This window comes from Ottowia thiooxydans, assembly GCF_040548795.1.
Taxonomy (GTDB): Bacteria; Pseudomonadota; Gammaproteobacteria; order Burkholderiales; family Burkholderiaceae_C; genus Ottowia; species Ottowia thiooxydans_A.
This window is the reverse complement of the sequence record NZ_JBEPSH010000001.1, coordinates 515,463-628,389: the sequence shown is the minus strand read 5'-3', so window position 1 is coordinate 628,389 and position 112,927 is coordinate 515,463. Positions and strand designations below refer to the sequence as shown.

Annotated in this window: 106 protein-coding genes and 1 pseudogene (2 of these 107 only partly in view); 63 read left to right on the top strand and 44 right to left on the bottom strand. The window is 60.0% G+C overall.

Translation table 11 applies throughout. From position 1 onward, the window contains the following. A protein-coding gene (locus tag ABIE13_RS02885) for a sigma-70 family RNA polymerase sigma factor (protein ID WP_354440967.1) crosses the window boundary here: on the bottom strand, window positions 1-467 show its 5' portion. The gene continues 82 nt to the left of window position 1, outside the view; the window shows 467 of its 549 coding nt (coding positions 1-467); the start codon lies at window positions 465-467; its stop codon lies off the left edge, out of view. 241 nt (window positions 468-708) lie between these two features. Further along, window positions 709-1,608 (bottom strand): LysR substrate-binding domain-containing protein, encoded by a 900-nt coding sequence (locus ABIE13_RS02880; protein WP_354440966.1) that lies wholly within the window; start codon window positions 1,606-1,608, stop codon window positions 709-711. Window positions 1,609-1,713: 105 nt separating this feature from the next. On the opposite strand from ABIE13_RS02880, the gene ABIE13_RS02875 reads away from it, so the two are divergent. The 5 genes from ABIE13_RS02875 (at window position 1,714) to ABIE13_RS02855 (ending at window position 5,908) form a co-directional block, all read left to right on the top strand. Then, a complete protein-coding gene (locus ABIE13_RS02875) occupies window positions 1,714-2,094 on the top strand; it encodes a RidA family protein (RefSeq protein WP_354440964.1) in 381 nt (126 codons plus the stop codon). 1 nt (window position 2,095) lies between these two features. Next, window positions 2,096-2,560: a (2Fe-2S)-binding protein gene (locus tag ABIE13_RS02870; protein ID WP_354440962.1), complete on the top strand. Its 465-nt coding sequence runs from the start codon at window positions 2,096-2,098 to the stop codon at window positions 2,558-2,560. After that, the gene (locus ABIE13_RS02865) at window positions 2,557-4,722 is read left to right on the top strand and encodes a xanthine dehydrogenase family protein molybdopterin-binding subunit (protein ID WP_354440960.1); all 2,166 of its coding nucleotides are present in this window, start codon (window positions 2,557-2,559) and stop codon (window positions 4,720-4,722) included. Before ABIE13_RS02870 ends, ABIE13_RS02865 begins: the two co-directional genes overlap by 4 nt. Before the next feature lie 165 nt (window positions 4,723-4,887). Next, entirely contained in the window at window positions 4,888-5,346 is a 459-nt protein-coding gene (locus ABIE13_RS02860) for a GNAT family N-acetyltransferase (RefSeq protein ID WP_354440958.1), read from the top strand. 52 nt (window positions 5,347-5,398) lie between these two features. Next, window positions 5,399-5,908 carry a GNAT family N-acetyltransferase gene (locus tag ABIE13_RS02855; protein WP_354440956.1) on the top strand — a complete coding sequence of 170 codons (510 nt, stop codon included), beginning with the start codon at window positions 5,399-5,401 and terminating at the stop codon, window positions 5,906-5,908. A gap of 24 nt (window positions 5,909-5,932) precedes the next feature. Here the strand turns inward: ABIE13_RS02855 and ABIE13_RS02850 are convergent, their stop codons facing one another. Then, a complete protein-coding gene (locus tag ABIE13_RS02850; protein ID WP_354440955.1) occupies window positions 5,933-6,877 on the bottom strand; it encodes a LysR family transcriptional regulator in 945 nt (314 codons plus the stop codon). A 77-nt stretch (window positions 6,878-6,954) separates the two neighbouring features. Between ABIE13_RS02850 and ABIE13_RS02845 the strand changes: the two genes are divergently transcribed. Continuing rightward, window positions 6,955-7,593, top strand: coding sequence for a DsbA family protein (locus ABIE13_RS02845; RefSeq protein WP_354441240.1), 639 nt, complete (start codon window positions 6,955-6,957; stop codon window positions 7,591-7,593). Window positions 7,594-7,655: 62 nt separating this feature from the next. Next, entirely contained in the window at window positions 7,656-8,555 is a 900-nt protein-coding gene (locus ABIE13_RS02840; RefSeq protein WP_354440953.1) for an MBL fold metallo-hydrolase, read from the top strand. Between the two features lie 37 nt (window positions 8,556-8,592). Here the strand turns inward: ABIE13_RS02840 and ABIE13_RS02835 are convergent, their stop codons facing one another. The 13 genes from ABIE13_RS02835 to ABIE13_RS02775 all read right to left on the bottom strand — a co-directional run bounded on the left by ABIE13_RS02835 (window position 8,593) and on the right by ABIE13_RS02775 (window position 23,598). After that, window positions 8,593-9,336, bottom strand: a complete 744-nt coding sequence (locus ABIE13_RS02835; RefSeq protein ID WP_354440951.1) for an anti-sigma factor — start codon at window positions 9,334-9,336, stop codon at window positions 8,593-8,595. After that, the gene (locus ABIE13_RS02830; protein ID WP_354440950.1) at window positions 9,333-9,911 is read right to left on the bottom strand and encodes a sigma-70 family RNA polymerase sigma factor; all 579 of its coding nucleotides are present in this window, start codon (window positions 9,909-9,911) and stop codon (window positions 9,333-9,335) included. The genes ABIE13_RS02835 and ABIE13_RS02830 overlap by 4 nt, the downstream gene beginning before the upstream one ends. 83 nt (window positions 9,912-9,994) lie before the next feature. After that, complete coding sequence (locus ABIE13_RS02825) at window positions 9,995-10,567, bottom strand: DUF3455 domain-containing protein (protein ID WP_354440948.1); 573 nt, start codon at window positions 10,565-10,567, stop codon at window positions 9,995-9,997. A gap of 231 nt (window positions 10,568-10,798) precedes the next feature. Further along, entirely contained in the window at window positions 10,799-11,791 is a 993-nt protein-coding gene (locus ABIE13_RS02820; RefSeq protein WP_354440947.1) for a Bug family tripartite tricarboxylate transporter substrate binding protein, read from the bottom strand. Window positions 11,792-11,850: 59 nt separating this feature from the next. Further along, window positions 11,851-13,035, bottom strand: coding sequence for a M20 aminoacylase family protein (locus ABIE13_RS02815; RefSeq protein WP_354440945.1), 1,185 nt, complete (start codon window positions 13,033-13,035; stop codon window positions 11,851-11,853). Then, window positions 13,019-14,179, bottom strand: coding sequence for an NAD(P)/FAD-dependent oxidoreductase (locus ABIE13_RS02810; RefSeq protein WP_354440943.1), 1,161 nt, complete (start codon window positions 14,177-14,179; stop codon window positions 13,019-13,021). The genes ABIE13_RS02815 and ABIE13_RS02810 overlap by 17 nt, the downstream gene beginning before the upstream one ends. Then, window positions 14,176-15,582 (bottom strand): NAD(P)/FAD-dependent oxidoreductase, encoded by a 1,407-nt coding sequence (locus ABIE13_RS02805; RefSeq protein WP_354440941.1) that lies wholly within the window; start codon window positions 15,580-15,582, stop codon window positions 14,176-14,178. The genes ABIE13_RS02810 and ABIE13_RS02805 overlap by 4 nt, the downstream gene beginning before the upstream one ends. Next, window positions 15,561-15,917 carry a (2Fe-2S)-binding protein gene (locus tag ABIE13_RS02800; RefSeq protein ID WP_354440940.1) on the bottom strand — a complete coding sequence of 119 codons (357 nt, stop codon included), beginning with the start codon at window positions 15,915-15,917 and terminating at the stop codon, window positions 15,561-15,563. Before ABIE13_RS02800 ends, ABIE13_RS02805 begins: the two co-directional genes overlap by 22 nt. 47 nt (window positions 15,918-15,964) lie before the next feature. Then, entirely contained in the window at window positions 15,965-17,488 is a 1,524-nt protein-coding gene (locus ABIE13_RS02795) for an aldehyde dehydrogenase family protein (RefSeq protein WP_354440938.1), read from the bottom strand. Window positions 17,489-17,500: 12 nt separating this feature from the next. Beyond that, window positions 17,501-19,492, bottom strand: coding sequence for a hydantoinase B/oxoprolinase family protein (locus ABIE13_RS02790; RefSeq protein WP_354440937.1), 1,992 nt, complete (start codon window positions 19,490-19,492; stop codon window positions 17,501-17,503). Between the two features lie 18 nt (window positions 19,493-19,510). Beyond that, a complete protein-coding gene (locus tag ABIE13_RS02785) occupies window positions 19,511-21,556 on the bottom strand; it encodes a hydantoinase/oxoprolinase family protein (protein ID WP_354440935.1) in 2,046 nt (681 codons plus the stop codon). A 192-nt stretch (window positions 21,557-21,748) separates the two neighbouring features. Beyond that, complete coding sequence (locus ABIE13_RS02780) at window positions 21,749-22,387, bottom strand: helix-turn-helix domain-containing protein (protein WP_354440934.1); 639 nt, start codon at window positions 22,385-22,387, stop codon at window positions 21,749-21,751. A 266-nt stretch (window positions 22,388-22,653) separates the two neighbouring features. Next, window positions 22,654-23,598 carry a LysR family transcriptional regulator gene (locus ABIE13_RS02775; protein ID WP_354440932.1) on the bottom strand — a complete coding sequence of 315 codons (945 nt, stop codon included), beginning with the start codon at window positions 23,596-23,598 and terminating at the stop codon, window positions 22,654-22,656. Window positions 23,599-23,697: 99 nt separating this feature from the next. On the opposite strand from ABIE13_RS02775, the gene ABIE13_RS02770 reads away from it, so the two are divergent. The 5 genes from ABIE13_RS02770 to ABIE13_RS02750 all read left to right on the top strand — a co-directional run bounded on the left by ABIE13_RS02770 (window position 23,698) and on the right by ABIE13_RS02750 (window position 27,851). Next, window positions 23,698-24,489: a creatininase family protein gene (locus ABIE13_RS02770; RefSeq protein WP_354440930.1), complete on the top strand. Its 792-nt coding sequence runs from the start codon at window positions 23,698-23,700 to the stop codon at window positions 24,487-24,489. Between the two features lie 26 nt (window positions 24,490-24,515). Beyond that, on the top strand, window positions 24,516-25,499 hold the full coding sequence (locus ABIE13_RS02765; RefSeq protein ID WP_354440929.1) for a Bug family tripartite tricarboxylate transporter substrate binding protein: 984 nt from the start codon (window positions 24,516-24,518) through the stop codon (window positions 25,497-25,499). 6 nt (window positions 25,500-25,505) lie between these two features. Then, window positions 25,506-25,895, top strand: a complete 390-nt coding sequence (locus ABIE13_RS02760) for a RidA family protein (RefSeq protein WP_354440927.1) — start codon at window positions 25,506-25,508, stop codon at window positions 25,893-25,895. Between the two features lie 3 nt (window positions 25,896-25,898). Beyond that, window positions 25,899-26,903, top strand: coding sequence for a threonine ammonia-lyase (locus ABIE13_RS02755; protein WP_354440925.1), 1,005 nt, complete (start codon window positions 25,899-25,901; stop codon window positions 26,901-26,903). A gap of 174 nt (window positions 26,904-27,077) precedes the next feature. After that, entirely contained in the window at window positions 27,078-27,851 is a 774-nt protein-coding gene (locus ABIE13_RS02750) for an APH(3')-II family aminoglycoside O-phosphotransferase (protein WP_354441238.1), read from the top strand. A gap of 307 nt (window positions 27,852-28,158) precedes the next feature. On the opposite strand, the gene fusA is transcribed toward ABIE13_RS02750, so the two are convergent. From fusA to ABIE13_RS02720, 6 genes are all read right to left on the bottom strand, one after another. Beyond that, window positions 28,159-30,204, bottom strand: a complete 2,046-nt coding sequence (fusA, locus tag ABIE13_RS02745) for an elongation factor G (protein ID WP_354440924.1) — start codon at window positions 30,202-30,204, stop codon at window positions 28,159-28,161. 618 nt (window positions 30,205-30,822) lie between these two features. After that, entirely contained in the window at window positions 30,823-31,323 is a 501-nt protein-coding gene (locus tag ABIE13_RS02740; protein ID WP_354440923.1) for a YcxB family protein, read from the bottom strand. Between the two features lie 305 nt (window positions 31,324-31,628). Continuing rightward, entirely contained in the window at window positions 31,629-32,252 is a 624-nt protein-coding gene (locus ABIE13_RS02735) for a c-type cytochrome (protein ID WP_354440921.1), read from the bottom strand. Continuing rightward, the gene (soxC, locus tag ABIE13_RS02730) at window positions 32,239-33,546 is read right to left on the bottom strand and encodes a sulfite dehydrogenase (RefSeq protein WP_354441236.1); all 1,308 of its coding nucleotides are present in this window, start codon (window positions 33,544-33,546) and stop codon (window positions 32,239-32,241) included. Before soxC ends, ABIE13_RS02735 begins: the two co-directional genes overlap by 14 nt. A 126-nt stretch (window positions 33,547-33,672) precedes the next feature. Next, complete coding sequence (locus tag ABIE13_RS02725) at window positions 33,673-34,257, bottom strand: TetR/AcrR family transcriptional regulator (protein WP_354440919.1); 585 nt, start codon at window positions 34,255-34,257, stop codon at window positions 33,673-33,675. Window positions 34,258-34,421: 164 nt separating this feature from the next. Beyond that, window positions 34,422-37,916, bottom strand: a complete 3,495-nt coding sequence (locus tag ABIE13_RS02720; protein WP_354440917.1) for an indolepyruvate ferredoxin oxidoreductase family protein — start codon at window positions 37,914-37,916, stop codon at window positions 34,422-34,424. Between the two features lie 419 nt (window positions 37,917-38,335). Here ABIE13_RS02720 and ABIE13_RS02715 point away from each other — a divergent pair, with 419 nt between their 5' ends. From ABIE13_RS02715 to ABIE13_RS02665, 11 genes are all read left to right on the top strand, one after another. Continuing rightward, window positions 38,336-38,683: a RidA family protein gene (locus tag ABIE13_RS02715; protein ID WP_028602072.1), complete on the top strand. Its 348-nt coding sequence runs from the start codon at window positions 38,336-38,338 to the stop codon at window positions 38,681-38,683. A gap of 11 nt (window positions 38,684-38,694) precedes the next feature. Further along, on the top strand, window positions 38,695-39,936 hold the full coding sequence (locus tag ABIE13_RS02710) for a D-amino acid dehydrogenase (RefSeq protein WP_354440916.1): 1,242 nt from the start codon (window positions 38,695-38,697) through the stop codon (window positions 39,934-39,936). Further along, entirely contained in the window at window positions 39,933-40,709 is a 777-nt protein-coding gene (locus tag ABIE13_RS02705; RefSeq protein WP_354440914.1) for a maleate cis-trans isomerase family protein, read from the top strand. The genes ABIE13_RS02710 and ABIE13_RS02705 overlap by 4 nt, the downstream gene beginning before the upstream one ends. Window positions 40,710-40,789: 80 nt before the next feature. Next, a complete protein-coding gene (locus ABIE13_RS02700; protein ID WP_436278368.1) occupies window positions 40,790-41,884 on the top strand; it encodes an ABC transporter substrate-binding protein in 1,095 nt (364 codons plus the stop codon). A gap of 77 nt (window positions 41,885-41,961) precedes the next feature. After that, window positions 41,962-42,855 carry a branched-chain amino acid ABC transporter permease gene (locus ABIE13_RS02695; protein ID WP_354440912.1) on the top strand — a complete coding sequence of 298 codons (894 nt, stop codon included), beginning with the start codon at window positions 41,962-41,964 and terminating at the stop codon, window positions 42,853-42,855. Beyond that, the gene (locus ABIE13_RS02690; RefSeq protein ID WP_354440911.1) at window positions 42,848-43,732 is read left to right on the top strand and encodes a branched-chain amino acid ABC transporter permease; all 885 of its coding nucleotides are present in this window, start codon (window positions 42,848-42,850) and stop codon (window positions 43,730-43,732) included. The genes ABIE13_RS02695 and ABIE13_RS02690 overlap by 8 nt, the downstream gene beginning before the upstream one ends. Further along, window positions 43,732-44,517: an ABC transporter ATP-binding protein gene (locus ABIE13_RS02685; RefSeq protein WP_354440909.1), complete on the top strand. Its 786-nt coding sequence runs from the start codon at window positions 43,732-43,734 to the stop codon at window positions 44,515-44,517. The genes ABIE13_RS02690 and ABIE13_RS02685 overlap by 1 nt, the downstream gene beginning before the upstream one ends. A gap of 65 nt (window positions 44,518-44,582) precedes the next feature. Next, on the top strand, window positions 44,583-45,323 hold the full coding sequence (locus tag ABIE13_RS02680) for an ABC transporter ATP-binding protein (RefSeq protein WP_354440908.1): 741 nt from the start codon (window positions 44,583-44,585) through the stop codon (window positions 45,321-45,323). Window positions 45,324-45,334: 11 nt separating this feature from the next. Then, window positions 45,335-46,282 (top strand): 4-hydroxy-tetrahydrodipicolinate synthase, encoded by a 948-nt coding sequence (gene dapA / locus ABIE13_RS02675; protein WP_354440906.1) that lies wholly within the window; start codon window positions 45,335-45,337, stop codon window positions 46,280-46,282. 179 nt (window positions 46,283-46,461) lie between these two features. Next, window positions 46,462-47,223 carry a GntR family transcriptional regulator gene (locus ABIE13_RS02670; RefSeq protein WP_354440904.1) on the top strand — a complete coding sequence of 254 codons (762 nt, stop codon included), beginning with the start codon at window positions 46,462-46,464 and terminating at the stop codon, window positions 47,221-47,223. Window positions 47,224-47,396: 173 nt separating this feature from the next. After that, window positions 47,397-47,624 (top strand): hypothetical protein, encoded by a 228-nt coding sequence (locus ABIE13_RS02665; RefSeq protein WP_354440902.1) that lies wholly within the window; start codon window positions 47,397-47,399, stop codon window positions 47,622-47,624. A 46-nt stretch (window positions 47,625-47,670) separates the two neighbouring features. Here ABIE13_RS02665 and ABIE13_RS02660 read toward each other — a convergent pair whose 3' ends face one another. Continuing rightward, window positions 47,671-48,021 carry a DUF6172 family protein gene (locus ABIE13_RS02660; protein ID WP_354440900.1) on the bottom strand — a complete coding sequence of 117 codons (351 nt, stop codon included), beginning with the start codon at window positions 48,019-48,021 and terminating at the stop codon, window positions 47,671-47,673. A gap of 146 nt (window positions 48,022-48,167) precedes the next feature. Between ABIE13_RS02660 and ABIE13_RS02655 the strand changes: the two genes are divergently transcribed. Next, window positions 48,168-49,082, top strand: coding sequence for a glutaminase (locus ABIE13_RS02655; protein WP_354440898.1), 915 nt, complete (start codon window positions 48,168-48,170; stop codon window positions 49,080-49,082). A 58-nt stretch (window positions 49,083-49,140) separates the two neighbouring features. Here the strand turns inward: ABIE13_RS02655 and ABIE13_RS02650 are convergent, their stop codons facing one another. Next, window positions 49,141-49,725 (bottom strand): TetR/AcrR family transcriptional regulator, encoded by a 585-nt coding sequence (locus ABIE13_RS02650; protein WP_354440897.1) that lies wholly within the window; start codon window positions 49,723-49,725, stop codon window positions 49,141-49,143. A gap of 281 nt (window positions 49,726-50,006) precedes the next feature. On the opposite strand from ABIE13_RS02650, the gene acuI reads away from it, so the two are divergent. The 4 genes from acuI to ABIE13_RS02630 all read left to right on the top strand — a co-directional run bounded on the left by acuI (window position 50,007) and on the right by ABIE13_RS02630 (window position 53,675). Further along, window positions 50,007-50,993, top strand: coding sequence for an acrylyl-CoA reductase (NADPH) (acuI, locus tag ABIE13_RS02645; RefSeq protein WP_354440895.1), 987 nt, complete (start codon window positions 50,007-50,009; stop codon window positions 50,991-50,993). 93 nt (window positions 50,994-51,086) lie between these two features. Beyond that, entirely contained in the window at window positions 51,087-52,088 is a 1,002-nt protein-coding gene (locus ABIE13_RS02640) for an NADP-dependent oxidoreductase (RefSeq protein WP_354440894.1), read from the top strand. A 219-nt stretch (window positions 52,089-52,307) separates the two neighbouring features. Beyond that, on the top strand, window positions 52,308-53,240 hold the full coding sequence (locus tag ABIE13_RS02635) for an alpha/beta fold hydrolase (RefSeq protein ID WP_354440893.1): 933 nt from the start codon (window positions 52,308-52,310) through the stop codon (window positions 53,238-53,240). A 66-nt stretch (window positions 53,241-53,306) separates the two neighbouring features. Beyond that, window positions 53,307-53,675 carry a VOC family protein gene (locus ABIE13_RS02630; protein ID WP_354440892.1) on the top strand — a complete coding sequence of 123 codons (369 nt, stop codon included), beginning with the start codon at window positions 53,307-53,309 and terminating at the stop codon, window positions 53,673-53,675. Window positions 53,676-53,769: 94 nt separating this feature from the next. Here the strand turns inward: ABIE13_RS02630 and fdx are convergent, their stop codons facing one another. Beyond that, the gene (fdx, locus tag ABIE13_RS02625; RefSeq protein ID WP_354440890.1) at window positions 53,770-54,108 is read right to left on the bottom strand and encodes an ISC system 2Fe-2S type ferredoxin; all 339 of its coding nucleotides are present in this window, start codon (window positions 54,106-54,108) and stop codon (window positions 53,770-53,772) included. Window positions 54,109-54,350: 242 nt separating this feature from the next. On the opposite strand from fdx, the gene ABIE13_RS02620 reads away from it, so the two are divergent. Then, window positions 54,351-54,704 (top strand): ArsR/SmtB family transcription factor, encoded by a 354-nt coding sequence (locus ABIE13_RS02620; RefSeq protein WP_354440889.1) that lies wholly within the window; start codon window positions 54,351-54,353, stop codon window positions 54,702-54,704. A gap of 38 nt (window positions 54,705-54,742) precedes the next feature. On the opposite strand, the gene ABIE13_RS02615 is transcribed toward ABIE13_RS02620, so the two are convergent. Continuing rightward, the gene (locus tag ABIE13_RS02615) at window positions 54,743-55,756 is read right to left on the bottom strand and encodes a cation diffusion facilitator family transporter (RefSeq protein ID WP_354440887.1); all 1,014 of its coding nucleotides are present in this window, start codon (window positions 55,754-55,756) and stop codon (window positions 54,743-54,745) included. Window positions 55,757-56,082: 326 nt separating this feature from the next. Here ABIE13_RS02615 and ABIE13_RS02610 point away from each other — a divergent pair, with 326 nt between their 5' ends. The 8 genes and pseudogenes from ABIE13_RS02610 (at window position 56,083) to ABIE13_RS02575 (ending at window position 66,757) form a co-directional block, all read left to right on the top strand. Next, entirely contained in the window at window positions 56,083-57,249 is a 1,167-nt protein-coding gene (locus tag ABIE13_RS02610) for an efflux RND transporter periplasmic adaptor subunit (protein ID WP_354440885.1), read from the top strand. After that, entirely contained in the window at window positions 57,246-60,422 is a 3,177-nt protein-coding gene (locus ABIE13_RS02605; RefSeq protein WP_354440883.1) for an efflux RND transporter permease subunit, read from the top strand. Before ABIE13_RS02610 ends, ABIE13_RS02605 begins: the two co-directional genes overlap by 4 nt. Beyond that, a complete protein-coding gene (locus ABIE13_RS02600; protein WP_354440882.1) occupies window positions 60,419-61,912 on the top strand; it encodes a TolC family protein in 1,494 nt (497 codons plus the stop codon). Before ABIE13_RS02605 ends, ABIE13_RS02600 begins: the two co-directional genes overlap by 4 nt. 59 nt (window positions 61,913-61,971) lie before the next feature. After that, complete coding sequence (locus ABIE13_RS02595) at window positions 61,972-64,530, top strand: heavy metal translocating P-type ATPase (RefSeq protein WP_354440880.1); 2,559 nt, start codon at window positions 61,972-61,974, stop codon at window positions 64,528-64,530. Window positions 64,531-64,533: 3 nt separating this feature from the next. Further along, entirely contained in the window at window positions 64,534-64,887 is a 354-nt protein-coding gene (locus tag ABIE13_RS02590) for a glutaredoxin family protein (protein WP_354440878.1), read from the top strand. Window positions 64,888-65,048: 161 nt separating this feature from the next. Then, window positions 65,049-65,429 (top strand): annotated as a pseudogene (gene cueR, locus ABIE13_RS02585) (Cu(I)-responsive transcriptional regulator); the annotation flags it as partial. Between the two features lie 231 nt (window positions 65,430-65,660). Then, a complete protein-coding gene (locus tag ABIE13_RS02580; protein ID WP_354440876.1) occupies window positions 65,661-65,855 on the top strand; it encodes a heavy-metal-associated domain-containing protein in 195 nt (64 codons plus the stop codon). 38 nt (window positions 65,856-65,893) lie between these two features. Beyond that, entirely contained in the window at window positions 65,894-66,757 is an 864-nt protein-coding gene (locus tag ABIE13_RS02575; RefSeq protein ID WP_354440874.1) for a hypothetical protein, read from the top strand. Window positions 66,758-66,860: 103 nt separating this feature from the next. Here ABIE13_RS02575 and ABIE13_RS02570 read toward each other — a convergent pair whose 3' ends face one another. The 3 genes from ABIE13_RS02570 to ABIE13_RS02560 all read right to left on the bottom strand — a co-directional run bounded on the left by ABIE13_RS02570 (window position 66,861) and on the right by ABIE13_RS02560 (window position 68,259). Beyond that, window positions 66,861-67,277, bottom strand: a complete 417-nt coding sequence (locus ABIE13_RS02570) for a GNAT family N-acetyltransferase (protein WP_354440872.1) — start codon at window positions 67,275-67,277, stop codon at window positions 66,861-66,863. Window positions 67,278-67,543: 266 nt separating this feature from the next. Then, window positions 67,544-68,056, bottom strand: coding sequence for a PTS sugar transporter subunit IIA (locus ABIE13_RS02565; protein ID WP_354440870.1), 513 nt, complete (start codon window positions 68,054-68,056; stop codon window positions 67,544-67,546). Continuing rightward, window positions 68,053-68,259 (bottom strand): hypothetical protein, encoded by a 207-nt coding sequence (locus tag ABIE13_RS02560; RefSeq protein WP_354440868.1) that lies wholly within the window; start codon window positions 68,257-68,259, stop codon window positions 68,053-68,055. Before ABIE13_RS02560 ends, ABIE13_RS02565 begins: the two co-directional genes overlap by 4 nt. A 563-nt stretch (window positions 68,260-68,822) precedes the next feature. Between ABIE13_RS02560 and ABIE13_RS02555 the strand changes: the two genes are divergently transcribed. The 3 genes from ABIE13_RS02555 to ABIE13_RS02545 are packed head-to-tail and all read left to right on the top strand — an operon-like array spanning window position 68,823 to window position 71,183. Then, entirely contained in the window at window positions 68,823-69,530 is a 708-nt protein-coding gene (locus tag ABIE13_RS02555) for a GNAT family N-acetyltransferase (protein ID WP_354440866.1), read from the top strand. 3 nt (window positions 69,531-69,533) lie between these two features. Then, window positions 69,534-70,715: a RimK family protein gene (locus ABIE13_RS02550; protein WP_354440865.1), complete on the top strand. Its 1,182-nt coding sequence runs from the start codon at window positions 69,534-69,536 to the stop codon at window positions 70,713-70,715. 45 nt (window positions 70,716-70,760) lie between these two features. Beyond that, on the top strand, window positions 70,761-71,183 hold the full coding sequence (locus ABIE13_RS02545) for a hypothetical protein (protein ID WP_354440863.1): 423 nt from the start codon (window positions 70,761-70,763) through the stop codon (window positions 71,181-71,183). A 151-nt stretch (window positions 71,184-71,334) separates the two neighbouring features. Here the strand turns inward: ABIE13_RS02545 and ABIE13_RS02540 are convergent, their stop codons facing one another. Continuing rightward, window positions 71,335-72,249: a LysR family transcriptional regulator gene (locus tag ABIE13_RS02540; protein WP_354440861.1), complete on the bottom strand. Its 915-nt coding sequence runs from the start codon at window positions 72,247-72,249 to the stop codon at window positions 71,335-71,337. Between the two features lie 171 nt (window positions 72,250-72,420). Between ABIE13_RS02540 and ABIE13_RS02535 the strand changes: the two genes are divergently transcribed. From ABIE13_RS02535 to ABIE13_RS02510, 6 genes are all read left to right on the top strand, one after another. Then, a complete protein-coding gene (locus tag ABIE13_RS02535; protein WP_354440859.1) occupies window positions 72,421-73,317 on the top strand; it encodes an alpha/beta hydrolase in 897 nt (298 codons plus the stop codon). A gap of 118 nt (window positions 73,318-73,435) precedes the next feature. Beyond that, complete coding sequence (locus ABIE13_RS02530) at window positions 73,436-74,692, top strand: efflux RND transporter periplasmic adaptor subunit (RefSeq protein WP_354440857.1); 1,257 nt, start codon at window positions 73,436-73,438, stop codon at window positions 74,690-74,692. A 22-nt stretch (window positions 74,693-74,714) separates the two neighbouring features. Beyond that, the gene (locus ABIE13_RS02525; protein ID WP_354440856.1) at window positions 74,715-77,948 is read left to right on the top strand and encodes an efflux RND transporter permease subunit; all 3,234 of its coding nucleotides are present in this window, start codon (window positions 74,715-74,717) and stop codon (window positions 77,946-77,948) included. 20 nt (window positions 77,949-77,968) lie between these two features. After that, window positions 77,969-79,405 carry an efflux transporter outer membrane subunit gene (locus tag ABIE13_RS02520; RefSeq protein ID WP_354440854.1) on the top strand — a complete coding sequence of 479 codons (1,437 nt, stop codon included), beginning with the start codon at window positions 77,969-77,971 and terminating at the stop codon, window positions 79,403-79,405. A gap of 47 nt (window positions 79,406-79,452) precedes the next feature. Continuing rightward, entirely contained in the window at window positions 79,453-80,268 is an 816-nt protein-coding gene (locus ABIE13_RS02515) for a TatD family hydrolase (RefSeq protein ID WP_354440852.1), read from the top strand. Window positions 80,269-80,389: 121 nt separating this feature from the next. Further along, window positions 80,390-80,884 carry a flavin reductase family protein gene (locus tag ABIE13_RS02510; protein WP_354440850.1) on the top strand — a complete coding sequence of 165 codons (495 nt, stop codon included), beginning with the start codon at window positions 80,390-80,392 and terminating at the stop codon, window positions 80,882-80,884. Window positions 80,885-80,901: 17 nt separating this feature from the next. Here the strand turns inward: ABIE13_RS02510 and ABIE13_RS02505 are convergent, their stop codons facing one another. Next, the gene (locus ABIE13_RS02505; protein WP_354440849.1) at window positions 80,902-81,531 is read right to left on the bottom strand and encodes a TetR/AcrR family transcriptional regulator; all 630 of its coding nucleotides are present in this window, start codon (window positions 81,529-81,531) and stop codon (window positions 80,902-80,904) included. A gap of 41 nt (window positions 81,532-81,572) precedes the next feature. On the opposite strand from ABIE13_RS02505, the gene ABIE13_RS02500 reads away from it, so the two are divergent. The 4 genes from ABIE13_RS02500 to ABIE13_RS02485 are packed head-to-tail and all read left to right on the top strand — an operon-like array spanning window position 81,573 to window position 84,752. Then, window positions 81,573-81,899 carry a hypothetical protein gene (locus ABIE13_RS02500; protein WP_354440847.1) on the top strand — a complete coding sequence of 109 codons (327 nt, stop codon included), beginning with the start codon at window positions 81,573-81,575 and terminating at the stop codon, window positions 81,897-81,899. A gap of 24 nt (window positions 81,900-81,923) precedes the next feature. Beyond that, window positions 81,924-82,949: an LLM class flavin-dependent oxidoreductase gene (locus tag ABIE13_RS02495; RefSeq protein WP_354440846.1), complete on the top strand. Its 1,026-nt coding sequence runs from the start codon at window positions 81,924-81,926 to the stop codon at window positions 82,947-82,949. Then, entirely contained in the window at window positions 82,946-83,740 is a 795-nt protein-coding gene (locus tag ABIE13_RS02490) for an alpha/beta fold hydrolase (protein WP_354440844.1), read from the top strand. The genes ABIE13_RS02495 and ABIE13_RS02490 overlap by 4 nt, the downstream gene beginning before the upstream one ends. 28 nt (window positions 83,741-83,768) lie before the next feature. After that, window positions 83,769-84,752 carry a Bug family tripartite tricarboxylate transporter substrate binding protein gene (locus tag ABIE13_RS02485; RefSeq protein ID WP_354440843.1) on the top strand — a complete coding sequence of 328 codons (984 nt, stop codon included), beginning with the start codon at window positions 83,769-83,771 and terminating at the stop codon, window positions 84,750-84,752. 206 nt (window positions 84,753-84,958) lie between these two features. Here ABIE13_RS02485 and ABIE13_RS02480 read toward each other — a convergent pair whose 3' ends face one another. Genes ABIE13_RS02480 through ABIE13_RS02465 form a run of 4 tightly spaced genes read right to left on the bottom strand, consistent with a single transcriptional unit; the run spans window position 84,959 to window position 88,723 of the window. After that, the gene (locus ABIE13_RS02480; RefSeq protein ID WP_354440841.1) at window positions 84,959-85,918 is read right to left on the bottom strand and encodes a Bug family tripartite tricarboxylate transporter substrate binding protein; all 960 of its coding nucleotides are present in this window, start codon (window positions 85,916-85,918) and stop codon (window positions 84,959-84,961) included. Next, window positions 85,915-86,928, bottom strand: a complete 1,014-nt coding sequence (locus tag ABIE13_RS02475; protein ID WP_354440839.1) for an alpha/beta fold hydrolase — start codon at window positions 86,926-86,928, stop codon at window positions 85,915-85,917. The genes ABIE13_RS02480 and ABIE13_RS02475 overlap by 4 nt, the downstream gene beginning before the upstream one ends. Before the next feature lie 8 nt (window positions 86,929-86,936). Continuing rightward, window positions 86,937-87,323: an AtuA-related protein gene (locus tag ABIE13_RS02470; protein ID WP_354440837.1), complete on the bottom strand. Its 387-nt coding sequence runs from the start codon at window positions 87,321-87,323 to the stop codon at window positions 86,937-86,939. Beyond that, window positions 87,323-88,723 carry an acyclic terpene utilization AtuA family protein gene (locus ABIE13_RS02465; RefSeq protein WP_354440835.1) on the bottom strand — a complete coding sequence of 467 codons (1,401 nt, stop codon included), beginning with the start codon at window positions 88,721-88,723 and terminating at the stop codon, window positions 87,323-87,325. The genes ABIE13_RS02470 and ABIE13_RS02465 overlap by 1 nt, the downstream gene beginning before the upstream one ends. A 91-nt stretch (window positions 88,724-88,814) precedes the next feature. On the opposite strand from ABIE13_RS02465, the gene ABIE13_RS02460 reads away from it, so the two are divergent. Beyond that, window positions 88,815-89,732, top strand: a complete 918-nt coding sequence (locus ABIE13_RS02460; protein ID WP_354440834.1) for a LysR family transcriptional regulator — start codon at window positions 88,815-88,817, stop codon at window positions 89,730-89,732. A 127-nt stretch (window positions 89,733-89,859) separates the two neighbouring features. Here ABIE13_RS02460 and ABIE13_RS02455 read toward each other — a convergent pair whose 3' ends face one another. Beyond that, window positions 89,860-90,420, bottom strand: coding sequence for a dihydrofolate reductase family protein (locus tag ABIE13_RS02455; protein ID WP_354440832.1), 561 nt, complete (start codon window positions 90,418-90,420; stop codon window positions 89,860-89,862). A 157-nt stretch (window positions 90,421-90,577) separates the two neighbouring features. On the opposite strand from ABIE13_RS02455, the gene ABIE13_RS02450 reads away from it, so the two are divergent. Further along, window positions 90,578-91,405, top strand: coding sequence for a DUF899 domain-containing protein (locus tag ABIE13_RS02450; RefSeq protein ID WP_354440831.1), 828 nt, complete (start codon window positions 90,578-90,580; stop codon window positions 91,403-91,405). Between the two features lie 95 nt (window positions 91,406-91,500). On the opposite strand, the gene ABIE13_RS02445 is transcribed toward ABIE13_RS02450, so the two are convergent. Further along, entirely contained in the window at window positions 91,501-91,974 is a 474-nt protein-coding gene (locus ABIE13_RS02445) for a MarR family winged helix-turn-helix transcriptional regulator (RefSeq protein WP_354440829.1), read from the bottom strand. Window positions 91,975-92,216: 242 nt separating this feature from the next. Between ABIE13_RS02445 and ABIE13_RS02440 the strand changes: the two genes are divergently transcribed. Continuing rightward, the gene (locus ABIE13_RS02440) at window positions 92,217-94,094 is read left to right on the top strand and encodes an FAD-binding monooxygenase (protein WP_354440827.1); all 1,878 of its coding nucleotides are present in this window, start codon (window positions 92,217-92,219) and stop codon (window positions 94,092-94,094) included. A gap of 51 nt (window positions 94,095-94,145) precedes the next feature. On the opposite strand, the gene ABIE13_RS02435 is transcribed toward ABIE13_RS02440, so the two are convergent. The 3 genes from ABIE13_RS02435 to ABIE13_RS02425 form a co-directional block, all read right to left on the bottom strand. Continuing rightward, window positions 94,146-95,411 (bottom strand): type II toxin-antitoxin system HipA family toxin, encoded by a 1,266-nt coding sequence (locus ABIE13_RS02435; RefSeq protein WP_354440826.1) that lies wholly within the window; start codon window positions 95,409-95,411, stop codon window positions 94,146-94,148. 70 nt (window positions 95,412-95,481) lie between these two features. Beyond that, the gene (locus ABIE13_RS02430) at window positions 95,482-95,814 is read right to left on the bottom strand and encodes a helix-turn-helix transcriptional regulator (protein WP_354440824.1); all 333 of its coding nucleotides are present in this window, start codon (window positions 95,812-95,814) and stop codon (window positions 95,482-95,484) included. Window positions 95,815-96,632: 818 nt separating this feature from the next. After that, window positions 96,633-97,058, bottom strand: coding sequence for a GNAT family N-acetyltransferase (locus ABIE13_RS02425; RefSeq protein WP_354440822.1), 426 nt, complete (start codon window positions 97,056-97,058; stop codon window positions 96,633-96,635). Between the two features lie 515 nt (window positions 97,059-97,573). On the opposite strand from ABIE13_RS02425, the gene ABIE13_RS02420 reads away from it, so the two are divergent. Continuing rightward, window positions 97,574-98,368, top strand: a complete 795-nt coding sequence (locus ABIE13_RS02420) for an aminoglycoside adenylyltransferase family protein (RefSeq protein ID WP_354440821.1) — start codon at window positions 97,574-97,576, stop codon at window positions 98,366-98,368. A gap of 37 nt (window positions 98,369-98,405) precedes the next feature. Here the strand turns inward: ABIE13_RS02420 and ABIE13_RS02415 are convergent, their stop codons facing one another. The 3 genes from ABIE13_RS02415 to ABIE13_RS02405 all read right to left on the bottom strand — a co-directional run bounded on the left by ABIE13_RS02415 (window position 98,406) and on the right by ABIE13_RS02405 (window position 100,341). Continuing rightward, the gene (locus tag ABIE13_RS02415; RefSeq protein WP_354440819.1) at window positions 98,406-98,846 is read right to left on the bottom strand and encodes an acetyltransferase; all 441 of its coding nucleotides are present in this window, start codon (window positions 98,844-98,846) and stop codon (window positions 98,406-98,408) included. Between the two features lie 85 nt (window positions 98,847-98,931). After that, the gene (locus ABIE13_RS02410; RefSeq protein ID WP_354440817.1) at window positions 98,932-99,483 is read right to left on the bottom strand and encodes a GNAT family N-acetyltransferase; all 552 of its coding nucleotides are present in this window, start codon (window positions 99,481-99,483) and stop codon (window positions 98,932-98,934) included. Between the two features lie 216 nt (window positions 99,484-99,699). Then, window positions 99,700-100,341 (bottom strand): TetR/AcrR family transcriptional regulator, encoded by a 642-nt coding sequence (locus tag ABIE13_RS02405; RefSeq protein ID WP_354440815.1) that lies wholly within the window; start codon window positions 100,339-100,341, stop codon window positions 99,700-99,702. 349 nt (window positions 100,342-100,690) lie between these two features. Here ABIE13_RS02405 and ABIE13_RS02400 point away from each other — a divergent pair, with 349 nt between their 5' ends. The 6 genes from ABIE13_RS02400 to ABIE13_RS02375 all read left to right on the top strand — a co-directional run bounded on the left by ABIE13_RS02400 (window position 100,691) and on the right by ABIE13_RS02375 (window position 108,323). Beyond that, the gene (locus tag ABIE13_RS02400) at window positions 100,691-102,169 is read left to right on the top strand and encodes an efflux transporter outer membrane subunit (protein ID WP_354440813.1); all 1,479 of its coding nucleotides are present in this window, start codon (window positions 100,691-100,693) and stop codon (window positions 102,167-102,169) included. Between the two features lie 36 nt (window positions 102,170-102,205). Continuing rightward, complete coding sequence (locus ABIE13_RS02395) at window positions 102,206-103,306, top strand: efflux RND transporter periplasmic adaptor subunit (protein ID WP_354440811.1); 1,101 nt, start codon at window positions 102,206-102,208, stop codon at window positions 103,304-103,306. Further along, complete coding sequence (locus ABIE13_RS02390) at window positions 103,303-106,368, top strand: efflux RND transporter permease subunit (RefSeq protein WP_354440810.1); 3,066 nt, start codon at window positions 103,303-103,305, stop codon at window positions 106,366-106,368. The genes ABIE13_RS02395 and ABIE13_RS02390 overlap by 4 nt, the downstream gene beginning before the upstream one ends. 30 nt (window positions 106,369-106,398) lie before the next feature. Beyond that, entirely contained in the window at window positions 106,399-106,719 is a 321-nt protein-coding gene (locus ABIE13_RS02385) for a hypothetical protein (RefSeq protein ID WP_354440808.1), read from the top strand. A gap of 95 nt (window positions 106,720-106,814) precedes the next feature. Next, window positions 106,815-107,708: an NAD(P)/FAD-dependent oxidoreductase gene (locus ABIE13_RS02380; protein WP_354441234.1), complete on the top strand. Its 894-nt coding sequence runs from the start codon at window positions 106,815-106,817 to the stop codon at window positions 107,706-107,708. A 153-nt stretch (window positions 107,709-107,861) separates the two neighbouring features. Next, on the top strand, window positions 107,862-108,323 hold the full coding sequence (locus tag ABIE13_RS02375; protein WP_354440807.1) for a methyltransferase family protein: 462 nt from the start codon (window positions 107,862-107,864) through the stop codon (window positions 108,321-108,323). Window positions 108,324-108,512: 189 nt separating this feature from the next. Here ABIE13_RS02375 and ABIE13_RS02370 read toward each other — a convergent pair whose 3' ends face one another. Continuing rightward, entirely contained in the window at window positions 108,513-109,256 is a 744-nt protein-coding gene (locus ABIE13_RS02370) for a GntR family transcriptional regulator (RefSeq protein WP_354440805.1), read from the bottom strand. Window positions 109,257-109,429: 173 nt separating this feature from the next. Here ABIE13_RS02370 and ABIE13_RS02365 point away from each other — a divergent pair, with 173 nt between their 5' ends. From ABIE13_RS02365 to ABIE13_RS02355, 3 genes are all read left to right on the top strand, one after another. Beyond that, complete coding sequence (locus tag ABIE13_RS02365; RefSeq protein WP_354440804.1) at window positions 109,430-111,046, top strand: GMC family oxidoreductase; 1,617 nt, start codon at window positions 109,430-109,432, stop codon at window positions 111,044-111,046. Window positions 111,047-111,109: 63 nt separating this feature from the next. Next, window positions 111,110-112,093 (top strand): Bug family tripartite tricarboxylate transporter substrate binding protein, encoded by a 984-nt coding sequence (locus ABIE13_RS02360; protein WP_354440802.1) that lies wholly within the window; start codon window positions 111,110-111,112, stop codon window positions 112,091-112,093. Window positions 112,094-112,165: 72 nt separating this feature from the next. After that, on the top strand, window positions 112,166-112,927 hold the 5' portion of the coding sequence (locus tag ABIE13_RS02355) for a mandelate racemase/muconate lactonizing enzyme family protein (protein WP_354440801.1). Its footprint extends 408 nt past the window's final position; the window shows 762 of its 1,170 coding nt (coding positions 1-762); it begins with the start codon at window positions 112,166-112,168; its stop codon lies off the right edge, out of view.

The window sequence follows — 112,927 nt, the reverse complement described above, 5'->3', positions numbered from 1 at the left end:
TCGCATGCATCCAGGGCGTGCTTGATATGTTGCTCCACCGCCTTCACTGAAATATCCATTCGCTGCGCAACTTGCGGGTAAGTCAACCCTTCAAAGCGATTGAGCATGAATGCTTCTCGGCAACGCAGTGGCAAGTTATCTATCACCTTGACCAACGCCAACACACCTTGCTGTGAAGACACTGCTGTCTCAGGCTCCCAATTGCGAGAGCCCTGCGCTTCTTCGGCCTCTGTCTGCGCATCGACCGCTTCAACGCTGGCTCTGACGACGCCGTGACGCTGGTGATCTATCACCAAATTGCGAGCGGTCTGATAGAGCAAGGCACGTGGATTGTCCACTTGCTGGCCACCTTGCTGAGCCGCCAGTACGCGTGCGTAGCTCTCCTGCGTTAGATCGGCCGCCGTGTCGCGGTCTTTCAAAGCGCGGGAAAGAAAGCTCAGCAGTTCTCGATAGTAGCGCTCAAGCACAGACCAGCCAATGCCAAATAGGAAAGAGGGGAATCCCCGGTTTTTGGCGTCAAGATTTGGCTGTTTGGCTAACCTGGGGTGGCCACGAAAATAGGAATGGTTCGCATTATCACTTATCCAAAGACCCTATGTGAACGGACGACTCAAGATGGCGTGGAGGCGCTCGTTTTTGAGCAGCAGCAGAAAGCGATCGCGTACAGAGCAGGCACAGTCCCTCAAGAGGACGGTGTTTGACCAGCCGTCAGGCGGAGGGCATGGCATCTCGGAAAGCGGAGGCCTCCTTCAATAGCCACTCCCCCACGGCGCGGGCGGATGGATTGCGCAGAACCCGCTTCGTCTGCAAAAGGTGGTAGCCCGCGGATATGGGCGCGTAAGAAGGCCAGGCCTCGACCAGGCGACCTTCGCTGACGTCGTGTTCTATCAGCACAAGATGTCCCATGGCGATTCCCAGCCCTGCGACCGCAGCTGCCAGCGTGGACTCGGTGTCCTGCAGCCTCATGTTTCTCACACTGGCGAGCTCGTCCTCGCCGCATGCCGCTAGCCAGTGCTGCCATTTGCTGGCACGCAGAGAGTCGTGCAGCCAAGGATGCCGCGCGAGGTCCGTAACCTTGCCGGGTTGCTCACCCCTCAAAAGTGAGGGAGAAGCGACTGGCACCAGACAGTCATGCATCAATAAGCGGGACCCTGGCATAGACCCGTCCCCATAGTGCACCGCAATGTCGAAGCGCTCTTTGAGGAAATCTGCATCCCAGATGGAAGTAGCCAGTTCGATGTCCACATCTATACGTGCCGAACGCAGCTTGTGCAACCGAGGTATGAGCCACCGCGCGGCAAAGGAAGGCATGGCCAGGATCTTGACGGTCGCACGGGCTCCTCCGGCGTCGGCCATCCGTATGGCCCCATGGTCCAACTCGTCCAGTGCACGGGTAACTGTTTCCAGATAGATCTCGCCAGCGGGCGTGAGCTGCGCGTTGCGATGCCCGCGCAATACCAGAACCTTGCCCGTATGTTTTTCGAGCGCCGCAACCTGACGACTGATAGCCGACTGAGCGCACCCCAGGTCGCGTGATGCGGCGGTGAAGCTTCCGCACCGCGCCACCGCCCTGAACGCACGGAGCGAAGCCAACGAAACATCAAGCATTTGCCATGCCTTTTCCGGATGGCATGTGATCCCGATGGTGAGCGAACAAAGACAGTCTCCCGGTGCCTAATAGCGCATTGTCCCTCAAAGTCAGATGATTCTCCCATGTTGAAACTGCATACACCGCCCGACATATTCAGTCCCATAGCGCCTTACGCGCAGGCGATTGAATCCACATCCATCAATCGGCTCTTGTTCATCAGCGGGACCATGGGACTACTGCCTGATGGGCGTATTGCCTCCGGATTCGACGCCCAGTGCGAGCAAGTGTGGAAGAACATGGAGGCGACGCTTGCCTGCGCAGACATGAATTTTTCAAACTTGGCCAAACTCACCGTATGGCTGGCAAACAGCGACGACTGGAAATTGGCCGCCCAGATTCGCCAGCGCTATCTCGGCGACCACAAAGTGGCAATGTCAGTGGTTCAGGTTGGATTCGTGGATCCAGACTGGCTAATTGAAGTTGAAGCTATCGCGGTGGCCTGAAATGCAGAACTTTGAACTCAATGGTAGGCCTGCTGCGCTTGATCTGCCCGGTGAAATGCCCCTGCTTTGGGCGCTGCGTGATGTGGCTGGACTGACGGGCACGAAGTTTGGCTGCGGAATGGCGATGTGCGGTGCCTGCACCGTACACGTCGACGGTGTCGCCATGCGCTCGTGCGTGACACCATTGGCTGCGGTGCAAGGTAAGCGCGTCACCACTATCGAGGCGATCGGTCAGACTCCGATTGGACGTAAGGTGCAGAAGGCCTGGTTGGAAGAGGAGGTCGTGCAGTGCGGGTACTGCCAGTCCGGCCAGGTGATGTCTGCTTGCGCACTGTTAGCCCAAACCCCCAACCCCACGGACGAACAGATCGATGCGGCCATGTCCGGCAACATCTGCCGCTGCGGCACCTATTCCCGCATCCGCATCGCCATCCACCGCGCCGCCGCGGAAGCAGGTAAGTCATGAGTAGCGCGATCGATGTTTCACGTCGGGTGTTTCTGGCTGGTGGGGGCACGCTGGTGCTGGGTGTGGCTTTTCAGGGCTTGCCAGGCGCCAAGGCGCAGGCAGTGCAGGCTACGCCCGGGTTCTCTCCCAACGCGTACGTCCGAATCGATGCCGACGAGACGGTCACTCTGACCATGGCACGGGTGGAAATGGGCCAAGGCATCTACACCGCCCTGGCCATGCTGATAGCAGAAGAGCTAGAGGTACCGTTGGCTCAGGTGAGGTTTGCACACGCACCACCCGATGGGTCACACTATGGCAATCCGCGCGCCGGCGGTGCACAGATCACGGGAGGGTCCAACTCGGTCATGGGCGCATGGGAGCCGATGCGTATCGCAGGGGCAACGGCCAGGCTCATGCTTTTGGAAGCCGCGGCTCAGCAGTGGCAGGTCAAGGCGAACGAGTGCTTTGCACGGGAAGGTTATGTCATTCACACCCGCACTGGCCGGCGCCTGAGTTACGGCCAACTTTCCAGACAAGCATCGAATGTTGCCGTGCCGAGGCAGGTCACGCTCAAATCACCGCAGTCTTTCAAGCTGATTGGACAGCCAGCCAAACGCATCGATGTGGCCGGCAAGGTCAACGGCCAGGCCATCTATGGCATTGATGCGAGGCTCCCCGGGATGCGCTTTGCAGCGGTAGCTGCGTGCCCCGTGTTCGGCGGCAGGCTTTCGCAAGTGGACGATGAGGCGGCCCTTCTGGTACCAGGCGTCAGCCAGGTGGTTCGGATCGACAATGCAGTCGCGGTCATTGCAAGCCACACCTGGGCGGCGCGGCAAGGGCTGGCAGCACTGAAGATCGTATGGCATGAAGGCGCGAATGCGAGCATATCCAGCGACGATCTGCGCGCAGATTTGGTGCGCGGGCTTGATCAGGAGCAAGCCGGACTGGCTCTTGCAAAGGGTGATGCTGAAAGCGCAATGCGAGCGGCCGCCCGGCAAGTAACGGCCACCTATTACTCTCCATTTCTGGCGCACGCGGCTCTTGAACCGGTCAATTGCACCGTGGAAATTCGAGCCGACAGCTGTGACGTTTGGGTAGGTACGCAGGCCCCTGTTCGTGCTCGAGACGCGGCATCGCGGGGAAGTGGTTTGCAAGCTGACAAGGTGCGGATCCACAATCATTTACTCGGCGGCGGATTTGGACGAAGGTTGGAGGCTGACTACGTGGAGCAGTCTGCAGAACTCGCCAAGGGCATCAAAGGCCCGGTCCAATTCATCTGGTCGCGCGAAGAGGACATTCAACACGACATCCCAAGGCCGTGTTACGTTGACCGCTTTACAGCTGCTCTTGACCCAAGTGGTCACCCGCTGGCGGTAGCGCACCGTGTGGTCGGCTCGTCCATTGTTGCCCGTGTCGCGCCAGGGCTTTTCCGTGATGGTGTGGACCGAGATGCCGTAGAAGCCGGATTGGGCCCATACCACTGGCCGGCTGCCAAGCTCGACTTTGTGCGCAAGGAACCCATGCCCGGATTGATAACAGGGTGGTGGCGTGGCGTCGGCCCCACCCACAATTGCTTTGTCGTCGAGAGTTTTGTGGATGAGCTCGCTGCGGCGGCTGACCGGGACCCAGTCGCCTACAGACTCGCCCTACTCCCACTTGATAACCGTTCGCGTGCCGTCCTGGAATTGGTGGCTGCCAAATCAGGATGGCAGCAGCCGATGTCGAAGGCATCCAAGCCTGGCGAACGACGGGGCCGGGGAGTATCGCTGCTTCACGCCTTCGGATCCTACCTGGCTCAGGTGGTTGAGGTCACAGTGAATGACGCGGGCGAGATTCGTGTAGATCGCGTGGTGTGCGCCGTGGACTGCGGCATGGTGGTCAATCCAGACACCGTCAAGGCGCAGATCGACGGTGGAATCCAGTTCGGGGTGGGAGCGGCGCTCTGGAGCGAAATCACGATTCAGAAAGGACGCATCGTGCAGAGCAATTTTCACGACTACAGGATGTTGCGCCTATCAGAGGCTCCGCGAGTCGAGGTCCACATCATGGCCAGCACCGCAGCGCCGGGCGGCGTGGGGGAGCCAGGCACCTCTGCAGTCATGCCGGCCATCGCAAATGCAGTGGCGCATGCTACCGGCCAGCGACTGCGCAGCCTGCCTCTCCAGCTTCAAAAAATTTGAACCGCTTGCAACGCGCAACATGCCATTCGAAGCGTACCCTGCCAAATCTTCGTTCCACGCTAGGGGGAGGCTAACGGCATTCGTTAACCGCCGGACTTGAGTGCGCGGGACAATACGCGCTGTGTGCGCGTCTAAGCCAGTACGCGATCAAATCTGTTTCCAAATATGAAAAATCCAACTTTCCGACCTGCCAGACCTGATGACGCTTCGATCTGTATCGCTCTGCGGGGTCTGACAAGAGAAAATGCATTCACAGAGGGCGAGCTGAGCGCACTTGGCATCACTGTCGACTCATGGAGCGCAGGCATCTCTGGCGGTAGCTCTCCCGGGTTCGTCGCCTGCTTGGATGGCCAAATAATTGGCTACTGTTTTGGCGATAGAGACAGCGGTGAGATCACCGTCCTGGCCCTGCTTCCTGCATACGAAGGGCAAGGCATCGGCAAGCAATTGCTGGGGATGATGAGCGATAACTTCAGAAATCAGGGGTTCAGTCGCCTGTTTTTAGCTTGTTCCAACGATCCGAAGATGCGTTCATACGGTTTTTATCGACACTTGGGGTGGACGTCTACGGGAAAACTCGATGAGGCTGGAGACGAAATTCTTGAGTTTTCGTTTCGCGGATAGTTGGTGACGGGCTCACGACAACTTTCCTGACTGCTAAAGACTGGCATACCCCATGCAATGGAATACGATCTCAATTGAGACTGCGCGACTGTCACTTCGCCCTTTTTCACCGAAGGACGCAGACGAAGCATTCGATTGCATCACGTCTACGCTCACGCGCTATATGTCATTTGACCCGCCGACATCGAAAACAGCATTTGAAACTATCTGGCGGAGCTGGCTGAACGAAATCGAGGCAGGCATTGACTTCACGTTCGCTATCCGGACCCGGCCCCTGAACGGTTTTATAGGATTGGCAGGCTTGCATCGCGTCCAAGAGCCTGAGCCCGAACTTGGAATCTGGGTGCGAGAAAACGAACACGGTCACGCGTACGGGCGTGAGGCGGTCGCCAGCCTCGCGGGTTGGGCAGCGAAGACTCTCCATGTGGCGAGTTTCGTTTACCCCGTCGCAGAAGAGAATATGCCTAGCAGGCGTATCGCCGAATCGCTTGGTGGAACTGTGGTGGGGCGCCATGCCACTCAGAAGTACAACGCGCTGATCTACCGGATTCCAGTGAGATAAATAGCTAAGGCGTAACGCGCCGCCTCACGGCGAGTTGGTTTTGGACGGCATTCGTTCCTGCATCAACTCCACGAATGCCCTTACCTTCGCAGATCGAAACCGCGCTGCGGGGAACACAGCGTGGATGCCTCCAGAAGGCAGCCCCCATTGCGGCAAAACCTCAATCAGCCGGCCAGCCTCAATGTCCTCCGAAACTGCAAAGTCGGGTAATACTGACAAGCCCGCGCCATGGCGAACCGCTTCGCGCACAGCGAGCGTTGCATCCAGTGAGATCACCGGATGCACCACCAAACTCTGGCGCTCCACCTCGCTGCGCGAAAAACTCCAGTGAACCGGATCGCGCAATGCTGTGTTTGCAATGAACGGTAGCGCGCTGATGTCCTGAGGTGCTTTTAATCTAGCCCGTTTCTCCAGCAAGGCAGGGGCCGCCACCAACAATTGTCTGAAACTCCCGATTTGCCGCGCCTGCACGTTCAACTGGGTCACCCAGCCCACGCGGATTGCCAACTCAACCTGGCCCGACATGAGGTCAAGCGACTGATCGCTGAGGATCGCATCCACTTTGCATTGCGGAAACCGACGGGTGAATTCCGTGATGACGGGCACCACCGCGCTTATCCCGTAATCGAGCGGCGCAGTCAGCCGCAAGATTCCTGAAGGCTCTTGCGCCACTTCACCCAACTCGTCAAACGCCTCACCCGCTTCCCTGAGGATCAAGGCGCAGCGCTGGTAGAAGGTTCGGCCCGCATCGGTGGGACTCACCTTTCGTGTGGTTCGGGTCAGCAGCGTCGTTCTGAATTCCCGTTCAAGGCGCGCCACCTGCTGGCTGACCACGGCTTTGGTAATGCCCAACTGGTCGGCGGCAGCCGTGAAGCTGCCCGTCTCCACTACTGCCGCGAAATAGGCAAGGCGCTTGAGGTTTGCCAAGTTGCCAGGGCTTGACTCTTCTTTATTGTTCGCTTTTGACATACGGTCTATCTATTCCATCTGGATTTATCTGTCAATCCTTGACTCCTACCATCGAGCCCATGAATGAAAGATCTGCCATGAACAAGACCTTGTACTACGTCTTCGACCCCCTCTGTGGCTGGTGCTACGGTGCTGGCGAGGCGGTGGCGACTCTGAACAACACGCCAGGTGTGCAGCTCCAACTGCTGCCCAGCGGACTGTTCTCCGGCGAAGGCGCGCGCCCTATGGATGTCAACTTTGCCAACTACGCCTGGAGCAACGACCAGCGCATAGAGCGCCTGACAGGACAGCGATTTACTGACCGCTACCGTGGACAGGTTCTGGCCGACCGTGGGCAGATGTTCGATAGCGGTCCTGCAACCGTGGCGCTGACAGCCGTCGCCCTGACCTCGCCGGATCGTGAATTGGAGGCGCTCAAAGCGATCCAGATGGCCCGTTATGTTGAGGGACAAGACATCACACAACTGAGCACGCTGGTCAGCGTTCTTCGCTCACTTGGCCTGGAGCAGGCGGCCGGACGACTCAGCTTACACGATGAAGATTTGTTGGTAGCCAATTGTCTTCGCATCTCCGACGCGCAAGCCCTGCTGGGCCAGTTCGGCGCGAGAGGCGTGCCCGCTTTCGTTCTGGATACAGGGCCTCAGCGACAACTGATGCATTCCAGCGCTGTGTACTCCGATCCCCATGCTTTTCTGGATCAAGTTCGGGCCGCTTGAGGCTGCAGATCCCCGTCTGGCTTCTTCCTTTTCTCTGTTTAAACCTTCACCCAAAAAATATCATGATCAATCGTCGAGATTTCGTTCGAACCGGTGCCGCCGCCGGCGCAGTAGGCTTTCTTGCCGCCACCGGGTCCAGCGCTATAGCCGCCACGCCGCTGCAATGGAAACACTTCCCCACCAACGACAAGGGTTTCTTCCGCGCTCCGGTACTGCTGTCGGGTGAAAGAGAAGCCATTCTTATCGATGGTGGCTTCTCATTGCCGGATGGGCGCGCCGTGGCCGAGGCTATCGAGGCATCCGGCAAGAAATTGACCACCATCTATATCAGCCAGAGCGACCCAGACTACTACTTCAGCCTCGCTCCGATCAAAGCAGCCTTCCCAGGTGCCAAGGTCATCGCAGCGTCGGAGACCATTGCGGCGATACGCGCTAACGCCCAGAAGAAAATCGACACCTGGGCGCCGCAACTCAAGGAAAATGGTCCACAGAAATTGGAGGATATTGTCTTTGCCGAAGCCTTCGATGGACCGTCCCTGGTGCTGGAAGGCAACGTCATCGAGATCGTGAAGGCCCAGGGCCTGGACAACCGGCGCTACCTGTGGGTGCCTTCCTTGAAAGCCGTGTTCGGCGGCGTGTTGGTTTTCTCCGGTCTTCACGTGTGGACGGCTGACTCCCCAACGCCAGCATCGCGGGGAGCCTGGATCGAGAACCTCGAAGCCATTGCATCGCGTACGCCGGCAGTTGTTGTGCCGGGACATCTGGCTGCGGGCGGTGCGCTCAACGTATCTGCCGTGACCTACACCCGCGACTATCTACTGGCCTTCGAAGAGGAGCTAACCAAAGCTGTGAACGCGGACGCGTTGATCGCTGCAATGAACCAGCGTTACCCGACCGCTGGCCTGGGCCCTGCCCTGCAGATCGGCGCCAAAGTTGCCAAAGGCGAGATGAAGTGGGGTTGAGCCCCTTCGCGTAAGACCTCTAACGGTTTGGAGGTTGCTATATCTGTACCGCGCGCCCAATGAACTGTATGGGTCCCGTCGGCTTGCCGATGGGGGATCCGCCAGCGGGCTCAAGTGTCAGCTCGAACAGTTGGTTGGGTTGAAGTGGCGGCAGTTGATCTACGGGCACTTCGATCGCCTCCCCGGGCTTGACCAGACCGAGTGATACTGGTGCGCTCCAACTGTCTGCCTTGGTCCAGAACTGCAGAGATTTCTCGGCCGGTACGTTGTCTATCCCCAGGGGCACCAAGCGCAGCTTGCCTGCTGCCTGCGCTTGCACCAACCACCCAGGCGCCTGGTTTTGCGGAGCCGCAAGAACAACAAAATAGCGCGCCGCAGGGGGCGGTGTGGCTTGTTGCACCATCAGAACGGTGGCGAGCACTGCAGCAGCCGTAAAGCCACTGCCCGCCAGTCCGCGCCAGAGCAGAAGGCTGTCCCAATTCCACCAGCGGCGGGCTGGTTGATCAGGTTGGGCGCGCCGAGCTGGCGCAACGCTTGCGGCAATACGCGGCCACAACTCAGGATTGGGGTTGGCTGGTTGGGCAAGCGTCGTCAAGGGGAACAACCGCTCCTCCCATGCATGAACCGCCGCGCGCAGTGCGGGTTCGTGCGCCATGCGGCTTTCAATGGATCGTCGTTGCACGCTGTCCAAAGTGCCAAGCACGTATTCACCTGCCAGTGAATCCAGGTCCTCAGGGTCGCCAGCGTTCAGCGGCGACCCTGAATGGTCGTTGGCGCTCATTGCATGCACTCCTTCAGGACGCGCAAACTGCGCTGAATCCACGCTTTTACCGTGCCCAAAGGCGCCTTCACCCGCTCCGCAATTTCGCTATGGCTGCAGCCATCCACGTAGGCATGCAGGACACAGGCTCGGCGTTCTGGTTCAAGTGCGTCCAGGCAATGGCTCAAGCGACCAAGTGCGGCATGCCGCTCCATTTCATCACCGCCCTCTCGCCAGGCCGCAAACGCGGCCTGAGCTTCATGTTGAGTGCTTACTGAGTCATCCAGCGGCGCCTGCCGAGCGCCATCTCGCACTCGGTTGAGCGCGGCGTGGCGCACCACGCTGAAAATCCAGCCTCTGCCCTCACCTCGACGGGGGTCGAAGCTGGAGGCACGCCTCCAAATGGCTACAAAAGCGTCATGCAATACGTCTTCTGCCGAAGCGCGGTCTCGCACAATGCGCAGAGCCACGCCAAGCAGGTAGCGTGATTCGCGTTCGTAAATGCGTTGCAGAGCACCCCGGTCACCAAGCCCGCAGGCTTGGATTTCGGCGTCATGGTTGAAACTGTCGTCGGCGAGGTTGTCGGCAGGCAGCACGAATAAATGATGCAGAAAAATGGAAGTTGGGAATACCCTTTGCCCAGTGTAGCCGCACGCCTGACGCAGGTTCTACCAAATAATTAAACTGCTTTCCAGAAGATGTAGTCAGCCTGGTACTTCACTGTAGATTTTTGCCCCTTGGTCGCCATGGTGCAAGGTTTGTCTGCAGGAGCCACGCCACCTTTCAAGGCCACGCGCTGGATATGGGTTACACCGACGAGGGCGCCACTACCCATTGCGAGGTTAGCCTTGACCAACTGGTAGGGTAAGTTGCCGTCACCTGCTGGCGCAACAGCGAGCTGCGTTGCCGTCAGTTTGGAGCCGTCATTGGCCTCCCAGGTGGCGGGCGGACCGTAGTAGCGACCCACCTGCTTACCGCTGCGGTCCTTGAGAACGGCGTCAGGGCCGACGAAGACCCACTCGGTCTGCCCGGCTGCTCCAGCCTTGTCGCGACACTCGTAAGTGATGTCCCCGCTGCCAACGGTTTCCCAGGCGACCTTGTGACCTGATGGCACTTGAATGGGCGCTGGCAGCGAAGCCTGTGAGAAGTTGCTGGCTTGCGGCTTCATTGACCCGCAGGCTGTCAGCAAGGCTACGGCGGCAGCCGCAGTGGCGAGGGTAGCAAGACGGGGTGCGTTGCGAGTAGTCGACATTTGTGCTTCTCCAGACAGTTGATTGGTTGAACTAAAGCAGCGTGTTCAGGTGCTGCTGTAGGTACTACCCGCCACCCGCCTGTTTGGATGCACTTGGATCGAAAAAAATAGTAGACCGATGGGAAGACTCTTTTTTGAAGCCTCTTGAGGATGCTTTTGGGCGCCGAGTTGCCTGATTTGCAATCGTCGCTGCAACCAAGTGCTTGCCTGATTGGCACCTAATCGCTCAGCTTATTGCTTTTCTACGCCAGCAATCTCTATGTATTGCTTCCAGCGTGCGTTGTCACTGGCCATAAAGGACGGGATGTCTTTGCGAGGCGTGTGGTTGTAGGGCTTGAAACCCTGCTCGCGCGCGACCTTCTTGACGTTTTCCTTGGCCATGGTCACCCGGATCTCTTCGTTCAAAAAGTCAAGGATATCTGTGGGCGTGCCTGCTGGTGCGAACAATCCATGCCATGTGGACATGTCGTAATCCTGACCCAGGACACTGGTCATGGTGGGCACATCGGGTACCCAGGGCATGCGTTCACGACCCAGTGTGGCCAGGACGGTCAGTTTCCCGGCAGTCACCATAGGCAGTGGCGGATTCCACGCATCGGTCTGGAAGGTGTTTCGGCCTGCGACCAGATCGGCCAGGGAGCGGACATCGTTGTAAGGTACGTGCAGAACGCCATTGGCGCCTATACGTTTGACGAACAGCGCGCCAGCGAGGTGGCTAGATGTTCCCTTGCCGTAGGAGCTGTAGCTGCTTTTTTGCTCATTGTGGCGAAGGTAGGTGATCAACTCATCAATGGTCTTGAATCCCGATTCCTTGCTGGTGTAGAGGAATGTAGGCAAGTTGATGGTCAACGCCACTGGTGCAAAACTCTTCAGAGGGTCGTACGGTACCGTCTGGTACACGTAGGGACTGATGGAGAAAGGTGTCGCAGTGCTGTAGAGCAGCGTCTTCCCATCCGGCGCTGCGTTGGCCACCGCACGTGAGCCTATGGTGGCGCCCGCGCCTGCGCGGTTCTCAATGATAAATTTTCCCGGGTGCCTTGTGTTGATGTCCGCGATGACGATGCGTGCAAACGCGTCTGTACTGGAACCCGCCCCAAAGGGCACGATAACGGTCACCGTACCATTGGTGTAGATCTGATTCTGCGCCCGAAGTGAGGGTGACATGACGCTCGCCGCACAAAACGAGGTGGCAAGCTTGATGACGCTGCGTCGCTGATGATTCATGGTGACCTGTGGTACTGGGTTAGGTTGAAGGAGGGGTGAAACGGGAAACCGGTAAGGGCTTATTCGCTTGACGGATGCAGGGATAGCCTGGCTACGGCACAAAGCCAGGCCACACCCAAGCCCAAAACTTGATCGTTGAAGTCGTAATGAGGGCTGTGCAACTGCTGTGCAGGCTTGCCGTCAGTGCGGCCCTGGCCCAACCAAAGATAGGCACCAGGCCTTTGCTGCAACATGAAAGCAAAGTCTTCCGAGGTGAAGGCCCCTTGAGGCGCCTCGCTCGCGTGCAAGCCAGCCGACTCGGCTGCTTGCAGGGCGATGGACGCTTCTTTCGCTGAATTGATGGTGGCGGGGTAGTAGCGGTCGTAGCGCAGTTCCGCAGTGACACCAAATGACATCGCTACACCTTGCGCCATATCCCGTACGCTGGCTTCAATCGCATCTTGAACTGCAGCGTCGAAAGTACGTACCGTACCCGTGATGGTCACCTCAGCCGGCAGCACATTGTGGCTGTGGCCACCGTTGATACGGGTGACTGAAAGCACCGCGGAATTCACCGGGTCGACGCGGCGGGACACAATCGTGTGAAGTTGACCAACCAGATGGCTGGCAGCTAAAAGCGCATCCGCCGTGCGCTGAGGCTGGGCTGCGTGCCCGCCTTGACTGGTGATGGTGATGTCGAAACGGTCAGCAGCGGCCATGATCGCGCCCGCTCTGGTCTGGGCAGCGCCCTCTGGCAACTCCGGCCAATTGTGCAGGGCAAAGACTCGGTCGCAGGGAAATCGGGTAAACAGTCCTTCCTGCACCATCTTCCTGGCACCGCCCTGGCCTTCTTCTGCGGGTTGGAAGATAAAGTTGACTGTGCCTTCAAAGTCCCGCTGGCGAGCCAATTCACGCGCGGCGCCAATGAGCATGGCCACGTGCCCGTCATGGCCGCAGCCGTGGTGGACCCCGTCGTTCCGACTGCGATACGCCGTGCGTCCCAGCTCCACCATGGGCAATGCATCCATGTCTGCACGCAAGCCCACACTTTTAGTACTACTTCCCAAGCGTAGACGGGCCACCACCCCGGTGCCGCCTATGCCCTCCTCCACTTCCAGTCCAAGCATCCGTAGACTCGCGGCCACGATGCCGGCAGTGCGTTGTTCAGAGTAGGCCAATTCTGGGTGGGCGTGCAAGTCTCGCCGCAGGATGATGAGCTCCGGCAGCAAAGTCCCAATGGAGTTCGGTTCAGTCCTCATGCTCATGGACCTCACCAACGCTAGCCGCTGCACCTGTAAATCGGTCGATGGAAAAGGGGGCAATGGGCGTCTCGCTCTCACCGTTGGCAAGGTACTCAGCGGCTACAGCACCTACCGCCGGGCCCAGTTGAAACCCATGGCCACAGAAACCGTAGGCATGAAAGAGCCCGGGGGTTGTCGCACTGGGTCCCATCACGGGTATACCGTCCGCTACGTAGGCTTCTACCCCACTCCAGGTTCGGATAACCTGCGCTCCGCGCAGGGCGGGCACCAGACGTACGATGTCTTCAAACTGTTTGGTGAGATGCTCTGCATCCGCCTTCGCGCGTGGTGGCTCAAGCTGAGGTTGGCTCCAACGGCCGCCTCCCCAGATCACATTGCCGCGCTGGACCTGGCGAAGATAGCAAGGCCCATTGCCGCTACCGAGTGCTGGCGCGAGAAAGTACGGCAGAGGTTCGGTCACCGCCATAAGTGGACCTTTGATCTCCAGCGGCGCGGCTTCGCCGAACCAGGCCGCTATACGGTTACCCCAGGCGCCAGCGGTGTTGAGCAGACGCGGTGCCAGAAAAGTTTGGCCATCGGCGGCGTGGACCCGAAAGCCAGAGGGGTCGTGGTCTATGGCCAGCACCTCGCAGGATTCGCGCACCACCACGCCCAAGGCTTGCGATGCCCGGCCGAAGGCGGGAGTGACCAGGCGCGGATTGGCGTGGCCATCGTCCGGCACGCGGGTACCACCCAGCACCTCAGGATTGAGCCAGGGATAGTCAGCGCGCAGCTCTGCCGCACCAAGCACCTGGATTTCCAGCCCCCAGTGTTTGGCTTCCTGTGCATAGGACACCAGCTTGGCCATCTCCTCCTCGGCGAAGGCCAGCTTGAGACTGCCCGAAGGAAGAAACTCGCAGTCGTGGCCGACCAATTCCGCAAGCGCCCCCCAAATGCGGCGAGAACGGTGTGCCAAAGGCAGCTGCGGTAAGAATCGGCCTTGGCGGCGCACATGACCGAAGTTGACACCGCTGGCCTGCGCGCCCACATAGCCACGCTCCAGCAGAGCCACGGACATGCCGTGGAACTTTCGCAGATGCAAGGCGGCTGAAGTCCCCATCAGCCCACCGCCTACGACAATGGCGTCGAAACGCTGGGTGGAACTCATGGCGTCTTGCCTCCCACTGGCGCGACGGGGAGAGGCTTGATAGGCGCCTGCCCTCTTATACGGCCAATGCGCTCCAAACGCTCAGTAATCGCAGGCAAAGGCAGGCTGCCATCTTGGCGCTGGGCCATGGCGCTGACGGCTGACAGCCCGCAAACGCGGCCTTGGCATCGGCCCATACCCACCCGCACCAGTGCTTTGGTGCGATTGACGTCGTTGTCTTCCGGGCCATGCGGCGCTTGGCAGACGCTGTTCATGGTGATGTTCTCACATCGGCACACCACCGTTTCGCCGGGCAGTTGGGAGAGCAGATGGTGCGGGACCGGAAAGACCCGTTGCAAGGCGGTCGCAAAGCGTAGACCTCGCTGAAGTTTGCTGCGCAAGGGCTGCATAGCTTGGTCGTTGATCTGCCGCCCCTGACACTTGAGCCAAGACAGCGCAGCCAATGCACCAGCCGCTTCAGCGTAGTCCGCGCCCCGGATGCGCGCGCCATCACCGCACAGATAGACATTGAGTACAGAAGACAGTCCGTCGCCGTCGGTTTGCGGCAACCATTGGCGCGACAGTGGGTCCAGCGCAAATTTGCACCCGGCCAGATCGGCCAACTGAGTCTCTGATTGCAGGCCATAGCCCAGTCCCACTGCAGAGCACTCTATGGTTTTTTCTTGACCACAGCTGTCGGAGTAGCGTATGGCGCCAACCCGCTCATCACCCTGCACTTGAAGTGGCACGATACCTTTATGCATGGGAATGCCGGCGGCCTTCAAGGCTGCCACGTAGTACAGCCCTTTTGCCATCGCGGCAGGCGCATTCAGCAAACCCGCGCCATGGCGCAATGCAGTGGACCACTGGGAAGTGTCCAGCACAGCAGCCACCTCCGCGCCAGCTTTGTGGTACTGGTAGGCCACCAGGTAAAGCAGCGGGCCCGTTCCCATGAACACACAGCGCTGGCCGATCGCACAGCCTTGGTACTTCAGGGACACCTGGGCCGCGCCCAGCGTATAGACACCGGGTAGCGTCCAGCCGGGCAATGGAATGATGCGGTCCATGGCGCCGGTGGCCAGAAAGAGCACGTCATAAGGCACGTCGCTCGTACTGCCATCCTCATGGCTTGCGGTATGTACTTTCCCATCAGCAACGGCCCAGGCCAGTGTGCCTGGGCGGTGGTCGATATCACCGCGGATGCTGTCGAAGGCCTTGTGCAGCCTGTCTGCCCTGCTGGCTTCAAAGCCGTAGAGCTTCTCATAGCTGCGCTTGAAAGATGCAGGCTGGCGCCGGTAGATCTGGCCACCACTGCGCGGCGATTCATCAAGCACGGTGGGCCGTATGCCGTGGGCCACCAGCACTTGCGCGGCGCGCGTGCCAGCGGGGCCAGCGCCCACAATTACAGCGACTGGATCTGCCATGACGTCAAAGGTGAGCGTGTGAAAACGGCCAGGCCTTCGCTGACCAGGACACTGCAAGCTCTCAGCCGCGTGCCGTCGGCTTGCCAGACCCAACACTCCTGGCAGGCGCCCATCAGGCAGAAGCCCGCGCGTGGTCCACCGCCAAACTCGTTGTCGCGCAGGCGAGCCAGTTGCGTCAGGATGGCAGTCAGCACGGTGTCGTCCTCCATGACCTGAACGGGTTGCCCATCAATCGTGATGCCTACGGGCGAGCGACCGCCTTCCGCAACGCGTACGAGTTGTGCGCCAGAGCGTCTGCGACCTTCGGCGGTGTCTGGAGGGACGTTGGAGACCATGATCCGTATTCAGCGGTGTGGGTGGAGGTGGAGCTGGTCTTTCGGCTTTAGAAATCCAGCAGCACACTTTTTTGGCGTAGATTGGCCTCGAAGGCTTGGCGACCCAGATCCTTGCCAAGGCCAGAACCATTGAAGCCGCCCGTAGGCACGATGAAGTCCGTCGTGCGGCCGTAACGGTTGATCCAGACGGTGCCCGCCGCAATAGCTCGGGTAGCGCGCATGGCTTGACCGATGTCCATGGTGTGTACCCCGGCGGCCAGGCCATACACGGCATGGCCGGCTTGCGCGATGCCCTCTTCCTCTTCGTCGAAGATTTGTACCGTGAGCACGGGGCCGAAGATTTCTTCTTCCACCGCAGGCATGCCCGGCTGCACGCCGGTCAATACGGTGGGCTGAAAGAAAAATCCACCACCGAATCCTTCAAAAAAATCTCCCCCACACAGCGCCTCAGCTCCTGCAGCCACAGTTTTGCTGACCGCCGTATGCACCTTTTCAGCTTGCCGCTGATTGATAAGTGGTGCAAAGCGTGATTTGGCTTTCCATGTGGCTCCGGGCACTGCGTGAGACGCATGCCGCACAATGGCAGCCACCAGCGCATCCGCGATGCCGCGCTGCACGATCAACCGGGTGCCTGCCACGCAAGCTTGGCCTGCATTGGCCATGAAGCCACGTGCAATGCGCTGGGCCACGGTCTCTACATCACCTGCATCGTTAAACACCAATTGGGGGCTCTTTCCGCCCAGCTCCAATGTGACTGGCTTCATACCGTGATGGGCTGCGTCCGTCATCACGTTTTTACCTGTCAGGGTAGAGCCAGTAAAGGAAACTTTGCGCACCAAGGCATGGCGTACCAGTGCAGAGCCTGTAGCTTGGCCCGAACCCTGTACCACATTGAAGATGCCAGGCGGAAGGCCGGCCTTTAGCGCCAACTCGGCCAGTCGCACGGTAGAAAAAGGCGTCAGCTCCGACGGTTTGAGCACAATGGCGTTGCCTGCGGCCAAAGCCGGACCGCATTTCCACGAAGCCATGGACAAGGGAAAATTCCAAGGCGCGATAGCACCCACCACGCCGTAGGGCTCTGGCATCAACATGCCCAGGCTGCGGCTGCGTGTCGGCAGTACATCGCCGGAGTACTTGTCCGCGCATTCAGCAAAAAAGCGGATGGCCTCAGCCGTAAAGGGCACCTCCCCGGTGTAGGCCTCAGCGATGCAGCGGGTGGAACCCACTGCTTCCAGTTGCGCCAACTCCAGGCGGTTTTCCATGATCAAGTCGGCCCAGCGACGCAATACCGCCCCGCGCTCACGAGGTGGACAATCGCCCCAGCCACTTTTTTGCTGTGCCTCACTGGCGTCGCGGACGGCGACATCCACACCGGTTTCGCCGGCTTCAGGAATTTCCCCGTAGGCCAGTCCGTCAGAGGGGCGCCGCACCTCGATCGCCGGGCCGTCACCCGGCACGATACGGCCGCCTATGAAGTGGCCGGCCGGCAGAGCAACGAAGCGGGGGTCAAAATCCTGCACCGGGTCAGCCGCTGGCTGGTCAACGGTTTTGGGTATCAAAGTTGCGAGCATCTAGTGGCTCTCTCAGGCTGCAATCTGCGTCAGCGCCGCAAAGCGAGCACGCTGAACAGCGAAGACCTCTTCCATCTCAGCTCGCATCGCGGTGTCGTTCGCAGCCTCTTGTGTGACGGCGGCGAAGATTTTGTGCTTGAGGAAGTGCCTCCACAGCACAGGCATTTGCGACAGGAACTCAGTCAGAAGCGCATAGCGTGCAGGCGTCCAGATGCGTTCGTAAGCAGTGCGGTTAGGGCCGAAGTCAAAAAGCGCGACTTCGGCTGCATCATTTTGGTGCTCGGCACGGCGCTGCCGGGTGGCTTGTTCGTCAATTTGCCCGTCTGCGACCACCACACCGTACTGCTCCAAAGCTTTTTCCGCGGACAAAAATCCGCGCTGGACATCCCTCAGAACTGCATGCGGCTGGCGTTCAAACGGGTTGCCCCAGCCACCGGCCCCGGGACCTATGACCTGAATCACGTCCCCAGGCTCACAGGCCACTACGTCGATGTTTCCAAGTTCTATGGCGCGGTCGGTTCCAGGGTTTTTGGTAAACCGGGACAGCGTACCCACTCCCCCACCCTGCGCGCCCCAGGAGTTAAAGCGCGAACGGTTGCGGTTGCGGGCTGTCACCACCGTGTTGGGAGACGACACCTCAAAGCTCATGACAGTCGCCAAGCCGCCGCGGTACCGACCTGGACCCGCGGTATCGGGCTGCAGGCCATAGCGCAGAAAGCGTATGGGCACCTCTACCTCGTTGACTTCAACGGGCGTGTTTTTCAGAAAGGCTGAAGAGCCGCCCATACCGTCGGGCCCGTCTGCGAATGGTGTTCCGCCACCGCCGCCGCCCACCGGGCCGATCGAGGCCATGACGGGACGGTCATTTCTATCGTTGGTCTTCACGTTCATGATGGCGTTGCCACCCGGCGCAGAGACTGGCATCTTTTCCGGCAGAGCCTGTGCGAAGGCGCCAAAGGTCACGATCTGAGTCAGCATGCAGGTAAGCGAACGCATGCCCACAGCCGCTGGCTCGACACAGTTGACTACCGTGCCCCTGGGCAGTACGGCCCGTGCCACCCTCAAGGTGCCAGCGTTCAGGAGAATGCCCGGGTACAGCGTGTAGAGGACGTATGTCAGTCCCACCAGAGCCAGCGGGTGCCGCTCGCGGCCGCCCGTGGGCATGTTGAGAGAAGACGCCAATTGCGGATCGCTGCCGGTGTAGTCAAGCTCGACTGCACCGCCTTTCACACGCAAGGTCAATGCCACTCGGCACGGGTACTTGCTGTCGCCGTCTTCATCGGCGAAGTCGGCAAAGAAGTATTCGCCGTCCGGCACGCTTTCAATCACACTGCGCGCCTGCTGCTCGGCGTAGTCAAGAATGGCATAGGCGCCTTCCTTGAATTGATCCACGCCAAAGCGATCAATGATCTCGAGAATCTTGCGCTCGCCAATATTCACCGAAGCGATCTGGGCATTGAAGTCACCCCAGTTCTGGCGTGGAGCCCGCACGTTGAGCCGCATGATGGCCGCGACGTCTTCATTGAGCTTGCCTGCGCGCATGATCTTCAGCGGCGGAACGCGAATGCCCTCTTGCACGATTTCGGTGAGCGAGCGTGACAATGACGCAGGCACTGCACCACCTACATCGGTGTTGTGAATGTGGCCCACGACAAAGCAGACGATCTCACCCTGGAAGAACACAGGTTTCCAGATATGGATGTCAGGGCTGTGGGTGGCCACACCGCCGCTGTAAGAGTCGTTGGTAATGCAGATGTCGCCCGGCTCGTAGGACTCGATCATGTCGAGCACAGGCGAGTAGTCAATGCCGCTGTACCAAGGCGCGCCAAAGCTGCGCGGCGACGCAAATGCCAGGCCGTCTCTGGTTACTATGGTGCATGAGAAGTCTTCCGTTTCCTTCACGAAAGCCGAATAAGCGGTTCGCAGCAGTGTGTAGGCCATCGCGTCGGCTGCTGCCGCACAGTAGTTGGCCAAAACCTGCAGATTGCGTTTATCGAATGCCATGATGATTGCGCCCTCTGCTCAAGACGGAATGAAGGAAATAATGAGATTGCCCCAGCGGTCGACCTCTACGGCCATTCCGGGCAGCACACACGTCGTGCAGTCGTCCTGCATGACCACTGCGGGACCATCAAAGCGGTGGCCCGCGCACAGCTGCGCCCGGTGATAGACCGGCATCGTGCGCGTAGCGCCGTCTACATAAGCCTCAATTTGCCCCGCCGCTTTGGCTGCCCCAGTGGCATCAGGCAGTTCGCGCAGGACAGGTTTTGGCGTGGCGCCGGCAATCACCAGGCGCAAGTTGATGAGCTGTACCGTCGCAGTGGTGTCGCTATGGCCAAACAGGCGTTCGTGCTCACGGTGAAAGGCCGCCACCACTGCCTGCACATCGCCGTCGGAGACCCAACCAGGCTCCATGCGGGTCTCAATTTCAAATGACTGTCCCAGGTAGCGCAGATCAGCACTGAAGGTTAGTGTGTGATCGCCGTCGAAGGCCTGCTCACCTTGCAGCCAGTGCAAGGCACGCTGCTTGAGATCATTGAAGGCAGCGCGCAAAACCGGCGCAACAGATGCATCCACCTCGCGGTAAACGGTTTGGATGAAATCGTTCTTCAGGTCAGCGATCAATCCGCCCAACGCACTGAGTACACCAGGCGTAGGTGGTACCACTACGCCCTGCATATTGAGTTCACGGGCGAGGTAGCAGGCCATCATCGGACCAGCACCGCCGAAGGCGAGGAATTGAAACTCACGAGGATCAATTCCAAAGCGCGAGAGCAGCGCACTGACGTCGGCGTACATCTCCGAGTTGGCAATCCGCATGATGTTCTCGGCCGTTTCGAACACCGACATTCCCAGAGGTTCGGCCAAACGGCCAATGGCTGCGGTCGCCTTTTCGCGGTCTACGTGGATGCTGTTGTATCCAAGTTGACCGTGGCCAATCAGGCCTACTGCAGCGTAGGCGTCTGTGATGGTGGCGTTTTCGCCTCCCCGCCCGTAGCAAGCCGGGCCGGGATTGGAGCCCGCACTGTCCGGACCGACCTTGAGCACGCCATGGTGATCCACCCAGGCAATGGAACCACCACCCTGGCCTATGGAGGTCACTGAAACTGATGGGATGTGAATCTGGAACTCGCCCACCACCTCACCGGTACCGTACTGCGGCTGGCCTTCCATGATGACCGCAACGTCCGCACTGGTGCCCCCGATGTCCAGGCTCAGAACCCGAGGCATACCGCAACGTGCAGCCACATAGCTGGCACCTATCACGCCTGAAGCGGTGCCGGAGAGCACCATCTGCACGCATTCGGCGCGCGCCTGGGCCACACCCATCACGCCACCGTTTGATTTGGTGATGCGCGGAGCAGCCGGTACCCCCATGTCGGCCAACGCCTTCTCAAACGACGTCAGATAGTGGTCTACGCGTGGTTGGACATAGCCGCTGATGACTGCAGTAATGGTGCGCTCGTACTCACGAATAATCGGCCAGATCTCGCTGGAACAAAATACTGGCAGGCCGGGCGCCAGCTCTGCCAGCAGCGCCTTGACTGCGCGCTCGTTGGCACCGTTACGATAGCTGTGCAAAAATGAAATAACAACCGCGTCGCAGCCATGTCGGCGCACTTCTGCCAGCGCAGTATGCACACTCTGCGTATCAACCTCGCGAGCCACCTGGCCATCGCGATCCATGCGTTCATCAATAGCGAAAACGCGGTCACGTGGTATCAAGGGTTCCGGCCTGCGGCCATAGAGGTTGTGAATGGGCGCGATCTTGAGGCGGGCTACTTCAAGGACGTCCTCAAAGCCTTTGGTGGCCAGCAGCGCGAGCTTTACACCCTTTCGCTGAATCACTGCATTGATGCCCACCGTGGTGCCATGGGTGAAGTAACCGATGTCCCCCGGGTTGATGCCATCTCGCTTGGCGAGGACGGAGAGGCCTTCGGTCACCTCCGCGCCGGGCTTATCCGGCCGGGAGAGCACCTTGAGCGTGCGCACACTGTTGTCTTTTTCGTCGAGCACCGCGAAGTCGGTGAACGAGCCGCCAATATCAACGCCTACCCTGAGTCCCATATACCGTCCAGTCCAAGTGGGGTTTAGCCATCAACTCATGTGGGGCCTTCTTCAGCCTCACGATAGATTTCATTATCCTGAAATAAATGAACGTCGTCAAACAATATATTGAACAATGCGACGCAACTACGCCTGACCTTGCTTGCTCCCCGCGCACCAGGATTGCGGCCGGTTCAGTGCGAGTGACCGGACCTAGAAGTGAACGACCGGAGGACGCGTGTTCATGATCCACAGAACGCGAGCTGGCTCTTCGAAGGGATTGTCCACTCCGTGCGGAATGCTGCTATCGAACTGAAAGCTATCACCCATATCCAGCGTTTCACGCCGATCACCCACAGCCAGAGTGATGCGTCCTTCCAGGATCAAACCGGCCTTCTCGCCTGGTCCAACCAGGATTTCCTTGGAGCGGGAATGCGGAGGGATATGGATGATCATGAACTGCAGATCGTGCTGGCCGTGTGGAGACAGCAATTCCTTGTTCAAGCCACCCGCCGTAACTTTGAAGTGCGGCCTTTGCGCAGCTCGCCGAACAAAATCTGCCACCGGCCCTGGCACGCCCCGGGTTTCGTCGGCATCGCCTTCGAGCAGGGTGGTCAGTGGCACATCCAACGCAATCCGCAGTCGCTCCAGGATGCGCACTGAAGGATTGGCCAGACCACGTTCGACCTGGCTGATCATGCCCACGGACACCTCGGAGCGCTCGGCCAGTTCCTTGACCGAAAAACCCGCTTGGCGACGCAATTGGCGCAGTCGGGTGCTGAGTTGCTCTGAGCCCTCGCCCACGGCCTGAGATGCCTTTGCGCCGCCAGCGTCGCCTTGCTTGTTCTTCATAACTGAGATGTCGCGCAAAAAAGTTCATTATATTGCTGCTTTTCACCCGGTTGATGACGTGCTGAGATTGAGCCCGATCCGCCCGCTCTCCGAGCAAGATCTGGGGCCTCAAAGCTATGACGCAGGGAGCGTGCCAATACTGCGCTCCTTCTCTCAAGGCCGATTTCATTCGATGGCAAGCAGCGGCTTGAAGGCAGAGTTTTGAGTCTTTTCCTGGCCAGTTAACTCCAACCTATGGTCACAGCCTTGCACAGACGGGCATGAACCTAGGCTTGACTCAGTACGATTCGTTCAATCAAGTCTGCTACCGCGCGGACTGTCCGATTCTTTCGCTGGCCGCTGGCGATGACCAAGTTGGTTTCCCAGGCTGCTTCAGCACCATTTACGGGCACAAGCACATAGCCCTTTCGGGTCGGACGATCGAAATTGGAACGTGGGGCTATCATTGCGCAAGTGCCGTGACTTACAAGCTCCGTCATCCGAGTGGGGGAGTCGACTTCGGCAGCAATGGACAGCTTGAAGCCGTAGGTCTTTGCCAGATGCTCCACAATCTCCCGATGACAATTGCGTCGTGTAGACATGACCAAAGGGACTTCTGCGAGATCTGAGACGGTAAACGGTTTTTTGCTTTTCAAGAGTTGGCCGATTTCCCCTACTCCGCCTATAAGCAGCCGCTCAGTACGCAAACACTTCGACTGTGAAGCTTCGTTAGGCATTCTGGAATTGAGCAAAGCTATCTCAATCGCACCCGAGGCGAGCCGATCTCTCAGGACTCCCGTCATCAGTTCCTGAATCTCAAGTTGCAGATTGGGGAACTCATGACGCGCGCGGCTTAAAAGCGCAAGGCTAAGTGTTTTGGAGACCAGCGGCGGAATCCCCACCCTGATGCGACGCGTATCGCCTGCCATCGCTGACATCGCAGTTTTGGTGGCTTCCATCTGATCATTGATTTCGCTGGCGTACTGTGCAAATCGTGCCCCAGCGTCAGTAAGCTTCGCGCCCCGCTGCGATCTCACGAAGAGCGTGCAATTGAGCTCTTCCTCCAGCTTCTTTATCTGCGTGCTCAGTGCAGGTTGCGCGATAAACAGTGCTTCAGATGCCCCTCGGAAAGTGCCGTGGTGAGCAATAGCCAGGAAATATCGCAATTGACGGAATTCCATGAAGCAGCATCCTGATAGGTGATCGCGAATCGTTATCACATCATAGATCAACGGTATTGGACTGATCGCGAGACTGAATCAAGAATGAACTCTCCCACACGTTGATTGATCTTTGTTATGCAACTAGACGACGGCCCCTGGATTCACCAAATGAACTGGAAAGCAATCCGTGACTACCTCAGTCACAGCGACATCGCTCTGGTTCCGGTGGGGGCGACCGAACAGCATGGCGATCACACGCCACTGATGGTCGACACTGGTTGGGCCATAGCTGTAGCGGAAGGCGCGGCACGAGAAACGAACGTCCTTGTGACGCCGCCTATGCACGTCGGCTGGTCGCCGCATCACCTGGCCTACCCCGGCGCCCTGACACTGCGCCCGGAGACCTTGACGGCGATGCTGGTAGATGTTTGCGAGTCATTGATCTATCACGGCTTCAAGAAGATCGTATTGGTCAACGGGAACCGAATTTCGAACCTGCCCCCGATGGAGATTGCAGCCGCGAAGGTGCGATTCTCAACGGGCGCCTACGTCTCTCTGATAGATGTCGGCCTGATCGCCCGTCAGGAGGTGTCCAGGATTTGCACAGTGGGCGAGAACGGACATGGAGGAGACAGCGAAACCTCTTTCATGCTTCACTGGAAGCCCGAACTAGTAGACATGACGCGCGCCGTAAAAGGGCATAGCGGAGGGTCAGGGCCTTTTGCAACCATGCCTATGCCATGCGAGCCGCCGTTTGACGTGAATGTGCTCTCGGTTCGCCCCACAGCTGAAGAGTATGGGCGGGCTTCTGCTCCTGAGGGTATAGGCGGAGACGCAACGCTCGCGACCGCTGAAAAGGGCAAGTTGGTGCTCGAGGCTATTGTGCGAAATACGGCGATCCATATCAATGACATTCGAGGCAAGACGGTTTCGGTGAGACGCCCGGCAATACCCATTTAGACAAAACACATACGCAAGGACTTCTCATGAAACGCCGCGACCTTCTCTCAGCTGTCAGCGCAGGTTTAGCTCTTCTTAAAGCTTCTTCGGCATCCGCTCAGACCAGGCCCGTGTCAAAGATATCGGTTGGGTTCTCGCCAGGCGGGTCAACAGACGTCATTGCCCGGCTACTTACGAATGCAGCCAGTGCTACGTCCGATGGACCATTGGTTGTCGTGGAGAACGTCAGTGGGGCCGCCGGCCGCATCGCGATCACCCGGGTCAAGGCTGCCCCGCCAGATGGGAGCTCCGTTCTGGTGACTCCTTTGTCACTCATGACGCTCTACCCACATGTCTACAAGAAGCTAGGGTACAACCCTCTTGTTGACTTCACGCCGGTCACGGCAATCGGCCAGATCGCGTTTGCGTTGGTTGTGAGCAATGATGTGGTGCCTTCGTCCATCAGGAACATCCAGGATCTGGCCGCTTGGTACGGCGCCAACCCGAGCAAAGCGACCTACGCGAGCGGCGGTGCGGGTACTCCAATGCATTTCGTCGGCGAAATGCTCGCGAAGTTCGCGGGGTTGAAGCTTGTTCACGCTCCCTACAAAGGCGGAACACCCATGATTCAAGACTTGCTGGGCGGCCACGTCAGCACAGGCATTACAGTCATTGGAGAAATTCTTCCTCACCTGGAATCAAAAAAAGTCCGAGTGATCGCAGTCACCAGCCCTACCCGATCAAACCGGCTTCCCGAAGTGCCAACATTTGTGGAATCAGGTGCGCCCGGCATTGTTGCGCAAGAGTACTTCGGCGTGTTCCTTCCCAGGTTCGCAGATGCTTCCAAGGTGTCCAGTTGGGAGCGTCTGGTAAAAATGGCAGTGTCTACCCCGCAAGCGAAAGAGACTCTCAGGAGCCTGGCATGCGAGCCGTATAGCGCCAGCCCCAGCGAATTTGCGCAGTTGCTCAAGTCTGACTACGAAAGGTGGGCACCTTACGTCAAAGCTTCTGGTTTTTCCATCGACGAGTAAACGGCGATGAGCTCCCGCTTGGCCGAAAGCGTTCCCCATTTTTCAAAGACGAACGAACGCAATGGGCTGGTCTTCGTCTCAGGACAACTCCCGATTCTTGACATGGTGCTGGTCGAGGGCGATATCGCTGCACAGACAAGGTATTGCTTGAATCAGATCCAACACTCACTCCGCGACATTGGGCTGAGCATGTCCGACATCGTCAAAACAACCGTCTGGATTGCCCGGGTGGAGGACTTTGTGGATTTCAACGCTGCTTACGCCGAAGCCTTCAAAGGCCTTATCGCTCCTGCCAGATCAACCGTACGAGCCGACCTCATGATAGAAGGTGCCTTGGTGGAAATTGAAGCCATTGCTTTGCGCCCCTGCCTGTCGCGTGAAGCCACTGAAAGCTGAAGAATGAAAATACCCGAATCCCCCATCGACCTCACTCTTGATCAGATCCGAGCCACTGCATCCCGGATCAGCAAGTGGGTGGACAAAACGCCGGTAGTCCGTTTTCAGGGCATGCTTGTGGACCGGGAGCCATGGCTGGCTAATGTCTGGTTAAAGCTCGAACTGTTTCAGAAGACCGGGACTTTCAAGTCACGAGGAGCAGTCAATACCGTGCTTGAGCTCGATCGCGAACAGATACAGCGCGGAATTACTGCAATGAGTGCGGGAAATCATGCTGTGGCTGCAGCGTACGCAGCCAAGGCGGCTGGGGCTTCCGCCAAGATAGTTGTACAGGCCTCTGCTAACCCGATTCGCATCGAAGCAGCCAGAGCCTATGGCGCCGAAATAGTTATGGCACCGGACGGTAAGAGTGGATTTGCAGCCGCAGAGATGCTGGTAAAGAATGAGGGGCGCTTTTTTGTTCATCCGTTTGAAGGCCGAACAGTCTCATTGGGTACCGCAACGCTCGGCCTGGAACTTACAGAGCAGCTTCCTGACCTGGACGCCGTAGTCGTGTCGATTGGCGGAGGCGGTTTGGCGAGCGGCGTTGCCGCAGCCATCAAACTTGTCAATCCACGTTGCAAGGTCTACGGGGTGGAACCCGAGGGCGCTGCCGCAATGTCCCGCAGTTTTGAACTGAAGCGCCCCACAACTTTGGACGCAGTCAACACCATCGCGGACAGTCTCGCGCCTCCCATGACATTGCCCTTCTCGTTTTCGCTTTGCTACAAGAACGTTGATGAAATCGCCACAGTCACGGATGATGAGATCTGCCGGGCCATGTACATCCTTTTCAGAGATGCCAAACTGACAGTGGAACCTGCTGGCGCAGCAGCGTTGGCTGCCATTCTTGGCCCGCTGAAGGGAGCTCTGAACGGTAAAAAAGTGGCATCGATTGTTTGCGGTGCCAATATCGACCACAGCACTTTTTTCCGTTTGATTGAGCGCGGTGAAAAGCTTGCCCGTTGAACTCTTTGCGTCTTGAGCACTACCCGTCTATGGACATCAGGCAGGTCGCATGAGCATTGCGACGAGCATAGAGACGGTTTGGAATTGACCCGTCCGGCAACGCGACCGCGTTGTACCAGTAAAGTAATGCACTCCATGCCAGAGATCTACTGGCGCGCAAGGGGGCATAACGACATGCATATTCCAAAAGAGTGGTTGGAGAAACTCCAGGGAACGTCCATTGAACAGCAGACCATAGGGGAGTCAGGTGCGGACGTTTTCCGCGCCCGCAGCAGAAGCGGGAAGGATCTCTTTCTGAAATCGGAGCCGATCGGGGTACTGAGTGAGCTTCCGGGTGAGGTTGACCGTCTTCGCTGGTTGAACGAATCCGGCCTACCCGCACCTGCCGTTCTGGGCATCACAACAGAAAACGATCGCTTTTGGCTGCTCATGAGCGCGATCCCTGGAACCGACTTGGCCAGCGCGGCTACGCTCCTTCCCTCACAAGTTATCAAAATTGTTGCGACGGCGCTGCGCGACCTCCACCAACTGCCCATCGGAGAATGCCCCTTCGACCATCGTCTGGAGCAACGTATAGCAGTCGCCAGGAATCGCGTAAACGCTGGGCTTGTAGATGAATCGGATTTCGACGAGAAACGACTGGGTCGAGCTGCACGTGATGTGCTCGATGAGCTATTGGGCTCGAGACCGCTCTGTTCGCCTGATCTTGTGGTCACCCATGGAGATGCGTGTCTACCCAACTTCATCTCAGAAGCGGACCAGTTCACGGGCTTTGTTGACTGCGGCCGGCTCGGCGTGAGTGACAGGTTTCAAGACCTCGCGCTTGCAGCCCGCAGCATCGAGAGAAATCTCGGTGCGCAATGGGTTACGCCGTTTTTCCACGAGTACGGTGTCGCGCCGGACGAGCAGCGAATTGAGTTCTATTGCCTGTTGGACGAATTCTTCTGAGTCAGCTGACTTCTAATCCGCAGGTCGAGTCTTCGAGTCACTCAGGATCCAGCACTTACAAATCGCGTAGCGCATGAAAAGCCTGCTATCTCTATCTATTCGGTAGCAGGCTCTCTTATTTCCTAACGCCGAAATCCTGTCTTGTGCTCTTCCACGTGTTCGCAAGCTCGCTCCTGAACCACCACAACCATCCACGCGTCCATAGCAGACAAAAAAGGGCGCAGACTATCCGTCCGCGCCCCTCCCGTCTTCTGGGTACTGCCAGGCAGAGGTCATCAAGCCCGGCCCCAGACGGCCTCACTTCACTTCAAGATACCAACGCAGCCATTTCTCCCGCCGGCACCACCCCATAGTGGTCTAGCTGCATGGAGTACTGTGCGCGCCCCGAAGACAGCCCACGCAGGTTGCCGATGTAGCCAAACATCTCTTTCAGCGGAACCTGAGCCTCGATCGTGGCGGCATTTCCGCGTTGGCCCTGCCCGCGCACGATGCCGCGGCGGCGGTTCAGGTCGCCGATGCAGTCGCCCAGATACTCGGCCGGGGTGATGACCTCGACGACCATCACGGGTTCCAGCACCTGCGGCCCGGCCTTGGCAAATGCCTCGCGGAAGGCGGCCATGGCCGCCAGCTCGAATGCCAGCGTGGAGGAGTCGCGCTCATGGAAGCTACCGTCCACCAGTGTGGCCACGAAGTCTACGGCGGGGAAGCCGGCTATCACGCCTGCCTGGGCGGCGCGGCGGATGCCAGCCTCCACGGCGGGAATGAATTCGCGCGGCACGGCGCCACCGACGATGCGGCTGTCAAAGCGGATGCCTTCGCCCCTGGGCAGGGGTTCGAGCTGCAGCGTCACCTCCGCGAACTGGCCGGGGCCACCCGATTGTTTCTTGTGCACATGGTGTACCTCCGCATTGCGTGAGATAGTTTCGCGGTAGGCCACCTGGGGGCGACCCACCGACACGTTGACGCCGTGGCGCGCGCGCAGCTTCTCGATCGAGACTTCGAGCTGCAGCTCCCCCATGCCGGACAGGATGGTCTGGCCAGACTCGGCGTCGTGCTGTAGCTTGAGGCTCGGGTCCTCGCGCAGCAGAGCCTGCAGGGCCTTGGACAGGCCTTGCTGGTCCGCACTCGCCTTGGGCTCGATGGCAACGTGGATCACCGGCTCGGGTACGCTGATCTGCTCCAGCACCACGGGGTGGGCCGGGTCGCTCAAGGTGTGCCCCGTTAGTGTGTCCTTGAGGCCAACGACGGCGGCGATGTCACCCGCCACCAACTCGTCGCGCTCGATGTGCTTGTCGGCATGCACTTCGTACAGGCGCGATACGCGCTCGGTCTTGCCCGTGCTGGTGTTGAGCACCACGTCACCCCGGCCCAGCCGGCCGCTATAGACGCGCACGAACACCTTCGCGCCATGGTCGTCAGTGACGACCTTGAACGCCAGGGCCGAAAACGGGTTTTCAGCCGACGCGGGTTTACCGTCGCTGTGGCCTTCGCGCAAGATGTCATCTGGCGAGGGCAGGTAGTCCACCACGGCGTCGAGCAAGGGCTCCACGCCGCGGTTCTTGAAGGCCGAGCCAGCCAATGCGGGCACGAAAGCGCCTGCCAGCACCCCCTTGCGGATGCCGGCGCGCAACACGTCCACGGCGATGTCATCGCCGTTCACATACGCCTGCAAGGCAGTGTCGTCCTGCTCCACAACAGCTTCGACCAGGCGGGCGCGGGCGCGCGCGGCGGACTCGGCCAGGTCGGCGGGCACCTCGGCTTCGCGGTACGGAACACTGGCGTCGTCCTTGTCCCAGATGCGGGCGCGCAGGCTCAAAAGGTCCACCACGCCGCGAAAGTCGCCTTCCGTGCCAATGGGGATCTGCAGCGGCACCACGCGCACGCCCAGGCGCTCTTCCATCATGGCCACCACGCGGTGGAAGTCGGCCCCCACACGGTCAAGCTTATTGATGAAGGCGATGCGCGGCACGCGGTACTTGTCGGCTAGGCGCCAGTTGGTCTCGGTCTGCGGCTCAACGCCGGCCACGCCGTCGAACACGACGACGGCCCCGTCGAGCACGCGCAGCGAGCGATTTACCTCGATGTTGAAGTCGATGTGGCCGGGCGTGTCGATCAGGTTGAGCTGCGTGCCCTTCCAGTGCACGGTGACGGCCGCGCTGTTGATGGTGATGCCGCGCTTTTGCTCCTGCGGGTCGAAGTCCATGTGCGCCGTGCCGTCATGCACTTCGCCGATTCGATGGCTTTCGCCGGTGTAAAACAGGATGCGTTCGGTGGTGGTGGTCTTGCCCGCGTCGACGTGGGCGATGACACCGAGGTTGCGCAGACGGGCGTTGTTGTTGCGTGAATTTCTCATGGCGAATCTTTCAATCTTTCGTGCAGCTGTATTCGACTGTGCGAGCAGCTGCCGCCTGGTTGGCTTGTCTGCCAGCCCGGCGAGATGGATTCGCCTTCAGGCTAGCGTTGAATGGGTGTTGTGCTGTCGCCGGAGCCCGGGCGCACGGAACTCAAGCTCCGGCGGTCGAAAATAGTGGCGATCAGCTTGTCGTAGGTACGCATAGGTTGATGAGGCAATAAGTAGGTCTGAAAACAAAAAACCCCGGAGGGAGGACCTTCCGGGGTTCTTGGGACCGGAAGGCGCACAGCCCTCCGACACGCGATCGAGGGGCGCAACTAGGTGGCGAACAATGCCTTGATCACGTTGGTGAGAATTTTCATAGGGGTGAATTATCCCCCTCGCGCAGAAAGTTTGCAAGAAACATGTCTGCCCTAGCCGCTTCAGGCATTGGCGAAGAACCGGCCAGGTGCCTGGTCGAGCTGCTTTCAGAACATGTGGCAGTAGGGATCTCATCGGGCTTCAGGCTTGCGATCCTGACAGTGGTCAGCGGCTTCGGGGCAGTTCATTTGAAGCGGAAATGGTGTTTATCTGACTCTGCTATCCGTTTAAGTTCAAGCCGCCCGGCATCGGCATCACCTATTTCGCCGCCCCTACCTTCTGGTTAAGCACCGCTTTCAGTCGATCCACGTCGAACCCTTGCGCGGCGACAGCGGTCGGCACGACGTAATAAAGGCGCGGCATCGGGTATACCAGCACATAGTCGGCGTTATGACGCCACTTCAGGACTTTGTTCCACGCAAGGCGGCTTTCGCCGTCAGGTGATGAATAGCGTACGTAGTCATCATGCAAACTGACAACCTGCTCTTCCTGAATGGCCTTGTAGCGTCGGTAATGCCGTTTCAGCAGCCATGGACTGATGACGAAGTGGATGGCCAGACCAACGAGCAATCCACCCAACATTCCACCCAAAGCGGCAAACCGTAGCCGTGATGAACCCAGAAGTAAACACACCAGAACCAAGGCCAGCATCAGCACCAGGAAAATCCACACTCGACGCGTAGGGCGCGCATAGAGTGCGCCCGCCTTCACATAATCGCGTTCGGACAACCGAAAGCGCGCTTGCATTGGTTCAGACATCTATAAAGTCATTTCGGATAGAGCTGCTAGCTCGGATTGACTAAGGCGCCAAGCCTAAGTCATCGCCTCCACCTTTTGCCCGGATTCTAAATCTCGTGGACGTCAGGACCCAGCCGTGCAATTGATACAAACCGTCTTGCTTCTCCGACCAGTGCGGATAAAGGTTGAGCCGAGTGTGAGGATGGGCTGGCTAAGGCAGGGGTAGCAGAGGCAGGCATTACCCATGGTGAGCTGGCCCGGACGGAGGCTGCTACAGCTCCTCGTCCGTCCTAAGTTTGCACTCGTAGGCCAGCGTCGTTCTAGTGTCAGCGAAGAGCGGCGCAGTTCTTCATGCAACGAGTAGCCTTGACGTCGGGGCGGTCATCAATGATGAAGCCATTCCGGTTGGGCATCTTGAGTTCGGACAATAGCTTCGCATCCACCACCGCGTCTGCTGGTAGCAGGCCGTTGAGATGCAGGATGTATCCGGTAACACCGTAGACTTCTTCATTGCTAAGGGACTGTGGTTGCAACAGCGGCATGGCTCGACGAACGTAGTCAAACAGTGCCGGCGCATAAGGGTACATGCTGCCCGGCGTCAATACGCGTGTATTGGTAGTGAATGACCCGATGCCGCCCACCATGGTTCCGAACATCGCTCCGCCCGCAGCCTTTTCGCCATGGCAAGACGCGCACTTCGACTCGTAGACGTTCTTGCCTTGTTCGATCGTGCCGCTGCCCGGTGGGAGCCCTGCACCATCCTTCGTCCGGATGTCGATGTTCCAATGGGCCAAGTCTGCCTCGGTGATGTGCTGACCATAGGCTGGCTTCACGCCGGTCACCGATTGCTGATTGGCTTTTGCGGGCTGCGCTGCCAACACGCCACCGGAGGAGAGCGCGCTGCACACTGCGAGCAGAGCGAGAAGATTGTGCAATTTAGGCAATGGCATTGGCAACCTCCCCTGCTGCGTTGATGGACCACGGAAAGATCGCGTTGTGGTGCTGGACGAAACCGGTGATGGCACGGACTTTCTGAATCTGCTCTACCGTTGGCTGCACATACCCCGTCGAGTCGACGGCTCGGCTGGCGATCTTGGTTGGCGTTCCGTCCCAGTTCCAGCGAAGGCGAAAACGGGTCAGGCATTTGTCCATCACCGGTTCTTCCAGGGTGGCCTGGCGCCAAGTCTTGCCACCATCGAGCGTGACATCCACAGCCTTGATCTTGCCCACACCCGACCACGCGAAACCAACGATTTCCATCGGCCCTGGTTTGACCCGCATGTCGCCCGATGGGGCTGTAATAACTGACTTGGCTTCCATTTCAAAACTGAATTGGCGCCACTTACCGTTCGGCATAGGGTCTGTGTATCGCGCGGTTTCACTCCGCAAGTTCCAGGGCTGGTCCCCCAGCTTCAGACGCCGTAGCCATTTGATGCTCACGTTGCCTTCCCATCCCGGCACAAACAGCCGAAGCGGGTACCCATTTTCCGCGCGCAGCATTTCACCGCCAGCAGCGTAGACCAGCAAAGCGTCATCGAGCAGCTTCTTCATCGGAATGCTGCGTGAATGCGCAGAGCCATCTGCCCCTTCTGCCAGGCCCCAGGTGGCAGTCGGCAGCACGCCAGCTTCGTCCAGCAGAGCCGACAAGGGAACGCCGGTCCACTGTGTGCACGACAGCATCCCATGTGTTTGTTGCACGGTCTTGGACGCCGGCTTGAGCCAATCAGCCAGACCGTTGCCTGAGCATTCCATGAAATAGAAACGCGACACGGAGGGGTAGCGCATCAGGTCGCTCATCGTAAAGACCAAGGGCTGGCGCACCATGCCGTGAATGGCAAAGCGGTGCTGCTCGGGATCGATCTCCGGCACGCCGTTGTGGTGGCGTTCGTAAATCAGACCATTGGGCGTCACGATGCCATGCTGCTGTGCCAGAGGGGTAAAACTCCAGTCAGAAAAATTCTGCTTATTCACAAACACGTTGGTTCGGTGGCGTTTGACCTTGGCCTCGAACTTCGACGGCAATCCGTATTCGTTCTCTGGAATGGGCGTTCCGGGTCGCAGGTTGGATTCCGGAACGGCAAGGGACGCCGCTTTAGCACCGCCTGCCACCATGCCCGCCGCGACGGCAGCCGTTCTTGCCATCACGGCGCGGCGGGCGGGCTGTTGAGGATGGGTAATCGATTGGCGAGAGGTCAACTCCGCCGATGCCGTTCGCATTAGGACTTGTGCATCTTTTTCATCCATCACTGCGTCTCCTTGGGGTGTGGTTGGTGTTGTTATTGGTCTGTACCGACCGATCGGTACAGACCATCCTAACCAACGAGTGCTGAAACGCTCCTAGCGTTAACCCCAATGGCAGTTTCTCTCTGACTAGGGAGCGAGCATTCGCAGTGTCAGTTCAACAAAGTGCTCGGCGATGTCATCGGCCGCCTGCGGGAGATTTGGCTGCATCCACAGGTAGCTGTAGAAGTACATGCCCAAGATGCCCTTGAAAACAATGTAGCTGTAGGGGCGAAATTGGCCTTTCCTGGCCCCCTCCTCCATGCACTCACGCCAGATGCGCTCGTAGCGAGCGTGATAACCAAGGACCTCGCTGTGGCGATCAGCGCTCAGTGAATGCAGCTCCTTGAAGCAGACGGTGAGCTCGGCCTGATTCGAGGCAATCTTTCGCACCAGGTGCTCGCCCAAGAGGGCCACCCGTCGAGTCGGGTCAGCCTCTGCGTCCCGAATGCTTTCAGCCGTCACTCCGAGTTCCTGGATGTACTCCCGCAGGATCTCGTACAGCAAATCCTCCTTGCTGCGGATGTGGTGGTACAGAGCGCCACGCCCCAACCCCACTGCTTTCTGCAAATCGCTCATTCCCACGGCGTGGTAACCATGGCGAGCGAACAGCTGAGCCGCAATCTTCAAGATCCGTTCTCTCTGAGGTAAAGCGGGGTAATCGATGATGGCCACGGGAGCTATTGTGTTGCAAGACGAGCCATCATGATATGTTGCGGCAGCAATAAGCGCGGACAACTGGCAGGCGTCGCTACCGCAGGGGCTTTAGAAGCTAGCCGACGTGAACGCAGGTGCCCCGACACGAAGGTCGGGCTGCCTGCTGGTTCTTCGGCCTTCGCTTACGCAGCTTTTTTCAAGGGAATCACCTTGCGCTGCAGGGCTGCGAGCAAATCGGCCTCTCGTTTTTTCGCTGCCTCAATGCCCCGCTCCCGTACTTGCCCGTAACCCCGGATTTGCTCTGGCAGACTGGCCAGTTCGATGGCCACCTGATGATGCCCACTGTCGCGCGTGACCTGTAGGGTATCGATGGCCTTGTCAATATTCGCCTCGTATTCACCGATGAGAGCGCGTTCGGTACGCCTCTCCTGCGTGTAGCCGAACAGGTCGAACGCGGTGCCACGCAAGCCGCGCAAACGGGCCAGAACCTTGAACACCGGAACGATCCAGGCGCCGAACTCCATCTTCTTCGGCTCGCCGGTGGTCGGGTTGCGGCGCGCAAGCAAGGGTGGCGCCAGATTGAAGACCAACTTGTAGTCGCCCTCGAACTGGCGATCGATGTTCTGCAGGAAGCCGCTTTGTACGTGCAAACGGGCCACCTCATACTCGTCTTTCATGGCCATGAGCTTGAACTGGTAGGTCGCCACGGCGCGCGTCAGCTCGGTCCGCCCCGGAAAAGCAGCCCTTTCTGCGGATCGGACCTTGTCTACCACGGCCATGTAGCGTTGCGCATACGCCTCGTTCTGGTATTCGACCAGGAATTTGCGCCGCAACGCGATGGCTTGCTCCAGGTCCTGAACTGGTACGGGAGAAATACCCGCGTTGCCGACGGCCTGGCGCGAGGCGATCAGGTTCTCCACCGCTCGGGGGTCTACGGCGGTACGGCGCCCCCACATGAATGCGTCACGGTTCATTTGCTGTGCGGCACCATTGAGTTCGATGGCGTGGTCGATCGCCTCGGCCGAAATGGGAATGAGCCCATGCTGGAAGGCAAAACCCATCATGAACATGTTGGCGGCGATGCTGTCGCCCATCAGGGCTACGGCAATACGGCTCGCCGCGACAAAGACCGCACCATCCGTGCCCACAGCATCGGTGATGTTCTTGCGCAAGCCGCTGCTGGGGAACTGCATGTCGGCGTCGCGTGCGAAGTGACCTGGCATGGTCTCTTCGGTGTTCACTATCATGCGGGTGTTGCCCTTGCGCGTCAGCGCAAGCGTCTTCGAGTTGCCCGCCACGATCACATCGCATCCCAACACCAGGTCGGCGCCGCCGGCTGCGATACGGATGGTCTTGATAGCTTCGGGGGACCTGCCAAAGCGCAGATGGCTCCAGACCGACCCGCCTTTCTGCGCCAAGCCCGCCATGTCCAGGATGCCGCAACCCAGACCTTGCAGGTGCGCGGCCATGCCGAGGATGGCGCCAATGGTCACCACGCCGGTGCCACCCATGCCGGTCACCAGGATGCTGTAGACGCCCTTGTCCAACGACGGAAGGACAGGCTCGGGCAGCGGCGGGAACACCGCGTTGTTGCTCACTCGATCCGGCTTGCGGAGCTTGCCCCCCAACACGGTCACAAAGCTGGGGCAAAAACCCTTGGCGCACGAATAGTCCTTGTTGCATGAGGACTGATCAATCCTGCGTTTGCGGCCCAGCTCAGTTTCGAGAGGCTGGACCGACACGCAATTGGACTTCACGCCGCAGTCCCCGCACCCCTCGCATACCAAATCGTTGATGACCAGGCGCTTGGCTGGGTCGGGAAACTCGCCGCGCTTGCGGCGGCGCCGCTTTTCCGCGGCGCAGGTCTGGTCGTAGATGAGAACGGTGGTTCCTTCGATCTCACGCAGTTGCTTCTGAACTTCGTCGATGTCGTCGCGGTGGTGTACGGTAAGGCCGGTGGGCCACTGGATCCCCGCTGGGTACTTGCCGGGTTCGTCGGTCACTACAACGATGCGCTTCACGCCTTCCGATTGCACCTGGTGCGCAATCGTTGGAACGTCGAGCGGGCCATCGTGCTTCTGCCCGCCGGTCATGGCCACCGCGTCGTTGAAGAGAATCTTGAACGTGATGTTGGTTTTGGCGGCCACAGCGGCCCGAACAGCCAGCAGCCCGGAATGGAAGTACGTGCCATCGCCCATGTTCTGGAACATGTGACCGCGTTTGGAAAACGGCGCCTCGCCTACCCACGACATGCCCTCCGCGCCCATCTGCGTGTAGCCCTGGGTGGAACGGTCCATGGCCTGTGCCATCCAACTGCACCCAATGCCAGCGTAGCCCTTGCTGCCTTCTGGAAGCACGGTGGATGAGCTGTGCGGGCAGCCACTGCAAAAGTAGAAGCTGCGCGAGAGGATGTCGATTACGCCCTTGGGCGCACGGTAGCCACGAAGCTCTTGCACGCGCTGGCGCAGTTCATCAAGATTCCCTTCGTTCATCTCAAGCAGCCGCTCGCCGATGGCAATGGCGATCTGGTTGGAATCCAGCGCCATCTCGGACTGAAGCAGCGTTGCGCCACGCTCGTCCTTCTTGCCCACAATAGCGGGTGCATCGGGCATGCCGTAGAGTTGCTCCTTGAACTGGAATTCGAGCAGGCTGCGCTTTTCCTCCACCACCAGGATCTTCTTCAAGCCGGATGCAAACTCTTTGGCGCCTTCAGGTTCGAGCGGCCAAGTCATGCCGACCTTGTAGACGCGCAATCCGAGTTCTGCGGCAACCTCCTCAGAGAGATTCAGCTCGTCCAGCGCCTGCAGGACGTCGAGGTAGCTCTTGCCGTGGCTGGCGATGCCCAGCTTGGGTGTGGTGGAATCCAGCACCACGCGGTCGATGGCGTTGGCGCGGGCAAACGCGGACACCGCCACCAATTTGTGGCGATGCAGGCGTGCTTCCTGACTATGGGGAGTGTCCGGCTGGCGCAGATTCAGTCCATCGGGCGGTATCTCCACGCCTTCGGGCAGCCGTATCTGTACGCGATTCAGGTCGACATCGATCGATGCTGTCGCCTCCACAGTATCTTTCACGCACTTTATGCCCACCCAGCAGCCGCTGTAGCGCGAGAGCGCCCAGCCGATGACGCCGTAGTCCAGGATTTCCTGCACGCCCGAGGGGCTGAGCACCGGGATCATGGCGTCGACCATGGCGAACTCGCTTTGGTGGCAAGTGGTCGATGACTCACAAGTGTGATCGTCGCCCATGAGCACCAACACGCCACCATTCTTCGACGAACCTGCCAGGTTGCCATGGCGGAAAGCGTCACCGGTACGGTCCACGCCCGGGCCCTTGCCGTACCACATGGCAAAGACGCCGTCGTACTGACCCTCGCCAGTCGCTTCTGCCTGTTGCGTGCCCCATACGGCAGTGGCCGCCAGGTCTTCGTTGACGCCCGGCACAAACAGCACGTTGTGCGCGGACAGGTGCTTTTTCGCCTTGCCGAGTTGGTCGTCAAAAGTACCCAGCGGCGACCCTCGGTAACCGGAGATATAGCCGGCAGTGGTCTTGCCGTCTTGCCGGTCGCGCAGATGCTGCGTCATGGGCAGGCGCACAAGCGCTTGGGTGCCGGTGATGAAGATCCGGCCTTTTTCCAGGGTGTATTTGTCGTCCAGGCTGACGGTTTTGAGACTCATGGGTTTCCTTCTTGGCTGAACCAGGACAGCGTGGCAATTTGACTGAACCACCAAGTGTCGACAGGCGTTTACTCACAAGTAAATCATGCCCATAACAGGCTTGTCAACCGTTTAGGGAAAGTCTGGATATGACTCGCATGACATGTCTATTCTTTTACCCGCCGCCTGCACAAGCCGAGTGCGTCGTGCACCTTGATGATCACGCTAACTCTATTGTGGTGCTCGAAAAAAGTGCAAATAATCAATGTGTCGACACATATATAGCCACTTATAGCTAGTGGCATGGTTATTGCAGTTGTCAAACTAGGGAAAACACTATTCCACACATTTGCGATTGGCCCATATAAACATTGTCTCAACAAGTGTCGACACACAGATCGACATACTCATTTTTTTTTAACCTCTCAAGGAGCAATCACATGAACATTCAGCGCATTCAACCCAACGCCCGCATGAGCGCCGCCGTCGTCTGCAACGGCTTTGTATTTCTCTCAGGCCAGGTGGCCGACGACACGACCGCCGATGTGGCTGGTCAGACCCGTCAAATCCTCGACAAGATAGATCGCATCCTGGCTGAGGCTGGCAGCAGCAAGGAGCGCGTGCTCAGTGCCAACATCTGGATTGCCGAAGCTTCGACGTTCAATGAGATGAACAGTGTGTGGGACGCCTGGGTTCCGGCCGGCAACACACCTGCACGTGCCTGCGTGGAGTCCAAGCTCGCGTTCCCGCAGTACACGGTCGAAATCGGTGTGATCGCCGCCGTCTGAGCGCACACGCGATGAAGACGGTCATTCTCGGAGGGGGCATCGTCGGGGTGACGACCGCCTACTACCTGGCCCGTGAGGGGCACGAGGTAGTGGTGGTAGACCGGCAACCCGAAGTCGCCAGGGAAACCAGTTTCGCCAACGCGGGCCTGGTGGCGCCCGGCCACGCCTACACCTGGGCCTCGCCGCGGGCGCCCAAGATCCTGCTCAAGTCTTTGTTCCTGAAGGGTCAGGCACTGCGGCTCAAGCTGCGGTTTGATCCGCGCATGTGGGCCTGGGGACTGCAGTTCCTGGCTCAGTGCTCAGCGGAGCGTTCGCGTGAGAACACGGCACGCAAGCTGCGGCTATGCATGTATTCGCAGGATCTCCTGCAGGAACTTACGCACCAGGAGCAGCTGCAGTACGACCTCATCTCCGGAGGATGCCTCTACGTCTACCGCGATCCCGTTGCTTTCGAGCGCGGCGTGGCCGCCACCAGCGTACTCTCCGATGGCGGCCTGACGCTGCAGAGGCTCACGCCAGATGAGGTCGTCCAGCGCGAGCCGTCCCTGGCCGCCGCCCGCTCACAGTTGGCAGGCGCCATCTTCTGTCCATCCGACGCGAGCGGCGACGCCCATCTGTTTGCGCGCCAGTTGGCCGAGCGCTGCAAACAGCTGGGTGTGCAGTTCCTGATGGACCGCCAGATCACCGGCTGGGACAACAGTGCCGACAGCATCCACGCGGTCCGTACGGACAAGGGGCCCATCACGGGCGACCGGTTCGTACTGGCACTGGGCAGTTACTCACCTCTGCTGGCTTCCAAGGTAGGCTATAGCCTGCCCGTGTACCCGGTCAAAGGCTACTCAATGACGCTGCCCATCCGCCCGGGAGACGAGGCCCCCACGCTCGGAGGCGTCGACGAGCACAACCTGGTCGCCTGGGCTCGCTTCGGAAACCGCTTGCGCTTCACGGCCACCGCGGAGTTCGCAGGTTACGACACAGCGCACACCCCGCGCGATTTCGAAGACATGCTGGGCGTGGCCCGCCAGCTGTTTCCGCGTGGAGCTGACTACAGCTCGCCGTCGTACTGGTCCTGCCTGCGCCCCATGACGCCTGCGGGGGCCCCCATCCTCGGCGCCACGCGCCACCGCAATCTTTTCCTCAACACAGGCCATGGACACATGGGCTGGACGATGGCCTGCGGCACCGGCCGCATTGTTGCCGACCTGCTTTGCGACCGCAAACCCCAACACAGCCTGGAAGGCTTGACACTATGAGCACCCTGACCGCGCCCACCCGCACCTATCAGAAGCACCCGTTCAAGCTGGGTACCGGCCCGGCGTCACGGGCCGCCATCGGGCTGATCGTGCTGGCCACCGACCACACCATTGAACACGAATGGCACCGCATCATGCAGCTCGATGGTGTGGCGCTCTATCAAGCCCGCCTCTACAACTCAGCAGATATAAACCCCCAGACGCTGGCGGCCATGGAGAAGGACATTGCTCCCGCCGTCTCCCTGATTCTGCCGGGCCAGCGCATGGATGTTGTGGCGTTTGGATGCACTTCCGGCGCTATGGTTATCGGCGAGGAAACGGTCTTCGAGCGCATTCGGGAGGTGCGCCCTGGTGTGGCCTGCACCAGCCCCATCACCGCCGCACAGGCCGCGCTCAAGACCTTGGGAGCACAGCGAGTCGGCCTGCTGACCCCTTACGTGAAATCGGTTAGCGACTGGATGGCTGACTACATCGCAGACCGCGGCTTTGATGTCACGGCGAGCGCCTCCTACGAGCATGCCGACGACAACGAAGTGGCGCGCATCGACGAGGCATCCATTCGCGCGTCGGTATTGGAAATGGGCAAGTCCCCCGACGTTGATGCCGTGTTCGTCTCATGCACCAGCATGCGCCTGGCCAGCCAGGTGACCTCGCTTGAGCAGGCCATTGGCAAGCCCGTGATTTCAAGCAACCACGCGATGGCATGGCACGCCCTGCGTCTCGCAGGCATTCAGGACGCCCTGCCCCAATGGGGCCGCCTCTATAGCCTCTGACCCTTTTTCGCAGCCCCGCTGCATTTCCGCGCCGCCGGCACCGCCGGCGTATTTCCCACCGGTTCCCATAGGAGTGAAGCATGAAGATGATTGCAACGAGATTCTTGGCAGCGGGCTTGCTCGCCGCCTCCGCAGCCGCGCAGGCGCAGGACGTCACGATCGGTGTAGTTCTGCCGCTGACCGGCGCCAGTGCCAGCATTGGCGAAGACCAGCGCAGGGGCGTCGAGCTCGCCACGGAGCGTGTCAACGCCGCCGGTGGTGTGCTGGGCCGCAAGCTGCGCGTGATCATTGAAGACTCTGGCGGGCGCGCACCCACGGCGCTTGATGGCGCCAAAAAGCTGGTCACCGTGGACAAGGTACCAGTGGTGCTCGGCGAGTACTCCTCTGGCATCACCATCCCTACGGCCCAGTACGTCATCAAGGAAGGTGCATCGCACCTGAATATTGGTAGCTCCAGCCCGCGCGTGCGTGAGATCGGAGCAGGCTCCTTCAGCGTGATCGGCCTGGACAACGTTTCCGCCAAGTTCGGCGCCAATGACGTGTTCGAGCAGAAGTTCCGCAAGGCTGCCTTTATCGCACCCAACAACGCTTACGGGCAGGGCGTGGCTGAGGAATTCAAGAAAAACTTCGAGGCCCTGGGTGGCAAGGTGGTGACTTCCGTCCTCTATACCGCCGGGCAATCCACCTACCGCCGCGAGTTGCAACAGATCGAGCGCTCGGCACCTGATGTTTACGTGTACAGCGCTTACGGCCAGGAGGCCGCCATCATCAACCGCGAAGCCTTCGACCTTGGCCTCAACAAGACTCAGTGGTACGCCATCTACCAGACGATGTGCACCACAGACACGCCGGCCCAAATCGCCAACGGCCAGATCGGCATGGAAGTGAGCTCGATCGGCCCCAATGGACGCTCCTACGAGGAGGCCTACACCAAGAAGTACAACGAGAAGCTGAAATCGGCATACGGTAGCTACGCGTATGACGGCGTAATGCTTGCCGCTGCCGCAATCAAACAAGCCGGCTCCACCGACAACGCGAAAGTCCGCACGGCCCTGGCCGAAGTGGGTCGAAAGTTCGAAGGCGTGACAGGCGAGATCTCCTTTGACCAGGACCGCCAACGCTCGGTGCAGCCGTACCTGCGCACACGCTATCAGAACGGCGTGCAGCCACGTTGACGTCCCTGGCGCGGATAAGCGTGTTCACATGGACCCGCCCGTCCGCGCCCTTCTCTCTTCCTTCATGAGACCCGCCCATGTTTCAGTTCTTCCTGGATGTGCTCATCCGCACGGCTGACCTCGCACTGGTTGCCGTGGGTCTGAGTGCCGTTTACGCCTTGGTCAAGTTCCCCAATGTGGCCCACGTCCAATATGCGGTCGTGGGAGCCTTCCTGACGCTGACGGGCCAGCGCATGGGTATGCCATTTCCGGTGGCCATGGTCGCCTCATGTTTGCTGACCGGCGTATTGGCCGTGCTTCTCAACACGCTGGTATTTCGCCGGCTTCTGCGTTCAGGGCCGGCCATCGCCATGATCGGTTCTCTCGCGGTATCTATGGTGCTGGTGGCCCTCATCCTGGGCATTGCCGGTTCGCGCCCCCAGCGGTTCCAATTCGACATTGTTGCGCCACTGGTGATTGCGGGTGCCCGTGTTTCCCATGCACAGGCGTATTCGATAGCGGTGGCCATCACAGTGCTGTCAGTTTTCACTTTTGTCCTCTATCGCACGCCGGTCGGCCGATCAATGCGGGCCTTGGCTTCAAACCGTGCGCTGGCCGAGGCCACAGGCATCAATGCCGCCGCCATCACCAATCAGATCAGTTTCGTCAGTGGTGCACTGGCCGCAGTAGGCGGAACCATGCTCGCCATGACAGGTGACGTTCACATGAATCTGGGTACCGACCTCTTGTTGCCCGTGTTTGCTGCCGCCATCCTCGGAGGGCTGGGCAGCCCCCTTGGCGCGGTCGCAGGAGCCATGCTCATCGCGATCGCCGAGACGCTCGTGACTAATCTGAATTTCGGCTGGCTGGTGGGCCAACCGCTTGCTTTCCTGCCCGTGACCTATATCGGAGCGGCATCGTTCATCTTCCTGCTGGTCGCGTTGCTGTTCAAACCCTATGGTCTGTTTGACCGGGAGGTGCGCCGTGTTTGACTTTCTGCTTCATGCCGTTACGGTGACGGCCATCTACGCACTCATCTCCGTTTCCCTGAACATTCAGGCTGGCTACGCAGGCCTTCTCAACCTCGGCCACATCGCCTTCGTGGGCGTGGGTGCCTACGCGGTGGGCATTGCCCACCAAATGCATTGGAACCCTGCCGTCGGGTGGATGCTGGGACTGGCGGTGGCCGCCGTCCTGGGGTTCTTTGTCTCTCGGCTCGGCCGCAACCTGGGCGCGGACTACTGGGGCATTGCCACCCTGGCGGTGGCGGAGATCGTCCGCACCGTTGCGCTGAATGAAGATTGGCTTACCGGCGGTGCGCAAGGCATCAGCGGCATTACACCCATGTGGAGTTCGCTGAGCTCTTCCGGCTCCCGCTGGGCCTTTCTGGCGACCGTTCTGCTCACCCTGCTGGCTGCCGCCGCCCTGACAAGCCGGCTGGGCGCAGGCCGCTTTGGCCGCTCGCTGCGGCTTATGCGCGAAGAGCCTTCGCTGGCGACCAGCATGGGCTACGACCTGGTGGGCCTGAAGTCGCGGGCCACGGTGGCCTCGGCCACGATAGCCGCCGTCGCCGGGGCTTTTCTCGGCCACTACGTAAGCTACGTCGGGCCCGACTTCATGCTCGCATCTGAGACCTTCATGATCTGGACGATGGTGATGATCGGCGGCCTGGGCAATGTCGCAGGCGTCGTATTGGGTGCGCTGCTGGTGCAGAGCATTTATATCTCGGTCCCGTTTGCCCGTGACTTTCTCGGTATCGGCTCCGACGTGGCAGGCGCTGTCCGGCTGGGCCTGATCGGTTGTCTGTTGCTGGCTTGCCTGCTGTGGCGCAAGGACGGCCTTATGCCTGAAACTCTAAGGAAGCTGTAATGCCCGCCCTGCTCGATATCCAAAACATCCACAAGGCCTTCGGTGGCAACGTGGTGCTTCAAGGTGCATCGCTGAACGTGATGCCGGGCGAGATCGTCGGCCTGCTGGGTCCGAACGGATCCGGCAAAAGCACCTTGCTCAACGTAGCGTCCGGGTTCACCAGGGCAGACTCGGGCGAGGTACGGTTCGAAGGTCAGGACATCTCTCGCCTACCGGCCCACCGCATCGTTCACCACGGTATGGCCAGAACGTTTCAGTTGCCATCGATGCCGAGCAAGATGAGTGTGCTCGAAGTGACTCTGGCCGCCGACACCCGGCTGCACGGCGTGTGGTCCACGCTCCTCAAGCCCAGTGCGGTGCGTGAGGCCGAGGCCGAGGCACTGCAACAAGCCAACCAATTGCTGGATTCTCTCCTGCTGACGCCTGTGAAACAACTCGCGGCGTCGGCGATTTCAGGCGGCCAGAAGAAGCTCTTGAGCATCGCGTGCGCATTAATGGCCCGACCCAAGTTGCTGATGCTCGACGAACCCACCGCTGGCGTGCACCCCAACCTGCGCCGTGACATCGTTCAGACACTGCAGCGCCTGCGCGCTCAGGGGATTTCACAGCTCATCGTTGAGCACGACATGCACTTCGTGCGCGAGGTGTGCACACGTTGCATCGTTCTCGACAGAGGGCAAATCGTGGCCGATTGCAAACCTGAAGAGCTCTCTTCCCACCCCCAGGTCATTGAAGCGTACCTGGGGCGCGCGGCTGCGCAGGCTGCACAGATGAAGGCCGCATGATGACGCCCGAACACAACGCCTTTCCCCTCACTAGTCGCCAACCGCGAAGCGCCAGGATACACAGCATGAACGCAAGAGCCCAGAAGGAAGTCGACGTTCGCGACGTGGTCGCTGGCTACAGCGCCGAGGTGGATATCTTGCGCGGAATTTCCCTGAACGTCATGTCTCGTGAAATCGTCTGCATACTTGGCCCCAATGGTTGCGGGAAATCCACCCTGCTCAAGACCGTCGCGGGGTTCCTGCGGCCTCGCAGCGGCAGCGTCCATATTCGCGATGAGGACGTGAGCCAGATTCCGGTACACCGCAAGGTCCGAAGCGGCACCATAGGCTTCGTGCCCCAGACCGACAACGTCTTCGGTTCATTGACCACCTGGGAGAACCTCGCCCTGGGCGGCCAGTTCATGTCCAAGACCGACTGCGCGCAGCGCATTGAGGAGCTGTGCAATACCTACCCCGTACTCACGCGCAAGCTCAACTCTCCTGCGGCATCGCTCTCCGGGGGTGAACGCCAGGTACTTTCGCTGGCGCGCGCGCTCATGCCACGCCCACGCGTGTTGCTGCTTGATGAACCCTCTGCCGGCCTATCTCCCAAAACCCTTGCCGAAGTCTTCGAAGCCATCTCCGCAACGCGTGACAAGGAGGGCATTTCCGTACTGATGGTCGAACAAAATGCCATGGAGGCCTTGCGTATCTCCGACCGTGCCTATGTTCTTTCAGTGGGCACCGTCGCACTAGAAAACAAGGCCAGTGTGCTCATGAACAGCCCTGAAATGCGCGAACTCTACCTGGGCGGTCGCCCCCACTGATGTCCCTGCCTATGCCTACATACTCCATTCAAACGCTGCCCCACGGCAGCCTGGTTGCCATCATCACGCCCTTTGATGCCTCCGGCGCTATCAACTGGTCCGCGCTGGAACGCCTCATTGACTGGCATGTTCGAAGCGGTACACGCGGTCTGGTAGTGGCCGGCACCACAGGAGAGTCGTCTACCCTCAGCATGGACGAACATGCCGAGTTGCTGAACCGTTCGGTAACCCACGCCAATGGCCGCATTCACGTGATGGCAGGGGTGGGAGCCAACTCGACAGCTGAAGCGGTTCAGCTCGCACGCATGGCACACAAGGCGGGCGCGCACTCTCTGCTCAGCGTGGTGCCGTACTACAACAAGCCCGTGCAAGAAGGCCTTTACCGCCACTTTGTAGAACAGGCAGACGCCACTCCCCTGCCTCTGGTGCTCTACAGCGTTGCTGGCCGCACTGTTGTCGACTTCTCTGTCTCCACTTTGCAGCGCCTGGCTCAACACCCGAACATCAAGGGCATCAAGGATGCTTCTGGCGACATGGTGCGGGCTCTGCAACTCGCCACTGCCCTGCCTGCGGATTTCGTGAGGTACAGCGGCGACGACCTGACCGCTGCGGCCATGCTTGGTCTCGGTGCGCACGGGATCATCTCTGTTACGGCCAACGTGGCTCCTGCGGCTGTCCAGGCGCAATGCGCCGCCATTGCCCAAGGAAGGCTTGGACAGGAACTCCCGCTGGTGCGCGAGCTCTTTGAGCTGTCCCAGGCACTGTTTGCCGAGAGCAATCCGATTCCCGTGAAATACCTTGCCAGTCTCATGGGCCTATGCCAGAACAGATTGCGAGAGCCGCTGGTGGGCGCCGGACCCGCCAGTTCACATGCTCTGGACCAGGTTTTTGCGAAGTCGGCACTCGTTGCCGATGCGGCCCAGGCTTTCGCCGGCGAACAGTCCGCGGCCATAGTCTGAACTAGCACGTGTTAACACGCCCTGGAGAACGCAGCAGCCCAGTGACGTTCGGCTCTGACGGCCTGCGAAGGTGTAAAATTTGCGGGAAATAAACTGTCTACACTTGTTGCGACAAAGTCGACGAGGTCATGTAGAGTCTTCCCAGATATCTTGAAGCCAGCTTCTCCCACTCTCTAAATATGGCCACCTCCCCTTCTCGCCGACGCACTGTGCCCCGGCACATACCTCAGCCGCGAGACGAGAGCTCTGTAGAGCGCCTGTACCTCCACCTTCGGGACCGTGCCATGCGCTACGAATTTCGGCCTGGCACCCGTATCAACGAGCAGGCACTGGGCCGTGAGTTCGGCGTAAGCCGCGCACCCCTGAGAGAGGCACTGAATCGGCTGGTGGCTGAAGGCCTGCTGGACTTCGTCATGAACAAGGGGTTCTTTCGCAAGAACATCAGCGTTGACGAGGTGTTCGACCTCTATCAGGTACGCATCGCGCTGGAACGCCGTGCGATCCTGCTGGCCTTGCAACGCGCCACTGACGCCGAGATTGAAACGGTTCGGCAGTACTGGACTGAAGTGATGTCGCGCTCAGCTGAGATGTCTTCAGACGACTTCCTGCTGGCGGATGAGGAGTTCCACCGTCGCATGATCGCGCTGGCTAGGAACAAGGAGCTAAACGCCTTCATGGAAGTGGTTACGCGGCGCATCCACATCGCCCGCCACATCGACATCCAACAATCGGCTTGGAACACCAAGGCTTTCGATGCCCACTTCGAGATCCTGCAGCTAATGCAGGATCGCAAGACGGACGCCGCACTGGAGTGCATCACCGAGCACATCGACATGAGTATGAAGCGGGCGGTTGAGATCACCAAGGAAATGGTAGCCAAGTTCTTCTTGGTCAATTCGGCCATGCCTGAGACCTCACCGACCCCGCCGCAGGGCTACTGACGCAAAAATGAGAACGCGCCGCGGACGCGGTACCGGTTTCACTAAGTAGCGTCCAACTCGAGGACTTCCCAGTGCGCGCGGGAGTGACCAAACCATAAATGAACGACCATGCCACCCTTCATGAGGTGCCCGGGCGTTACAGTCGCTCTATTAGGAATAACGCGGTAATCACAATGGCAAAAACCAACGAATGGGCAGGCAAGGTGGTGGCGCTGATCAAGGGCGGCAACAGCTCAGCAGCTATCGCTCAGATCAAGGTGGCGCCTAGTGTGAAAGACCTTAAGGCACTGCACGCTACGATGCATACAAGTCAATTGTCGGGCCGCTGGCGCGATGTGGACGCCGCGATTGACGACAGCCTGGCGTTGCTTTCGGCACCGCGCTTGCACCGAAGTCCTTGAACCAGGGCGTGTTCACATTAAATTCGCCCCGCCTCAGTAACCGGCCTTACTCGTTTTCAAGATTGTCCTGATTGTCGTCCGGCATGTCTGCGTCGGTGCTGGCTGCACCGGGAGGTCGCGCTTTGCGGTGTCCGGGTTTGGCCAGGATTTCCACATAGACTTGGTCTCCGCCTTCGCGGGCAACTGTGTCGATATGGCCGATCAGTGCAGACAGATGCACCTCTTGGGCGGCTTCCTTGTTAACACCGAAGCGACAATCGAAGTCCCAGTAGTCCGCGCCTTCAGGTAAAACGCGGCGCCGTTCACGCTTGACGTATTTGCGCACATCGTGTTTCACAGCATCCAGAATTCGGTCGCGATTCTTGCCTTCTATGGCCAAGGGGAAATTTTTTCTCATGTGCGATGGTAACGCGCAGTCCAAGCCAAGCCCGCTTCTTGACCAAAATTCAAAGAAATTACCCGGACAATGTGCTCCGGAATGCTTCCGATTCCGCAGTGGCCCTGTGCTCCACCTCTGCCAACCTCGTCTATGCAAGACATTCAATGAACTTTCAGCTCATTCTTGAAGAAATTGTTGCCACGCTTCGCCCTCAACTTGGGCAAGAAGGCGCTGTAGCCAACTACATTCCCGCACTCGCCCGAGTATCCACCAACCAATTCGGCATTGCCCTGCGCACAGTCGACGGCCATGAGGCCGCGGCGGGCGACGCTTTCACGCCGTTTTCAATTCAGAGCATTTCCAAGCTATTTGCACTCAGCATCGGCATGCGCCTGATGGGTGAAGAATTGTGGGACCGTATTGGCCGTGAGCCGTCAGGCAACCCATTCAACTCCTTGGTGCAACTGGAAAATGAACAAGGCGTGCCGCGCAATCCTTTCATCAATGCGGGCGCCATAGCGGTCACGGACCGATTGGTCAGCCACTGCGAAGGCAAGATCGAGATGCTCGCGCAGCTCTCCAGCGTCTGCAACGAGGCCGTGCACTACAACCCTGAGGTGGCCGCATCGGAAGCTGCCACTGGCTACCGCAACGTGGCGCTTGCCAACTTCATGAAGAGCTTTGGCAAAATCGACAACGATGTGGCTACCGTGTTGGACGTGTACTTTCACCACTGCGCCATCGAGATGAACTGCCTGCAACTGGCACGCGCTGCGGGCTATCTTTGCCGGGACGGTGCCCATCCGTATTTAGCCGATCGACAAGTGGTCACTGAGCGTCAGGCACGCCGCATCAATTCCTTGATGCTGACCTGCGGCACCTACGACGCCGCGGGCGAGTTCGCGTTTTTGATAGGCCTGCCCTGCAAGAGCGGTGTGGGGGGCGGCATTGTTGCGGTCGTGCCCGATAAGCTGACTTTGTGTGTCTGGTCCCCGGCCCTGGATTCCACAGGCAACTCGTTGCTGGGGCGCAAGGCCTTGGAATTGTTTGTTGCGCGGACAGGCTTGTCGGTTTTCTAAGGACGCTGGGTCATTCGCGTTAGAGATGGCATTAAACCGAGCAGGAAGATTGCTTGCGTCACGCCTTAACGCGGGCAGTTAGCCTTGACAGGGCTGCCTTGCGGCAGACTTCCAGAATTTCATCGGCAAGTGGCGAGTCGTCCGGGCATGCCCGCGACAGCATGATGGCGCCCATGACCTGCGCAATGACGTCTATCCGCTTGGCACGCAAGGCCGCTTCGCGCTCTCGGTCCTCCGCAGTGTCAGATGGCTTGCCCAGAGTTCCCAGCAAGCTTTCCAGGCCCACTGCGAAGGCCGTCTTGATGGACTCCGGCTGACGGGCAGCGTCACCCGAAAGGGCCGCCATGGTGCAGCCCTCACCCCGCGCGTCACGGTGCTCACGAGACAGATATTGCTCGACGAATGTTTTGGCATCAACGCCATCGGCTTTGGCCGCCGTCTGCGCAAACCCGCAGGTCGCTGCTTCAGCCATCAGGTCCACCTTTGACCCAAAGTGCTTGTAGAACCCCCCGTGGGTGAAACCAGCTGCGGCCATCAAGTCCGCAATGCCCACGCCATCGTAGCCACGCTCGCGAAACAGCGCAGATGCCGTTTCGACGATATGGGCCCGGTTGGCTTGCACCTGTGCTTTGGTGACCTTCATGTGGGGGAATCTCTATGGGTTCGCGATCCGTGAAGTCATGACTATACATTGATGTTGATTGACATCAAAGCCCTTGACATTAAAGATGATGATTGACATCATTGGGCCTTGACAGATTAGATTTGCGCCTGGGTCACTCGGCCCAGGGCGTCTACGTTCAGGCAGCGTTACCTGCCGGCACGCCAAAGCTTGCTTTCAGATATACGGCGAGCGAATGTGGCAGAACGTTATCTAACCGCCGCCTGAAACGGCAAATGCATTCAAGACCGAAAGGACATTACATGACATTCAAAGCACTGCTGGCAAACAAAACTGGTGACACCATTTCCAGCACCTTGGTTGACTTCAAGGATGAGGATTTGATGCCGGGTGACGTCACCGTAGCAATCGAGTATTCGACAGTAAATTACAAGGACGCGATGGCACTCAGTGGGCGGTCACCGGTTATCCGCCAGTTTCCGCTGATTCCAGGCATCGACTTTGCAGGGGTCGTAGAGGCGTCCACTTATCCCGGTATCGTGGCAGGAGACAGAGTCCTCGCCAACGGGTGGGGACTGAGCCAGACCCACCATGGCGGTTTTGCGCAACGGGCGCGGGTGAGCGGCAATTGGCTGGTCAAGGTTCCGGACGTATTTTCTACCCAGGAAGCCATGGCCATTGGCACAGCTGGGTACACGGCCATGCTCTCGGTGTTGGCACTGGAGCATGGAGGCGTCAGGCCTGAGCACGGCGACATCCTGGTGACGGGAGCGAACGGAGGCGCTGGCTCCGTGGCGATTGCCCTGCTCTCTGGCCTGGGTTATCGCGTGATCGCATCGACCGGTCGCCTCGAAGAAGCCGCCTACTTGCGTTCGTTGGGTGCAGCGGAAGTCATTGATCGCCGCACCTTGTCCGAAGCGGGCGCACCGATCGGCAAGGAGCGATGGGCTGGTGCCATCGATTCGGTCGGCAGCCATACGCTGGCGAACGTGTTGGCACAGACGCGCTATCGTGGTGTGGTTGCAGCCTTCGGCCTCGCGCAGGGCGCGGACTTGCCGGCGTCCGTTCTGCCCTTCATCCTGCGCAATATCACGCTCGCTGGCATCGACTCAGTCAATGCGCCGCAGCCAGTGCGACTGCAAGCGTGGTCCCGTCTGGCCAAAGACCTTGATCTGGGCAAGCTTGCGCAAAGCACCAGGCTTATTGGCCTGGCAGACGTTCCTGACCTTGCCAGCCAGGTACTTGGCGGGAAGGTGCAGGGGCGCACCGTAGTGGATGTCAACGCCTGACCAACGTGGGGGCGTAGCGCGCCTTACTTTTCTGCAACAGAGTCAGCACGTCAGCACGCTTACCTAACCCTGGCCACGTGGACATAAGAACCTATGAAAGCTTTCATCATCGATAGGTACGGAAAGAACGAAGTAGGCCGCATCGGCGAATTGCCCGAGCCCGAAGTGAGGGACGATGACGTTCTGGTTCGCATCCACGCGGCAAGCATCAACCCGTTGGATTCGAAAATCAAGAGCGGTGAGTTCAAGCTGATTCTCCCCTACCGCTTCCCCCTGATCCTGGGCAATGACATGGCTGGAACTGTCGTCAGGGTCGGCCATCGCGTTCGCGGCGTCAAGCCAGGTGATGAGGTTTATGCACGTCCTGACGATGATCGTATAGGCACTTTCGCGGAGTTCATAGCGGTCAAAGAATCGTCCGTCGCGCTAAAGCCTGCCAATCTGAGCATGGTAGAGGCCGCATCCCTTCCTCTAGTCGCACTCACAGCCTGGCAGGTTCTGGTTGAATCTGCCAAGCTGAAAGCCGGCCAGAAGGTGCTGATCCATGCCGGCTCCGGCGGCGTGGGCAGTATCGCCATTCAGCTTGCCAAGCATCTTGGCGCGGTTGTTGCCACAACCACCAGTACGGCCAACGTTGAATGGATGAAAGCGTTGGGCGCGGATGTCGTGATTGATTACAAGCAACAGGACTTCTCCACCCTGCTTCGTGACTACGACGTGGTATTGAACAGCCTCGGCAATCAGGAACTGAACAAGTCTTTGCAAGTTCTCAAGTCAGGCGGCCATCTCATTTCCCTTTCTGGACCGCCCACCCCACAGTTTGCCGTTGCGCGCGGGATGTCCTGGCCGCTCCAGCAGGTGATGCGCTTGCTGAGTTTTGGCATCAGGCGGAAGGTAAAGAAGATCGGAGCGAAATATACGTTCGTCTACATGCTGGCCGATGGATCGCAGCTGCGAGAGATCACATCACTCATCGAATCCGGCGCAATCCGCCCGGTAGTCGACAAAGTATTTCCGTTTGAGGACACCGCTAAAGCCATGGCTTACGTAGACAGTGGGCGCGCCAAAGGCAAGGTCGTGGTGCAGATCGAGTAGTTGCCGCGGCGCCAATTCGCCGCCAACAGCTTGGCGGACCTTCGACGTACCGACATATCCGCACATTCATAACTGTATTGCGGCGCTGCAAGTAGCCACGGCGCGACCCAGCGCATAGAGTGAGCCGCCCGTAGTGTCAGTGCGCTATCGCCTTGGCCAGGCCAAGACTTCGGCTGTTGGCCGAAGCAGGACCCAAAAAATAACTCTGGAGACATTGAAATGACCATTCGAACCGATGTGGTGCGCCACGTAGGAATTGCCTGCGTGCTCGCAGGCGCCGCATTCTCGGCCATCGCACAGCCGACGCAGCCGACGCCGGACTTCAAGGCATCGTGGGTCACCACAAGCGACGGTACGCGTCTTTCCGTACGCGAGTACGGCAATCCGCAAGGTCCTGCCATCGTCTTTGTGCATGGCATCGCGCAGAGCCAACTCGCATTTGCGCGGCAGATGCGCTCCCCGCTCGCAACCACCTACCGGTTGATCTCCTATGACCTGCGAGGCCATGGAGAGTCCGACAAGCCGAGCGCCGAGGCCGCCTATACCAACGGCAAGCGCATGTCAGACGATCTGCAATCCGTGATCGATGCGACTGGTGCCAAGCGGCCCGTGCTGGTGGGCTGGTCGCTGGGCGGCATCGTAGTGGCCCAATACCTCAGTGACTACGGCGACTCGGGCATCGCCGGTGTTAATTTCGCGGGCGCCAGGATTGCCCAGCCACCGGGTCAGGCTGCTCGCATGCCAGGCGGCGCTTTCCTTCGAGAAATGCTGCTGCCTGACCTCGAACGCAATATCCGCGCGACGGGAAACTTCGTGCGCGCATGCGTGGCGGCACCCTTGGCAGCTGAAGACTTTGAATTGATGCTGGGCTACAACATGGCCAGTCCTGTGAGCGCGCGGGCGGCCACGTTGAAGTGGAGTGGCGGCACCAACTTCGCTGATGCCCTGCTTCGCATCAAGGTGCCCGTGCTGATTTCCCACGGGCGGCGTGACCAGGTCATCGCACCTGCGGTAGCCGACGAGGCTGCACGCTTGCTCAAGACCTCGAAACTCTCGTGGTACGACGAGGCGGGACATTCGGTTTTCTTTGAAGACGCACCACGTTTCAACAGCGAACTGGCCGCATTCGTGAGCAGCGCACAGGCCCGCTGAGCGGAAGCGCAAAACCCGACTTCGAAGCCTGTTATCGCGAATATGATGATCAAACAAAGGAATTCTATGTTTGACCATATCGGCATCCGCTCCAACAGCGTCGAGACGCTGGAAACGTTTTTCCTTCGCGCTTTAGCCCCTTTGGGCGTGGCCGTGGCAATGAAAGGTCCGCATGGCGCGGGCCTGGGGAAGAACGGCAAGCCTTCGTTATGGATTTACCAGGCTGCAGAGCCTGCGACACCTCTGCACCTTGCTTTCACTGCAGAGCGCCGAAGCCAGGTTGATGCGTTCTACTCGTCGGCCATTGAAGCCGGCGGGCAAGACAACGGACCCCCGGGTCTGCGCCCCCATTACCACCCCTCCTACTACTCTGCTTTCGTTATCTCTCCTGAGGGACACAACGTAGAGGTGGTCTGTCACCAACCCGAAGCTTGAGCGGGGGCAGGATTGACCTCCGCCAGAATCACTGCTCCGAGGAACTTTGTCTTCAGTGATTTAGCGGAATTGCACAGGGCAACGTCACACCGATTCACTGGTTTTCCCTGGCGTGATTGATCGTGTATTTGGGGATTTCGACAGTCAGGTCATCCCTTGCGACAATGGCTTGGCAGCTCAGGCGCGACTGCGCCTCTACCCCCCAGGCCCGGTCAAGCAGGTCTTCCTCAGATTCCTCGATTTCGTTGAGGGACCCGAAGCCCTTGCGTACGATGCAGTGGCAGGTAGTGCAGGCGTTGCTCTGGTCGCAGGCATGCTCGATCTCAATGCCATGATCTAAAAGTGCTTCGCAGATCGAGGTACCTGCGGATACTTCAAGCACGGCGCCTTCTGGCGCCAGTTCAGCATGGGGTAGGACGGTAAGTTTGGGCATATGGTTTCCTCGCTTGGAAATAAAGGCATGTTGGTGAGCCTAGACGTTGTCAATGTGGTAATGTCAAGCGAGATAGTTATCTGGAGGCGATTCGTTGTCGGTTTTGCTGGCGCCAGTGCCTCTTTAATATTTTTGGCATGCCATCTATCTGCGGCCTTCGGGTTTTTGTTTGTCCGGTGTATTCTTCGGTGCTTTCATCCCTGCGCTGCGCAACTGCACCATGGATCCGTGGAGATTGATTGATGACTGGGCGCAAGACCAAGACCCACCCTGCGGGTGAGAGCGTAGGATCGACGGAACTCTCCCAGAATGAGGTCACGATCCTGGCAGAAACTTTCCGTTTACTCGGAGACCCATCCCGCCTGAGGATCTTGTTCTGCTGCATGCAAGGGTCTCGCTCGGTGGGCGATATCGCTGAAAACCTGGAACTGTCCCAGTCGCTGGTCAGCCATCACCTGCGTCTACTTCGAGGTGCCCGCCTGGTCAGGGGTGTGCGAAACGCCAAGCAAATTTTTTATGAAGTCGCTGATGAACATGTGAGCCAGGTCTTGTTGGATATGGCTCACCACATTGCTGAAGAGCATGGGGATGACTAGCTCCGGTGAGCGACCTTGCTGACCTTCGTTGTTCGGGCTTAGTGCACGTGCCCTCTTCCGGAGTGGTCGTGTCCGTGATCGTCGCTGTCGTTCTCGCCAGACTGAGCGAGACTGCAGCCACTTGCCTGCTCATCTGAATTCCAGTCAATCGCGACGGTTGAATGCTCAATGCTGAATTGATTCTTCAGCTGCTTTTCAACCATCTGGACCACTGACTTCGCCTGCGCGTCATCTTGCGCACGAACGTGCAGTGTCGCCATCGTCCGGCCGGAGGTGAGCTGCCATACATGTACGTGACTGACAGCCGCAAGCCCGGGAACAGCCTCCAACAAGCCGCGCTCCACATCGGCAGGAGAAGCATTGTCCGGTGCGCCTTCCAGGAGGATGTGGATCGACTTGGCCAGGAGCTTCCAGGCACTGCGCACAATCAACAGGGACACGACCACCGAGAGAATCGGATCGATTGGGGTCCAACCGGTGTAGTAGACCACCACAGCCGCGACGATGGCGCCCACCGAGCCCAGCAAGTCTCCCATCACATGCAGTATGGCGCCCTTGACGTTGACATGATCGGTCTCACCGCGGGTCATGATCCACAGCACTAGAAGATTGACCAGCAAACCGATGATGGCAACGAGCATCATCGGGCCTGCCAGGATTTCGCGTGGTTCGGAGAAGCGAATCCACGCTTCATAGCCAATCCAGGCAACGATGGCGAACAGTGTGATGGCATTGATGAAGCCAGCGATCACCTCCAGCCGCAGATAGCCGAAAGTGCGCTTGCTGTCCGCAGCGCGCCGACCGAAACGGAAGGCGGCATAGGCCAGCGCCAGCGCAACAGCATCTGTCAGCATGTGCCCGGCGTCAGCCAGCAGGGCAAGCGAGCCAGACAGCACGCCACCGGCCGCTTCCACCAACATGAAGACGAAGATCAATACAAAAGACAGTAGAACCTTGCGCTCGTTGGCGCTGGTCACGGTGGGGGTGTGCGAATGGTCATGGTCGTGACCATGGTCCTCGTGAGTGTGTGAATGGGAATGTGGGTGTGACATGGAAGGTCTTGAATGAGGGGCAGTACATTTAATATAACATATGAATAGATGTTCATGTGTTTAATTTAAAAGAGACCGGTTTCAGTTCTCGTTACGTCCATTCACGCGTTTAGTGCCCGGCCCTCAGAGGTACCCCAGCGACCTCCCCTCTCGCCAAACGCCCTCAATAGCACTCGCAGCGCACCGGCCAGTAGCGCTCCATGCAACGGAATGCACAAACCCAGAAAAAGCGCTTGACCTTCCAAGCGTAGTAAGCCGGATAAACGAAACAGGAGCCATTTCGGCTCAGAAATAACAAGTCGACTCCAGTCGCGAAAGGCAAAAAGATGAAAGTCAAACGCTTAACCCTGGTCACTGCGGCGATAGGCCTCGCGCTCGCTATCGCCGGATGTTCAGAACCAGCGCCCCCTCCGGTACCCGCAAAACCACCCAGCGTTCCAGTGGCCGAGGTCATGGTTCGACCGGTGACGCCCTCTGTCGAGCTCACCGGCTCGCTGACGGCGGTCAAGAAAGTTGAACTGCGCCCGCGGGTCGCTGGCTACATCCAGGACGTGAGCGTACCCGAGGGGCGCTTCGTCGAGAAAGGACGTTCGCTGTTTCTTATCGATCCACGGCCCTTCCAGGCGGCTTTGAATGCGGCGACAGCGAGTCTGCGTAAAGCAGAAGCAGCATCCATGCTCGCACAAGCTGAACACGCACGAGCCGAACAGCTGTTTGTCCAAAAGATCGTTGCGCGTGATCGCCTGGACACCGCCGTCGCTTCGCTGAATGCAGGCAAGGCACAGGTGGATGCCGCCAAGGCGGCGCTGAACGCCGCGCAATTGGATTTGAGTTTCACGCGTGTCACGGCCCCCATCAGTGGCCGTGTCGGTCAGACCCTGGTTACCGAGGGCAACTATGTCGCCAGCGGCGTGACGCCTCTTACGACGATCGTTTCGATCGACCCGCTCCATGTCTACTTTGACGTCGACGAACGTACTTATTTGCAATCGCTCGCGGCAGACCGGGCCAGCGCGGCCCCGCAAGGAACAAAGGCTGCCAAGGTGATGGTGGCATTGCTTACCGACAAGACGTATTCGCGACCCGGCCGCGTCGATTTCCTCGCCAACGCCAGTGACCGTGGCACGGGCACGGTGCGTGTCCGCGCTGTAGTGGAGAATCCTGATGGGCATCTGACGCCCGGTCTCTTTGCCAAGGTCAAACTGGAAACTGGCGCACCCCAAACCCGGGTGTTGATATCCGATCAATCGATTGGCACCGATCAGGGTACCCGCTATGTGTTGGTGGTCGGCAAGGACGACAAGACGGAATATCGGCCCGTCGAGCTGGGCCCGGTAGTAGACGGCTTGCGTGTGATCGAGCAAGGCCTGCAACCCGGCGAACGCATCGTCGTCAAGGGCCTGGTTCGCCCGGGTATGCAGGTAGCACCACAGGCCACCGCGATCGACGGAACACCCGATGAAGCGCCTCAATCCTCGGGAGCAGCAAAATGAGCTTCCCTCGATTTTTCATTGAGCGGCCGATCTTTGCGATCGTTCTCTCGATTCTGATAGTGATTGCGGGCATCGCCGCGTTCTTCCAGTTGCCCCTCAGCGAGTATCCGGCAGTGACGCCTCCCACCGTGCAGGTGAGCGCATCCTACCCGGGCGCCAACCCCAAGGTGATCGCAGAAACGGTGGCCGCGCCGCTCGAACAGGCGATTACCGGGGTCGAGGGCATGCAGTACATGTCCTCGCAATCGTCCACCGATGGTCGAATGACCCTGACAGTGACATTCGCACAGGGGATCAATGCTGACATGGCGCAGATCCAGGTGCAGAACCGGGTCTCGCGCGCGCTGCCGCGTCTGCCTGAAGAGGTTCAGCGCCAGGGCGTCGTGACCCAAAAGACTTCGCCAGACATTCTGATGGTGGTGCACCTTCTGTCGCCCGACAACCGCTACGACCCTCTTTATATTTCGAACTACGCTTACCTCCAGGTACGCGACGAACTGTCCCGCATTCCGGGAATCAGTGACGTACTGGTCTGGGGTGCAGGCGAATACAGCATGCGGCTCTGGCTCGACCCCAACCTGATCGCCGCACGCGGGCTGACCGCTGGCGACGTGATTGCCGCGGTGCGTGAGCAGAACGTGCAGGTGGCAGCCGGCTCCGTTGGACAGGCGCCAAACTCCAGTGCCGCATTCCAGGTGACGGTGAACACGCTCGGGCGTTTGACCGACGAACAGCAGTTCGGCGACATCATCATCCGCACAGGCAATGAAGGCCAAGTCACGCGTCTGCGCGATGTCGCCCGTATCGAGATGGGGGCCGACGCCTACGCGTTGCGCAGCCTGCTTGACGGCGAGCCGGCCGTTGCGCTGCAGATCATCCAGAGCCCGGGCGCCAATGCGCTTGACGTCTCGAAAGCTGTTCGGGCCACCATGAAGCGGCTGGAAGACAACTTTCCGGCTGGTCTTGCCTCCCGCATTGCGTATGACCCGACGGTTTTCGTCCGTGCGTCGCTGGAGTCGGTGGTCACCACCTTGCTGGAGGCCATCATTCTGGTGGTCATCGTCGTGGTGCTGTTCCTGCGCAACTGGCGCGCGTCCATCATCCCGCTCATGGCCGTTCCGGTTTCGCTGATCGGCACCTTCGCCATCATGCACATGATGGGCTTCTCGCTCAATACCTTGTCGTTGTTTGGCCTGGTGTTGTCGATCGGGATCGTTGTTGACGATGCGATCGTCGTCGTTGAGAACGTCGAGCGCCACATCGAAAACGGCGAGCCACCCATGCAAGCCGCCAGGCTCGCCATGGACGAGGTCACAGGTCCAATCATCGCGATCACATCGGTGCTGGCCGCAGTGTTCATCCCAACCGCGTTCCTGAGCGGTCTGCAGGGCGAGTTCTATCGCCAGTTCGCGCTCACGATTGCCATCTCGACCATTCTCTCAGCGGTCAATTCGCTCACGCTCAGCCCGGCCCTCGCAGGACTGCTGCTGCGACCGCGCAAGCATGGGGTCGTGCATGACCCGCGCAGCCTGCGAGGTCGAGCCAATCGCATTCTTCAAGCGCTGGGGCGGCCGTTCGGGCGTGTGCCGGATGCCTATGGCAATACGGTCCGCAAAGTCGTGCGGATCAGCGGGCTTGCGCTCCTGGTGTATGTGGGACTTCTCGCACTGACCTTCTTCGGGTTCAAGGCGGTCCCACCCGGTTTCGTGCCCATGCAGGACAAGTACTTTCTGGTCGGAATCGCCCAGCTGCCTAACTCTTCTTCGCTGGACCGCACAGATGCGGTCGTCAAACAAATGTCGAAGATCGCGCTGGATGAACCCGGCGTCGAAAGCGTTGTGGCATTCCCGGGGTTGTCGATCAACGGTATGGTCAACGTTCCGAACGCTGCGGTCGTATTTTTTATGCTTGACCCGTTCAAGGATCGCACGACACCTGAACTCAGCGCGAACGCAATCGCCGGACGTTTGCAGGCGAAGTTTTCCGGCATTCCCGATGGCTTCCTCGGCGTTTTCCCGCCTCCGCCAGTGCCCGGCCTGGGTGCAACGGGAGGATTCAAGATGCTGATTGAGGATCGAAGCGGCGTTGGACTCGATGCGCTGGTTCAGCAAACCCAGATCCTGATGACCAAAGCCACGGAAACGGGCCAGGTAGCCGGGCTGATGACCAGCTTTGATGTCAATGCGCCGCAGCTCGACGTCGCCATCGATCGCACCCAGGTCAAGAGCCAGGGGGTTCGCCTGGCGGATGTGTTCGAGTCACTCCAGGTCTATCTGGGCTCGCTCTATGTCAACGACTTCAACCGATTCGGCCGCACCTACAAGGTGACAGCCCAGGGGGACGCCGAACACCGCATGCAGGCCGAGGCCATCGGACGCCTGCAGGTGCGCAACGCAGCAGGGGACATGTTGCCCTTATCTTCGTTCGTCACCGTGACGCCCAGCTCCGGCCCAGACCGCGTAATCCACTACAACGGCTACCCTTCTGCCGACATTTCGGGCGGTGCGATGCCTGGCGTCAGTTCGGGACAGGCGGTGGCGCTCATGGAGCGCCTTGCCAAAGAGGTCCTGTCTGAAGGCATGAGCTTCGAGTGGACCGACCTCACCTACCAGCAGAAGCTGGCCGGCGATTCCGCGCTGTTCATCTTTCCGCTGTGCGTGTTGCTGGCCTACCTCATCCTCGCTGCGCAATACAACAGCTGGCTGCTGCCCTTGGCGGTCCTGATGATCGTGCCAATGTGTCTGCTGAGCGCGATCCTTGGCGTCTGGCTGGTAGGAGGCGACAACAACGTCTTTGTCCAGATCGGCCTCATCGTACTCGTCGGACTGGCGGCCAAGAACGCCATCCTGATCGTCGAGTTCGCGCGCAGCCTTGAAGCCGGAGGGGCCAGCGCGCTGGACGCGGTCGTGGAGGCCTGCCGCTTACGGCTGCGGCCCATCGTGATGACCTCATTGGCTTTCATCGCCGGCGTCGTTCCGCTGGTGTTGGCGACCGGTGCCGGTGCCGAGATGCGTCATGCCATGGGAATCGCAGTTTTCGCCGGCATGCTTGGCGTGACACTGTTCGGATTGTTCCTGACGCCGGTTTTTTATGTGGTGATGCGCAGCCTGTCGGCCCGCTTTGAGCGTCCCAAGGCGAATACACAAGCGCGCTTGAAAGAGAGAACGTCATGAAAAGTCCCTATAGAGCCGTTCTGGCCCCCTTGAGTGCGCTCATGCTGCTGGCCGGATGTGCAGTCGGCCCTGACTACGTACCGCCCTCGTTGCATTCGTCGCAGGTTCCCTCCAGCTTCGGCGAGGCACCTGCGGGCCTGGTCGCAGGCGACGTCGAGGTTGCGTGGTGGCGCAGCTTCGACGACCCGGCACTGGCGAGTCTTGTCCAGCGGGCGCTCGCAGCAAACCATGACATCGGCATCGCAGCCGCACGGCTGGAGGAGGCTCAAGCGGGGCTGCGCGAAAGTCGCCAGGCCTATCTGCCAAGCGGTGGTCCTGCGCTTGGATACGAAAATCGTCGCCGCAGCGAGATCGAGACCCCTCCTGGCCAGCCGCGCCGAACCGAAAGCTATCGCGGCGCCGTCGACGCTGCCTGGGAGGTCGATCTTTTCGGCCGCATACGGCGATCGGTGGAGTCGGCTCAGGCGCAAGCGGGTTCGCGCACAGCGTTGCTGCGCGGGGTGCGGGCGGGCGTAGCTGCCGCCGTGGCCGCCACCTGGTTCGAGCTGCAAGGGATAGAGGCCGAACTCGCGGTCGTTGTCGACATCAGCCAAAGCCAGCGCAACAGCCTGAGCTTGGTCGATGGTCTCCTGGCCGCAGGTTCTGCCAACGAATTCGACCGTCTGCGTGCCGAGGCGGCGTTGCGCAACATCGAGGTGGCCGTGCCCGAACTGGAGCGCCGCCGCGCGGCCTCCGTCAATGCCTTGGCCATTCTCCTGGGCGAAACGCCCCAGGAATTCAAACCACCCGCCGCCACACCCGCCTCTGAGACGCTGACCGTTCGAACGATAGCTGTAGGTGATCCAGCCGCCCTCCTCTCACGGCGTGCCGACATTGCAGCCGCCGAACGCAACCTCGCTGCGGCAACCGCACAGATCGGGGTGGAGACCGCCGGGCTCTACCCCGAGGTGCAGGTGCAAGGCTCCATCGGGTTTGTTGCGGGAAGTCTCGGTGCAATGAGTGGCGCCGCGGCATTGTCTGGCGTCATCAGCCCGATCCTTCGCTGGTCTTTTCTTGATACCGGGCGCGTTCGCGCTCGAATCGCTGCCAGCGAAGCGCGTGCCAAAGAGGCTTTGATCGTCTACGACCAGACCGTCTTGCGCTCGTTGCAGGAAGCCGACGACGCTTTCAAAGCTTACGGCGCAGTGGGAAGCACTCTGGAATTGCGCCTGCTGGAGTCAAGGGCCCATCGCGAGGCAGCGCGTCTTGCCAGGGCGCGCTTTTCAGCCGGCGAAGGTCTCTACCTGGATGTGCTCGAAGCTGAACGCTCCGACTTTGCAAGCCGGCGCGCGCTGGCAGTCGCTCGCACCAATCAGCGGCTTGCCGTGGTGAGCATTTACAAGGCGCTGGGCGGTGGCTGGGAGATTTGCGGACAGCCAGATCAGGACTGCGGCGGAGCCGATGGCAAGCCAAATTCGCGTTTAAAGACATATTTTGCGAAAAAACCTTGACCTTCCCATCGTGTCAATCTTTAAGCTTGACTACAACACAACATTAAAGGGGTAGTTCAATGGTCTCCGTTGCTCTCCAGCAAGACTCCAATTCATCCAAATCCAGCGTCATGCGCCTGAGCCTGCCAGTCGAAGGCATGACCTGCGCCTCATGCGTCGGCCGTGTCGAGCGCGCGCTGAAGGCGGTTTCCGGGGTGGCAACGGCCTCGGTCAATCTGGCCACAGAGCGCGCCGACGTCAGCTTCACTGGCGTGGCCGATCCGCTGGCAGCCGTGCGCGCCATCGAAAGCGCCGGGTACTCCGTGCGCGAAGAGACCATAGAGCTCGCCATCGAGGACATGACCTGCGCCTCATGCGTGGGCCGGGTCGAGAAGGCGCTCGCCAAGGTCCCGGGCGTAATAGAGGCCACGGTCAACCTGGCTACGGAGCGCGCGCGGGTGCGGCACCTGGCCGGCGTCGTCTCCACGACTGACCTGGAAGCGGCAGTCGAACAGGCGGGCTACAAGTCGCGCCGTTTGTCCTCCGACACGCCGAATGCGGACGATCAGGAGACCGAACGCCGCGAGAGTGAGGGACGTGAATTGCGGCGCTCTTTGCTGATAGCCGCCGTCCTGACCTTACCCGTCTTCATCCTCGAGATGGGCTCGCACCTGATCCCCGCCATGCACCATTGGGTGATGAGTGTTCTGGGTGAGCAGACGAGCTGGTACATCCAGTTCGCGCTCGCAACCCTGGTCCTGTTCGGGCCGGGCCTTCGCTTCTTCCGCAAAGGCGTGCCGGCCTTGCTGCGCGGTGCGCCTGATATGAACTCGCTGGTATCGGTGGGTACGGCAGCGGCCTACGGCTATTCCGTGGTCGCGACGTTCGCTGCCCGCCTGCTGCCCGAAGGCACAGCCAATGTTTATTTCGAAGCGGCCGTTGTCATCGTGACCTTGATCCTGCTCGGACGCACGCTGGAAGCGCGCGCCAAGGGGCGAACCTCTCAGGCTATCAAGCGGTTGGTTGGACTGCAGGCGAAGACTGCACGCGTTCAGCGCAACGGCGCGACGGTCGAACTCCCACTCGATCAGGTGACAACAGGTGACGTTGTGCTGGTGCGTCCGGGCGAGAAGGTTCCGGTCGACGGCGAGGTGGTTGAGGGCGCCTCCTATGTGGACGAGAGCATGATCACTGGTGAGCCAGTGCCCGTGTCCAAAGGCGTGGGCGCCGAAGTGGTTGGCGGCACGATCAACAAGACAGGCGCGTTCAGTTTCCGCGTCACCAAGGTCGGCGCAAACACGGTCCTCGCGCAGATCATCCGTCTGGTCGAGGAAGCGCAGGGCTCGAAACTGCCGATCCAGGCCCTGGTCGACAAGGTGACGATGTGGTTCGTGCCGGCCGTGATGGTCGCGGCCACGCTGACTTTTCTGATCTGGCTGGTCTTTGGTCCGGATCCGGCGCTTACCTTCGCGCTCATCAATGCAGTCGCGGTGCTGATCATCGCCTGCCCGTGTGCCATGGGGCTGGCGACGCCGACCTCCATCATGGTCGGTACCGGTCGCGCCGCCGAGCTCGGCATTTTGTTCCGCAAGGGGGAAGCTCTGCAGGCGCTGCGCGACGTGAGCGTCATCGCACTCGACAAGACCGGCACACTGACCAAAGGACGCCCCGAGCTGACCGATCTGGTTCCGGCCAAAGGCTTCGAATACAACGAAGTGCTGGCGCTGGTTGCGGCAGTCGAGACCCGCTCTGAGCACCCGATCGCCGAATCGATCGTCGCAGCCGCCAAGCAACTGGGCCTGACAGTTGCCCCTATCGAGAGCTTTAATGCAACACCGGGCTACGGCGTGTCGGCCGAGGTTGCAGGACGCACTATCGCCGTCGGCGCTGACCGGTTCATGACGCAGCTCGGACTTGACGTGGGAAGCTTCCAGCAGACCGCACAGCGTCTTGGCGAACAAGGCAAGAGCCCGCTTTATGCCGCGATCGACGGTCGCCTGGCGGCGGTGATAGCGGTCGCCGACCCGATCAGAGAGACGACGCCCGCAGCGATCAAGGCGCTGCACGCGCTCGGACTCAAGGTCGCCATGATCACGGGCGACAACGCAGCAACGGCCGCCGCCATTGCCAGGCAGCTTGGCATCGATGAAGTCGCTGCCGAGGTCTTGCCCGACGGCAAGGTCGCGGCGTTGAAGAAGTTCCGGATCAACGGCGCGCGGGTTGCCTTCGTCGGAGACGGTATCAACGACGCACCAGCGCTCGCCGAAGCAGATGTTGGGCTCGCCATCGGCACAGGTACCGACGTAGCGATCGAGGCGGCTGACGTGGTGCTGATGTCGGGCGACCTGCGGGGTGTGCCGAACGCCATCGCGCTCAGCAAGGCAACGATCCGCAACATCAAGCAGAACCTGTTCTGGGCCTTCGCCTACAACGCCCTGCTGATCCCCGTAGCGGCAGGCATGCTTTACCCGGTGAACGGCATGCTGCTGTCGCCGATCTTCGCTGCAGCAGCGATGGCGCTCTCCAGCGTCTTCGTGCTCGGTAATGCGCTGCGACTCAAGCGCTTCCGGGCTCCGATGGCGGTCGAAGCCCGCAGCGAAATGCCGGTGAGCCCAGTCGCATCGCCCCGCCACGCCTGATGGATGACCATAGACCTTAAGCCCGGGCCAACGTACGGCCTGGGTGAACACCCCTACAAGCTCAAGGAGCCCGCCATGACCAGCGCAAACCATCCCCCCGTCATCGTCTACACGACACCGACCTGCCCTGACTGCTGGGCGCTGAAGGCTTGGCTCAACAGAGAAGGAGTCGCATTCGAAGAACGCGACCTCACCGTACCTGAAATCATGGCTGAAGCCAAGGTACGCACTGGCGTGCGTGTGGCACCCATCACCCTGGTGGGTAAGCAGCTTTTCTACGGCACCTTTCCGTCGCAAAAACCAGGCCTGACGGTGGCACTCGGCTTGTCCCACGCCCCCAATGAGCGCGCGTCATAACGAAGCTCGAAGGAGGGCCGACTGGACGAATGACGACGGGCGTCGACTGCGATCCCAGGACCTGCATGTCGACGTGTTCCCTACGCCCGAATGAGTATTGGGACGTAGGTAAGGCCTCCGGTTATTCCGGTGGTGTTTGATTAATCCATTGGGAGAGAATGATGAATATTGGACAAGCGGCCAAGTTCTCCGGCGTATCGGCGAAGATGATTCGCTACTACGAGCAGATTGGCTTGATTCCGCAAGCCAATCGTTCTGATGCAGGCTACCGGCATTACAACTCGGCGGACGTGCATAGCCTTCGCTTCATTCGTCGGGCGCGCGACCTTTTCTTTTCTGTCGAACAGATATCAGCGTTGCTGGCCTTATGGAACGACCGTGACCGCGCTAGCGCCGACGTCAAGACGATGGCGCTTTCCCATGCTGCCGGACTAAAGGCGAAGATCGCTGAACTACAAGCGATGGCGCAAACGCTCGAGCACCTGGCCGATCACTGCCACGGCAATGACCGTCCAGATTGCCCCATCCTTGAGGATTTGGCCGAGCCGGCCGTCGCAGCGGCGGCGGATCGGGGTACGCAGGCGCCGCACAGGACGCCTCTGTTCGGGGTCGACACGCCGGCCTCATCTCACCATCGAGCCTCCGTGGCGAGGCCAGCGTGAGTTAAGGCAAACAAAGTTGAAAAATTCTCTGAAAAGCCTTGACCTTGCCACGCTGTCAAAACCCACATTAGGACTTGTTAACACGCCCTAGCAACCAACCAGGAAATCAAGATGCATCGTTTCTATATTCCCAACATGACCTGCGGCGGCTGCGCCAGATCCGTCACCAGGGCGCTGCTGAGCGTCGACCCGCAAGCGCGCATCGAATCTGATCCGCCCACGCGCGAAGTCCGGGTCGACAGCGCGCTGGCCAAAAGCGCTTTTCTCACGGTTCTTCAAGAAGCCGGTTACCCAGACAAGCAGTAATCCGAGCCCATGAACCAGCCGACTAAGGAGCAAGACTCATGAACATCAAGCCTCTTCTGGCGATCGGCGCGACCGTGGCAAGCACCACGGGACTGCCTTCATTCGCGGCACAGCCCCTCAAGGGCGCCTTTGCTCTTCCCGGCGTGACCGAGAAGGTCACTGCCGAGCTTGTGGTCCGAGACACCGGGCCACTCTCGCGCGAGCTACTGCTTGCTTTCAAGGACAAGGCGACGGGTAAGCCAATCAAACATTTCGAAGAGGAGCTGACGCAAGAACTCCACATGCTGGCGACGCGAGCCGATTTTTCAAACTTCGTGCACGAGCATGCAGGCAAGCGTGACGCTGACGGTCGTTTCAGCGTCGCGATGCGATTTCCGAAGCCCGGGACCTACCATGTCTACGCCGACGTTGTGCCAAAGGGCCTTGGCCAACAAGTCGTCCGCTTCGAAGTGCCCGTAGGCATTGCAACGGATCCAACAGCCCAGCAACAGGTGCCCGTCGGTGCGACCAAAGGGTCCGACGGTCCCTATACGGTCAAGTTGGACGCATCGGCGCTACGAGCGGGGACCGAAAGCATGATCGCGTTGACAGTCCTGAAGGACGGCAAGCCTGCGAAGGACCTCGGGCTATATCTTGGAGTGCCGGCGCATGCTGTGTTCGTGAGCACCGATGATCTTTCCTATGTACACGCTCACGCCATGGTGGCAGACGCTCCAAGAGGCGGCCATGGATCACATGCGTCCCACGGCTCGCATGACAACCCTAAGGCAGCCGTTCCAGCAGACTTGATGCTCCACGCAACGCCCCCTCGTTCGGGTCGGTATGCGCTGTGGATCCAGTTCAAGGGCAGCGACCAGGTGCGAACAGTGCCATTCGTTGTCACTGTCCCGGCAGCGCCGTGACCTCATACGATGCTCGTCGACAGATGGAAGCTCTGGATTTGGAGAGCGTCATGTTGCTGTTGTCGAGCCGCGAACTCCAAGGACCTAGGCGTTCTTCACCGACTTAAGTCAAATATTTGAGATGTATTTGCAACGTTAGCCCAGGAATATAGTTGTCGATCTGCGCGCGCGTCTGGTATCCGGCGCGCCGATACATTGAGGCAGCGCTGTCGGACAGCGATTCGATCTGGAATTCTGTGCAGCCAGTGCGCTTCGCTGCTTCCTCGATATCTTGGAGCAACCTTGCGCCGAGTCCCTTGCCCCGGTGGCCCACATCCACCCAAAGGTACTCCACGTAAAGTCTTCCAACTTCAATTCGTCCTGCTGCACCGCCGATCAAGCGACCATCTTCTCGCGCCAGACACGCCAGCGGCTGTGGGCTGCGTGCTCCTATAGTCGCACGATCGTGGGAAATGACGGCTCTTGAGATTTGCAGAAGATCATCCGTCTCAGGGGAAAAGGTAGTCTCAACGTTTTGCATATTTCAAGCAGTGAATATCCAGGCGCACCGGCAATTGCCTGGATCGGTTTTGCGTGTTTTCGATCGTTGCCGAAAAATCGCAGCCCAATTCCGCGCTCCCGTGATGATGTGTTGAGGTGCAGATACATCGTCACCCAACTTGCGCCTGAGTTTGCCGACCAGCATGCGTACGGCATCTTCCTAATGAGCGAGGCGCCCAAGTCGGTCGGGCTCAGTCGGGCTCAGTCTGTCTCGGCTGGCCGTGACCCCGACACACCGCCCCTCATTCACAGAACCCGTCTCGGGTAGCAGTAGTGGCGGAAATCCCGCTGGATTGCAAGTGGTGCGGAGGTCCAACGGTCGAAGATCTCTTTAACCTGCGCGGGATCGTTGCAGCGATGCAGCGTTTCCCGAAATGCGGGATCGGAAAACAGGGATACGGCGTCGGCCAGGATTTCGAGGTGGATTTCCGTCGCTGGTCCGGGGACCATCAAACCTAGTACGTCGGTCACAGGCTTTCCGTCAGGTGTCTCGAAAGAAATGGCGGGGGAAAGGCGGAGGTAGAGAGCGCACACCCGACCCAGATCTCTCACCCGTGCATGAGGAATGGCGACACCTTCTCCTAACGCGGTCGACCCTGCTTTTTCGCGCCGCAGGAGGCCGAAGACAACCCAGTCGAACGGCAAACCGTGCACGCGCTCCATGTGCCGACCGATCTCCCTGAACAGATGCAGTTTGTCAGGCACCTCCAGGTCGAGAACCACATCTTCGACCTGGAGGTAAGTGCTCAGGGTGCTCATTGGCCACTCACCAGGAAAGTGACGGGCGCTCTACTCATCAAGCTGTTCAATGCAAGATTGAGTTCCAGCAGATTCACGCGTGGCATTCCGAGCTGGCGCGACTCTGTTTGCCGCACGAACATGTTGCCCGACAGCTTGGCGAGTGCGTGGGGAGACAGTGTCGACAGCCAGCCACCGCCAGAAAAAAAAGCAATCCCTCGCATGCTTTTGGTCTTAAAGCCCATATGGATTTTTCAAATGTTGACGGCGAAATTTCTAAACCGAAGTGGTCTCTAAAGGTGCTTAAATTTTCTATGCATACAGCCATGTTTGGCATAAATTTTTCGTAAATCGTCGGCCTTTCCTCGTCAAATCTGACGCACCATTTTTAGAGAACAGAAAGTTGAGGATTCCTGACATCTAAACGTGGCATCGCCCTCTTAATTTACGACGAATTTACGATCCGAATATGCGGATTGCGTTAAGGTTGCGTCGTGATTTCACGGATCTTTAAAGCGACAAGAACGATTCTCTTATTGAATGGAGATCTTCTAAAAACAGGCGGACTCAAAAAAATCCATCGAGTTGCAGATCTATATTTTCCTGGCACCTCTTATTCGAAATGAAGAGCGATCTTTTAAATATATTTTTTTCGCTTCTCTCAATACTCCTCCCGCTAGCATTTGCATGCCTGGTCGTGTATCGGAGCGACTCATCGCCCCGGGAATCTCTCCCTGGAACAAGGCGACATGAAAACTCCCAAGAAACAAAGAGCAAACGGTGATGTATGACGACAGTCAATGTGCGAAAGGCGCAAGTCCATGACCTGCCTCATCTTCTGAAACTCGAACACGAGGCATTCTCTGGCGACTGCATCTCAAGGCGCAGCTGGATTGGCCTGCTCCGCAGCCAATCAGCCCTCGTGCTCGTCGCAGCACATCATCAAAGTATCGTCGGCGCCGCTATCGTCCTGACACGAAAAGGCTCCGCCGTTGCACGGCTGTACTCCATCGCGGTGGAGCATGGACATCGGCGTTCGGGGATTGGGCGCGCGCTGATTTCCGAAGCGCTGGCGTGCGCCGGGGAGGCGGGCAGCGCAGAGATGCGTCTGGAAAGTCGCAGTGATAACCCGAATGCCCACCGACTCTTCAGGAGCCTCGGATTCGAGTCGTTTGGTCGGGTTGTCGACCGCTACTATGAGGATGGCATGAGCGCCGTTCGCTTCCGCAAGGTGCACCATTGCACGGTTCCACAGGCCCGCCCCCTCAGGGGAACTCCAAGCTCTACAGGTGGCCCTTCGTCTCCGCTTATGGACATGAAGGCGCTAACGCCAGAGATCTCCGTAGCCAACTTGATGGCGCTCCAAGTTTGGAACAAGGCCACGTTGGTTGTGGCCCGTTCAGTCTTGCAATGGCCACCTGCCGTGGGGATTTCGAAATCGACTGTCGCGACGAATTCTTGGCGATCGCCGTGGTTCTTAAATACGCAGGAATAAAAAGTGAATTCAGATCATTTAGTAGTGGTAGAGAAAATTTCCGATTTCCGATGGAATGATCCAGATATCGAGATCATCACGGCCGAGAGATTCATCGCAGAGGGATCCCGAATACGAAGGCGGCCAGGGAAAGTGATCAATCTCTGCCGAAGCTACAGCTATCTGAGCATTGGCTACTATTGTTCACTCTTGGCCGAAGCCAGGGGCGATCGTGTGACCCCCAGCGTGGAAACGATTCTCGATTTGCAGCGAAAGAAACTTCAAGCTGCCTCACTGCCAACTCTCAACCGCTTGGTCGGGTCGCTAAAGGAGGTTCCGAAATCCGTCAGGAGCCTCACATTGCATGTCTTCTTCGGTGAGATCGAGGATCAGCAATTAGCGGCTCTTGCACGCAAGAGCTTTGAAATTTTCAGATGCCCTCTGCTGGAGATTGAGCTTGAGCGTTTAGAGAAGTCGGGCGGATGGCAAATCTCAGCCCTTCATCCCCTGGAGCCCAGGGACGTGGATCCGGAACGCGATGTGGCCTTCATTCGGGGATTGTCCAAATTCACGCGCCGCGCCTGGAAGCCGGCAGTTCAACCTCGAACCTATCGCATGGACCTGGCCATCCTGCACGACCCCAAGGACCCGCTGCCTCCGTCCAATCTGAAAACCCTCAGGAGAATCTCCAGTATTGCTGAGACGATGGACATTTCTGTCGAGTTGATCGAAAAGAAGGACCTCTCTCGGTTGACCCAGTTTGACGCATTGTTCATACGCGAGACGACGGCTGTTTCGCATCACACCTTCCAGTTCGCAAGGATGGCCCAGTCCGAAGGCATGCCGGTCATCGACGATCCCGCTTCGATTCTTCGCTGCACCAATAAGGCGTTCCTGGCCGAATTGCTCCAGGAGAACGGCGTTGCGACACCCAAAACATACTTGCTCAGCCGCCAAAGCCTCGCAGGGTTCGGAATCAAGTTGACCTATCCTGTGGTTTTAAAAGTTCCCGATGGCGCCTTTAGTCGAAGCGTCAAGAAGGCCGACGACGCTGTTCAGTTGCAAGCAATTGCACAGGAGATGCTCAAGGAATCAGATGTCATCCTCGTTCAAGAGTTCATGTACACGGAATTCGATTGGCGGATCGGCGTCCTTGAGGGCAAGCCGTTGTTTGCAGCGCAGTACCACATGTGCCGGGATCACTGACAAATCATAAAACACTCTTCGGACGGAAAATCCGTTGAAGGCCAAGTGGAGGCCATTCTTTTAGAGGACGTGCCGGAGCAGGTTCTTCTTGCAGCCTGCAAGTCAGCCAGTCTGGTCGGCGACGGATTCTATGGCGTAGACATCAAGGTGCAGGCGGGGAAGGCCTTCGTCATAGAGATCAATGACAACCCCAATCTCGACGCGGGCGTTGAGGATGCCAAGCAAGGTGATGAGGTGTATCGCAAGATCCTGCGGAATCTTCTGCGGAGCTTCGAGTCTCGCCATAACCACTCCGAGATCTCGAAAAAACTTGCCTACCCGGAAAATGACTCACACGACGTTCACGACACTTTCTCTCTGACGGCTAAAAGCGAAGGTTGTGATGATTCGACTGCAGCCAATCTCGCCTTTGCGGCCTCGTCTGCTTCCCCTCCCAAAGGGGTGACCTCCTTGCGGCGCTCAGCTTAGCGGATTAGACGTAGAGGTGACCGTTCACGACGGGCCACTGGCTGCCTTATGTTTGGCACTGTCGCGCATACACAGACCATTTCGCCTCCGTCTGCATGGAGGAGCTGTGATCCCGCTCAGGCCCGCGATGCCGGTGGGCCAGTACGCAACTTCAGTTGCGCTGTAGCTGAGGGTCCTTGGCAAACAGCTCGGCCGCCCAATCCACAAAAGCTCGAACCTTGGCACTCAGGTGCCGGTTGGGTGGGTAGACCACATGCATTGGAATCGGCGGGCAGCGCCATTCCGGCAGCACTTCAACCAACTCACCGTTTTGCAGGTACGGATCGGCAACCAGCCGCACACACTGCGATATGCCGAAGCCGCCGAGCACCGCCGCTAGATGGGCATTACCGTCGTTGACCGAGACGCGGTACGGGGAGGTCAGATCGATAACCTCATCGCCTTTGTGAAACTCGTGGGGATACGGCCGGCGGGCTGTGCCTGAAAAGAATCCAACCAGCTGGTGCCTCTTTTCGATGTCATTCGGGTGCTGCGGCATGCCATAGCGCTTGATGTAGGCGGGCGAAGCGACTGTGACGAAAGCGAGGCTGCCGATACGGCGTGCTACGAGCGACTGGTCGGCCAGCACGCCACCACGGATCACGCAGTCGACGTTGTCGCTGAGCAGGTCAACCGTGCGGTCGCTAACGCCAAGGTCGACCTGCATGTCTGGGTAACGGTCAAGAAAGGTATTGAGCGCAGGCAAGATCACATGTTGTGCGATCTGGGTGCCTACATCTATGCGCAAGCGCCCACTTGGGTTGGCCTGTGCGTTGGTCATGCTCGCCTCGATATCGTCGAAGTCGTTAAGCAAGCGCGCGGTACGTTCAAAATACGCTGCGCCGTCAGGCGTGACCGTGACACGCCGCGTGGTACGGTTGAGCAGCTTTGCGCGCAAGCGCGCTTCCAGCGCCTGGATCTGTTTGGTGACGGTGCCCTTGGGCAGGCCTAGAGAGTCTGCCGCACGCGTGAAAGATCCGGTTTCGACGACGCGGACGAAAACTCGCATGGCCTGGATCTGATCCATCAATGTGCTCCTTGCAGCGCACGGCGAAATACCGGCGCTGCGGAATTCTCACACACAGTTTCGGGCTGATTGTTGGTCGAATGGAAACAGAGCGGTATCTTCACCCCCCTTTTTTGACACGCCGAACGATTTATATTTGATCCGTCGGTTCATACCACCTCAAGGTCTATCATGTCACCTCGTTCTACACCGCTTGCTGCCGCTGAAGACGCCACCGCGACCGCGGTGGTCATCGCCGAGGCCGACATCACGATCGATCTGCCCAACCGAGAGCCGGTAAAAGCGCGCATCTATGGCGCCAAGCGCAAGGGTGCCGTATCGCCGCTGGTGCTGCATTTTCATGGCGGGACGTTCGTGTCTGGCAATCTGGAGAACGGTCGCACCGTCGGTTTGATGCTCGCGGGCGCTGGAGCAGTGGTGGTATCGCTGGCCTATCCACTGGCACCACAATACCCGTTTCCGGAGCCTATCGAAGTGGGCTACGCGGCGCTGTTATGGCTACACAAGCAACGCACCAAGCTGGCAGGCAAAGGCGCCCCACTCTTTCTTGCAGGTGAAGAAGCCGGCGGAAATCTGGCCGCTGCAGTGGCACTGATCTCTCGTGACCGGGGGCATCCACCCTTGTCAGGGCAAATCCTGTTGTCACCCATGCTGGACCCGTGTGCTGGCACCGCGTCGTTGCGGCAGGCGACTGGCGACGCCACGGATTGCAAGTTCGCTTCGGGCTGGAGAGATTTCTTTCGTTGCCCGAACGATGCGGTGCATCCTTATGCAGTACCAGGCGCTTCGCTGCGTTTGGCTGAGATCGCACCCACCCTGGTGCTGGTCGGCGCCGACGACCCGATGCGCGACGAGGCCTTGGCTTTCGCGGAGCGTCTGCGAGAAGCAGGCAACCCGGTGACGAGCAGCGTGCTGCCCTCGGCCACTAACTGGCCAGAGGCTTTGTCAGCGCCTGAAGCCAACGAGTGTGTGTGTACCGCCACGGTGCAGCAGCACTTTCTTGCGTTCTTCAGCAAAGCGACGCCCCCTCCCCCGCTGGCGGCAGAACCGCCCGAATCGGCGGGCTGACGCCGCTCCTTCTCTTTAATTTTCGGTAACCGGCGATTCCGGTTACCGGTTCGCTCAGTCCGTTGCGAAAGGCACCGGGCTGGGCCGCTGCATCCCGAAATCATCACAAGGACCTCTCATGTCTAAAAAAGAAATCTCCAGCTTGGCGCGCCGCGGCGTCTGGCCCGCTATCACCGGGCTCACCGCCCTCGCTGCAGTGCTCTCGGCCGGTCTCGGTCTTCAGAGCTTCAGTGCCGAAGCGACCGACGTGCCGGCCGCCAGCGCACCGCAAGCCATCCCCGTCTCGGTAGCGACCGTGGCCGAAAGCGAAGTTGCGGGTTGGAATGAGTTTTCCGGCCGTCTCGAAGCGGTCGAACGCGTCGATGTCCGCTCGCGCGTTGCGGGCGCCGTGCAGACCGTCCATTTCCGCGAAGGTGCGCTGGTCAAGCGAGGTGACCTTCTCATCACCATCGACCCCGCCCCGTACGCAGCCGAAGTCGAGCGCGCCTCGGCGCAGGTCGCAGCGGCCCAGAGCCGTGTGGCGCAGGCGCTCGGCGAGCAGACCCGCGCCAAGCGCCTGTGGGAAGAGCGGGCCATTGCACAACGGGAGTTCGAAGAGCGTTCCAACGGTCGTGATGAAGCGGACGCCAATCTGCGCGCCGCGCAAGCGTCGTTGCAAACCGCCAAGCTAAGTCTTGACTATACGCAAGTGCGCGCTCCGGTCGCGGGCCGTATCGGCAAGCTTGAAGTGACAGTGGGCAACCTTGTGGCTGCCGGGCCGGGCGCGCCCGTGCTGACCACGCTGGTGTCCGTAAGCCCGATCTACGCCAGCTTCGACGCCGATGAAAGCGTCATCGTCCGGGCCCTGAAAGACGTATCCACAGCCGGATCCAGTGCGCGCGGCCTCATCGAGCGTATCCCGGTTCAGATGGGCACCGCGGCAAGCGAAGGAACGCCATGGCGCGGCAAGCTGCAGCTCATCGACAACCAGGTCGACGCGAAGAGCGGTACGGTGCGCGTGCGCGCCGCCTTCGACAACGCCGACGGCTCACTGATGCCCGGCCAGTTCGCTCGCATCCGAATGGGCCAGGCGCGCGCAGACAAGGCGATACTGGTCAGCGAGCGTGCCATCGGCACCGATCAGAGCAAGAAGTTCGTGATGGTGATCAGTGCCGACAACAAGGCCGAGTACCGTGAAGTGACGATTGGCGCACCGAGCAATGGCCTGCGCGTCGTGCATAAAGGGCTACAGCCTGGCGAGCGCGTGGTCGTGAACGGCCTGCAGCACATTCGCCCTGGCGCATTGGTGGCGCCCCAGACCGTATCCATGGATGCGACGGCCGCGGCGTCTTCGCAAGCCAAGCCGGAACGCGTGGCGCAGGCCGACAAATCCTGATCAGGGACGAAGTAAAAGCATCATGAATTTTTCGAAGTTTTTCATCGACCGGCCGATCTTTGCCGGCGTGCTGTCGGTGCTGATGGTCATTGCGGGGCTCATCGCCTTGCGGGGGCTGCCGATCTCCGAATACCCTGACGTCGCGCCGCCTTCCGTGGTGGTGCGCGCCCAGTACCCGGGCGCGAATCCGAAAGTGATCGCTGAGACGGTAGCGACGCCGCTAGAGGAATCGATCAACGGCGTCGAAGGCATGCTCTACATGGGTAGCCAGGCCACAACCGACGGCGTAATGACACTGACCGTGACATTCAAGCTCGGCACAGATCCCGACAAGGCGCAGCAGCTGGTGCAAAACCGCGTCTCGCAAGCCGAGCCGCGTCTGCCCGAAGAAGTGCGGCGTCTGGGTATCACGACGATCAAGAGCGCACCCGACCTCACAATGGTGGTGCACCTTGTGTCGCCAAACGACCGATACGACATCAACTACCTGCGCAACTACGCAGTGCTCAACGTGAAAGACAGGCTCGCCCGTATCCAGGGCGTGGGGCAGGTGCAGATTTTCGGTGGCGGCGAATACTCGATGCGCGTGTGGCTAGACCCGCAGAAGGTCGCTCAGCGCGGCCTCTCGGCCAGCGACGTGGTGGCCGCTATCCGCAGCCAGAACATCCAGGCGGCCGCCGGCGTAGTGGGTGCCTCGCCCGGACTTTCGGGTGTGGACATGCAGCTTTCCATCAATGCGCAGGGTCGCCTGCAGAGCGAGGAAGAGTTCGGCGACATCATCGTCAAGAGCAGCGCCGACGGCGCCGTCACCCGGCTGCGCGACATCGGCCGCCTCGAAATGGGTGCAGCCGACTACTCGCTGCGCTCTCTGCTGAACAACGACGCCGCCGTGGGCATGGGCGTGTTCCAGGCGCCCGGCTCCAACGCGCTCGATATCTCGCGCGATGTGCGACTGACCATGGACGACATCGCCAAGGGCATGCCCGAAGGCGTGGAATACCGCATCGCCTACGACCCAACGCAGTTCGTCAGGGCCTCGATCGAATCGGTCATCCACACGCTGCTCGAAGCCATCGCGCTCGTGGTGTTGGTCGTGATCCTGTTCCTGCAAACCTGGCGCGCATCGATTATTCCGCTGCTGGCCGTGCCGGTGTCGGTGATCGGGACATTCGCGATGCTGCATGTGCTGGGCTTCTCGATCAACGCGCTGAGCCTGTTCGGGCTGGTGCTGGCGATCGGCATCGTGGTAGACGACGCGATCGTGGTGGTCGAGAACGTCGAGCGCAATATCGAGGACGGTCTGACCCCGCTGGATGCCACCTACAAGGCAATGCGTGAAGTGTCGGGGCCTATCATTGCCATCGCGCTGGTGCTGGTGGCCGTGTTCGTGCCGTTGGCTTTCATCAGCGGTCTCACGGGTCAGTTCTACCGCCAGTTTGCGGTGACTATCGCGATCTCGACCGTGATCTCGGCGATCAATTCGCTGACGCTCTCACCCGCGCTCGCTGCTTTGCTGCTGCGCGGTCACGACCAACCGAAGGACGCGCTGACGCGGGGCATGGACAAGTCGCTGGGCTGGTTGTTTCGCGGCTTCAACAGGCTGTTCCACCGCGGCTCGCAGGCCTACAGCGGCGGCGTCAAAGGCGCGATTTCGCGCAAAACACTGATGCTGGCGATCTACCTCGCACTGATCGGCGTAACCTTCGGCCTTTTCAAGGTGGTGCCGGGCGGCTTTGTGCCGGCGCAGGACAAGCAGTACCTGATCGGCTTTGCGCAATTGCCTGACGGCGCTACGCTTGATCGCACTGAAGACGTCATCCATCGCATGGGCGAGATTGTCAAGAAGAATCCTAACGTAGAAGACGCGATCGCATTCCCCGGCTTGTCGATCAACGGCTTTACCAACAGCTCGAATTCAGGCGTGGTGTTCGTCACCCTCAAGCCTTTCGACGAACGCAAGCGCGTGGACCAGAGCGGCGGCGCCGTCGCAGGCCAGCTCAACCAGCAGTTCGCGAGCATCCAGGACGCATTCATCGTGATGTTTCCTCCGCCGCCGGTGGCCGGACTTGGCACCACGGGCGGCTTCAAGATGCAGATCGAAGACCGCGCCTCGCTCGGATACGACCAGATGGATGCTGCTGTGAAGGCCTTCATGGCCAAGGCTTATCAGGCGCCAGAACTGGCCGGCATGTTCACCAGTTGGCAGGTCAATGTGCCGCAACTGTATGCCGACATCGACCGCACCAAGGCGCGCCAGCTCGGCGTGCCGGTGACGGACATCTTCGACACCATGCAGATCTACCTGGGTAGCCTGTATGCGAACGACTTCAACAAGTTCGGCCGCACCTACAGCGTGCGTGTGCAAGCCGATGCGCCTTATCGCGCGAGGGCCGAAGACGTGGGCTTGCTCAAGGTGCGCTCGACCTCGGGTGAAATGGTTCCGCTCTCTGCGCTGATGAAGGTCAATTCGAGCTTCGGCCCCGAGCGCGCCATGCGCTACAACGGCTACCTGGCGGCTGACATCAATGGTGGCCCGGCCCCTGGTTACTCGTCGGGCCAGGCGCAGGACGTCGTGGCGCGCATTGCGGCTGAAACGCTACCCAAGGGCATCAGCTTCGAGTGGACCGAGCTGACCTATCAGGAGATCCTGGCCGGCAACTCCGCGTTCCTTGTGTTCCCGCTGGCGATCCTGCTGGTGTTCCTGGTGCTGGCTGCGCAGTACGAAAGCCTGACGCTACCTGTGGCGATCATCCTGATCGTGCCGATGGGCCTTCTGGCCGCTATGACAGGCGTGTGGCTTTCGGGAGGGGACAACAACGTTTTCACTCAGATCGGACTGATCGTGCTGGTGGGACTAAGTGCAAAAAACGCGATTTTGATCGTGGAGTTTGCACGGGAACTGGAGTTCGCCGGGCGCAACCCCGTACAGGCTGCCATTGAAGCGAGCCGGCTGCGCCTGCGCCCTATCCTCATGACCTCGCTGGCCTTTGTGATGGGAGTGCTACCGCTGGTCTTGTCGACGGGCGCCGGCTCTGAAATGCGCCAGGCCATGGGTGTCGCGGTGTTCGCAGGAATGATTGGCGTAACAGCCTTTGGGTTGTTCCTGACGCCGGTGTTCTATGTGGTGTTGCGTCGTCTCGCGGGCAACCGGCCACTCAAGCAACACGGCGAATCCACGGTCTCAGCCCCGACGTCAAGCGGCGGAGCGGGTCGCCTCCATCTGCAGCCTGCTGCACCGCATCCTTCGCACGAATGAACCAGGGATTAAGTTCGATCATGACCATCCGTTTCTCATCTATCACGGCCCCCTTGCGCACTAGCCTGCTGCCGCTGGTCGCCGCACTGGTGCTCGCCGGCTGTGCCTCCACGGCAGAAGTGGCGACCAATATCACGGCACCCGCGCAGTTCAAGGAGCAGTCGGTGAACACAGATGCCGCAGCGGCACCTGTTCAGGCCGCTGGCGATTGGTGGCGTGCCTTCCACGACCCGTCGCTCGACGCCTTGGTAGAGCGCGCTGCCGCCAGCAACACCAGCATTCAGCAGGCGGCAGCCCGTCTGGCCCAAGCCCGCGCACTAGCACGCACGGTAGATTCCGATCGCTCTGTGCAAGTGGGTGTCGGCGCAGGCGCGAGCCGCCAGGCCGGCCTAGACCGCAATCAGGGCAACAAGCCGTCGACCTTGCTGAACGCCGGCGCCAGCATCTCCTACGAGGTGGATCTATTCGGCAAACTAGCGGGCGCCAGCAATGCTGCCACGCTTGATGCGCAATCGCGCGAGTCCTTGCTGCAAAGCGCGCGCTTGCTGGTACAGGCTGAAACTGCGCAAACCTACCTCTCGCTGCGCGCGCTCGACGCCGAGCGCGGCCTGGTGCGCGAGCAGGTCGAGGCCTATGGCGACACGCTGCGCCTGACCGAACGGCGCGTGCGCGCGGGCGATCTGGCCGAACTCGACATGGCTCGCGTGCAGACCGAACTGTCGGCGACCGAGTCCGAAGCCATCGCGCTGGACCGCCAGCGCGCCTTGCTTGAACACGCGCTCGCCGTGCTGACCGGTGACATCGCTTCCAACTTCGAGCTGCCCTCGGCCGAATGGTCGACCGCGTTACCTAACATCCCGGCAGGCGTCCCCTCGACCGTGCTGGAGCGCCGGCCAGACGTCATTGCAGCGCAAAAGTCAGTGCAGGCCGCGCAAGCCCGCGTGGGCGTGGCGCAGACAGCCTGGTTTCCGAGCATCTCACTCACCGGTGGAGGCGGTTCCGCGTCGCCCGATTTGAGCGACCTCTTCAAGTGGTCGGCTCGCTCATGGGGCATAGGCGCGCTGCTTTCGCTGCCCATCCTGGACGGCGGCCGGCGCGAGGCCGGCGTGCAGGGTGCGTCTGCCCAGCTCGACGGCGCGCTGGCCAGCTACCGCGAACAGGTGCTCATCGCCTTCCGCGAAGTCGAAGACCAGCTCGCATCGCTGAGGCTGCTGCGCGAGCAGTCGGCAGTACAGGCGCTGGCGGTCGCCTCGGCGCAACGCGCCACGGTGCTGTCAGACTCGCGCTACCGCAACGGTTACGTGAGCCAGCTCGACCTGCTCGACGCCCGCAGGAGCGAGTTGCGAAACCGCCGCCAGGCCCTGCAGGTGAAATCGGCGCAGTACCAGGCGACGGTAGGGTTGATTCGTGCGCTAGGAGGCGGATGGGGCGTGGCGACCGCCGTAGGCGCTTTGTGACATAAGGGAGCTGTCAGCGCGGATGCACCATCTCGTACCATCGGGACATGATCACAGCATCAAAGCCCGCATCCACCCAACTGGTCGACATCGGCGTCAACTTTCACTCCGGGCAGTTGGTCTCGCTTACTAACCAATTGTTGGAGCGTGCACAGGCGGCCAACGTGACCCAAATTCTGGCTACAGGCACATCGGTGGCGTCGAGTCGTCTGGCCCTTGAACTTGCAAGAGCCCATCCAGGCACCGTTTACGCAACAGCAGGGGTACACCCCCATGACGCTAAATCGTACGATCAAGAGACCGTCCGCTATCTGAGAGAACTCTGGTTGTGCCCTGAAGTGGTTGCTATTGGAGAGTGTGGCCTGGACTACAACCGCAATTTTTCGACACCCGAGGCACAGCGGGCGGCCTTTGAGCAGCAGCTCTCAATGGCTATAGAGACTCGCAAGCCGCTTTTTCTTCACTGCCGCGACGCCTTTACCGACTTCCACGACATGCTGACCCCTGTGGTGGCCGACGGGGCGCGCGGCGTTGTGCACTGTTTCACAGGCAACCGCGCGGAAGCCGAAGCCATTCTTGCGATGGGGCTGGACATTGGCGTCACGGGCTGGGTCACAGATCTTCAGCGTGGGCAGGCACTGCGCGAAGCCTTGCCAGCCATTCCGCTGGATCGACTGCACCTTGAAACGGATGCGCCTTATCTGTTCCCCAAGAACGCCAAAAAGCGTCGCGGGCACAACGAGCCCGCGAATCTTCCATGGGTTGCTGCGAGCGTGGCAGAGCTCTTGGGGTGCAAGGTCGAGGAGGTCATTCAGGCCTGCAGCTCCAATAGCCGAAGGATGTTTGGCCTTCCAGGCAAGTGACAGGATTACAGGACGAAGTTTGAGTGTTTCCTTACACGAAGATGATACACTTCAAACATACATACCGATTATTCGGTATCTTTAAAGCTCCAGCTTCATCAACGTTTCAGGAGACCGAACCATGGAGTCAGATTTCGACGCACGCGACCTGAGAAACGCATTCGGCCGATTTGCTACGGGTGTCACCGTGGTCACCACCATACTACCCAGTGGGCAACCCATCGGCTTGACTGCCAACTCATTCAGCAGCGTGTCGATGTCCCCGCCCCTTGTGAGTTGGAACTACCGACGCGAGGCGCTAGGGTTCGCTGCCTTTGTGGGAGCGCAGCACTTTGCCGTTCACGTGCTGGGGCAGCACCAGTTGCACCTCTCCCCACAATTCGCTTCATCTGTGCCTGACCGCTTCCAGGGCGTCGAACTGGAGACGGGCCTGGGTGGTGTGCCGCTGATCAAAGACTGCGCAGCGGTTTTTGAATGCCGACAATGGTCCACGGTCGAGGCCGGCGACCACGTCATTCTGCTCGGGGAAGTGCTGCGATACATGCACAACGATGCGCCTCCTCTGGTGTTTCATGCAGGCAGGTATATGCAATGGCCAAATGCTCAGCACGCATGAGAAACCACGCAACCGTGTCAGCGCCGAGCATCCCTGCGTTCATCGGGATAACGCGCCATCACGTCGCGCCACATGCGCAAAACAGTGGCGTCCCGCTCTCGTCCGCGAAGGAACGAACCCAGAGCAAGGCCGCGCACCATCACAACCGACAACTCCATCGCCCGCTCGCTCCACTGACGCGAATGGCCTGCCTGCTCAAAGGCATGCAACCAGGCGACGTTGACTGCCTTGCGAAACGCATCAGCCGCCGGGCGCATGGCCTGCAGCAATTCGTCGGACGTTCGCCCTGCGTTAACAAGTTCGTGCTGCACCAGGTAGCGCTGGCCGGAATAGAACTGGTAACTGTCGTCGATGAACGCCGGCAACGGATCGGATTGCGCCACCGGCGAGGCGGCGGCACGGACCGACTCCTCCGTGGCCTTCTCATAGGTGTACACAGCCGTAGCAATCACCAGATCCAGCTTGGCTTTGAAGTGGTGAACGCGTGCGCCGCTGGAGACGCCAGCGCGCTCACTGATCTCGGCAGTCGATGCCCCGGCATAGCCCTTCTCTGCGATACAGTCGATCGTCGCCAGAATCAAGCGCTCGCGGGTAGCCTCACTACGCTGCTCTTGCGTGGGTCGGGGTTGAGGGACTTTGGACGCCATGTGCCTATCAAAAAACATACCGAATATTCGGCATCTAAGCCATGATTGTGCATCTAAACGCGGCGGGACAACTCTTTCTGGCCGAACAGAATGACTTCAAACGACTGCATTGTGCGTTTCCCCGCCTTAAAAAGGCGCCCGACTTAAGAGGTCAGCTTGGTGACTTCGTCGAGTTGGAAGGTACCGAGGCCGCCTGGATCAGCCTCGACTGGATGCGTAGGCAGGCGGTGGAACCTCGCGCAGCATGGTTGTTTGAATTGGATCGAATGATCGATTGGGCCAAGACACGCGGCTGGGTCAGCCCAGATGACCAGCGCGTGAAGGCGCACGTGATCTGGCACGACGCAGATCCTCAGCTGCCACGGTGAAATCCAAAGACGAAAGGACTCGCAATGAAAATCGGAATTTTTGACCATCTGGACCGGCGCGACGTGCCCCTGCACCAGTATTACGCCGACCGACTTGAACTGGTCGAACACTATGACCGCCTGGGCTTTTACGCGTACCACGTCGCCGAGCACCACGGCACGCCACTGGGCATGGCGCCTTCCCCCTCGGTTTTCATGTCTTCAGTGGCGCAGCGTACGCGCCGACTGAAGTTTGGCCCACTGGTCTACACGCTGCCCCTGTACCACCCATTGCGTGTGGCAGAGGAAATCTGCATGCTCGATCACCTTAGCCAAGGCCGCCTGCAGGTTGGTGTGGGGCGAGGTATCTCGCCTATAGAGGTGGGGTTTTATGGCATCGATCCTGCCAAATCGCAGGCGATGTACATCGAGAGCTATGCAGTACTGATGAAAACTCTCACGAGTGAGGTGCTGGACCACGAGGGCGAATTCTTCCACTTCAAACAAGTGCCCGTTGAGCTGCGCCCCTTGCAGCAACCACATCCGCCGATTTGGTACGGCGTGGGCAACGCAGACGGGGCCGACTGGTGCGTAGCCAACAATGTGAACGCCGTCGTGAATGGCCCGATCACCCGTGTACGCGAGATCACCAACCGCTTCCGCGCAGAGTGGGCCGCGGCTGGCAAGGACTTCAGTGCGTTGCCGCTGATAGGCACCAGCCGCCATGTGGTCGTCGCACCAACGGATGCCAAGGCTCTGGCAATCGCGGAGCGCGCTTATGCACGCTGGTATGCGAGCTTTATGTATCTGTGGGTGCGCCATGGCAGCGCGCCGCAATTCGCACCGTTTCCCGAGAGCTTCCAGCAAGCGCAGACGCAGGGATTGGCCGTGGCCGGCAGCCCATCCACCGTGAGACAACTGCTCGCCGAACAGGTGGAGCAAGCAGGCGTCAACTACCTCCTGTCTCGCTTCGCCTTCGGCGACCTGACGCTTGCTGAATCGACCGCTTCCGTCGAGCTCTTCGCTGCGGAAGTGATGCCTGCGCTGTGCGAAGAAGTGGCTCTGTCATGACAGGAATCCCTGGCCAGCCCGCCTTGCCCACCTTCCTTTCCCGGGGAGCGCCCGAAGCGCAAGCCCTGGTATTGCTGCATGGCATCGGTTCGACTTCGTTAGGCTGGCATGGCCAGCTGAACGCTTTTCCTGGTCGCCGTGTCCTGGCCTGGAACGCACCCGGTTATGGGGAGAGCGATCCCCTGCCATCGGCCCAGCCGCTGGCGCAGGACTATGCTGGTGCCCTGCTTGCATTGTTGGACAGCGAGGGCATCCGAGAAACTGCGCTGGTGGCCAGTTCGTGGGGAACGCCCATAGCGATCGCGCTGGCCGTGCTGCAACCTGCGCGGATTAAACACCTGATCTTGAGCGGGCCAAGCGCAGGGTACGGCGCCCTCCCCTCACACCAACGCTCGGAGCTGCTCACTGCACGGGGCGATCGCGCCAGGGCACTCGGAATCTCGGCCATGCTGGAGCAGGACGCACCGCGCCTGGTGGCGTCGGGCCTTCATGCTGCCGGGCGCCAGCAACTTATCCTGGCACGCCAGGGCGTGACGCTGGATGGCTACCTGCAGGCACTGCATGCGCTGGCGGCGGCCGACGCGCCCAGTGGGCTGCGACAACTTGCCTGCCCTGCGCTGATCGTTTACGGCGAGCAGGACGCGATAGCGCCGCCACCGGAGCACGCCTTGCGTCTGGCCGAAGCCATGCCCAGCGCCCAGCTACACGCATTCCCCCAATGCGGCCACTTGCCGCATTTGGAGCATCCAGAACGCTTCAACGACTTGGTTGAGGCCTTCATCAAATCCTGAGACCATTCCACCATAAGGAGACATCACTATGCAGATCAAACTTTCAATGCGAGCGCTCGGGATTGCCGGACTGCTGCTCGCCACATTGGCAGGCCCACTGGCGGCGCAGCCGGCCTGGCCCACCCGTGCGGTCAAATTCGTCGTCCCCAGCAATGCTGGAGGCAGCCCTGACCGCGTCACGCGGCTATTGGCAGAGCGGCTATCCAAAAAGTGGGGGCAGCCGACAGTTGTGGAGAACAAAGCGGGCGCCACGTCCATCATCGGGACCGACTTCGTCGCCAAATCGCCCGCCGACGGCTACACAATGCTGTCCACCTTCACCTCTCTCGTGCAGGTGCCGGCGCTGTTCAAACGCGTGCCCTACGACACCGAACGTGACCTCGTAGCGGTCACTCAGACAGTGGCCGTGGACGTGCTGTTCCTGGTGCGAGCTGATTCGCCTTACAAGACCCTGCAGGACTTCGCTGCGGCCGCCAAAACGGCTAAACCGCCGCTGAGCTATGGCTCCTTCGGCAACGGTTCATCCTTCCACATTTATGGAGAGAAACTTGCACAGTCCATGGGGGTCGATCTGACCCATGTACCCTACAAAGGAGAACTGCCATCTACCACTGATCTGCTGGGCGGACAACTCAGCTCTTCTTTCGCATCGGTCGGCACGGCCTTGCCGTTCCTCACGGATGGCCGTCTGCGCCCGCTGGGTGTCGCCTCAACCAAGCGCTCGCCGGTCCTGCCGAATGTGCCGACGCTGGGCGAGTTAGGCATGAACATGCCCGACCTCGTGGGGTGGTTCGGGGTGCTCGCGCCCGCCGGCACGCCTGCGCCCATCATTCAGAAAGTTGCAACCGACATCCGCGAAATCCTGACCCAGCCAGACGTCGTGAAAATTCTGCGTGACCAGGGGCTGGAGCCAGTGGCGAGCTCGCCCGAGGCTTTCCAGCGCCGTTTGAACGAGGATCTCGTGCAGTGGAAAAAGCTGCTGCCCGAGGTTGGGATCAAACCGGCCGATTGAAGACCGTCCCGCGGCCCGGCGCAAGCCGTGCCAGCCGGAACGTCCATTGATTGCGTCAAGCGCGGAATCCGACAATCTTCCATCTTCACTTTGCTCGTACAGGGGCAAGCGCTTTTCAAGCACGTGCCCTGAGACAGTTAATGCGCCCTCACGGCGGTGCGCAAACAGTGGTCGTGGGTTACTGATACATGACGACCATGTGTACGTCACTCCGCCTTGATACCCCCGGAGCGGATGAGATCTCCCCACTTCTTCTCCTCCTTGCGCACAAAATCCCTGACTTGCGCCGGGGCCAGCTTTCCGTCGGGCTCATAACCCAGTGCCCTCAACCTGGTTTGAGTGTCCGGGTCGCCCAAAACTCTTCGCAGTTCGCCGTTTAGTTTTTCGATGACCTCTGATGGCGTACCCCGCGGTGCGAACCATGCGTTCCATGCCGCGATATCGATTTCACGCATGCCCGCCTCCTGAAAAGTCGGCACGTTCGGCAGACTGCTCGTGCGCTTGGCCGTCGTGACAGCGATACCTCGAAGCTTGCCTGACGAGATGTTCGGTGCGGTGGCGATCACCGTGTCAATGCTCAACATCACATGTCCACCCATCAGGTCTGTGGTTGCGGTGCCGCTTGCCTTGTACCCGATCGGGTTGAACTTCGCGCCGCTGGCCTTGGTTAGCATCTCCAGCACCACCCGAGAGGTCGAACTGGGTATCGCAACGCTTACCGTGCCGGGTTGCGCCTTGGCGGCTGAGAAAACCTCCTTAGGCGTCTTGGCTTCATGGTTAGGTGCACTCACCAGCACCATTGCCACGGAGCCGATATAAGCGATCGGTTCGAAGTCTTCTAGCGCGTTGTAGGGCAGCGTGGCATACAGCGAGGGGTTCGCTGCGTGAGTGCCATTGGAGCCCACAAGCAACGTATAGCCGTCCGCCGGCGCCTTGGCGACAGCTTCGGTGCCGATAACGCCCCCCGCCCCCGGGCGATTGTCGATGACCAGCGGTTGCTTGAGGTTATCGGAGAGCTTCTGGGCGACGATGCGCGCGGCGGCATCCGCCCCTTGTCCCGGTGCAAACGGAACTATCAGCCGAATTGGTTTGACCGGGTAGTTCTGAGCTATCGCAGTCGAGCTCCAGGCCATGGCGACGGCTGCCAGCAGACTGATTTTTTTCAAGATGCTTTTCCTTCATTAAGAAAACGTTGAATTTCGGCGCTGATAAGCTCTGCTTCGGGTGCGCCATCAATGGGTCGCCACCCCAGGTGACCATGCTCGCTGGGTACTTCGACGTAGCGTGCATGGGCGACGTGTTCCGCGATCTGACGGGCCGAAGAAACGGGCAAAAGCCGGTCTGTACTTACCGGCAAGATCAACATACGCGATGCGACACGCGTTAGGGCTCGCGCGACATCACCACCAAACGGGGCGGCAATGTCATGGCTGGCCGACGCCTGGTAACGTCGAATGAAGTCCCAAGCATCCCACTGCGTTGCGCGGGTCACTGTCTGGTGGATTGCATCTTGCAGAGCGGACGCGCTCAAGCTCTCAATATAGGCGTCGGTCACCGTCCAGGGGTAATACAGCCTTCCAGCGGCGCGCAGACCCTTGAGAGGCTGCGTAGTGTAGTCACCTGCATTCCACGCGGGGTCCATCTGCACGACATCGGTCGCCGCTCTCACAGCTGCCCTGAACACGTTGCTGGCGCGTACGGCCGGCACCATGAGGATCGAGCCGTGTACCATGTCAGAGTAATGGATGGCCCACTCCAAGGCCTGGAATGCACCCATCGAAGCCCCAGCAACGCAAGCGATGCGCGTGGTCGGCCCAAAGGCGCCGGTTACGAAAGCGGCCTGCGCCCTTACCATGTCACGGATGTTGTAATGGGGGAAGGCGCCTCTCAGGCCGTCCGATGGCTTGGATGAGGTTCCTGCGCCAATGGCGTCGACCGCAACCACACAGTAGCGGTGGGTGTCGAAGGCTTTTCCGGGGCCAATGTAGCCGTCCGCACTATGCCGTGTGTTGGCAGTACCGGGCAGCACAAGCAGCAAATTGTCCCGCGTTGCATTCAACTCGCCATGCATGGCATAACCGATGCGAAGCGACTCAAGGCGACCGCCTCCTTCGAAGGCAAAGGGACCGATATCGTGAGTTTCCTCGCGCATTGCGGAGACATCTGGTTGAACCATTTCGTACCTCATTCCTGACGATGGTTTTGAACGGCAGCCAGATGCTCCCGTAAGTCCCGCGGCACAGCAATTTGCAGTTCCAGCAACAAGAATGCAAGCGCCTTACCGTGTGCATCGAGGTTCAAAGCGTCGTTGACCCCTCCGTCCAGCACGTCGTCGAGGACAAAATTCATGGCGTGCAAGGTGGGCAGCAAAAAGCGTTGAACCTGGCTCGGGCGACGATGCCGGAACTGGTACCCTACCTTTTCCTGCGTGACCTGGTCAACCAACAGCGGGTAGAGCCGGGGATGCCAGGCAATCACACTGATGTTGGCGCGGTTGCCCTTGTCACCGGTGCGGCCATGCGCGGCACGCCACAGAGGAACGGTGGCGTACTTTCTGTCGTCCTCAGCCATTACTGGCCCTCCACCATCTCGAAGCGTGTCGGCACCGCAGTGCGAGGCAACAGGCAGCTCAGCGTGTTAAGCCGCGGTGTGAGCGTAGTGCGCACCCCCCCACCGCCAGCCGGGCCACACGTATACAACGCCATCACCTCACGCGCCACGCGCTCGGCCTGTGCCCGCTCGCTGTGCGTGGCTGCCACGCGCAACCGCACGTCGCTCGCGCCGACGTCGGGCGTGCCGGACAGTAGGCGGCCGGCATCGTCGCCAAAGATGCTGAGTGCCCCGATCAGATCGACACGCAACGTCAGGTCCGGAAGGCGCTCGCGCAGCACTTCGGCCGCGAGTCTTGCTCGGCCTTCGGCGCGGGCACCTGCATAAGAGATCTCTCCTTCAGCCAGCCAGCCGCCCTCATAACATACGTTGACCTTGTAGTGCGTCGGTCTGGTGTGGCCCCGCACGCCATCAAGCGTGACCAGATCTTCCCCGTCTACGCGCACCTGCGCTTGGGAAATGTCGGCCACCACGTCCGGAGTGAGGTAGGCCGCGGGATCGTGTACCTCGTAAAGGAGCTGCTCCTTCACTCCAGCCTCGCTCACCAAACCGCCGGTATATGCGGCCTTACCGATGCGAACGCTGCCGTCCGCGTAGATTTCAGCGATGGGAAAACCCACTTGCGCCAGTCCCGGTACATCTTTCAGGCCAGGATCGGCGAAATAGCCACCACACACCTGTGCTCCGCATTCGAGCAGGTGGCCTGCCATGGTGGCGCGTGCGAGGAGGTCCCAGTCGCAGGGGTCCCAACCAAAGTGTGCCATCGCCGGACCTACCGTGAGCGAAGGATCGGCCACCCGGCCACACACCACGATCTGCGCACCTGCAGCCAGCGCAGCAGCAATGGACTCGGCTCCGATGTACGCGTTGGCGCTGACGATACGGATTTCATCCATGGCTGTGCCAAGCTGCTCACGCAACAGGGTTCGCTGCGCTGGTGAGGTCAACTCATCACCCTCCACCATGGCGATGCGGGGAACCGTCTGCCCGAGTTCGCGCGCCATGCGGGCGATGTGACGCGCCGCCCCGCGCGGGTTAGCGGCCCCGAAGTTGCTCACGATACGAATGCCATGCTCCAGGCAGCGTGCCAGCACCGGGCGCAGCATTTGGTCCAAGAGCAGCTCATAGCCAGCTTGCGGATCGGCCTGACGGCGCAAGTGCGCCAGTGCCAGCGTGCGCTCGGCCAGTGTCTCGAAGATCAGGAAGGCGCGTGGGCCTAACGGGGCATCCCCAGCCGCGAGCCGCGCCACCAACGTATCGACCACTGGGCCAGCCGCATCAATCCGGTCTCCCGAGAAACCGGCCGCACAACCAATCAGCAACGGCGGTACGTGCGAGGTGGGCGAGTGAAAGTCTGTCATTGCAAATGATCGAATTTGATCTGCACTATAGAGGCGAAAGAATCAGCCGTAAAATCGAAAATTCGCATAGACTGATTTGTAATTCAAATTAATGCCAGACCCCGACTTTTCCACCCGGCAACTGCGTGCGTTCCTGGCCTTGGCGCAATTGCGCAACTTCACCCGAGCGGCGCAGGCCTGCCACCTTTCGCAGCCTGCGTTCAGCGCGCTGATACGCACGCTGGAAAATGCGGTGGGCACCCGCCTGTTTGATCGAAATACGCGCAGCGTGGCACTGACGCCGGAAGGTCGGCTGTTTGAACCAGCCGCTGGTCGACTGCTAAATGACGCGGCAAGCGCACTTGCCGACTTGACCGACCACACCCAGCGGCGAAAGGGCCGTGTGCACATTGCCGCGTTACCTTCTCTGGCGGCAGACTCGCTGCCGGGCATCCTGGCCGAGTTCCACGACCTCTGGCCGGGTGTGGAGTTGATGCTGAGCGATGTACTTTCAGATCCCTGCATCGAACTCGTACGGAGTGGCCAAGCTGACTTCGCATTGGCCGCAGGCGGCAACCGTCCGGCTGACGCGGGGGAACTGAGCACCCGGGTCCTGTGTGCGGATCGTTTTCACCTGGTCTGTCGCGCTGATCATCCTTTGGCGCAAGAGCCGCGGCTGACGCCCCGTAAGCTTGCTCCATGGCCATTCATCCACATGACGCGCAATAGCAGCGTGCGCCAGGCACTGGACGCGACGTTGCATCCGCTACGAATGAACACGCTACTGGAAGTAGAGCAGCTCGCCACCGTTGCAGGCATGGTAGAGGCCGGGCTGGGGATCAGCGTGGTGCCCACGCTGACGCTCTACCAGTTCAGGCGCGACACGCTGGTCGCCCGGGCACTGCCGTTGCCCCCGTCACAGCACAGGCGCGTCTACCTCATTCAGCGACGCGAGGGCAGTCTATCGGCCGCGGCGCAAGCTCTGTATGAGCTGGTGGTGGATAGGATGGGCTCGCTGCCCAAAACCTGAACGTGGATAGGATCACTCCAAGGTCGGATGGAGCGTGTTTGGCAGTGACCGGCGACCAGGGAACAAGTCCTGCTTTCTCCGTGGTCCGAGTGGCCATAAGCCCTGGGACGGTCTGCCAGCCGGTCCGTTACCCCACCACAGAAGGAACACGATAGTGAAGTTCAGCAAAGCCCGTGCCCACCTGCCTGACCGAGAGCAGCTCAAGCGCGGGCCTGGTTAGCCGACGCGGAAACAAAGGCTTGCCCTTGCCCAGGGTCACGGAGCCGACTTGTACCATGATTTCATCCAACAATCCGGCGTCATAGAACTGCCCAGCGAGATCGCCGCCGCCCACCACCCAAATGTTTTTGGAACCTGCGGCAGCGCGCATAGCTTCGTGCACAGGCCGCACGTCGCCTTTCACGAAGCGCAAATCGGCTCCTTCAACTGCAGGCAGTTCCCGGCTGGAAAAAACCCAGGTTGGCTGAGCATATGGCCAGGCAGAACCCGTCTCCGTAGCAACTTTTTCACTGTGTCGAAGCATCCACTCATAGGTGGAAGAGCCCATGGCCAGAGCTCCCACGTCGGAAATGAACTGTGGATAGCTGGTCTCATTCACATCGCCAAGAGGAAAAAGCCAATCTATTGAATCTTCTTCAGTGGCAATGAAGCCGTCGAGGCTTGTAGCCGTGAAATATTTGGTTGTCACACCGACTCCAGAAAAATAGTAGAGTGCCTCATAGCCCGGTGCCCCAGGCGAGGCTGCGAGAAACGCCTTCCCCTACCTGATTGCAACCGATCCGGGTAAAGCATGGGCTGTCGAGCAAAAAAACGAGTGCAGTTTTTTTATGAGGGCCAAGTCAAGCATGAAAAACGAACTTACCACTAACGCAGTCGTCTCGCACTCTGAATGGCTTTCTCGCCGTAAAGAGCTTCTCGTCCAAGAGAAAGAATTGACTGACCAACGTGACCGTGTCGCAGCGTTGCGTCGAGCACTGCCATGGGTGCGGGTCGATAAAGATTACGTGTTCGACAGCGTGCACGGCACGCAGTCGTTGGCCGACCTCTTCGACGGGCGTAGTCAGTTGATTGTTCAGCACTTCATGTTTGCGCCGGGCTGGGCGCAAGGCTGTCCGAGCTGCTCGTTCATGGCTGACCATACTGACGGAATGAGAATTCACTTGGAGAACCGTGACGTCAGCTTCGTCGCCATCTCTCGGGCAACACTGCCGGAAATCGAGCGATTCCGCGCGCGGATGGGCTGGCAATTCAATTGGGTGTCATCGAACAAAAGCGACTTCAACTACGATTTCAACGTGAGTTTCCCGCCGCAAGAGGATGCAGCTGCACAGGCGAACTACAACTTCAGCAAGGTCGACTTTTCAGAGGAGGAAATGCCCGGAATCAGTGTGTTTTTCAAGAATGAAGCAGGCGAGATTTTCCGCACGTACTCGGCTTACGCGCGTGGCGTCGAGGCCATGATGGGAACCTATGCGATGCTCGACCTCGTTCCCCATGGGCGTGGTGAGCGAGATGTGCCGCACAAAATGGAATGGGTGCGCCACCACGACAGATACGAGCCGAAGTCGCAAGCGCTTCATGGGAAAGAAGTATCAACGCACTCCCAACAAAGCGGTTCTGAAGCAGCGGACAGGACGTGCTGCGGAGCGAAGCAGCAGCCACCAACCGAGTAGTGCTTCCCACGCGTGATGCGCCGGGACTTCCCTCCTCTCGCCTAGGCCATGGAAGGCCGCCTTCCGGTCGCACCCCTACTGCACGGGGGCACGGATCAAACCTCGCCAGGAGCCCGACTCAATTCATTGTTGGCCACCACCAGGATGCGAAGCATGCGCATGAATTCGGCACGCTCCGGCTTGGTCAATGGATCGAGCATTCGCTCTTGAGCCTGCAACATGGAAGGGATGACCGCTTCGAGCGCTTCCCGACCCATGGGTGTGAGGGTGAGCATCCGAACGCGCTTGTCCGTCGGTGACGCGTTCCTCGACACCAGGCCACGCACTTCGAGGCGATCGATCACGCTTCCGATGGTGGAGGTGTCCAACCCAATGGAGCGCGCCAATGACCGCTGGTCGATTCCAGGGGCGTTCATGACGCCTTGAAGCGCCGAATACTGCACCGGGGTCATCCCATGTGATTCGGTCTCCTGCAGAAAAACCGCTACAGCGATCTGCTGCAGCCGGCGGATGCAGTGACCTGGCATGGATTCCAGATCAACCGCCTCGGCGGTGGTATTACTTTTCATGACCCAATGCCCCAAGTCCAAGGGAAAACCCTTAATTGCCTTACCAATCTTATCACTACACTAATTATCAGTATACTGATGATAAGTGTGCTGCATTTATTGGGCACATTCGTGAGTCGAGGATTTGCTATCTATCCACTCTTTGATGCTGTCCGTAGCATGGCTCATGTTCCAGCCTCGGCTCAGATTCAGAGCATCGACACCCTTTATTCCGAACGAACGTTGCAACTTAAGGAAACGGCATGCAGTTCTACCTGAACGGATACGCTCCCGGGGATCCAGATATCCAAAAGAAGGAATTGCCCGACGCGGTCGACGTCCTGGTGATCGGAAGCGGACCGGCCGGCGCCCTTTTGGCCGCGCAGCTTTCCACGTTTCCCGGCATTACCACGCGCTTGATCGAGCGCCGCGATGGGCCGTTGCAGGTTGGTCAAGCCGACGGCATCGCTTGCCGCACTGTAGAAATGTTCGAGGCATTTGGGCTTAGTCAGCAGCTCCTGCGAGAAGCCTACTGGGTCAACGAAACGGCTTTCTGGCGCCCCGCCAAGGCAGATCGAAGCCGGATCGAGCGAACCGCACGCGTGCAAGACACGGAAGACGGGCTGTCAGAGTTTCCGCACGTGATCGTGAACCAGGCACGCCTGCAGCAGTATCTGCTCGACTACATGTACAAGTCACCGACGAAGCTCGAGGCCAACTACGGGTTGGAATTCGTAGGTCTGCAAGTAGAGTCGGAAGGCGAATACCCCGTTAAGGTCACACTGCGGGACGTGAACAGGCGTTCGGAAAGCGTCGTGCGCGCCAAGTACGTGGTGGGCTGCGATGGTGCGAGCAGTCGGGTACGCAAGTCGATTGGAGCCGAACTCCGCGGTGACTTCGCCAACCACGCTTGGGGTGTCGTAGACATGCTGGCAGTGACCGACTTTCCGGATATCCGGCTCAAAGCCGCCATCCAGTCGGCCGAGGAAGGCAACATCCTGCTCATTCCGCGAGAAGGCGGCTACCTGGTGAGACTCTACGTAGATCTGGGCGTGGTCGACCCGGACAACCGAGAAGCCTTCCGTGAAAACACGCAAGAAAAAGTCATAGGCATTGCCCAACGCGTTCTGCGCCCCTACACGCTGGATGTGAAAAGCGTCGTGTGGTTTGCCCTCTACCAAGTTGGCCAGCGCGTGACCGACCGTTTTGATGATGTGCCGCAAGACCAGGCGGCTACGCGCCTGCCACGCGTATTCATCGCAGGCGATGCGTGCCACACGCACAGCGCCAAAGCCGGTCAGGGCATGAACGTTTCAATGCAGGACACGTTCAACCTCGGGTGGAAGTTGGCGGCCGTGCTTGAAGGCCGTGCTGGCCCGGAACTGCTGCAGACCTACTCCACTGAGCGCCTTGCGATTGCGCAGGGGCTGATCGACTTCGACAAAGAGTGGTCCAAGATCATGGCTTCGCCACCCAAGGATCCCAACCACCCTGAACTTGGTGGCGTGGATCCTCAGGAATTGCAGGAATATTTCGTACGTTCGGGACGCTACACCGCAGGCGTTGCAACTCACTATGCACCGAACACGGTGTTGACGGCCGAGGCGACTCACCAGCACTTGGCCACTGGATTCACGATCGGTATGCGATTCCAGTCCGCCCCCGTCATTCGGCTCGCGGACGCAAAACCTGTTCAGTTGGGGCACGCGGCCCGCGCGGATGGTGCATGGCGCATCTACGTGTTCGCAGACACCAGTGGTGAACGTTTGCGCAAATTGGCAGCCTTTCTGGCAGACTCGCCTCAGTCCCCCGTTCGCCGCTTCACGCCAGCGGGTGCCGACATCGATAGCGTCATCGACGTCCGCGCTGTGTTCCAGCAAAGTCACTTAGATCTCGACGTAGGGCAATTGCCGGCAATCCTCTTGCCACGCAAAGGGTCCTTCGGACTGGTTGACTACGAAAAGGCCTACTGCGTCAACGCCAAGGCAGGCGATGACATCTTCGATGCGCGAGGAATAGATCGAGCCAACGGGGCGATGGTGATCGTGCGTCCCGACCAGTACGTTTCGAACGTGCTGCCGCTCGATGCGCACATCGCACTCGCCGCATTCTTCAGCCAGTTCCTTCTCGATCGGCACTGAAGGTCGCCGACGTTACCGCCACTCTTGTTCGGAGAATGCTGGCATAACGACTTATGCGTCGAGACGCCTTTCGAAAAAGAAGCAGTCAGGCAGGATGGCTGGAGCAATGTAGTCGATGTCCTTAGCCGACACGCCACAGGCGAAGAAGCTGTCGCGCCAATGCCGGACGACCTCGACGATCCGATCAATTTGCCCGCGTGCCTCTTCCGCCGACAAGCCGAAACGCCCTGCCTGGGACAGGATGTTGTAGATGCTGGCCGTGCGACCGTAGCCGCCAACGGTCAAGGCGAGATCGCGCCGCTCCAGGCTGACCATGGGTGCGGGCACGAGGTCGTAGGCCGGAGATAACCGCCATCCTTTCTGTCTTCGTAGCAGAGCGTGGTTGCGCGGATGATCATCATTGTTGGTCACGGCGGCATTGAAGACCATCCGCCTGAATAGTTCTGCGCAGTCGGCTTCCGGCTTGTCGGACCAGCGACGCAGGTTGTCGGCCATCAATGGGTAGGACCAACGTTCCCGGTCCAGGTGGCTATCGCCGCAGTCGAGCACGGTTAGGCCACTGACCAGACCGAAGCGCAGATAACCCTTGTCGGTGTAGTCTCGATCGAACCGCTGCAGCATCAAAACATCATTGTCGCCAACCGCCTCCAGGCGGGCTTGTGTGACATTCAGGCCGCATCGGCGTGCCAACTCAAGCGTCGCGAACTCGACGCGCTGAAGGTTGAAGCGATCGTCTCTGGCTGGGAACTTGCCGAGCCAGAGACTTTGTGCGTCTTCGATTGTGGCCTTGGGCCGCGCACCTCCCATGCTGGTGCCAGGATCGAGCTGTTCGAGAAGATGAGCGGCCACCGGGCGCCCTTCTTCGATTGCCTGTGAGGCTCCAATAAGTTCAGCCAGTTGATGCGTGCGGTTGTACTGGCGCTTGGGCGCGGGTGGGTCGGCCTTCAACCCAAAGCTCAGATAGCCTGCGCCATCCTGCGGACCATGTAGCAGATAGTCGATTTCCTGGAGGTCTGCCGCACTGCGCTCGAGCTTGTGCTCGATCACGCGCCGTCCCCAAGCGTCGGGACCAGCATCTCGAACAGCACCGGGAATCCCCTTGAGCTGAGTAAACTCGAAAACTTGCCTGGCAAGAGGCAGCTGGAACGGATCGAGTGCAACAGCCTCTTGGCGCTGAAGGTAGCGGTCGCCGTAGCGAAACCGCCCTATCTGTGTGCCATCCGGCAGCGTTTGCACCCTGAGCAGGGCTGCCGGCACCGTTTCCAATGTGCCGGGTAGCTGAATGTAGACATAAGCCTCGCGGACTGGTGCGCCCACGCTCGGCACTGTGCGTACTCGCTGCCCCCCAGGGGAGTTTGAGCGGACTTGGGGCGACCCAGCGCTGCGCTCAGAAGTCATACTCGTCGCTCGCCTTGCGGGTTTTTCCAGCCCGCATCGGGCGGCGCGACGCTTCGAGCGCCTTGCCATGGAGATCGCTATCGGGATCCGCAACAGCGTCCAACGACTTGTCAAGGCCGAGTGCCCACAGCACTGTGAAGCACACACCGACTGCGGTTCCTGGCTTACCAAGTTCAAGCGCCGTGAGGGTGTTTCGGTTGATACCGGCCTTGCTAGCGAGGTCGGCAACCGACCAGCCGCGCCGAATCCGTGCAACCCGGATGCGCTGACCCAGTTGGACAACGCGCTCGATGGCTTGCAATGAAATAACGAACTTGCTCATGAAACTAGGCATTTTTGCACTTAACGCTTATTATTTTAGGCACTTATGAATTTCACGGCAAGCAAAAAACCAATATTTTGCCCATCAAATTAGGCAAATAACGGTATATTGCCCTATATTCTAGGCAATTTATGACCAAAGCCATGGCGCATTCTGTCGCAATCCGGCGCGTAGCCGGACGTCCCTAGGCCGAAGAAACCGAAGAAAATTCATGACGGAGACGTTCGAGACGCTACGTCAAGCCGACACTGACTCTGCGAGATATTGGACACCTGATATACAAGCCATCTCCGAATCAGCCGCAGCAGAATTGACTCATGTGCAGGCCGTTTGCACTGAGATTGAATTACCGCTTCTGAAAATTCACGGGCTCACTTTCTCCAGGCTGACTGGTGCTCTTATCAAGGATGCTTAAGTCCTAGATCCCATGAGCTACGCGATCCATTGCACATGCTCCGTCTGGGTACGGCGGGTCGGCGTGCAAAGTGCCCCTTATGTAATCACAGTGACGGGCGACTATTAGGCGTGATCTGAGCGGCGTGCTCAGCAGGCGGTCCTACTTCATGGTCGATGACATAGAGCCAACGACCATTCGCCTGCCTTCTCTCCAGCCCGACAGAGTTCCCGACTCAACGATGAGTGTCATCATCGGCGACCGGCGCCCAAGTGGCCGCTCGAGCGGAGCGGTCGAACTTCTCGCTCACATCCTTGCCGACGCGCCTCAAGAGCGCCGCCTCCTTCAGGACGCACCGGATTCCTGGAGGATTGTGGTGGGTGGGCGCCATCACAAACGTTCAAGACATGCACAAGGGCGGTCGCTAAAGCTCGAAGCGATGAATCTCGTCGTCGAGGCCGCGATATGTCCACGCGAGTGCAGTGAAGAAAGCGTGCGCCGCCTCGTTCTCGCGATCGACGAAGGCAACCCAGCCCGCGGCCGGCGGATGGCCGTCCCAGCGAACGACTGCGGCAACTGCCCCGCGCCCAAGGCCCGTCCCGCGCGCCACGGGCGACACCGCAATATCCGTTATACCGTGAAGACCGCTAGCTTCCGGACTCCAGGCGCATCCGATCAAGACGACGGGCGCGTTGTCCTCGACGCCGACAAGCTGGACACCGTCCGTGGCGTGCAGGACATGATCGAGCCACGCATCATCAAGCGGCCCGAGCGCCCTGTTGAGCCTCTCATCGTCGAACCAGCGCTGGATCCATGGCCAATCTAGCGGGGTGATCTTTCTCAGCTGCATAGGCCTCCTGGTGTTCCTTGATCGAATCTGTTGCAAAAATTATATTTTTTTGAGGAAATCTCGTGTCTTCCGCCCTCACGGGGTCTGCTCCCCGACGTGCTGGACGAGCGAAGCAAGGCTTGTGTCAACCCTCCCGGTCCGATGCCAAAAGCTCGTTGACGATGTGGGCTTCTCCAAGGACCTCGCCCGTTAGATTGTTAAATTGCAACCTCCCGCCTATCCCTTGCGTAAAGCGCGCATGACATGAAAAACATTGAAGTCGCGTATGCCGTTTTCATCATTTAGCCCCCTCGGGTTGGCCTATTCAACCGCTTTGGTTGCTTGTGATCGACCTCAACGGAGGTATTCAGGAATGAAAGGTCTTCCTGAAAATTTTTTGCGCCCTTCGGCTATCAATACGGTTCTTCGCATAAGCCACTCAGCGTGCTGCGAGGAACTAATGGCGGTGCCTTTCGTTGCTTCAATATAGTTCTGCCTATTTCACCTCTCTTTCCCGCAGGGATTCAGATTCAGCCATGCAACATCTGCCACCAGAAGTCAGAAGTCAAATCGCCGTCGTCCAGGCCGCTCTGGAACGCCTCCTGGGCGACAAACTCTGCGGCATTCACCTGTTCGGATCGGCCGTTGATGGCGGCCTCAAACCCTGCAGCGACATCGATCTGATGGTGACCGTCAACAGCCCCCTGCCCGAGCCCCTGCAACAGCGCTTGCTGCAGACGCTGCTCGCACATTCGGCCTGGCCCGGCAGCGATCCCAGCCTGAGAGCGCTGGAGGTCACGGTGGTGGCGTTGAGCGAAATCCAGCCATGGCGTTATCCACCCAGGCGGGAGATGCAGTTTGGTGAATGGCTACGCACCGACATACAGGCCGGGCGCTATGAACCGGCCATGCCAGACAACGACCTGGCGATCTTGTTCACCAAGCTGCGTCGTCACAGCCTGGCGCTTCACGGTCCTGATGCCCACGTGCTGTTCGAGGCTGTGCCTCTGGCCGACCTGAAGCAGTCCCTGGTTGACACCCTCTCACAATGGCAGCAGCCATCAGACTGGGAGGGCGAAGAGCGCAATATTCTTCTTGCCCTGGCCCGCATCTGGTACACGGCATGCACCGGCGAAATCGCGGCCAAGGACGCAGCGGCCGCCTGGGCTGCAGAGCGCTTGCCTGCCGCGCACAGCGCCCTGATGGCACGCGCTGCCGCGGCCTATCTCAGCGGCCAGCCAGATGGCTTGGCGGCCATCCCCGAGCAAGTGGCACACACTATCCACTTTTGCCGAAGTGAGATTGAGGCGGTGCTGCGCGTGCGAGCCTGATGGGCCCCGAGGCACGGATCAGAGCGTGTTCACGCGCTCAGACACCGACGTACTTCAAATGAACGAGTGGATAAGGCCTGCCCTGCCCATCCAGGGGGGAGCGGCCTGTCCGTTCAAAGCCCATTTTTTCGTAGAAGCCAACAGCCTGGTCGTTTTGCTCATTGACGTCGGTGGTCATACGCGGATGAAGTACCAAGCCGTGGCGTACCAGGGCCGCGCCAATGCCCGTGCCACGGTAAACTGGGTCCACAAACAAGGCCTCCATGTGCCCGTTGTCGATGAGCATGAATGCCAATGGATAGTCCTCGACATCTACCGCCAACCACAGCGGCGCCTGCGGCAGAAAACCGCAAACCAGCTCGTCAATAGCTTGTCTATCTTCCCCAGACAAAAAACCATGGGTGGCATCCACCGCGCGGCGCCAGATTTCGACGACCCGCGCTCCCTCATCGAGGCGGGATTTTCGAACAGCCATCATCGTCCTTCTTTCCTTCGGAGTCCGGCCAGACCCCATCTCACAACGCAGTGGATCAGCCGGTTCCCGGTGCATATTTCAGGAACAACTAGCTGGCGGCCGCGGCCTTGAGGCTTCGCCCCAACAATTGGCCGGGCCAGCCATCTACGCTGAAAGTCGTCATGCGCTCATACCCACAAGACTCATAAAACCGTACCAGCGCCCCAGTTCCACCACCATAGCAGTCCACACGCAGGCGCTGCACCCCTGCCGCCCGGGCGCGATTATCGGCAAAGGCCAGCAAACGCCGCCCTATGCCGCGCGCTCGGTCATCGCGCGAGGCGACCAATACCCGCACATAGATTTCTGGCTCCGTTGCGGGAGGCACATAGGGCTGTGCCGCCCCCAAGACCAAGGCGGCTAACAGGCGGCCACGCTCGTCCTGCGCTACCCAGGCCTCGGGTAAGGCACAGGCGTCTTCTACCAGCTGAATCCGCCGCGGCGATGCTGACCAGGGCTCGCTACCCCATTGCTCTTTATTGCCCATTTGCACAAACCAGGCAATCACCTCATCGAAGACCTTCAGTACTGCAGGTGCGTCAACCGACGTGGCCCGACGAATCACTAGCTGTTCAGCAGCCACGTCCATCCCTTTCGACATGCCGTCCTCCACACTATCTAATGGCACCAGATTAGCATGCTCTCAACGGGGCGCAGAAGAGTCCATATATCCGTTGCACCCTGCGGTGAAAGCGCTGGATAGCCATGGAGTACTCAGTTCTTTTGCGCCAGCTGCGCGAGAATGGCCGGATTCTCGAGCGTGGACGAGATCTTCGCTGTGCGCCGCATGAGTGCGACCTCAGGCCGCGCGTGAAGTCTAGGCTCCGTATGCCGCCATGAAGACCCGAACGGCCTCGCGCAGCAGTGCCTTGTTTTCCCGGGTATCAGGCATCTCTAGCTTCAGCAATCCGCGGATGTGTGCGGAACCCAGGAACATCGACAAGAACAGGTCCGCTGCCTTGAGCGGATGCTGCACCTTCAGCGTCCCCGCCGAGTTGGCACGGCGCAGGTATGCAGCCAGCTCACCATTCACACGCTCAGGCCCCTCCTTGTAGAACGCGCGGCAAACCTCCGGCTGCGCCCCTGCTACGCCGTAGACAGAACGTAACGCACCCAAGGCGTCATCCCCTCGCGCTAACGCAAGAAACCGGGCACCGATCGCTAGCAGCGCTTGCTCCGGCTGGCCCGGGTCCAGCGCACCGGTGCCCGGGAAACCAGCCACGACAGGAGCCGTCCTGTCGCGTACGACCACCTGAAAAAGCCCTTCCTTGGAGCCAAAGTTGCTGTACACGGTCATCTTGGAAACACCGGCTTCCGCGGCGATGGCATCGACGCTGGCTCGTTCCAGGCCATGCTGGTTGAAGTGTCTCTGCGCGGCTTCCAGGATGCGCCGGACCCGCTCGGGGTCTCGTGGTCGGCCACGTTGGGGTTTGGGGGCGGTAACTACGGGACGGGACATCTGCTGATTTAGTGGACTTGGCGGTTCAATATAGCTCAGATGCGTTGGAGGGCAGCGTTCATGCAATGAGCAAGAAGGACGCGAGGCGGCAGACGGGGGCCAGTCCTTGCCTATGCCATTTAGTTGATCTCAATACACGTATTCGTGGCTGCAGACCCATGAACACGAGAACACCCATCGACGCGGTCGCAACCCAATCCTGATCTGAGAGAACTCGGAGCGTAGCTCTTATCACCGCTCACAGCAAGCGCGAACGCGTACCCGATTGCACGGAATATTTCATGTACTTGACAGTACACTATTTATGAAGCACATTACTGTACTTATTAGTACAGTAGAAAATCAAGCCATGATCTTTGCCTCCGTGCGCAGCAGCGGAACGTCCCCACGGGCAACCAGCCTCTTGTCACTGGCGGCATTGACCTTGCTGTCTGCGTGCTCCACACCCCCTGTGCTGGGGCCCGAACCCTCAGTACCCCTTGCGCCCGCCTTTGCCCACAGCCATGCGGCCAAGGCCGAAGGAGCAGCCTCAAGCGATGCATGGTGGGCCGCGTGGGGAGATTCCACTCTCACCGCCCTGGTTGAGGAAGCCCTGGGCGCCAACCAGGACATCAGCATCGCGCTCCAGCGCGTCGCCCAGGCCCGCGCGGGAGCGGATTCACAGACCTCGCGCCTTTGGCCAGCGGTGGGTGTACAGGCTTCCGCATCGCGCAGCAGCACCGGCTTGCCCGCCGCCGTGAAGCAAGGGATGCCCGACACGCGTATGCTGCGCGCCGGAATCGAAGTAGCCTGGGAGATAGACCTTGCGGGCGGCGTACGCGCCGCGCGCGATGCCGCGCAGGCCGACGGCACGGCGGCGGCCGCAGGCGCGCAAGGTGCGAGCCTTCTGGTAGCCAGCGAGGTAGCGCGCCAGTACTTCGTCCTGCGCAGCGCCCACGAGAGGTTGCGCATTGTGCGGGCGCTGGCAAAGGCGCAACGGGACACCGCTGATCGCGTCGAAAAGCGTTTGCACGAAGGTCTGGCGAGCGCCTTCGACCTCGACCGCGCCCGCGCCGAGGCCGAAGCGTTCGATGCACAAGTGCCGCCCCTACAAATGCTGGCCGGGACGTCTCAGACACGGTTGGCTGTGCTGCTGGGGCGCAATCCGTCGGTCCCTGTCATCCAGCCCGATTCATCATTCATCTGGCATGGGGTTCGCGACATCGGCAGCGGGCATCCAAGCGAGCTTCTAAAGCGCCGCCCCGACCTCATTGCCGCGGAAGCGCGCGTCGCCGCGGAAACTTTTCGCACCGGCGAAGCGCGCGCGCAGTGGTGGCCGAAACTGTTTCTCAGCGCATTGACGGGCCGTCAAGACCTGCAACTGAATGCCCTGGATTTCGCACCGGTGCGTTTCTCAAACGTAGCACTGGCATTTGCCGCACCGATATTCGACGCCGGGCGCATTGATGCCGGCATCCGCGCGCAGTCCGCGAAGGCCGATGAGGCGCTGCTGGCCTGGCAGAAGTCCGTGCTGGTCGCGGTGCAGGAGGTCGAGGACAGCTTGTTATTGAGAGCGGAGGAAGCCAGGCGTGCCGCCGCCTTGGGCAGCTCAGTGGAGCACCGCCGCCGCTCCCTGCGGCGCGCAGAGTCGCTGCACCGCGAAGGACAGACCGACCTGTTGGCGTTGCTGGACGTGCAGCGGTCCGTACTCGCCAGCGAGCTTGCTCTGGCTGACAGCAGCCTCCAGCAGGCGCTTGCAGACGTACAACTCTACAAGGCTCTCGGCGGCGGCTTCACGCCGGCTGCAGCCGGTGAAGCCATCGCATCAAACGCCAGGAAGGCCCATTAAGTGAAGCGCATCCCCTCATTCGCACTGCCTGTAACCATGGCTGCCTCCCTCCTGCTCGCCGCATGCGGCCAACCGCCCGCGCCGGCCGTCGCAGTGAAGTCCGTGTTCGTGACGACGGTCTCGCCCGCCAGTCAAGCGCAAACCCGCACGTTCACAGCCACGGTTGGGGCGCGCGTGGAAACCGATCTAAGCTTTCGCACAGGAGGCAAAGTGGTGGAGAGGCTTGTAGACGTCGGCAGCGTCGTGAAGGCCGGCCAAGTCCTGGCGCGCTTGGACGCAGCCGACTTACAGCTCGCTGAAGGTGCCTCCAGCGACGCCGTGCAGGCCGCACTGGTAGATGCGCAGCAATCGGCATCCGATGAGATGCGGTTTCGCCGGCTGTTGGCGGACGGTTCGGTGGGAGCCGCAGACCATGAGCGGCAAAAAGCGCGCGCGGACGCGGCTGCAGCACGCTTGGAACAGGCGCGCAGGCAACTAGATCTGGCCCGCAACCGCGCAGGTTACGCGACGCTCGTGGCGCCCTACGCCGGTGTAGTCACAGCAATGCGCTTCGAGCGCGGCCAAGTGGTGGCCGAAGGCCAGCCGGTGATGTCGCTAACCCGCGATGGTGCGCGCGAAGTCATCGCCGACCTGCCCGAGGAATGGATCGGCCGAGTGCGGACGCTGGTTGCTACCGCCACGCCCTGGCACAACGGAAGCTCTCCCTTGCCCCTGGTGTTGCGCGAAGCCTCGCCGCTGGCCAGCGCGCAGGGGCGCACATTCCGAGTGCGCTTCGCTGGCGCCCCCGCGGCGCGTGACTCCCTCGCCGCCCTGCCCTTGGGGAGCACCATTCAGTTGCACCTATCCGCGCCACCCTCCACGGGACCGACCTCTGCCATCCTGCCGGTCACGGCGCTGGTAAAAGCCAGCAGCTCGGCAGGCGTGTGGGTGTTGAATGCCGAGGGCTCTGGTCTCATCTTTACACCCGTGCAAGTCGTGAATGCGGATGACGCATCCGTGCGAGTAACAGGCCTCGCCGTTGGCAGTCGCGTCGTCAGCATCGGTGCGCAGAAGCTCGATGCGAGCATGGCCGTGCGCGCCGTCGACCGTAACCCCGAGTCCGTCCAGGCACTCGCCTCTGAGACGAGCCAACGATGAAGCGGTTCAACCTGTCGCAGTGGGCCGTCACCCACCGGCCAATGGTGCTTTTCCTGATCATCGCGACGCTGATCATCGGCGTCCTGTCCTTCAGTCGCCTCGGCCGGCTGGAGGATCCAAATTTTGATGTGCCGCAAATGACGGCTATCGTCGTGTGGCCGGGAGCCACCGCACAGGACATCCAGGACCAGGTTCTCAATCGCATCGAGCGCAAGCTGCAGGAGCTGGATCATTTTGACTACGTGCGCAGCTTCGCGCGCCAGGGTTACGGCGGCATCACCTTGTGGATGAAGGGCGGCAGCAGCAAAAAGGAGCTGGAGAACGCCTGGTACCAAGTTCGAAAAAAAATCGGCGACGTGCGCCAGGAGCTTCCTGAGGGCGTCCGCGGGCCATTCTTCAACGACGAATACAACGATCGCTACAGCGTGCTCTACGCGCTGAGCGGCCCGGGCCTGTCGATGGCTGAGCTGCTGGACGTGACCGAGCGGGTTAAGCAGCAGCTCCAGAGCGTCCCCGGTGCCGGCAAGGTTGACGTGTTGGGCAAGCAGGCTGAGCGGGTGTATGTGGAAGTGTCTACCCGCCGCCTGGCGGCACTGGGCATCGCACCGACTGCAGTCTTTGAGGCGCTGGCGCGCCGCAATCTCGTGACGCCTTCCGGTTCGTCTGACGCCACCCATGACCGCGTGCATGTGCGCGTGGACGGTGGGCTCAAGAGCGCGGCGGACGTCGCCAACGTCACGCTCGAGGTAGGCGGCCAACTGCTGCGAGTGGCCGACGTCGCCACCGTGCGCACCGGCTACGAGGACCCGCCAAGCATGACGATCCGCCACAACGGCGTACCGGTCTTGGCGATCGGCGTGACCATGCAGGCCAACGGCAATGTGCTGGAGTTCGGCCGCGCGCTGGCTCAGCAGGTGGAAAAGGTTCGGCAGGAGCTTCCGGCGGGCTTGGACATTCAGCAGTATGCAGACCAGCCGCGCGTGGTGGCGGAGTCCATCTGGGAGTTCGAACGCGCGTTCCTGGAGGCGCTGGCGATCGTACTGGCGGTGTCCTTCCTGTTCCTGGGCTGGCGCACAGGTTTGGTGGTGGCAGCCTCGGTCCCGCTCGTGCTCAGCCTGGTTGCGGCCGTCATGTATGCCGCCGGCTGGAACCTCGATCGCATCTCGTTGGGCGCGCTCATCATTGCACTCGGCCTGCTGGTAGATGACGCCATCATTGCAGTGGAGATGATGGTGGTGAAGCTTGAGGAAGGCTGGGATCGCGTGCCCGCCGCCACCTTTGCCTATACCTCTACGGCCTTTCCCATGCTGACTGGCACACTGGTCACCGCCGCGGGTTTTATGCCGGTGGGCTTCGCGAAGTCGATTGCGGGGCAGTACGCAGGCGGCATCTTCTGGGTCGTCGGCGTGGCGCTCATTCTGTCCTGGCTGGTGGCCGTGGTGTTCACACCCTACCTGGGTGTGGTGCTGCTCCCAAAGAAGATGGCCGCAGCCGGGCATGGCAACGTCTACGATCGGCCGGTCTACCATCGGCTGCGCCGCGTCGTCGACTGGGCCGTGCAGAGGCGCTTCTGGGTGTTGGCCGCCACCGTCGTCGTCTTCGGCTTGGCCGGCGCGGGTATGCTGCAGGTGCAGCAACAGTTCTTCCCCACGGCGGCACGCCCGGAGCTGCTCGTTGAGTTGCGGTTGCGCGAGGGCGCTTCCTTCGCGGCCACCGAGCGGCAGGTGAAGCTGCTGGAGGCGCAACTGGCCAAAGACCCGGACGTCGAGTTTTTCACCGCCTATACAGGCGCCGGCACACCCATCTTCTACCTGTCCGTGCTCCCGGAGCTGCCGAACCCTGGTTTCGCGCAATTCGTAGTCAAGACCGGGGGGATCGAGCAGCGCGAGCGCGTCCGCGCCAGGCTCATGGAGCTGTTTGCCAGGGACGAGGCGCTGCCCGACGTGAAGGCACGCGTCACCCGGCTGGAGTTCGGCCCGCCGGTGGGCTTTCCCGTTCAGTTCCGCGTGATTGGCCCCGACAAGGCTCAAGTCCGGGAGATTGCCTATCAGGTGCGCGACACGGTGCGCCAGAGCGCCTTGGTGCGTGATACGCAACTGGACTGGAACGAGCAGGTGCGTTCCGTCCAGGTGCGCGTCGACCAGGATAAGGCGCGCATGCTGGGCCTGACGACCGGAGATGTCCAGGCCCTCGTGCAGACAGCGCTGGACGGCGCTCCGGTGACGCAGATCCGCCGCGGCGAGGAACTGGTGGACGTGGTCGTGCGGGCGTCACCCGACGAACGCAAGCACATCGGGCAACTTGGCGACCTCCAGGTGTTCACGCGCAGCGGAGCCACCGTGCCGCTGTCGCAAATTGCGCAGATCGAGCCGGCATTCGAGGAACCCGTGCTTTGGCGGCGCAACCGGCACATGGTGCTGACGGTCCGCAGCGACGTTGCCGACGGCGTGCAGGGGCCCGACGCGACAGCTCAAATCCGCCCGACTCTGCAACCCATCATCGAAAACCTGCCGCCTGGCTACCGCATCGAGGAAGGCGGCGCGATCGAGGAAAGCGACAAGGCCAACGATGCGCTGTTCTCGGTGTTCCCAGCGATGTTCGCAGTGATGCTGACATTGCTGATGATCCAGTTGCAAAGCTTCTCGCGGCTGTTCATGGTTTTCATGACCGCGCCTCTGGCGCTGATCGGCGTGGTTCCCGCGCTGTTGCTGTTTAACGCACCTTTCGGTTTCGTTGCACTTCTGGGCGTGATCGCCTTGGGTGGAATGATCATGCGCAACTCGATCATCCTTGTCGACCAGATCGACCAGGACATCGAGCGGGGTTCCGACCGCTGGACCGCCATCGTCGACGCCACCGTCCGCCGCTCGCGCCCCGTCGTGCTGACGGCCGCTGCCGCGGTGCTGGCCATGATCCCACTCACACGCAGCGTTTTCTGGGGCCCCATGGCCATCTCGATCATGGGCGGGCTGGTGGTTGCCACTGCCCTCACGCTCATCTTCGTGCCGGCCCTTTATGCAACCTTGTTCCGCGTGCGACGCGAAGAAGGACACCATGTTTAACAAACCAACCACCGCAAAAGGAGGACTATCATGAGCATTGGACATAGGCTTGGCCATAATGACCGAAGGCCTGGGGGCTCTCACCTGTCGCGTTATCGTGCAGAGCGGTACCGCCGGCAGCGAAAGCGAAGGCTCCAGCAGAAACCTTACCGGCAAGGGCATGGCGGTTGGCCAGTCAGAGAAGGCGCATTCGATGAATGCTGCATCGTCTGGCAGACCAATGCAGTCACGGGCGACTTCCTCGCCAATGCCGAAACCCTGCTCACTGTCCGTCTCGAGCGCGAATCGCTGGACGATATTGCGCCGACGCAGAATACAAGGAGGCTTCCATGCACCGAAGAACCCTGCTGACGCTGGCGGCGCTTGCCCCCGCCGGCCTCGCCTATGCACAACCCCCTGTAAAGCCCACCCCAGTCCCCTCCACCCTCAACACGGAAACCTTCACCATGAACGACGTCATCATCATCGGCGGCAGTTTTGCGGGCCTCGCCGCCGCCCTGCAGCTTGGGCGCGCGCGGCGCAAGGTCACGGTTCTCGATACCGGCCTTCCGCGCAATCGGTTCGCTGGCCACTCGCACGGCTTGCTGGGGCATGATCACAAGCCACCTTTGGAGATCCTGGCCGAAGCGCGCAAGCAACTTGCGCGGTATCCGACGGTCAAGCTGGTCAATTCTCGGGCCGACAGCGTCTCTGGCGGCATCGACCGCTTCTCTGTCCTCACTGCCAATGGCGAAAGCCTTGCGGCACGCCGAGTGATCCTGAGCTATGGTATCGCGGACCAGATGCCTGACGTTCCGGGCTTTGCCGAAGGCTGGGGCACGTCCATCGTGCCCTGCCCCTACTGCGACGGGTTTGAAGTCGCCGGCCAACATTGGGGCCTCGTCTGGTCCGGCCCGCAATCCCACAATCAGGTCAGGCTGTTCCACGATTGGACCGACAGGTTGACCCTTTTCGCTAACGGTCACGACATTCCGCCTGACATCCGGACCGATTTGGCGCGCCGCAAAGTGCCTGTAGTCGATGGCCGAATCACCGAAATTGTCCGTCGCGAAGGCCACAATGCCACGGTCAAGATCGATACCGCACCCGACGTCGCAGTGGACATCTTGTTCGCACATCCGCGCAACAAGCCGTCCGCAAGCCTGCATGAATCACTGGGACTCGCCACGGTTAATACGCCTCTGGGCATCGCCCTGAAGGTCGACGAGCGCCGCGAAACCAGCGTGCCGGGCATCTACGCTGCCGGAGACCTCGCCAACCCCCTCATGCCCTCCGTCACCACGGCCATATCGTACGGCGCAACGGCGGGCATCTCCGCCCAGCAGTCAATGCTGGCTTGAGAGCACGCATATCTACTTCGCTGTGTCGGGAGGCTACATAACAGCGGCAGCCCCCCCGATCGCGAATAGAGTTGCTCTCATCCACAAGACTTTCCGCCATCGAGGTTGGCGCGTGGTGGGTCATTCCAGTGTTAAACCTCAACAAGGAGTCTTATGAACGCGCTTGAACTGAAGGTTCCTCCCCCCATCGTGATGATGGCCCTGGCGCTTCTTATGTGGCTGACGCCAGCCGCCGCAGGCCTCGTGCAGATTCCCTATCCCGCCCGCGTGCTCGGCGCCGTCGTTCTGCTGTGCGTTGGCCAAGGCATCAGCATCGCCGGAATGGTTGCGCTTCGGCGAGCCAAGACCACCGTGAACCCAATCAAGGCAAGCTCGGCGTCCTCATTGGTCATCCGAGGCGTGTACCGCTATACGCGCAACCCCATGTATGTAGGAATGTTGCTTACCCTGTTGGCGTGGGCAGTTTATCTGGCGAATCCGCTTGCTGTACTGTGGGTTGTTGTGTATGTGCTCTACATCACTCGCTTCCAAATCATTCCGGAAGAACGTTTGTTGGCGTCTCTATTTGGGGCAGAGTATGAGGCTTACACAGGAAGCGTACGCAGGTGGGTATGAGCACGGGTCAACTCACTTCGCACTGAACACGGTGCTGACGGCAGGGCCGACCTACCAGCACTTGGCCACTGGATTCACGATCGGGTTGCGATGCCATTCGACGCTCGTCATTCGGGTTGCACATGCCAAACCCGTGTGCAGGCTGCGCGTTGGCGACGAGCGCCAATACAAGCGCCCGAAGATGACGCCTCACCGCGGATGCGGTGGTTCGATGTCCATCTCGAAGCGGAACAGATCACCCGAATAGATGACCTCGCCTAGATATATGACCCGTCCGTCCTTGTCAGTGAACACACGGCGCACCTGTGCCACCGCGTCGCCGAGGTGAATGTTCAACAGCTTCGCGATGTCCATGTCAGCATTGCCGACGGTCAATGCCTGGCGCGCCTGAGTGATCCCGCCTTGAGGCAGCGTCGCCAGCAAGGGAATGACGGCCTCACTGCGGTAGCGATCAGGCGCGGTGCGAAAGATGGCCTCGTCCAGATAGATCTCGATCACACAGTACGGCTCATCCTTCTCGGAATGAACGCGTCGCATGTACACGTATCGATCGGCCGGTATGCCATCTGAGGGTTGCAACGGTGCAACTGAGCACAATTCGTCGATGTTGACGATGCGCGGTTGCGTGTCCTTGAAGGCTTGCGCCAGTCCATCCACCGACGCGTGCACGGTCTGCCACTCGCGCTGCCACTGTCGCTGCGGCGGGGTTCCGGTCACGAAGGTTCCCCTGCCCCGCTGAGGCAATACCAACCCCTCCCGCGCCAGCACGTCGATGGCTTGTCTCACAGTCACCCGCGAGACGCCGAACTCGCCCATCAAGGACTCGAGTGAAGGCACCTTTTCCCCGTTCTTCCAGATCCCGCGAGCTATGCGTTTACGTAGCACGTCGGCTATTTGCAAGTACCGAGGAACTGAGCTGTCAGAGAAGGACATGAGGGGGAGTGACCTAACTAAGGGGTACGGGCGCGCGGACGTGAGCAATTGATCATAAACACAGTAACCACACAGGCGTCATCATAGGGTAAGCACCATAGTCATAACGTCTGATCGATAGGACTATATGACTTATCTAAATTTCTACCAACCTACTTGAGTCGCTCTCACCCATGTCATCCGCACACGCCACTGGAGTCTGGGACTACATCATCATCGGCGCGGGCTCTTCGGGATGCGTGCTGGCCAACCGCCTCAGCAGCGACCCAGCTTGCCGCGTCCTGCTGCTTGAAGCCGGAGGCAGCGCCAGGAACTTCTGGCTCAAGCTGCCAGTTGGCTATTTCCGAACCATTTACGACAAGCGCTTTTCCTGGCAGTTTCCTACCGAGCCGCAAGTGGAGACGGGTGGCCGGACCATTGTTTGGCCGCGTGGCAAGGTCCTCGGGGGATCCAGCGCCATCAATGGACTGCTCTACATACGGGGGCAGCACGCGGATTACGACGATTGGGAACGACTGGGTGCCACCGGTTGGGGCTACCGCAACGTGCTGCCATTCTTCAAGCGGTCGGAGCGCTATGCTGGAAAACCTTCGCAATACCATGGTATCGATGGGGAGCTCAGCGTCTCAGACTTGCGCAATGATCATCCATATTGCCGCGCCTGGCTGCAGGCCGGGCACGAGGCGGGTTTTGAAGCGACGGATGATTTCAATGGCGCGCAGGACTCAGGCCTGGGCGCTTACCAGCTCACGTTGCGCGGCCACTGGCGCTGTAGCGCCGCCGATGCCTTTCTGACGCCCATCGCCTCTCGGCCGAACCTCACGATAGCCACGGGTGCTTTTGTCCGCCGCATCGTCATCGAGAAAGGAAGGGCCGTCGGCGTCGAATGGGTTCGTGATGGGCAGCAGGTAGCAGGTCGCGCCGAACGGGAGGTGCTGCTGGCTGCGGGCGCACTGCAGTCGCCTCAACTCCTCCAATTGTCAGGGGTCGGGCCCGCCGCGCTGTTGGCGCGCCACGGCATCGGTGTGCAGGTCGATGCGCCAGATTGCGGCCAAAACCTGCAGGACCACTACCAGGCCCGGGTGGTCGTCAAGCTCAAGCACCGACGCTCGCTCAACGACGACGTACGGAATCCTTTGAAGCTCATGCAGATGGGCGCTCAATGGGCCTTTGGCCAACGCGGGCCGCTGACCGTCGGCGCAGGCCAGGTAGGTGGGATGGTGTGCAGCCAACACGCCGAGGGGGGGCGCCCCGATCTGCTGTTCAACGTGATGCCGCTGTCGGTCGACAAGCCGGGCGATCCGCTCCATACGTTCTCTGGCTTCTCAGCCTCCGCCACCCAGTGCCGTCCGCGGTCCATGGGGCATGTGGGGATCAGGTCCGACGATCCGGCGGTCCCGCCCCGGATTGTCACCAACTACCTGACCGAGCCGCACGACGTCAAGGTACTCGTTTCCGGCTTGGAGATCCTGCGAGACATCTACCAGCGCCCCAGCTTCCGTGACCTGCTGGCCAAGGACGAGTACGCGCCCGGGCACGGGATCCAGTCCAACGCCGAGCTCGAAGACTATGCGCGCAACAAGGGGGGCACCGTGTTCCACGCCAGCGGCACCTGTCGCATGGGTTCGGACGAGCGGGCCGTCGTGGATCCTGAACTGCGTGTGCGTGGCATCGACCGCCTACGTGTGGTTGACGCATCAGTCATGCCCCGGATGGTCTCAACCAACACAAATGCTGCTGCCATCCTCATCGGAGAAAAAGGCGCGGCGTTGATCCAGAGCGCGGCCTGAGGCCACCAGGGTATTCGCATCTGGCATTGCCAGGTATCACCAAAGCAACCAAGGAAAAACACCATGAACTTCAGACATGCAATCTGGGCCGCCTGCTCCGCAAGTGCCTTGCTGGTGCCGTTAATCACTCACGCCGCAGACGATGCCACCTATCCCACGAAACCCATCACCTTGATCGTGCCGTTCCCAGCCGGCGGCGTGATCGACGCGACCGCCCGCATGGTCGCCGAGAGGCTGCAGGCGCAGATGAAGAGTTCAGTGCTGGTCGACAACCGTCCGGGCGCAGGCGGAACCATCGGCACGGCGCTGGCTGCGCGCGCACCGGCAGATGGCTACACATTTCTTGTCGGTGATGCGGCCACGCAGGTCTACAGCCCCGCCATCTTCAAGAACGCAAAGTACGACCCGATCAAGAGCTTTGCGTCCATCGGCCAGATCAGCTACGGGCCACTCGTGATGCTCGCAGGCCAGCGCAGTCAGTCGAAATCCGCTACAGAACTGATGGAGGAACTCCGCCGCGGCGTCGACAAGATCGATTACGCCAGCAATGGCAACGGTAGCACCCCCCACCTGGCCACGGAAATGTTCAAGAAGGTCACGGGCATCAAAAGCTCTCACATCCCTTTCAACGGCGGCCCCGCAGCCATGACCGCTCTGGCGGGGGGCGACGTCACTTACTCCATCAACCACATTCCGTTGGCACTCAGCATCATCGCGACGGGCCGGGTAAAGCCGGTGGCCGTCACCGGCGCGAAACGTTCACCCGTCTTCCCTGACCTGCCAACCTTGACCGAAATTGGCATCAAGGGCTACGAAGCCTACTCTTGGATCGGTCTATTTGCGCAGGCTGGCATGCCTGAGCACATCCAAAAAAGGATGTCCGCTGAGCTCAAGGCGGCGCTGCAGGACCCGGAGCTGCAGAAAAAGATGGAGAAGCTCGGTGACGTGCCTTTCTACCAAACGCCCGCAGAGTTGAACCGTTACATCGCATCCGAAACTGCCCGCTGGGTTCCGCTCATTCGGTCATCGGGCATCTCCCTGGATTGAACTCCCGCGCACAGCTCCTCGAAGCTTGAGCCCTCGACAACGGCATCTTCAATTTCACACACCATGAGAGCCATGAACCTTCCAAATGCCAACACCGACTTGAGTTTTTTCATTCAGAGGATCGACGTATTCGTACTGCGCGTGCCGGCAGATCCGCCAGTGCAGACTTCGTTCGGGATCATGAAGGACCGGCCAGCCGTGTTGCTGAGAGTGCTGGATCCCGATGGAACTTATGGCTGGGGGGAAGTCTGGAGCAACTTCCCTGTGGTGGGCGCAGAGCATCGCGGGCGCATGGCAGCAACTTACCTGCCGCAACTGGTCTACGGCCGTCGCTGGGAATCTCCACAGGCCTGCTTCGCAGCATTGACCGATAAGCTGGCGGTCCTTGCGATTCAAGCGGGTGAGCCGGGCCCCATCCAACAGATCATTGCGGGACTCGACGTTGCCATTTGGGACATGGTCGCACGACGCGCAGGCCTGCCCTTGTGGCAGTTGCTGGGCGCCCCCCATGCAACCGCGAGTCCGGTCATCGCGCTCTATGCGTCAGGCATCAACCCCACGGACCCAGAGAAACTCGCGGCGCAAAAGCTGACCGAAGGTTACCGCGCCTTCAAACTCAAGGTTGGTTTTGGTGAAGAGCGCGATTTGCGCAACCTGGCGGCCGTGCGCGAAGTGATCGGACCCGATCTGCCCTTCATGGTCGATGCCAACCAGGCGTGGAGCGTACAGGAAGCCATCGCCGCCGGACGTCGCATGGCGAACTTCGACCTGGGATGGCTGGAAGAGCCGGTTCGTGCCGATACATCCAATGCCGATTGGGCGAAGCTCGCGCGC

What these genes read in the sequence shown, in the direction of transcription:
- ABIE13_RS02710 (WP_354440916.1), top strand. Translation starts at nt 38,695, where the DNA reads ATGAAGACGGTCATTCTCGGAGGGGGCATCGTCGGGGTGACGACCGCC.
- ABIE13_RS02865 (WP_354440960.1), top strand. Translation starts at nt 2,557, where the DNA reads ATGAGTAGCGCGATCGATGTTTCACGTCGGGTGTTTCTGGCTGGTGGG.
- ABIE13_RS02600 (WP_354440882.1), top strand. Translation starts at nt 60,419, where the DNA reads ATGAAAAGTCCCTATAGAGCCGTTCTGGCCCCCTTGAGTGCGCTCATG.
- ABIE13_RS02620 (WP_354440889.1), top strand. Translation starts at nt 54,351, where the DNA reads ATGACTGGGCGCAAGACCAAGACCCACCCTGCGGGTGAGAGCGTAGGA.
- ABIE13_RS02635 (WP_354440893.1), top strand. Translation starts at nt 52,308, where the DNA reads ATGACCATTCGAACCGATGTGGTGCGCCACGTAGGAATTGCCTGCGTG.
- soxC (WP_354441236.1), bottom strand. Translation starts at nt 33,546, where the DNA reads ATGGATGAAAAAGATGCACAAGTCCTAATGCGAACGGCATCGGCGGAG.
- ABIE13_RS02765 (WP_354440929.1), top strand. Translation starts at nt 24,516, where the DNA reads ATGAAACGCCGCGACCTTCTCTCAGCTGTCAGCGCAGGTTTAGCTCTT.
- ABIE13_RS02780 (WP_354440934.1), bottom strand. Translation starts at nt 22,387, where the DNA reads ATGAAGAACAAGCAAGGCGACGCTGGCGGCGCAAAGGCATCTCAGGCC.
- ABIE13_RS02535 (WP_354440859.1), top strand. Translation starts at nt 72,421, where the DNA reads ATGTCACCTCGTTCTACACCGCTTGCTGCCGCTGAAGACGCCACCGCG.
- ABIE13_RS02715 (WP_028602072.1), top strand. Translation starts at nt 38,336, where the DNA reads ATGAACATTCAGCGCATTCAACCCAACGCCCGCATGAGCGCCGCCGTC.
- ABIE13_RS02800 (WP_354440940.1), bottom strand. Translation starts at nt 15,917, where the DNA reads ATGGTCTCCAACGTCCCTCCAGACACCGCCGAAGGTCGCAGACGCTCT.
- ABIE13_RS02700 (WP_436278368.1), top strand. Translation starts at nt 40,790, where the DNA reads ATGAAGATGATTGCAACGAGATTCTTGGCAGCGGGCTTGCTCGCCGCC.
- ABIE13_RS02650 (WP_354440897.1), bottom strand. Translation starts at nt 49,725, where the DNA reads ATGAAGGTCACCAAAGCACAGGTGCAAGCCAACCGGGCCCATATCGTC.
- ABIE13_RS02395 (WP_354440811.1), top strand. Translation starts at nt 102,206, where the DNA reads ATGGCTGCCTCCCTCCTGCTCGCCGCATGCGGCCAACCGCCCGCGCCG.
- ABIE13_RS02740 (WP_354440923.1), bottom strand. Translation starts at nt 31,323, where the DNA reads ATGTCTGAACCAATGCAAGCGCGCTTTCGGTTGTCCGAACGCGATTAT.
- ABIE13_RS02835 (WP_354440951.1), bottom strand. Translation starts at nt 9,336, where the DNA reads ATGAGCGCCAACGACCATTCAGGGTCGCCGCTGAACGCTGGCGACCCT.
- ABIE13_RS02640 (WP_354440894.1), top strand. Translation starts at nt 51,087, where the DNA reads ATGAAAGCTTTCATCATCGATAGGTACGGAAAGAACGAAGTAGGCCGC.
- ABIE13_RS02360 (WP_354440802.1), top strand. Translation starts at nt 111,110, where the DNA reads ATGAACTTCAGACATGCAATCTGGGCCGCCTGCTCCGCAAGTGCCTTG.
- ABIE13_RS02735 (WP_354440921.1), bottom strand. Translation starts at nt 32,252, where the DNA reads ATGCCATTGCCTAAATTGCACAATCTTCTCGCTCTGCTCGCAGTGTGC.
- ABIE13_RS02375 (WP_354440807.1), top strand. Translation starts at nt 107,862, where the DNA reads ATGAACGCGCTTGAACTGAAGGTTCCTCCCCCCATCGTGATGATGGCC.
- ABIE13_RS02530 (WP_354440857.1), top strand. Translation starts at nt 73,436, where the DNA reads ATGTCTAAAAAAGAAATCTCCAGCTTGGCGCGCCGCGGCGTCTGGCCC.
- ABIE13_RS02495 (WP_354440846.1), top strand. Translation starts at nt 81,924, where the DNA reads ATGAAAATCGGAATTTTTGACCATCTGGACCGGCGCGACGTGCCCCTG.
- ABIE13_RS02840 (WP_354440953.1), top strand. Translation starts at nt 7,656, where the DNA reads ATGATCAATCGTCGAGATTTCGTTCGAACCGGTGCCGCCGCCGGCGCA.
- ABIE13_RS02810 (WP_354440943.1), bottom strand. Translation starts at nt 14,179, where the DNA reads ATGAGTTCCACCCAGCGTTTCGACGCCATTGTCGTAGGCGGTGGGCTG.
- ABIE13_RS02660 (WP_354440900.1), bottom strand. Translation starts at nt 48,021, where the DNA reads ATGAGAAAAAATTTCCCCTTGGCCATAGAAGGCAAGAATCGCGACCGA.
- ABIE13_RS02695 (WP_354440912.1), top strand. Translation starts at nt 41,962, where the DNA reads ATGTTTCAGTTCTTCCTGGATGTGCTCATCCGCACGGCTGACCTCGCA.
- ABIE13_RS02565 (WP_354440870.1), bottom strand. Translation starts at nt 68,056, where the DNA reads ATGAGCACCCTGAGCACTTACCTCCAGGTCGAAGATGTGGTTCTCGAC.
- ABIE13_RS02465 (WP_354440835.1), bottom strand. Translation starts at nt 88,723, where the DNA reads ATGACAGACTTTCACTCGCCCACCTCGCACGTACCGCCGTTGCTGATT.
- ABIE13_RS02605 (WP_354440883.1), top strand. Translation starts at nt 57,246, where the DNA reads ATGAGCTTCCCTCGATTTTTCATTGAGCGGCCGATCTTTGCGATCGTT.
- ABIE13_RS02785 (WP_354440935.1), bottom strand. Translation starts at nt 21,556, where the DNA reads ATGGGACTCAGGGTAGGCGTTGATATTGGCGGCTCGTTCACCGACTTC.
- ABIE13_RS02850 (WP_354440955.1), bottom strand. Translation starts at nt 6,877, where the DNA reads ATGTCAAAAGCGAACAATAAAGAAGAGTCAAGCCCTGGCAACTTGGCA.
- ABIE13_RS02805 (WP_354440941.1), bottom strand. Translation starts at nt 15,582, where the DNA reads ATGGCAGATCCAGTCGCTGTAATTGTGGGCGCTGGCCCCGCTGGCACG.
- ABIE13_RS02615 (WP_354440887.1), bottom strand. Translation starts at nt 55,756, where the DNA reads ATGTCACACCCACATTCCCATTCACACACTCACGAGGACCATGGTCAC.
- ABIE13_RS02460 (WP_354440834.1), top strand. Translation starts at nt 88,815, where the DNA reads ATGCCAGACCCCGACTTTTCCACCCGGCAACTGCGTGCGTTCCTGGCC.
- ABIE13_RS02820 (WP_354440947.1), bottom strand. Translation starts at nt 11,791, where the DNA reads ATGAATCATCAGCGACGCAGCGTCATCAAGCTTGCCACCTCGTTTTGT.
- ABIE13_RS02520 (WP_354440854.1), top strand. Translation starts at nt 77,969, where the DNA reads ATGACCATCCGTTTCTCATCTATCACGGCCCCCTTGCGCACTAGCCTG.
- ABIE13_RS02795 (WP_354440938.1), bottom strand. Translation starts at nt 17,488, where the DNA reads ATGCTCGCAACTTTGATACCCAAAACCGTTGACCAGCCAGCGGCTGAC.
- ABIE13_RS02770 (WP_354440930.1), top strand. Translation starts at nt 23,698, where the DNA reads ATGAACTGGAAAGCAATCCGTGACTACCTCAGTCACAGCGACATCGCT.
- ABIE13_RS02665 (WP_354440902.1), top strand. Translation starts at nt 47,397, where the DNA reads ATGGCAAAAACCAACGAATGGGCAGGCAAGGTGGTGGCGCTGATCAAG.
- ABIE13_RS02595 (WP_354440880.1), top strand. Translation starts at nt 61,972, where the DNA reads ATGGTCTCCGTTGCTCTCCAGCAAGACTCCAATTCATCCAAATCCAGC.
- ABIE13_RS02560 (WP_354440868.1), bottom strand. Translation starts at nt 68,259, where the DNA reads ATGCGAGGGATTGCTTTTTTTTCTGGCGGTGGCTGGCTGTCGACACTG.
- dapA (WP_354440906.1), top strand. Translation starts at nt 45,335, where the DNA reads ATGCCTACATACTCCATTCAAACGCTGCCCCACGGCAGCCTGGTTGCC.
- ABIE13_RS02855 (WP_354440956.1), top strand. Translation starts at nt 5,399, where the DNA reads ATGCAATGGAATACGATCTCAATTGAGACTGCGCGACTGTCACTTCGC.
- ABIE13_RS02760 (WP_354440927.1), top strand. Translation starts at nt 25,506, where the DNA reads ATGAGCTCCCGCTTGGCCGAAAGCGTTCCCCATTTTTCAAAGACGAAC.
- ABIE13_RS02720 (WP_354440917.1), bottom strand. Translation starts at nt 37,916, where the DNA reads ATGAGTCTCAAAACCGTCAGCCTGGACGACAAATACACCCTGGAAAAA.
- ABIE13_RS02370 (WP_354440805.1), bottom strand. Translation starts at nt 109,256, where the DNA reads ATGTCCTTCTCTGACAGCTCAGTTCCTCGGTACTTGCAAATAGCCGAC.
- ABIE13_RS02485 (WP_354440843.1), top strand. Translation starts at nt 83,769, where the DNA reads ATGCAGATCAAACTTTCAATGCGAGCGCTCGGGATTGCCGGACTGCTG.
- ABIE13_RS02490 (WP_354440844.1), top strand. Translation starts at nt 82,946, where the DNA reads ATGACAGGAATCCCTGGCCAGCCCGCCTTGCCCACCTTCCTTTCCCGG.
- ABIE13_RS02555 (WP_354440866.1), top strand. Translation starts at nt 68,823, where the DNA reads ATGACGACAGTCAATGTGCGAAAGGCGCAAGTCCATGACCTGCCTCAT.
- ABIE13_RS02385 (WP_354440808.1), top strand. Translation starts at nt 106,399, where the DNA reads ATGAGCATTGGACATAGGCTTGGCCATAATGACCGAAGGCCTGGGGGC.
- ABIE13_RS02505 (WP_354440849.1), bottom strand. Translation starts at nt 81,531, where the DNA reads ATGGCGTCCAAAGTCCCTCAACCCCGACCCACGCAAGAGCAGCGTAGT.
- ABIE13_RS02540 (WP_354440861.1), bottom strand. Translation starts at nt 72,249, where the DNA reads ATGGATCAGATCCAGGCCATGCGAGTTTTCGTCCGCGTCGTCGAAACC.
- ABIE13_RS02610 (WP_354440885.1), top strand. Translation starts at nt 56,083, where the DNA reads ATGAAAGTCAAACGCTTAACCCTGGTCACTGCGGCGATAGGCCTCGCG.
- ABIE13_RS02685 (WP_354440909.1), top strand. Translation starts at nt 43,732, where the DNA reads ATGCCCGCCCTGCTCGATATCCAAAACATCCACAAGGCCTTCGGTGGC.
- ABIE13_RS02815 (WP_354440945.1), bottom strand. Translation starts at nt 13,035, where the DNA reads ATGAGCATGAGGACTGAACCGAACTCCATTGGGACTTTGCTGCCGGAG.
- ABIE13_RS02825 (WP_354440948.1), bottom strand. Translation starts at nt 10,567, where the DNA reads ATGTCGACTACTCGCAACGCACCCCGTCTTGCTACCCTCGCCACTGCG.
- ABIE13_RS02670 (WP_354440904.1), top strand. Translation starts at nt 46,462, where the DNA reads ATGGCCACCTCCCCTTCTCGCCGACGCACTGTGCCCCGGCACATACCT.
- ABIE13_RS02875 (WP_354440964.1), top strand. Translation starts at nt 1,714, where the DNA reads ATGTTGAAACTGCATACACCGCCCGACATATTCAGTCCCATAGCGCCT.
- ABIE13_RS02405 (WP_354440815.1), bottom strand. Translation starts at nt 100,341, where the DNA reads ATGTCCCGTCCCGTAGTTACCGCCCCCAAACCCCAACGTGGCCGACCA.
- ABIE13_RS02570 (WP_354440872.1), bottom strand. Translation starts at nt 67,277, where the DNA reads ATGCAAAACGTTGAGACTACCTTTTCCCCTGAGACGGATGATCTTCTG.
- ABIE13_RS02425 (WP_354440822.1), bottom strand. Translation starts at nt 97,058, where the DNA reads ATGCAGCTGAGAAAGATCACCCCGCTAGATTGGCCATGGATCCAGCGC.
- ABIE13_RS02860 (WP_354440958.1), top strand. Translation starts at nt 4,888, where the DNA reads ATGAAAAATCCAACTTTCCGACCTGCCAGACCTGATGACGCTTCGATC.
- ABIE13_RS02410 (WP_354440817.1), bottom strand. Translation starts at nt 99,483, where the DNA reads ATGTCGAAAGGGATGGACGTGGCTGCTGAACAGCTAGTGATTCGTCGG.
- ABIE13_RS02430 (WP_354440824.1), bottom strand. Translation starts at nt 95,814, where the DNA reads ATGAGCAAGTTCGTTATTTCATTGCAAGCCATCGAGCGCGTTGTCCAA.
- ABIE13_RS02630 (WP_354440892.1), top strand. Translation starts at nt 53,307, where the DNA reads ATGTTTGACCATATCGGCATCCGCTCCAACAGCGTCGAGACGCTGGAA.
- ABIE13_RS02655 (WP_354440898.1), top strand. Translation starts at nt 48,168, where the DNA reads ATGAACTTTCAGCTCATTCTTGAAGAAATTGTTGCCACGCTTCGCCCT.
- ABIE13_RS02755 (WP_354440925.1), top strand. Translation starts at nt 25,899, where the DNA reads ATGAAAATACCCGAATCCCCCATCGACCTCACTCTTGATCAGATCCGA.
- ABIE13_RS02475 (WP_354440839.1), bottom strand. Translation starts at nt 86,928, where the DNA reads ATGGTTCAACCAGATGTCTCCGCAATGCGCGAGGAAACTCACGATATC.
- ABIE13_RS02870 (WP_354440962.1), top strand. Translation starts at nt 2,096, where the DNA reads ATGCAGAACTTTGAACTCAATGGTAGGCCTGCTGCGCTTGATCTGCCC.
- fusA (WP_354440924.1), bottom strand. Translation starts at nt 30,204, where the DNA reads ATGAGAAATTCACGCAACAACAACGCCCGTCTGCGCAACCTCGGTGTC.
- ABIE13_RS02580 (WP_354440876.1), top strand. Translation starts at nt 65,661, where the DNA reads ATGCATCGTTTCTATATTCCCAACATGACCTGCGGCGGCTGCGCCAGA.
- ABIE13_RS02445 (WP_354440829.1), bottom strand. Translation starts at nt 91,974, where the DNA reads ATGAAAAGTAATACCACCGCCGAGGCGGTTGATCTGGAATCCATGCCA.
- ABIE13_RS02365 (WP_354440804.1), top strand. Translation starts at nt 109,430, where the DNA reads ATGTCATCCGCACACGCCACTGGAGTCTGGGACTACATCATCATCGGC.
- ABIE13_RS02790 (WP_354440937.1), bottom strand. Translation starts at nt 19,492, where the DNA reads ATGGCATTCGATAAACGCAATCTGCAGGTTTTGGCCAACTACTGTGCG.
- ABIE13_RS02440 (WP_354440827.1), top strand. Translation starts at nt 92,217, where the DNA reads ATGCAGTTCTACCTGAACGGATACGCTCCCGGGGATCCAGATATCCAA.
- ABIE13_RS02390 (WP_354440810.1), top strand. Translation starts at nt 103,303, where the DNA reads ATGAAGCGGTTCAACCTGTCGCAGTGGGCCGTCACCCACCGGCCAATG.
- fdx (WP_354440890.1), bottom strand. Translation starts at nt 54,108, where the DNA reads ATGCCCAAACTTACCGTCCTACCCCATGCTGAACTGGCGCCAGAAGGC.
- ABIE13_RS02590 (WP_354440878.1), top strand. Translation starts at nt 64,534, where the DNA reads ATGACCATAGACCTTAAGCCCGGGCCAACGTACGGCCTGGGTGAACAC.
- ABIE13_RS02680 (WP_354440908.1), top strand. Translation starts at nt 44,583, where the DNA reads ATGAACGCAAGAGCCCAGAAGGAAGTCGACGTTCGCGACGTGGTCGCT.
- ABIE13_RS02575 (WP_354440874.1), top strand. Translation starts at nt 65,894, where the DNA reads ATGAACATCAAGCCTCTTCTGGCGATCGGCGCGACCGTGGCAAGCACC.
- ABIE13_RS02450 (WP_354440831.1), top strand. Translation starts at nt 90,578, where the DNA reads ATGAAAAACGAACTTACCACTAACGCAGTCGTCTCGCACTCTGAATGG.
- ABIE13_RS02750 (WP_354441238.1), top strand. Translation starts at nt 27,078, where the DNA reads ATGCATATTCCAAAAGAGTGGTTGGAGAAACTCCAGGGAACGTCCATT.
- ABIE13_RS02380 (WP_354441234.1), top strand. Translation starts at nt 106,815, where the DNA reads ATGAACGACGTCATCATCATCGGCGGCAGTTTTGCGGGCCTCGCCGCC.
- ABIE13_RS02415 (WP_354440819.1), bottom strand. Translation starts at nt 98,846, where the DNA reads ATGATGGCTGTTCGAAAATCCCGCCTCGATGAGGGAGCGCGGGTCGTC.
- ABIE13_RS02500 (WP_354440847.1), top strand. Translation starts at nt 81,573, where the DNA reads ATGATTGTGCATCTAAACGCGGCGGGACAACTCTTTCTGGCCGAACAG.
- ABIE13_RS02845 (WP_354441240.1), top strand. Translation starts at nt 6,955, where the DNA reads ATGAACAAGACCTTGTACTACGTCTTCGACCCCCTCTGTGGCTGGTGC.
- ABIE13_RS02400 (WP_354440813.1), top strand. Translation starts at nt 100,691, where the DNA reads ATGATCTTTGCCTCCGTGCGCAGCAGCGGAACGTCCCCACGGGCAACC.
- ABIE13_RS02420 (WP_354440821.1), top strand. Translation starts at nt 97,574, where the DNA reads ATGCAACATCTGCCACCAGAAGTCAGAAGTCAAATCGCCGTCGTCCAG.
- ABIE13_RS02525 (WP_354440856.1), top strand. Translation starts at nt 74,715, where the DNA reads ATGAATTTTTCGAAGTTTTTCATCGACCGGCCGATCTTTGCCGGCGTG.
- ABIE13_RS02705 (WP_354440914.1), top strand. Translation starts at nt 39,933, where the DNA reads ATGAGCACCCTGACCGCGCCCACCCGCACCTATCAGAAGCACCCGTTC.
- ABIE13_RS02470 (WP_354440837.1), bottom strand. Translation starts at nt 87,323, where the DNA reads ATGGCTGAGGACGACAGAAAGTACGCCACCGTTCCTCTGTGGCGTGCC.
- acuI (WP_354440895.1), top strand. Translation starts at nt 50,007, where the DNA reads ATGACATTCAAAGCACTGCTGGCAAACAAAACTGGTGACACCATTTCC.
- ABIE13_RS02510 (WP_354440850.1), top strand. Translation starts at nt 80,390, where the DNA reads ATGGAGTCAGATTTCGACGCACGCGACCTGAGAAACGCATTCGGCCGA.
- ABIE13_RS02515 (WP_354440852.1), top strand. Translation starts at nt 79,453, where the DNA reads ATGATCACAGCATCAAAGCCCGCATCCACCCAACTGGTCGACATCGGC.
- ABIE13_RS02880 (WP_354440966.1), bottom strand. Translation starts at nt 1,608, where the DNA reads ATGCTTGATGTTTCGTTGGCTTCGCTCCGTGCGTTCAGGGCGGTGGCG.